Here is a 114,058-nt window from a genome sequence, read left to right as displayed (position 1 = left end):
ATGTGGCGTTGAGTGTGCGCCTGGCCGACGAGGCGCGCCGCGAGTACATGGCCGAAAACACGGATGCGGGCCCCCTGCTGATTGCAGGATCGGTCGGGCCCTACGGCGCGTACCTCGCGGACGGATCAGAATACCAGGGAGACTACTTCCTCAGCCGAAACGAGTTTTTGGAGTTCCACCGGCCTCGAATCGCGGCGCTGGTGGAGGCCGGAGCAGACTTTCTTGCCTGTGAGACGCTGCCTTCATTGCCCGAGGCCGAGGCCTTGCTGACACTCATGAAAGAGTTCGACGTCGAAGCCTGGCTCTCCTTCACGCTACGGGACGGTGGGCACATCAGCGACGGTACGCCGCTGGCGCAGGTGGCAAAGCTCTGTATGGAGCAGCCGCTCGCGGTGGCGATCGGCGTGAACTGTGTGCCGCTGGACCTGGTCTCCCCATCCCTGGAGGCCCTGGGCAAGGCCACCCACATGCCCCTGATCGCATATCCAAATTCGGGAGAAACCTATGACGCAGTCACCAAAACGTGGGGGCAGGCCGCGGCTGGGGACAGCGCTTCGGGCCCCGATAGGAAGCAGCCCGCAAGCCTTGCGGAGGGAACGCCCATCTGGCGTGAACTTGGTGCCCGGCTCGTTGGCGGGTGCTGTCGAACGACCCCGCAGGATATTGCCGCCGTGGCGAGGCTGTCAATCATTCCCTGATCAGAAGCTGCCAGGGCCGGGGTTCGCTCCGACCTTCGCCGCCATGGTTCGCACGGACCAATGCGTTTGGCCTTCAGGCTTGGAATTACTTGTCAGATCAACGATCTCGTCAATCGTCGATTGGGGAACAACCGGCTTGCGGCCCTGCCCCGGACGCACCTCACCCAGATGTGCGAGGCCCGTTGCACCTCGCGGTGAGCATCAGGCACTCGCCAGTCCACCTGCCCCCTTCAACTCACCAATCGCGCCCCAGACCCTGGTCTAGTGGCACGCACTAGTCCTGCTCGGCGATGTCCTCTGCGATGTCCTCCGCCCACAAGTCCGGGTTGTTTTCCTGGAGCGTTCGCATCATGTCCACGCACCGCTGATCATCCAGGACCACCACCTCAACACCACGTGATCGTAAAAGCTCGAACTCGCCGCCAAACGTGCGCGCTTCACCCACCACCACGCCGGGGATGTTGAACTGGATAATGGTTCCGGTGCACATGGCACAGGGGGCCAGCGTGGTGTAGAGCGTGGTGTCCCGGTAACTCTTCTGCCGGCCGGCTGCGCGAAGTGCGGACATTTCCCCGTGCGCTATCGGATCGCCGTTTTTGCACTCGTTCGTTGTGTCCGCTCGCGATGACCACACCGTCACGGGCGAGTGCTGCCCCGATGGGAATGCCGCCTTCGTTGGCGCTCTTTTGGGCGGCTTGATAAGCGGCTTCGAAAGTGGGGTCAGGGGCCGCTTGTGGCGCCGGTATGGCGGCGGGCAGTTGAGGTTCGTGGGTCATGCGGTCATTGTCGTATGAGGGGTTGGGGTTGGGGTTGGGGCTCGAAACCCGGGTGCGACCTAAACGAGCGGCCACGGGTACCGCATGCCCGTGCGGTCAACCGGCAGCACCTGTGTGCTGAGCAGGCGCTTTACCCGGTGCTCCAGGGCCGCGACCTCTTCGCCGTCGAGGAGCTCAGCCACGTCTGGAGGCGAGGCCTCTGCGAGTGGAGCGATGTCCTCAAGCAGGGCGTCCGGGATGGGTTCGCCGGCGAAGTCCCAAATCACGGTGCGCAGCTTGAAGCTGGCCGAGAAGCACAGCCCGTGATCGATGCCCCACACCCGGCCGTCTTCGCCGCGCAGCACGTGCCCGCTCTTGCGGTCGGTGTTGTTCGTAACGTAGTCGAACAGTGCGATACGGGCCAGCTCAAAGTGCGTCTCCGGTGCTTCCGCGAACAGCGTGAAGTAATGGTCCCGGAAATCGCACTCGATGAACCACTGCAGTGAGCCGACCCCCAACGGAGCCTCCTCGCGGATCACCGTCGGCGGCACGAGCCCCCACTCCAGCGATTCGCTGAGCAGGTAGGCCGCGCGTTCCCGACGGTAGAGCCCGGGCTCGAAATCGGACAGCGGCTTTTCCCCGGCCTCCGGCTTGTAGACCGCGTACGCGGTTTCCTCCGCGCCGGCGACCTGGACGAGGAACGTCTCGTTGCTGCTGCGCGGAATGCGTCCCACCAGCTCGACGCTGCCCTCGGTGAGCAGGGTCAGCTCACGGCCGGACACCGGCTGCCCCAACTCACTGCCCCCTCAGCCCGCTCAGCGGTTCCGACGTCGAATTCACCATGAGTACGGCGGGCGCCTGACCGTCCACAAACGAGATGACTGACACCGAGCCCGGGCTGATGACGATCCGCTGGAAGAGGTCCAGGGGCGTGCCCAGGGCGTGGGCCACGGCGGCCTTGATGGGATCGGCGTGGGAGAAGCACACCACCACGCCCCCAACATGGGCTGTGCGCAGTGCCTCCAGCGATCCGACGATCCGCGCCTGCATTTCCGTGAAGCTCTCGCCGTTCGGGAAACGGAAGGTCGAGGGGCTGTGCTGCACGGCCTGCCACTCGGGCAGGGCGGCCACGTCCGCCAGAGCAGCCCCGGTCCAGTCGCCGAAATCGCATTCGAGCAGGCCGTCGTCGTACTTCACTTCCCGTCCAGTGCGGGCCGCCGTCGGCTCCGCCGTCTCGCGGGCGCGCTCCAGCGGCGAGGAGTAGATGGCGTCGACAGACAAGTCCGCGAGGCGCTCCGCGACCCGTTCAGCTTGGGCCCGGCCGCCGTCGGACAGATTCAACCCCGGCGCGCGTCCGGGCAGAACCCTGCCCGTCGTCGGCGTCACTCCATGGCGCACCAGAAGCATCAGGGTTCCCGGCGGACCCGACGGCGACCCCGATGTAGGTGCCGGTGATTCCGGCGGCATGGCTGCAGTCATCAGCACCAGCGTATGCGGCACAGCGCCCCGTGAGCAGGGAATCTGAACAAATCCCTCGTTCCCGGCCCGGTAGAGGTCTACCGTAGAGGAGTGAGTGATCGCCCCGAAATCTTCACTGTTGGTGAACTGCGTGCCTCCGGCCACGTGCACAAGGACCTGCGCCGCGAAATCCGCGACAACCTGCTCGCCGCGCTCGCCGCCGGCCGTGACCCCTGGCCCGGGATGTTCGGTTTCAGCCGGACCGTCCTTCCCCAGCTTGAGCGGGCGCTGCTTGCCGGGCACGACGTGGTCCTGCTCGGCGAACGGGGGCAGGGCAAGACCCGGCTGCTGCGCACCCTGGCGGGGCTGCTGGACGAGTGGTCGCCGGTGATCGAGGACTCGGAACTCAACGAACACCCGTACGAACCCATAACGGAACACTCCCGTGCCCGCGCCCTCACCGAGGGGGACCGGCTGCGGGTGGCGTGGCGCCACCGCTCCGAACGGTACGTCGAAAAGCTCGCGACGCCGGACACCTCCGTCGCGGACCTGATTGGTGACGTCGACCCGATGCGGGTGGCCGAGGGCCGCCGCCTGGGCGATCCGGAAACCATCCACTACGGCCTGGTCCCGCGCTCCAACCGCGGCATCATCGCCATCAACGAGCTGCCAGACCTCGCCGAGCGAATCCAGGTCTCGATGCTGAACGTGATGGAGGAACGCGACATCCAGATCCGCGGCTACGTGCTGCGGCTGCCGCTGGATGTCCTGGTGGTCGCGTCCGCCAACCCCGAGGATTACACGAACCGCGGCCGGATCATCACGCCGCTGCGGGACCGCTTCGGCGCCGAGATCCGCACTCACTATCCGTTGGAGCTCGACGACGAGGTGGCCGTCATCCGGCAGGAGGGGCACCTGGTGGCGGGCGTCCCGCCCGTCATCCTCGAGATCCTGGCCCGCTACACCCGGGCGCTGCGGCAGTCCCCGGCGATCAACCAGACCTCAGGGGTGTCCGCGCGGTTCGCTATCGCGGGCGCCGAAACGGTCGCCGCGGCGGCCCTCCGCAGGGCCAGTGTGCGCGGCGAGGACGAGGCCGTGGCCCGGATCATCGACCTGGACGCGGCCGTGGAAGTCCTTGGCGGCAAGATCGAGTTCGAGTCCGGTGAGGAAGGGCGTGAACAGGAAATCCTTGACCACCTCCTGCGCATGGCCACCGCCGAAGCCGTGCGGGCGCACTTCCATGGGATCGACATGGGACAGCTGGTGGCCGCGCTCGACGGCCACACTACGGTGACCACCGGGGAACTGGTCACCGCGCGGGAGTTCCTGGAAAACCTCCCGAACCTCAACGGCTCCGGCCTCTACGACGAAATCAGTGAGCGCCTGGGTGCGACGAACGACGGGCAGCGAGCCGCCGCCGTCGAACTCGCTTTGGAAGGCCTCTACCTCGCCCGGCGGATCGCCAAAGAGTCCGACGACGAGGCGACGATTTACGGCTGACGAAGCCGCTCAGCAGCCGGCAGAGGAGGGCCCATGAGCGTTCATAACCGGTCCAGGTACAGCCGGTACAGGGGCGGACCTGACCCGCTCGCTCCGCCTGTGGACCTGGTGGAGGCGCTCGACGCCGTCGCCGAGGACGTGATGGCCGGCTACTCGCCGCGGCACGCCCTGCAGGAGTACCTGCGGCGCGGCGGCCGCAGCCGGGAAGGCCTCGACGACCTCGCCGGCCGCGTCCAGCAGCGGCGCAAGGACCTGCTGGACCGGCACAAGCTGGACGGCACACTCAACGAAGTCCAGAAGCTGTTGGAAACCGCGGTGCTGGAGGAGCGCAAACAGCTGGCGCGCGACGCCATGATGGACAACACTGACCGCGCCTTCCGGGAGATGCAGCTGCAGAACCTGCCACGGTCCACGGCCGCGGCGGTCAACGACCTTGCCTCGTATGACTGGCAGTCGAGCACGGCGCGGGAGGCCTACGAGCGGATCAAGGACCTGCTGGGCCGCGAGGTCCTGGACCAGCGGTTCGCCGGCATGAAGCAGGCCCTCGAGAACGCTACGGATGAGGACCGAGCGGCCGTCAACGAGATGCTGCAGGACCTCAACGGGCTGCTCGACAAGCACCGGCGGGGCGAGGACACCGACGCGGACTTCCAGAACTTTATGGCCAAGCACGGCCAGTTCTTTCCCGAGAATCCGCAATCGGTGGAGGAGCTGATCGACGCCCTCGCCCAGCGGGCGGCCGCAGCCCAGCGGTTACTGCAATCCATGTCGCCGGAGCAGCGGGAGGAGCTGATGAGCCTGTCCGCCCAGGCGTTCGGCTCGCCCGAGCTCATGGCCCAGCTCGGCCAGCTCGACGACACCCTGCGTGCCCTGCGGCCCGGCGAGGACTGGACCGGCTCCGAACGCTTTGAGGGTGAGGAAGGGCTTGGCCTTGGCGACGGCACCGGCGTGCTGCAGGACATCGCCGAGCTGGACGAGCTGTCCGAACAGCTCTCCCAGTCCTACAACGGGTCCAGCTTGGACGACCTGGACCTGGACGCCCTGGCCCGCCAGCTCGGGCAGGATGCCGCCGTGACGGCCCGCACCCTTGCGGAGATCGAGCGGGCAATGCACGACGGCGGATTCCTCCAACGCGGGGCCGACGGGGATCTCCGGTTGTCGCCGCAGTCCATGCGGCGGCTCGGGAGGGCGCTGCTGCGGGACACCGCCAGGCAGCTTTCCAGCCGGCAGGGGCGCCGGGAGACACGAGTTGCCGGGGCGGCCGGGGACCAGACCGGCTCCAGCCGCCCGTGGGAGTTCGGCGACGCCGAGCCGTGGGACGTCACGCGGACCATCACCAACGCGATCCGCCGGACCATTGCCGACGGCGGCGACCCGGGCCGCGGACTGCGCCTCGCCGCGGATGACATCGAGGTGGCGGAAACGGAGGCGCGCACACAGGCCGCCGTGGTCCTGCTCGTGGACGTGTCCTTCTCGATGGCCGCCCAAGGGCGCTGGGTGCCCATGAAACGCACCGCGCTCGCCCTGCACCACCTCATTTCAACGCGCTTCCGCGGCGACCGGCTGCAGCTGATCACGTTCGGCCGCTACGCGCAGACCACGGACATCGGCGAGCTCACCGCCTTGCCGCCCTTCCAGACCAAGGGAACCAATCTGCACCACGGCCTACTGGTGGCCGGCCGGTTCTTCCGCAAGCACCCGTCCATGCAGCCGGTCCTCCTGGTGGTGACCGACGGCGAACCCACCGCGCACCTGCTGGCCGACGGTGGGACCTGGTTCGACTATCCGCCGGACCCGGAGACCATCCGGATTACCGTGGCCGAACTGGACCGCCTGGGGCGTGCCGGCACACAGGTCACCTTCTTCCGGCTGGGCGATGACCCCGGCCTGGAACGGTTCGTCCAGCGCATGGTGCGCCGGGTCGGCGGCCGCATGGTGGCGCCTGACGTCGGGGACCTGGGCGCTGCCGTGGTGGGGGAGTACCTCCGCGCCCACTTCCGCGGCCGCCCCTACGGCGAGACGGACTGGGTCAAATAGAAGGCTGTTCGGCACTAGCTCCCGCGGACGACGGCGGGGGCCTCCCGCCGTCGTCCGCGCACCACGGCAAGGCCCCACCCCGGTTCCGCCAGTCGCCAGCAGGTTTCGGCTGCCCAGCCGAACGCCGGCCGCTCCGACCCGTCCGGTGCTGCATGGTGGCGGAGATGCGTGTTGTAGATTAGCTATTGACTGAAAATTCAGTCAGGCTTATGGTTGATGCAATACATCAACGTGATGTAGCTCACGAAAGGCTTGCCATGATCAGCACGCGCTTCCGCAAAGACGCGGATTCCGTCGGTGCCGCATCCGCGCACAAGGACCGCTTCGGCCGCATTGAGTCGGCCGGCATTGAGTTCATTCCCGACGAACAACGCACCTCCCGCCCCCGGAACCTGTTCACCGTGTTCTTCGGCGGCAACTTCGCCTTCTCGGTCATCGTTTTCGGCTGGCTTCCCATCACCTTCGGCCTGGACTTCGTCGGCGCCGCCACGGCCAGCCTCACCGGTCTCCTCGTTGGTACAGCCCTGATCGCCCCGATGGCCCTCCTGGGGCCACGGACCGGCACCAACAACACCGTTTCCAGCGCCGCACACTTCGGCACCCGCGGGCGCTTGATCGGTTCCGCCCTGACCCTGGTGTTCGCTCTTGCCTACGCCGCCATCGCGGTCTGGACTTCGGGCGACGCGCTGGTTGCGGCCGCCGAACGGCTGCTCGGGATACCCGTCGACGGCGTCACCCTCGCCATCGGCTACGCCGTAATCTCCGTGGAAATTGTTCTCGTGGCGCTCTTCGGCCACGGCACCGTGGTGGCGATGCAGAAGTGGGTCGCACCCGTCGTCGGCGTTCTGCTCCTTATCGGCGTCGTCGCCTTCGCACCGACGTTCAGCCCCACAACAGTCCATGCCGACTACCTCCTGGGCGACTTCTGGCCCACGTGGATCCTCTCGGCCGTCGTTTCCGTCGGCGGCCCCCTCTCCTATGCACCCACACTGGGCGACTACAGCCGGCGCATCTCGCGGACCAGGCACTCGGACCGTTCGGTGGTGACCTCGGCATGCCTCGGCGTCTTCCTCGGGCTCTTCGTCACTGCCCTTTTCGGCGCCTTCACGGCCTCGGCGTTGCCGGAGCTTGGCGGCTCGTACGTCGCCGATCTCGTGAAATCATCCCCGGCCTGGTATCTGCTGCCCATCCTCATCATCGCGTTGGCAGGCGGACTCGGCCAAGGCGTGCTCAACCTCTACGCCAGCGGACTGGACCTCGAAGCCCTCTTCCCGAGGCTCCGGCGGATCCACACCACCCTCATCACCTCGGTGATCGCAGTCGGTCTTCTCTACGTCGGTGTCTTCGTCTTCAACGCGGTGGACTCCATTACGGCCATGACACTGGTCCTCAACGGCGTCGCCGGACCCTGGGTTGCCATCAACGTTCTGGGATTCCTGATCGCCCGCCGCGGCAAGTACCACGCCGCCGACCTCCAGCTCTTCCGGGCCAGCGGACCGCGCGGACGCTACTGGTTCAGCAACGGCTGGAACCTGCGCGCGGTAATTCCCTGGGCCATCGGTTCAGTCTTCGGCCTGCTCGCGACGGACACGTCCCTGTACACCGGGCCGTTCTCGCAGCTCGCCGGGGGAATCGATCTCAGTTTCATCGGGTCCACGATCATCGGAGCGGCAGGCTATCTGCTGGCCTTGCGGTTCTGGCCCGAACCCGCCGCAACGAGGGAGTCCGCACGGGAGGAAGGTGAGCACGTATTACTGTCAAACCATGACTGACAAACTAGCCAAGATCCTCACCGCCGCCACCACCTGCATCGCCAGGAACGGCGTCCGGGGAATGCGGGTCAACGATGTGGCTGCAGAAGCCGGTGTTTCGCCGGGCCTCCTGTACTACCACTTCACCGACCGGGCCGGCCTGCTTGCCGCAACGCTTGAATACATCAACAAGCAGGTCAGCAAGGACGACGACGCCCCCTCATCCCCTGACGCGGAAGACCGCGCCCGGCACTTCAGGCACCTGCTCCTTGACGAAATCAAGGACGACGCTGATGTCCGCCGGAATTCGGTGGCCTGGAACGAGCTCCGGGCGTGCTCCATCTTCGAACAGGAGCTGGCGGAACCGCTTTCCCGGACAACGGCGGAATGGAACCGCGAGATCGCCCAGGCCATCGTCACCGCCAGCGAAGGCACCAGCGAGGACGAGGCCGCAGTCATTGCGGAGATCCTCACCAGTTTGGTGGAAGGGATCTCCGGCCGCTGGCTCAACGGTTTCATCACCACAGACCACGCGCGTTCCCTGTTGGCGACGGCCATCGACTCACTCACCACAGCACGCCCCACGACCCTGCAGGAACCATCCGGACAGGGTCTGGGCAAATGAACCACCGACCCAACTCTCAACCACATATCAAACGACGCGATTCCAGCGGAATCCCGCGATTATGCAAGGACCCCTAGGGTCCCGTTAGGAAGCACCATCTTGGACATCATCGCCAACACCGAACCGCCCGCCTCTTTCGCCCGGAGCCAGGAAAGCACCCGCCGGCCGCTCCGAGTGGCCCTGGTCCAGCACCGCTGGCGCGAAAACGCCGCCGAGCTCAGGTCGGTGCTGACCGGGGCCATCGGCAAAGCCGCCGACGCCGGAGCCAGGGCCGTGTTCCTGCCGGAACTTACGCTGTCCAAATATCCTGCCAACGTCCGGGCCGGCAGTAACCCGGCCCGGAATGCCGAGGACCTGCTCAGCGGCTCCACCTTCGAGTTCGCCGCCAATGCGGCCCGGAAGCACTGCGTCACCGTCCACGCCTCGCTCTACGAGCGCTCAGACGGAAACGACGGGCTGGGCTTCAACACCGCCATCCTCGTCTCGCCCCAGGGGGAGCTGCTGGCACGCACGCGCAAGACCCACATTCCCGTCAGTGCCGGCTACTACGAGGACACGTACTTCCGTGGCGGGCCGGCAGTCGACGCCTACCCCGTGCACCGCCCCGCGGAACTGGACGGGGCCGCCGTCGGACTCCCCACCTGCTGGGACGAATGGTTCCCGGAGGTCGCCCGGCTGTATTCGCTGGCCGGCGCGGAAATCCTGGTCTACCCCACGGCCATCGGCTCGGAGCCGACCTTTCCGGAGTTCGACCACCAACCGCTGTGGCAGCACGTGATCACAGGCCACGGCATCACGAACGGCACGTTCATGGTGGTCCCCAACCGGACGGGCGACGAAGGCGACATCAACTTCTACGGTTCCTCATTCATTTCCGATCCCTACGGCCGCGTCCTGGTCCAAGCGCCGCGGGACCGGGAAGCCGTCCTGGTGGCCGACCTTGACCTGGACCAGCGCAAGGACTGGCTGGACCTGTTCCCGTTCCTAACCACGCGCCGCCCCGACACCTATGCCGAGCTCACCCGGGACGTCGATTTCGACCGTCCGTACGGGGCGGTATCCGCGCAGCAGACCGCGGACCAGCCATGACCTGGATGATGCCGAGCGAAACGGCACCCCAGGAAAGGGTCTGGATGGCATTTCCGCCGGAGCGATCCTCGATAGGGCACACCGCGGAGGAAACCCATGAGGCCCGCACGGCGTGGGCAGTGGTGGCGCATGCTGTGGCGGATTTCGAGCCTGTCACGATGGTCGTGGACCCGCCGGACATGACTGCCGCGCGGACTTATCTTTCGGCTGGCATTGACCTGGTGGAAGCGCCCCTCGACGATGCCTGGATGCGGGACATCGGGCCCACATTCGTGACCGGCGACGACGGCCGGCTGGGCGGGGTGGACTGGGTCTTCAACGGCTGGGGGCAGCAGGAATGGGCCAGCTGGGGCAAGGATTCCGGGGTCGGTGCGGAAGTTGTGAGGAAGGCCGGTGCGGAGCTGCTGGACAGCCCGCTGGTCAATGAGGGCGGCGGGATCCAGGTGGACGGTCTGGGCACCGTGCTCGTCACCGAGACGGTGCAGCTGGATAAGTTCCGGAACCCGCACCTGACCAAGGCTGACGTCGAAGCCGAGCTGGCCCGCACTATCGGCGCCACGCATGTCATCTGGCTGCCACGTGGGCTGACCCGTGATTCGCAGGAACTCGGAACCCGCGGACACGTGGACATCGTGGCCGCTATCCCGTCGCCCGGTGTGCTGCTGGTCCACTCCCAGCGCAACCCATCACACCCGGACTTCCAGATCACCGCCGATATCATCGCGATGCTCGCCGGGACCCGGGACGCGCAGGGCCGTGTCTGGGAAATCGTGGAGGTACCTGCCCCGGACAGGCTGCGCGACGAGCTCGACTGGGTCGACTACAGCTACATCAACCATCTGGTGGTGAACGGAGGCGTCATCGCCTGCAGTTTCGACGACCCCGCGGACGCCGGAGCCCGCCGGATCCTGGAGCAGGCGTATCCGGGCCGGGAAGTGGTGACGGTCGATGCGCGCGCCATCTTCGCCAGGGGCGGCGGCATCCATTGCATTACCCAGCATCAGCCGGCCGTCTGACCGCTTCAACGCCGGCGCCCCCGGCCCCACGATCACCAACATTGTGGCCAACTGGGGATCCCAGCTCGCGGCCGGACGCCTGCGGGGTGTCCCGCCGTCGTCCGTTTGAGGACTGGTGGTGTGTGCGGGAGCGCCTAAGCCGTGGCAGCGACCAGCTGGCGGTGCCGCAACGTCTCCCCTTACTCGCCAACCACCTACCGCGAGCTCACCGCCGGCACGCCGAGGACGCTGTCCAGCAGCCCGTTGCGGAATTTGCCCTCCGGATCGTGCGCCGCTGCCAGCGAGCGGAAGTCCGCAAGGCGGGGGTAGAGGGATTCCCAGTCGTGACTGCCGGGAGTGAAAAGCTTGCCCCAGTGCGGCCTGGCTCCGAACGGCCGCAGCAGGTCTTCGAGCTGCGGAAGTACGGCTTCCACCTCCGGCTGTAGCGGCTTCCAAGTGAAGTGCAGGGCAACGCTCTGCTGCCGGTAGAAGGGGCTGAGCCAGAATTCGTCTGCGGCGCCGGTCCTGATTTCGGAGACAAACAGCAGCGGCGCCAGCTCAGGAGCCAGGGTCCGCACTGCCTGGATCGCAGCAGGTGCCTGCTCCAGCGGCAGGATGAATTCGCTTTGCAGTTCATCACCGTTGCTGGGCGTGAACTCGTGGCGGAAGTGCGGTAGCCGGTCCAGCCATGGCCCCGGCTCATCCATCTGGCCTGTGCAGTTCTCGGCCGACATCCCCGGCAGCGGATGCCGCGGGCCGGCGGCTGCCATGGCGCCGAACAATTCGCCGAGGGGAGGCTCCGAGTCCAGCGCCTTGAGCCAGACCTGGCTGATGGTATCGCCCGCGTAATCGGTGAAAAGACTCACGCTGTAGGCGCTGGACACAAGCTGCGTGAAATCCGCCAGCGCCCGTTCCCACGGCAGGTTTTCCAGCACGCGCTGTCGCATGCTGAAGCTCGGCCGGACGGCAAGCCGGAGGCCGGTGACGATGCCCAGGGCGCCCAGGCCCACCACGCTGCCCAGGAACTCCTCGCCGTCCGCGCGGGACAGGGATACCTGCTCGCCGGAGGGCCGAACCAGATCAATGGCCTCCACGGCTCCGGCCAGGGAGGGGTTGTTGACGCCGGATCCATGGGTGCCCGTCTGGACGGCCCCTGCCACGGAAATATGGGGCAGCGACGCCAGATTGTGGATGGCCAGCCCGGCCTGCTGCAGCGTGCGGCACAGGGCACCGTAGCTCACTCCGCCGCTGACGCGGACGCTCTTCCGTTCCGAGTCCAGGTCGATGTGCTGTGGCAGCGCATCCAGCAGAACGTGCACGCCGTCGGTGTCCCCGATGCGGTTGAAAGAATGCCGCGATCCCAAGGCCTTGACCTGGCCGGAACGCGCCACCACCTGGGCGAGCTCAGCCACCGACTCCGGGCGCACAACGTCCGCTGATGAGTAGTTGAGATTTCCTGCCCAGTTCTTCATGTGCTCGGCTTTCGGGTGAAGGTACGTTCGCTCCACCAACTGTGAGCGCTAACAATTTCCCTGTCAAGACGCTTCGGCCGCCTCCCGCCGGGGAGGGCGGTAACATCGTCAGCAGGTCATCCGCAGCGGCAGCCGCTGCCATGTTTTGGCCCAGAAGGCTTTGAAAGGGGAGCAGTGCGCGCAACCGTCAAGGACGTCGCGCGTCGTGCCGGCGTTTCACCCAAGACTGTCTCGAACGTCATGAACGGCATCGTTCCGGTCAGTGGCGCCACCAGGACCAAGGTGGAGCAGGCCATTCTCGAGCTGGATTACGTGCCCAACCTCTCCGCCCGCGGACTGCGCAACGGGAGGTCCGGTGTGATTGCGCTGGCCTTGCCCGATCTTGGTACGCCGTACTCGGCAGAAATTGCCCACCACATTGTGGACGTGGCGCACGAGCAGGGCTGGATCGTACAGATCGAGGAAACCGGCTCTGATCCCCAGCGCGAGCACGAACTTATGGTTCGCGCCCGCTCCAACCTCATCGACGGACTGATCCTCAACCCTGTGGTGCTGGACGAGAGCGCCGTCCGGGTGGGCGTTGCCCTTCCGCCCGTGGTCCTGCTCGGGGAGGTTGCGCAAAGCCTTGCCGACCGCGTCTTCGTCGATAGCGCCGCTGCCGCCCGCGACATGACTCTGGCCCTGGCGAAGCCCGGGCGCCGGCGGATCGCCGTGTTGGGAACCACCCAAGGCAGGGGATCGGCTGCAGCCATACAGCGAACCCAGGGCTATGAAGAGGCGTTGGAGATCCTTGGCATGGAACGGGACGAGTCACTGCAGATTCCCTGCGAAAAGTGGACGCCGCAGTCTGCTGCCGATGCGCTCACTGCCTACCTGGACTCCAACCCCCTTCCCGAGGCTCTGTTCTGCTTCACGGATTCCATGGCCATCGGCGCCCTGAGTGTGCTGTGGAAGAGGGGCCTGCGCATCCCGGAAGACATTGCGGTGGCGGGCTTTGACGACATCGCCGACGGCCGCTATGCGGTGCCGTCGTTGACCACGGTCTCCTTCGACAAGCGCGCCATTGCCAGCGAAGCCCTGCGCCTGCTCACCGAGCGGATGGCCGACAGGGGCCACGAGCAGCGTGTGGTTTCCGTGGACTACACCATCGTGGAGCGGGACAGCAGCCGCACCTGAAACGAGAGCGACGCACCAATTGTTGGCGCTAACAATTTTCTCTTGCCCTGTCCATTACATCGATGTAATGTGAGGCGTGCGTCACCTCCTGAAGGCATAAGCCCGGGAACGGGGACGCACCGGAACCGGAGTTTTGAGCAACAAGAAGTGACCTTTCCGCGGACCCATCCAAAGGAGTGACGGGTGAAGCAGTTTGAATTTTTAGGGAAGCAAGTGTCCCGACGGCAGTTATTGACAGGAGCGGCAGCCTTAGGCAGCGTCCTGGTAGCAGGCGGCCTGACGGGCTGCGGCGGAACCGCCCAGGCCTCTGGCCTGCGGGACATCGGGTTCTGGCACCTGCTGTCAGGCGGTGACGGCATCAAGATGCAGGCAATGATCAACAGCGCCAACCAGGCCAACCCCGGGTTCAAGGTGCATCCCACGGTTCTGGCCTGGGGCCCGCCTTACTACACCAAACTGGCCATGGCATCGGCCGGCGGCCGGCCACCGGAAGTAGCGATCATGCATGCCAGCCGGGTTCCCGGCTACGCCCCCGGCGGGCTCATCGACCCCTGGGACCTGGACCTGCTGGCCGAGCACGGCGTCACCGCGGACAACTTTGCGCCACGCATCTGGGAGAAGAGCCAGCAGAACGGCAAGGTGTTCTCCATCGCCCTGGATTCGCACCCGTTCGTAATGTTCTACAACACGGACATCGCCAACAAAGCCGGCGTCCTCGGCGCCAACGGGCAGCTGCAGGAAGTAGCTTCGCCGCAGGAGTTCCTGGCCATGGCCAGGGAAATGCAGAAGGTCACTAAGGCCCATGGCCTGTCCTTCGGTTACCTCGGCAGCGGCTCCCAGATGTGGCGGCTCTTCTACACGCTCTACAAGCAGCATGGTGCGGACATGGAACTGATCCCGGGCCAGCCGATGAAAGTGGACCGCGACGCCGCGATTGAGTCCTTGGAATTTATGGCGTCGCTCTTTGACGACACCATCGCTGCCAAGGCCGGCGACATCAGCACGGGCATCGCGGAGTTCGCCCGTGGTGACTCGGGAATGCTGTTTAGCGGGGTGTGGGAACTGCCCACGCTCAAGAAAGCCGGACTTCCGGTGGACGCCGCCACCATTCCCACGCTGTACGGAACGCCGGCATCCTACGCCGACTCGCACTCGTTCGTCCTGCCGCGGCAGCTGAATGTGGATGACGCGAAACGGCGGGACGTCTACAAGTTTGTGAGCGATGTCCTCAAAGGATCTATCTCCTGGGCCGAAGCCGGGCACATTCCGGCGTACCAGCCCGTGGTCCAGTCGCAGGCATACCGCGACCTCACGCCGCAGATCCACTACGCCAACGCGGCGGACATCATCGCCTACGATCCCGAGGCCTGGTTCAGCGGCTCGGGCTCGGACTGGCAGACCTACTTTGCGGAGAACGTCCAGAACGTGTTCCTGGGCCGCGATAAGGCGGCCGCAGGCTGGGACGCCTTTGAGCACCGCACCAACACCCTTCTTTCCCGGCCCAACCCGGTCTAAGCGCACCGAGCGACAAAGGAGTCCTTCATGAGTTCTTCACTAGCGTCCCGGCGCAGCACCGGCCAGCCGGACACCGCCCCAGGGATCCAACCCCAACCAAGGCGCCGACCCTCACAGAGCCGCACCAGGAGCAACCTGAGCGGCTGGGGATTCGCCGCCCCGTTCCTGGTCTTCTTCCTGGTCTTCCTGGTGTGGCCCATTCTCTACGGCTTCTACATGAGCCTGACGGGCAAATCCCTGACCGGCGCCAATGACAGCCTGATCGGCTTCGCGAACTACGCCGAGGCACTGGCCGATTCTGACATGTGGCGCTCCCTGGGAAACACGCTCTACTTCACCGTCATCAGCACCGTCCCCCTGGTCCTCGTGGCCCTGGTGATGGCGGCCCTGCTGAACGTGGGGTTGCCTGCCCAGTGGCTGTGGCGGCTTTCCTACTTTGCCCCGTACCTGCTGGCCTCCACAGTGGTTTCGCTGTTCTTCATGTGGATGTACAACCCGCAGCTTGGCCTGTTCAATGATTTCCTCGCCACGATGGGCCTCCCCAAAGTCGCCTGGCTCAACGATCCCAACGTGGCCATGTGGGCGATCGTCATCGCCACGCTGTGGTGGACGGTGGGGTTCAATTTCCTGCTGTACCTGGCCGCGATGCAGAACATCCCCGCACAGCATTACGAAGCAGCGTCTTTGGACGGCGCCGGAGCCTGGCGGCAGTTCTTCTCGATTACCCTGCCGCAGCTGACCCCCACCACGGTGATGATCGTGCTCCTCCAGATCCTCGCATCCCTGAAGATCTTCGATCAGGTGTACCAGATGACCGCCGGCGGGCCCGGAGGATCAACCCGCCCGGTGGTGCAGTACATCTTTGAAACCGGCTTCACCGGCTACCGGCTGGGGTACTCCGCAGCCATCTCCTACATTTTCTTCGGACTGATCGTGCTCATTTCGGTCATGCAGTTCGTCACCACCCGCCGCAGGAGTGCATAACCATGGCAACCCCTACCCTCACCCGTCCCACCGCACGCACCAGCACCAGCGCGGGGCTCCGCCGCCCGCGCAAGAAGATGACCGCGGGCAAGATCGCCGCGCTCGTTGTTGCGGCGTTCATCGCCGTGCTGTGGCTGATTCCGTTTGCCTGGGCCACGGCCACCGCATTCAAGACCGAGACGGATGCCGCCTCTCCCAAGGTCAGCTGGATGCCGCCGTCGGGCTTTACCGCTGACGCGTTCGTCAAGGTGTTCCAGGACGGCAACATCCCGCTCTGGACCTGGAACTCGTTCTACACGTCGGCGGCCATCACGGCGATCACGCTGGTGATCTCGGCGCTGGTGGCCTACGCCCTGTCCCGGATCGACTTCAAGGGCAAGAAGGTGCTGATGACGGTGATCATTGCCTCGATCATCATCCCGCCGCCGGTCCTCATCATCCCGCTCTTCTACCAAATGCTGGCATTGCACCTGATCGACACCTCGTGGGCCATCATCCTGCCACAGGTCATCCACCCAGCCATGGTGTTTGTGCTCAAGAAGTTCTTCGACCAGATTCCCCGCGAACTCGAGGAAGCCGCGGTGATGGACGGTGCCAGCCGCTTGCGGATCTTTACCCAGATCATCCTGCCGTTGTCCCGGCCCATCCTGGCCGCCGTCGCGATCTTCGTGTTCATTGGCGCCTGGAACAACTTCCTCTGGCCGTTCATTGCCACGAACGACGGCGCGCTCCTCACCCTCCCGGTGGGGCTGCAGACCATCAAGAGCGCGTACGGCATCCAGTACGCGCAGAACATGGCCTCCGCGCTCCTCGCGGCGCTGCCCCTGATCCTCGTCTTCCTGTTCTTCCAGCGCCAGATCATCAAGGGCGTCGCGACGACGGGACTCGCCGGAACCTGATCCGGCACCTTACTTACCACTCACCAAAAGACCTGAACCACAACCAAGGAGATACCGCACATGTCCCGCGCACGGATCACCCTCGACCGCGACTTCACCATCGGCGAAGTCCCCCGCCGCCTGTTCGGCTCCTTCGTGGAGCACATGGGCCGCTGCGTCTACACCGGCATCTACGAGCCGGGCCACCCGGAGGCCGACGAGAACGGCTTCCGCCAGGACGTGCTCAAGCTCGTCAAAGAGCTCGGAGCCACCGTCATCCGGTACCCCGGCGGCAACTTCGTCTCCGGCTACAACTGGGAAGACGGCATCGGCCCGCGGGAGAACCGTCCCCGCCGGCTGGACGGCGCCTGGCACACCGTGGAAACCAACGCGTTCGGCCTGCACGAATTCGTGGACTGGTCCCGCCAGGCCGGCACGGAAATCATGGAGGCCATCAACCTGGGCACCAGGGGAGTGGACGCAGCCCGCGAGATCGTGGAGTACGCCAACCACCCGGGCGGCACCTACTGGTCCGACCTCCGCGCCAAGAACGGCCACAAGGATCCGTTCAACATCAAGCTCTGGTGCCTGGGCAACGAGATGGACGGTCCCTGGCAGATCGGGCACAAGACGGCCGAGGAATACGGCCGCCTGGCCCAGGAAGCCGCCAAGGCCATGCGCTTCGTGGACCCGGACATCGAACTGGTGGCCTGCGGAAGCTCCAGCTCCAACATGCCGACGTTCGGCGACTGGGAGCAGACGGTCCTGACGCACACCTACGACGAGGTGGACTACGTCTCCCTCCACGCCTACTACCAGGAAAACGAGGGCGACGTCGGCAGCTTCCTCGCCAGCGCAGTGGACACTGACTACTTCATCGAGTCCGTCATCGCCACCGCCGATGCCGTGCGTGCCAAGGGTAAACACAAGAAGCACATCAACCTGTCCTTCGACGAGTGGAACGTCTGGTACCAGCGCGGCCTGGACACTGAGGACCAGCCGCACAACGTCGTCAAGGCGGGCTGGCGCGAGCACCCCCGGGTCATCGAGGACAAGTACAACGTGACAGACGCCGTGGTGGTGGGAACCCTGCTGAACTCGCTGCTCCGCCACGGCGACCGCGTCAAGATCGCCAACCAGGCGCAGCTGGTCAACGTCATCGCGCCCATCCTTTCAGAGGAGAACGGGCCGGCGTGGAAGCAGACCATCTTCCACCCGTTCGCCCGCATGGCAGAGCTGGCCAAGGGCCAGATCCTGCGCCTGTCCGTGGACTCGGACAAGTACGAAAATGTCCGCTTCGGCGGCACAGACCTGGTGGACGTCAGTGCAACATGGAACGAGGAAACGGGTCGCGTGGCACTGTTCTTCGCGAACCGCGGCCTGGAGGAAGCCGCCGACGTCGAGGTCGCCCTGCGCGGGTTCGACGCCCGCCGGGTGATCCGTGCCGAGGTCCTGGAAATTCCGGAAGGCGGGGACCGCTTCACGGCCAACACCCAAAGCAATCCGAACCAGGTGGGGCTCAAGCCGCTGGAAGGCGCGAAGGCGAGCGGCTCCGAACTGCGCCTGACGCTGCCGGCGCTGTCCTGGGCTGTCATTGAGCTGGAGGTCGTCAAGAACTGACACCGCACCACTACTGAGCGGGCGACGGCGGGAGGTTCCCGCCGTCGTCCGCTCTTAGCGGGGTTATGCCAGCGTCATGCGCGCAGTCCCGGCCATCGCGGAGCTGCCAAGATCACTCTTCTTCAGAGCCTGCTGGGCTTGGAGGGCATCGGCCCAGGCATCAGTAGTGCTGACGGCGGCCCAGTTTGAATTCAAAAGGGCGAGCAAGGTTGTGTGCACTGTCTTTGCGTCCGCGAAGCCCGCGTCGTTGGCGAGGTTGATTGCCCCCGTGGCATCTGAGAGAACTTCAGTGTTGAAGCCAAGAAACTCCGCTTCGACGGCAGAGGCCAGGACGCAGTTGTTTGTCATATAGCCGACAAGGGTGACGGTGTCGATGTTTTGCTGGCGCAGCCAATCTGTGAGGTCAGTGCCTGCGTAGACGGAGCCGTACTGCTTCACGACTCCCTTCCATGCATCGGTTCTGCGGCGTTCGATGTCGGGGTGAAGTTCGAATTCAGCTGTACCAGGTGCAAAGACCGGGGCACCTTCACCTGCACTGTGTTGCATTGCCGCAATCGGGATCCCGGCGGCCGTGGCAGCGTCGACAGCTCGGGCGATCATGGGTAGGGACTCCTGGTGCGGTGGATACTGGATCTCGAGAGGTCCGCTGAAGTACTGCTGCTGGACGTCGATGAGGATGAGTGCGCGACGAGGGGTGCTCATGTTCTAGGGCTCCAAACTAGTGGTTTACTGGCCGCCTGTTGGCTGCCACTCCATCCTTCGCTCTCCAGACAACGGCCACCAGTGGCCCGAATGCCCATATACGATGGGATCAGGCCAAAGTGGTGGAGAGGACGCAAATGCGGATCGCGGTGTACGCCTTCGACGACGTGACAATGTTCCACCTCGCGGTTCCGCAGATGGTTTTCGACGAAGTCAGGCGTCAGGGCCTCGCCGAATGGAAGACCATTCTTTTCTCCGACCAGGCGGGGCAGGTCTGCACAACGGAGGGTTATCAGCTCGGCGGGATCCAGGGCCCTCAAGCCGCAGAAGAAGCGGACGTCGTGGTGGTGCCCTCATGGTTCGGCGACGGCCGCGCTCCCAACGATTCGCTGCGCCGGGTGCTTCAGGACGCACACCAGCGCGGTGCGGCAATCCTCGGGCTTTGTCTCGGCGCTATCCCCGTAGCCGATGCCGGTTTGCTTTCGGGGCGCAGTGCAGTCACACACTGGCAAGCCTTCGAGTCCCTCGCTGTCCGGCACCCTGATGTTTTCCTCGATCAAACGGTGCTCTACATCGATCACGGTGACGTTTTGACGTCGGCCGGCACGGCTTCAGCACTGGATGCGTGCCTGCATCTTGTGCGGTCGCGCCTCGGGGCAGACGCTGCGAACAAAGTGGCGCGCAGTCTCGTCATCGCCCCGCACCGGGAGGGCGGACAGGCCCAGTACATCGAACATCCTGTGCCCCCGCGGCGCTCCTTGGATGACCCGATGGCGCGCTTGCTCGAGTGGGTTCTGGGCCGCCTGGGTGAGCCCCTCAGCATCGATCGCCTCGCCACCCAGGCGCACATGAGCCGTCGAACCTTTGTCCGCGCGTTCCGGGCATCAACAGGGACGACGCCGTCGGCCTGGATTCGCACCCGGCGACTCGACGCTGCCCGTCGGCTACTCGAAACCACCGACCTGTCCGTTGATCAGGTTGCGGCTGATTGCGGCTTCGGCAGCGCTGTGACCCTCCGACAAAACTTCGCAACAGCCTTTGCCACCACCCCCACGGAATACAGGCGCCACTTCGACGCCCGACTCAACCGGGAACCGTCGCGCTGACCTGTTTGCGGGCGTAGGCGCGGTTGGCCCGCTGCCTGGCGCCGCAACGTGTAGAGCACCACTGCCTCCTGGCGTGGGTTCGGACCATGAACCGGTCGCACGGTGAGGACGCGCAGCGCGCGACGCGATGCGCGTCCGGTCCCGTCAGTAACGCAGCTGCGTCCTCCGCAATCTGCGCCATCGCGTGATCGACGAGCTGCGTCACCGGATGGCTCGCAACCCGGCTCAGCCCTTCATGTGCGTCGTATCGCAACAGCGCCGCGCTAGGAACCGCGGTCATGGCCCGGTTGAGTCTGTCCAGGGCCCCAGGATCAGGAGCGACGCCTTGGGTGTGCGACATCAGCACCTCCCGGACGTACCCTCTCAGGTCCGTGAGCTGAAGCTGGCAGTAGGCCAGCAAACCCGTGCCTTTCGGCGCGAGTTCATGCGCAATGAGCCATGCGGTGGCGCTGTCCGGGCTGTCCAGCTCATCGGCCCGTTGCCCGGCTGCGAGCGTGACGACGCTGTTGGCCAAAGCCAGGCACAGATGCTCGGCGGTTCCAGGGGCGGGGGGAAGCGGGACCTCTGTCATACCTCTCACGGTATCAGTTGCTTTTTGCCGTGAGAACCTCTTACTGTGTTCTATCACGTTAAAAATATCCCTATGCCGTGATAAGTGAGGTAATTCATGAATCGTCCATGCCCTTCCGGCACTGCCCCCTTTGTCCTGTCGGTGCTCGACAATGCGCTGACCGGCGTCGGCTCTTCGGCTCAGGAAGCCCTCGACGAGGTCATATCGCTTGCGCGTTTGGCCGACCAGCGCAGATACCACCGGTTCTGGATGTCCGAGCACCACGCGATGCCCGGCGCCTCGATCCCGTCGCCGCAGCTCATGGTGGCGCGGCTCATCGGCGAGACCGAGCACATCAGGCTCGGCGCGGGCGGAATCATGCTGCCCAACCATGCGCCCCTGGCCGTCGCTGAGCAGTTCGGTATGCTCCACGCGCTCGCTCCGGGGCGGATCGATCTCGGCCTGGGGCGGGCTCCCGGCACCGACGGAGCCACCGCGGCGGCGCTGCGCCGTCATCACACGGCGAACGACGAATTTCCCGAGCAGATCGCGGAACTGCTTGGATTCATGGGGAACAACTTCCCGCAGGGCCACCCCTACCGGGACGTACCCGCCGTACCGGGTCCTTGGCAGGCGGAGCAGAACAGGGTCCCGCAGGCCGGGCCCGGGGCTGACATCTGGATTCTGGGATCCTCGCTCTACTCGGCCCAGCTGGCCGCCCGGCTTGGCCGGCCTTATGCCTTCGCCCTGCAGTTTGGCAGTGCCGACGTCCTGAATGCCCTGCGGATCTATCGGGAGCAATTCCGCCCCTCGGAGTTCCTGGACGAGCCGTACAGCCTGGTCAGCGTGGGTGCGGTTGCTGATGAAGATCCCGTCGAGGCGCGGCGCCAGTCGGCCACCACGGCCATGGGAATGCTAAGGATGTTCCAGCGCAAGCCCTTCTCGATCTTTTCCCCTGAAGAAGTGGAAGCCTTCGCGGCCAACTTCCACGAGCGTCAGATCCTTGAGGAATACACCGACCGTGCCCTTCATGGAACGGCGGCCGAGGTGGCCGCTGGGTTGGAGGAGCTTCATGCCCAAACGGGTTTCGACGAGGTGATGCTGGTTGTCCAAGGTCATTCGCGCCGTACCCAGGCACGCACAGTAGAGCTGATGGCAGATCACTACGACCTCGCCCTAAGAAACGCCTGACAAAAGGTAAGCGGACGACGGCGGGAGGTTCCCGCCGTCGTCCGCTCACGACGTTTTCTCTTACGGGGGCACCGCGGACCCTCAGGTGCTGATCTCCCAGTGGACCCGGATTGCATCCGCAATGCGGCCGGCTCTGACGTCGACCCGGAAAGCGACGGGCGCGGTCCCTGTCTCTTCGATGACCGAATCACGGTACACGCGGCCGCATGCGGGACACAGGGTGTGGAGATCCTCATCCGCGGGCCATTCCGCCAGCTCCGCGGGGACCGGGGTGTTCTCCCCGCTGTGGACGGGGACGCCGTCTGAGTTGGCTTGAATCAGCCCGTCCTGGCTGACGGTGTTGCCGCACACGCAGGTGATGGTGGTGACATCATGACCGATCACTTCGGCGGTTTCAGTGTCCATGATGACCTCCCGGCGCTGGAAGAGACGTGCTGTTATCAGCTTATGCCTGCTGATCCGTACGGTCTCCCTGCAATTGGAGCGCCATCCTCGCGTCCCACGGCGGATGGTGGTTTGATCCAGGCCAGCTTGGTCCGTGGGACGATAGGTCCAGCGGACCGATTGTGGGCTGGCTTCGTGACGATAAATGGCCTGGGGGCCTCATGACTGTTGATTCGAAGTGGAGTGCGCCGGGCGGGCTGGACCTCCCCGACGTGGACGCCGCGAAGATTTCCGGACCGCTGGGCAACTCCGGGGCCGCCATGACGGTGCTGGTTGTCGACGACGACGAGGGGTCCCTGCTCGTGGCGAAAGCCGCCGTCGAGAAATCCGGGCATAAGTGCATCGTGGCCGCGGACGGCGACACGGCGTGGCAGCTTTACCTGGAGCGGCGTCCCCAGGTGGTTGTCACCGACCTGATGATGCCTGGGCTCGACGGCTTTGACCTGTGCCGGGCCATTAGGGCCGCCGAAACAACCTCCTATACGTACGTGGTGCTGCTGACCTCGCACGGCGCCCAAGAGGACGTGCTCGAAGGTATGCGGGCCGGGGCGGACGACTACGTGACCAAGCCGTTGGACCCCTTCGTCCTGCATACCTGCCTGCTGGCTGCCCGGCGGGTCACGGCACTCCATGGTGCCCTGGCCGACGCCCTGGATGAAGCCAAGGACAGCAACGAACGGCTCGCTGAATTCACCGGCCGGGTCAGCCATGACCTGCGCAATCCGCTGACCTCCATCCTGGGTTATGTCGAGCTGGGTGCCACGGACGCAGAATCGGGCCAGACAGGGGAGGCTGCGGAGTACCTGGAAATCGTGGGCAGCAGTGCGCGGAGGATGCTGTCCATGGTGGAGGAGTTGCTTGCGTTCGCGTCCATCGGCGGTTCGCTGTCCAGGTCCCGGCTGTCGCTGGCGGGCCTGGTGAAGGAAGTCGCCGATGACCTGAGCCTGGGCCTGCGGGAAGCCGGCGCCGTGGTGCAGTGCGAGGACTTTGATTTCGACGCTGACGAAAGCCAGATGCGGGTAGCGCTGCAGAACTTGATCCAGAACGCGGTGGCTTACCGCCGGCCGGACGTTCCCCCGGTCATCAGCGTCACCGGGCAGGAAACCGGAGCCGGCGTCGTTGTGGTGCGGGTGGAGGACAACGGCAAGGGAATCGGCGCGGGGGACCGGCGCCGGGTGGTTGAACCGCTGGTCCGCCTGCACCGGGAAGGCGATCCTGCCGGCACGGGGCTGGGCCTGGCCACGTGTGCCAGGATCGCTGCCGCCCACGGGGGACGGCTGGAAATCTCGTCCAGCCCCAGCGGCGGGACCACCGTCAGCGTTTACCTCGGGGCGCCTTAACGCAGGCTGGCCGTGCCGCCACGGCACGGGCATTGGTCCCTCCCAGTTCACCCTCCAGCAACCGTGAGGTCCTTCACCGTTTTCCCCGAACCAGCAGTCTTTTTACGCCCCCTTTTGCCCGGCACCCCTAACCGGCCGGGCGGAGAATCCCCCGTATGCGTAGGAGTACTCCGTGAGACACAGGAACATCGCTATGCCTTCAAAGACCCTAAAAACGACGACGGCGGCTGCCGTCCTGGCGCTCGGCCTCCTTGCGTCCCAGCCCGCCAACGCAGCCAATAACACCTCTGACGCCCAGGCGTTCACCTTCGGCGTTATGGGCGACATCCCTTACGGCGACGCCGAAATCGCCAAGTTCCCCGCCCGCATCCAGGACATCAACGCCGACAGTGCGCTGAAGTTTGTCACCCACGTGGGCGACATCAAGAACGGCTCCTCGGTCTGCTCCGACGAGTACTTCGCCAACATCCGGGCACAGTTCGACACTTTCGAGCACCCGCTGGTCTTCACACCCGGCGACAACGAGTGGGTGGACTGCCACCGCACCAACAACGGCGCCTACAACCCGCTGGAACGGCTGGCCAAGCTGCGGGAGGTCTTCTTCGACAAGCCCGGCAAGACCCTGGGAGCGACCATGCCGGTCAAGACACAGGAGAAGCTTGGGCTTCCGGAAAATGTCCGCTTCACCCAGAACCGCGTGGCTTTTTCCGTGGTGAACGTCCAGGGCAGCAACAACTCGCTGCTTCCGTGGAGTGGCCTGGGCGAAACGACACCCACGCCGGAACAGTTGGCCGAAGTCGAGCACCGGACGGATGCGGTCCTGGACCAGATCCGCGAAACTTTCAGTGACGCCGAGCGCCGCAACGACCGCGCCGTGGTGTTGATGACGCAGGCGGACATGTTTGATCCCTCGCTGCTCGCCGCGGCTGCTGCCAACCCGGAAACGGTCTCCGGGTTCCGGGAGATCGTTGCAGCCATCATTGAGGAGACAAATCGCTTTGACCGTCCGGTCTATCTCATCAACGGCGACAGCCACGTCTTCGCCGAGAACCAGCCGCTGGCGGACGGCTCGCCCTGGCTGGAGGTCTACGGCCAGCCCGCCGCGGATGACCTGCAGCGCATCACCGTGGACGGATCGGCCAATGCCACCAACTACGTCAGGTTCACGGTGGCCGGCAACGGCAGAGATGGCGGGGATGTGCTGAGCTGGGAGAAGGTCCCCTTCCGCCACTAAGGACCAGACAGAAGCGGACGACGGCGGGAGCTTCCCGCCGTCGTCCCCTTGTCTGTCGTGGCGCCCGAGGTTCGTGGTGGGCAGGGGGTTCCCGGCGAGTCCGGAACCATCCGCTAATCCTGACGGATAGGGTGGCGAGCATACGCCCCGATGCGCAGGGCAGCCGGCATGGCCGCAATACAAAGGCCAGCACGTGCGCCGCATCGGAAGCCGCGGCGTTCTGGCGCGGTTTACGAGGTCGCAATTGGGGGAGGACATGACCTTGGATACAAATGGGGAATCACAACCGCGCACTGCGCGGCGCATGAGAATCATTGCCATTTCGGTGATAGCAGCGTTGGTCATCGTCCTCGGTATCTGGTTTGCTGGTTCGCGCACGGCCGGTACGGAAGGTTCGGATCTTGTCCACCTGAACAATCAACGTGTCATCTTGGACAACTCGATGAACCTGTACGAGCCTCTGGTGAGCGAATTTTCAACGCGATATGGGGATGCTTTCACAGAAGAAGCCCCTGATCAGGACAAGCAGCAGGTACTTGATCAGGAAGCCGGGCGGTTGAAACGTGAATCGAGCATCAATCTAGGGCGCCTGCAACGCATGGAGTCGTCGCCGGCACTGGACAAGCAGGAAGTTGCCGATGCGTTCAACGGATTCAAGCGCGAGTACAGTGCCGTCATTACCTACAATGATCAGCTTGCGATAAACCTGACGAACATTACGCGATCCGTTGAAGGAGCTTGTGCGTCGCTGCATTCAAAGTTGAATGTCGCCGGTGAGCTATACGCTCAGGAGTACGTCAAGGCCGCAGATGGATGCCTGGCGGCACTGTCGTCCTCCAAGGAGGGCAGCGACGAGGAAACAACTACGCTCCTCTCCGGAGTCGAAGCGCTGATTCGCAAGCAGCGGGAAAACCAACAAGCCGTGGTGGACAGTAAAGAAGGTGTGGAACGTTTTGCTGCCCACACCAAGGCGTTATTGGCAATGCTGGAGATTAATAAACCCCTCAATGAAGCGCAGACGAAGTACGAGTCTGATGTGAAGGCGAAATACGCCGAGATTGTTAATAAGGCAAACAAATCCAATTCGGACTTCGAACGGATCTTGAAGGACAGCCTTGAATCGGCGGATCCAGACATGAAGAGTGAGGGATAGGCCATGGCTTCCAGTCTGATCCGCGGCAAAGGCCGTAGGAACGTTATCGTGCTAACCAGCGTTATTGTCTCGCTGCTATTGATCGCTGCCGTCATCGTTACAATGACGAACCTGGGCAGGCAGCAGGATAGGGAGAGCCTCACGCAGCTCAAGGACGAGCAGATAAAAACACTCGTTGATGCGCGAAGCAAGCTGCAACCAGCAGCGAACACGTACCTGGCGGCATATAAAGCAGCACAAAATGCCGGCGGATCACGGGAAAAGGCTGAGCAGGAATCGAAGAACGAGCATGACGCGTTCAAAGAAGCCGAGACTTCCGCTCGCGACGCCATGGGGACATTGAAGGCTGGCCGTGGAATCAAGGAGGGCCAGGCCAGCGAGGCGGTTGCCCAGTTTGAAGACTCCTACCTGGGTTTTGTTGACTTCATGGCAGGGCTCGTCGACTCCTATCCACAGTTTGATTCGGTATTCAGAGAAGGCGACGAGAGTTGCAACGGCATCTTTATCGGTAGTCGGGCGGCCAACCTGAATGAGCGCAATGAGCTGCTTATCAAGGCTGCCGGCGTCTGTCGTAGTTCCACTGACCAGCTTGGGCAGTCAAAGAACCCTGCATATGTTGAATACGCCCGGAGGGTCGACAGGCGAGTGCGGCAGCTTGAAGTCGATGCGGCGGCCACGGCTAAAGGTGAACGGGATTACGGAACGTTCACTGTGCTCAAGGACCAGCTGGTGCAGAAGGCGGACGACGCCAAGAAGAGGAATGCGCCGGACGCAGAACTGCTGGCAATTGCTGATGAGGCGAAGACTCTGAATAAGACAATTACGGCCAACAGGTCAGAGTTTGAATTTGCCGCTAAGCGCTATACCAAGACGGTGAAGGAGATGCCCTCGCTCCTCGAGGACGTCTTCTCGAAGCACGTGTCCGGTGGGATAAAACACTACGACTCCGTGATTCCGATGCGCGTCAATGTGCTGAAGGCCGTTCTTGACGACGAACTGGTTGAATAGCCTCGCCTGGTATCCGGCTGGCAACTGGCCGGCCATCTGATGTCTTGAAATGCAGTTCGTGAAGTGTGGTAAGCGTAGGGCCCGGTTCTCCAAAGAGCCGGGCCCTACGCGTACCCGCGCCGGGGACCCTCTAAGGAGCCCGGCGCCGGCCTCCTTCTGCGAAGCCCCGCCCTCGCCTCCGAAGCTGCCGGCGGCGACTGAATCCCCCGAACCCCTTGACGAATGTGATCTGCGTCGCGTAGCTTGTTGAACAAGAGGATTGTTCTACGATCCAACGATTCGCCGCAGTTTCGACTTCCGCAGCCACCCTGACGGCAAGCCGGCCAGACGCCCAAATGTCCCACCCTGCAACGACGCGGGCGGGGCAGAAGCAGGCACACGAGCACCATCCATCCCGACCCGGATGACATCAACTCTCTTCATGGAGGATTAACATGGCCACTCCCCAAGCAATGGCCCCCGTTGACGCAAAGCCCCCGGTGGGGCGCAAGGACATGTACAAGGCATTCGCGGCCAGCCTGACCGGAACCGCGCTGGAGTTCTACGACTTCGCCGTCTACTCCGCCGCCGCTGCGATCGTTTTCCCGCTCATCTTCTTCCCGGCCTCGGACCCGGTCACGGGTACCCTGCTGGCGTTCTCCACCTACGCCGTGGGCTACATCTCCCGCCCCGTGGGCGGCATCATCTTCGGCCGGCTCGGGGACGAGATCGGCCGCAAGAAGATCCTGGTCATCACGCTGATGCTGATCGGCGTGGCCACCTTCCTCATCGGCCTGCTCCCCACATATGACGACATCGGCGTGATCGCCCCCGCCATCCTCGTGTTCCTCCGCTTCGCCCAGGGCGTCGGTGTCGGCGGCGAATGGGGCGGCGCGGTCCTGCTCTCCAGCGAATTCGGCGACCCCAACAAGCGCGGATTCTGGGCCTCTGCCGCACAGATCGGCCCGCCCGCCGGCAACCTCATGGCCAACGGTGCACTCGCCATCCTCACCCTGAGCCTGTCCGAAGAAGCCTTCCTGGACTACGGCTGGCGCATCGCCTTCCTGATCTCCGCGCTGCTGGTGGCCTTCGGCCTGTGGATCCGGCTCAAGCTCGAGGACACCCCCATCTTCAAGGCCATGGAAGCCCGGGGCGACAAGCCCAAGGCCCCCATCCGCGAAGTCCTCGCCACCCAGCGCCGGCCCCTCATCGCCGCCATGCTCAGCCGCATCGGCCCGGACGTTCTCTACGCCATGTGCACGGTCTTCACCCTCACCTACGGCATCCAGGAACTCGGCTTCGACCGCGGCCAGGTTCTCGTCGCCGTGATGGTCGGGTCAGCCCTCCAGCTCTTCACCATGCCGCTCGCCGGCGCCATCTCCGACCGCATCAACCGCCGCCTGGTCTACGCAATCGCCGCAGTGGGCGCCGCCGTCTGGGCCTACCTGTTCTTCATCATCCTCGAAGGGCGGTCCCCGGTCATGCTGATCGTGGGCATCGTGCTGGGCCTGCTCTGCCACTCGTTTATGTACGGACCCCAGGCGGCGTTCGTCGTGGAGCAGTTCTCGCCGCGGCTCCGCTCCACCGGCAGCTCACTGGCCTACACGTTCGCCGGAATCATCGGCGGCGCCATCGCCCCGTTTATGTTTACCCTCCTGCTGAGCACCTATCACAGCTGGGTTCCGGTGGCCATCTACCTCAGCGTGGCCTGCCTCCTGACCCTGGTAGGCCTGGCCCTGGGCCGCGACTCCAACGTTGCCGAGGATGAGGAATACCTGCAGACCTCTGCTGAACTTGTGGAGTCCAAGTGAGCCAGCCACACGCCCTCCTGGCCCCCGCCGACGCCCGCCTGAAGTTCCGCAATGGCCTGGTCACCCCCACCTCCGGCTGGAGCGACGGCTACACCCAGGCGAACCTGATAGCGGTGACGGCAGACTACGCCGATGAATTCATAGAATTCTGCCGGCTGAACCCGAAAGCCTGCCCCGTCATCGACGTCATCCCGGCGGGACAATACGAAAGCGCCCTGGCGCCCGGCTCCGATATCCGCACCGATATCCCCGCCTACCGGGTGTGGGTGGACGGCGAACTGGTCGAGGAGGTGCCCGACGTCGCGTCTGTTTGGCGCGACGACATGGTGGGCGTCCTCATCGGCTGCAGTTTCACCTTCGAAGCCGCGCTCGCCAGTGCAGGGATCCCGCTGCGGCACACCGAATCCGGACGCAATGTCCCCATGTACCGCACCGCCGTGGAGTGCACCCCGGCCGGCAGGATCCACGGCCCCATGGTGGTTTCCATGCGTCCGATGCTGCCCGAACTGGTTGAAACTGCCGTCAGTGTCACGTCGGAAGTGCCGAAGGTTCACGGCAGCCCGGTCCACGTCGGGTCGCCTGAGGATCTGGGCATTGCCGACATCAACCGCCCCGACTTCGGGGATGCGGTGGAGATCCGGCCAGGGGAGGTGCCGGTTTTCTGGGCCTGCGGCGTGACGCCGCAGAGCGCCGTGATGGCCTCCAGGCCCGCCTACGCCATCAGCCACGCCCCCGGGCACATGTTCATTACGGATGTTCCCGAAAGCACCTACCGGGAACCGGCAGGAGCGGCATTGTGAAAAAGAGGATCCCCGTGGCCGAGAAGCGTGCACGCCGCGTCATCAACCTGTCCGTGCCGCGTCAGCAGGCCACCGGCACACACTGCGAACTGACCGGCGTGTGGAAGAGCCCCACGGGAGCGAGCATTCAGCTGTACGAGGGCCAGCTCATTCCGAGTGATTCCGGCCGGGCCAGCGTCTGGACGTACGCGGGTCTCCCGGCAAGCAAGACGGATGCGCGCAAGGCCATCGTGGCCACTGCCGGCCACCACAGACAGTAACTACACAAACTCAAGCGGACGACGGCGGGACCTCCCGCCGTCGTCCGCTGGCGTTTTGGTACGGTCAGATGCAGGATTTGTTGTAGTCGAAGCCGCTCGCGATGTACTGGGTTAGCGTGACTTTGCCGCCGCCGGTCAGCGGGGCGTCCGCGCACTTCATTGTTGCCGAGGCCAGCGAGCTCGCGCCGGCGAGCCAGCTTTGCAGGGTGTAGAGGTTGCTTGAAGAGGGCACGGTGCCGACGATCTGGGACCATTGGTAGCTTGTTGAGTAGAGCCCTGTTTTGGCTCCGATGCTGGCGAAGTAGGCTGCCATGCCCTCCAGGTCGGCCCTGTTAGCGCTCTTGTCTGCAGACCAGGTGTTCTCGGTCTCGACATCCAGCCACCACATGTAGGAGGCGGGGTTGCTGATCCCGCGGAGGTTGGCGTCGTCATAAGCCTTGGCGTAGCCGTACATGTAAGAGCAGGCTGAACCGACTGAACCCGACTTGCATATCCCGTACGGGTTGGCCACAGTCTTCCCGGCGTAGGTATTGCTGGTGGGCCACCAGGATCCGGCCCGGCCGGGGTTACCCGTGTTGACGTAAAGCGCCACCAACGGCTGGCCTGTCCCGCCTGCGGAGGTGCGTGCCCAGGACAGCTGCGTGGCCAGGCACGGGTTGGTGTTGTTCGCCAGGCCGTTGTTCACGCCGACGATCGCGAAGGTCTGGCCCTTGGGCAGGGGTTTGCCGCACTGGGGCCACGAGACATCGACGCCTGGTCCTGCGGGCGCCACGGAGGCTGTGGCGGCGGAGGTTTTCGCGGTGGTGGTGTAGCCGGTTTTGGTTCCGGTGACGGTGACGGTGAGGGTCTTGCCGGTGTGGGCGGCGACGGGCTTGTAGGTGGCCGCGGTTGCGCCGAGGATTGCGGTGCCGTTGGCTTTCCACTGATACGCCAGGGTGACGGGCGCCGGGCCCCAGACGCCCGGGACGGAGGTGAGGGTGGACCCGACCTTTGCCGTGCCGGTGATGGTCGGCACGGGAGCCGTCAAGGCCAGTGCCGCCACCGCCTGTGATGGGGCAATCGGCGCTAGGCAAAGCATCAGCACGATGACGAGGAAGACCCGAATCGATAGGGCCCGGAAGCGGTCGAATAGCAGCATAAAATCCCCCAAAATTGCCGCGCCCGCAAGGTCAGCGCGGAACCCTGAATCTAGCACGTGAAGATACACCAAAACATACTTCAGTTCTGAAGGCACTGTGCTGAGGCCGAATCTGCTCGGGGTGGGTCAGGCTGCCGGCGGCCGAAGCACCGCGACGGCCGCCACCAGATAGGGCACCGGATCGGGATCCGTCCCCGCGGCCCACCGCATCCAGGCCTCGAACGTGGCGCCTATAAACGCGGCGCACAGATACCCCGCCTCGTCCTCGCCTACGCCTGCCGAAACAAGGTACGCCCGTGCGCGCTCGCGCTGCGGTGCCAGCGACTCGTAGCTCCTGCTGGCCAGCTCGGGATGCTCGGCGATCAGCCGCAGCCGGCCGCGCGTGACCGCCAGGTCCGGGATCACGGAAACCCCTGCGACAGCTGCCTTCCGCAGCCCCGCCAGGACGTCGCCGTCGGAAGTTTCCTGGCCGCGGGCCGAATCCAGAACCCGGCCGGAAGCCTCGACCACCGGCTCCATGCCGCCCCAGATGAGCTCCGCCTTGCTGGAGAAGTAGCGGTACAGGCTCTTTCGTCCGATGCCGGCCTCCCGCGCGATGTCCTCCATGGAGGTCTGCTCGTAGCCGCGCTCGGCGAACAGACGCAGCGCGATGGCGGCCACGGCGTCGGGATCAATCGTCACCGGGCGCCCGGTGGGGCGCGCGGCGGTGGTCAAGGCATCCGAAGGCATCCCACCAGTATTCACCCTTACATAATGACACAGAGTGTCATAAGGTGGTTGGCATTATCTCCGTCAACGTCTGGAAGGACATCATGGGCAACGAAGCTACCTGGCAGGAAACCACCACCAACGGCCGGTTCGCCGGGAAGACCGTCATCGTCACCGGCGCAGCCTCCGGCATCGGCCAGGCCACCGCCCTGCGCATCGCCAAGGAAGGCGGCCGCGTCATCGCAGCCGACATCAGCAAGGAACGGCTCGAAGACCTGATTCTTGAGAACGGAGGCCTGGACCTGGTCCCGGTCGCCGGCGACATCTCCACCGAAGAGACCGTGGCCGCCGTGGTCGCTGCCGCCGGTGGACGGGTCGATGCCCTGGCGAACGTTGCCGGCATCATGGACAACTTCGCCCCCATCCATGAAGTGGACGACGAACTCTGGGACCGCGTCTTCCGGATTAACGTCACCGCGCTCATGCGCCTCACCCGCGCGGTTGTTCCGCTGATGCTCGACGCCGGCACCGGCTCCGTGGTCAACGTCGCTTCCGAGGCCGGCCTGCGCGGGTCCGCCGCCGGCGCCGCCTACACTGCGTCCAAGCACGCCGTCGTGGGCCTGACCAAAAACTCAGCCGTGATGTACGGGCCCCTGGGACTGCGCTTCAACGCCGTGGCACCCGGCCCCACCATCACCGGCATCGTGGCCAACTGGGGTTCCCAGCTCGCGGCCGAACGCCTCGGCCCGCTGATGCAGGCCACCGTCCCCACGCCCGCCACCGCCGCGCAGCTCGCGGCCTCCATCACGTTCCTGCTCAGCGACGACGGCACCAACGTCAACGGCGCCATCCTCGCGTCCGACGGCGGCTGGTCGGCGCTGTAGGGGAGCGGTACCCAACGTCCCCCCCAACTTCGCCAACATCCATTGCCTGGCTGCAGTGCGCGGGTTCACTATGGAGGGAAACGGGACGGCCGGCTCGGTCCGGAGCGCTCACCGCCTGACGGCTCAAGGGAGAGTCCATGGACAGCACCGGATTTGTTTCCCCGAACCGACGTTCGCTGCTGAAGGCGGCCGGGATTGGGGCGGCCGGTATTGCCGCTTTGCCCCTGCTGTCCGCCTGCACGGGCGCATCCGTGCAGCCTGTGTCATCGGACTCGGCAGCACTGCTCCCGGCCCCGCCCCGGCAGGTCGAGCCGCTGCTGGACCGGCCGAAAGTCGATAATGCCTTGGCCAAGCTCGACGAATTGATCGAGGAGGCCATGGAGAGCACCGGGCTGCCGGGGATGGCCGTAGCCGTGGTGTACCGGGACGAGGTGGTGTACTCCAAAGGCTTCGGGGTCAGGGAGGTCGGAAAGCCCGAGGAGATCGATCCTGACACGGTGTTCCAGGTGGCTTCTGTGTCCAAGCCCCTGGGGTCCACCGTGGTGGCAGGGGTGGTGGGGCGGCAGGTCATCAACTGGGCCGACGCCGTCGTTGGCCATAACAAAAGCTTCGCGCTCAAGGATGACTACGTCACGCGGAATGCGAGCTTTGCTGATCTGCTCGCACACCGCAGCGGGCAGAAAACGGGCTCGGGTGACCTGCTGGAGGACCTCGGATTCGATCGGGCGTATATCTTCGCCCACCTTAATCAGGAGCCTCTTGATACATTCCGGGCCAGCTACAACTACAGCAACTTCGGCTACACGGAAGCCGGCCAGGCAGCCGCCGATGCGATGAAAATGACCTGGGACGACCTGGCCGACGAGATCCTGTTCCGGAAGCTGGGTATGTCCGCCAGCAGTTACCGCCACTCGGACTATGAGAAAGCCACCAACAAGGCCATCCTTCATGTGCCGCTCGGGAACAAGGAGTGGGCGGCGAAATACCGCCGCAACGCCGATCCCCAAGCTCCGGCAGGGGGCGCCAGTTCGTCGGTGCGGGACCTTGCGCAATGGCTCCGGCTGCAGCTCGGAAACGGCAGTTTCGAGGGCAAGCCCGTTATTGATGCGGCTGCCCTCCAAACAACCCACGTGCCCCACGTAGTCTCCGGTCCGGCGTCGGCTCCCGCTGCCCGCTCCCGTTTCTACGGGCTGGGCTGGAACGTCTCTTACGACGACCAGGGCCGTGTCCAGCTGGGACACTCCGGGGCATTTAATCTTGGCGCAGCCACCGCCGTCTCGATGCTTCCGGGTGAACAGCTGGCCATTGTGGCCCTGACCAACGGGCGCCCGCAGGGGATTCCTGAAGCAATCGCCGCTGGCTTTCTGGATGCGGCCCAGCACGGATCGCCCACGGTCGATTGGCTGCCATTCACTGCTGGCGCGTTCAAGCAAATTGACGAGTCCGAGAAGCCTGAGGTCGACTACACCAAGACTCCGCCCACCCCCTCTCCTGCCCTGGCAAACAGTGCCTACACGGGCACCTACGACAACTCCTACTATGGCCAGCTTGTTGTCCTTGAAGACGCTGGGAAACTGGCCATGAGACTGGGACCGCAAGGCAGTCCCACCACTTTCCCGCTGACCCACTTTGACGGCGACACTTTCAGCTTCGAATCCATCGGCGAAAACGCCAACGGCCTGGCCGGGGCACTGTTTGCAGCAGCACCCAGCGGCTCCTCGCCAAGCGTTACCCTGGACTTCTACGACAGGACCGGGCTGGGGACATTCACTCGGGCCTCGTAGGGCTCCGGATTCCCTGCCGCACTGTGGGGCAGCGGCACCCAACTCAGCGGTCGACGGCGGGACGTCCCGCCGTCGACCGTTCACCTTCCCGCCGCAGCAGCTGGGAGTTGCCCAACGCGGGGTCACTTGGCAATGCTATCTGCTTGCGGTGGGGCGAGTTCCAATTTTTAGATGGCCTGCGAATCAGCTGGTTGTTGTCGTTGCTGGGCACCTTCAGCAACGACAACAACCGCGGACCGATGAGGTTACTTGATCAGGTCTGCGGCTTGGTCCAGCATGGTTTCGATCTTGGACAAGTCGGAGTCGGCCACCTTGCTTCCAGCGGACTGGCTGATCAAGACCACGCCGCTCTTAACGGCCGTCACGACCAACTGATCCTGGGCACCTCCTGTACCGCCGATCGTGGTGCGGTAGGCAACAGCTCCGGGTGTTTTGGCGGATGTAGGTATGGCCTTTGTGCTGGCGTTAATCGTCTGCCCCATAACTGACATCTGAATCTCCGTGCAACCTGCCAGCTCGGTGGCCTTGTCCGCAGCCACGGCCTTCACTTTTTCCTCTGGTACGCCTGAAATTAGTGTCAGCAGTTGTGCGGAATCATTGTTCGAGCTGGCGGATGCACCGATGCTCAAAACGGCTCCTTCCTCGAACTGCACGCCACCCCCAGTGGCGAAGTCTGCACACACGGCCGGCTGTACTGTGCTGTTCGCAATAACAGACTGAACTTGTGCCATGGTGTCCGCCAGTCGGTCGTCTGGCATCACGAGGAGGCGGACGTCGTTGGAATCCCTTACGTCACCGATCATCTTTATCAGTTCAGCTTTGGGGTATGTTCGGTATGGAATCTCCGTCGGCGTGGGAGATGCAGGAACTGAAGCGTCCACCGAGGGTATTGGCCCACTACAGGCTGTGAGCCCCAAAACCAACAGTGCCGAGGCGCCAATTCCGCGCAGCGCGATCTTATTCATTTGTTTCCCCAAAAGTTCGAGTGATGGGCTGACGAGCGTCAGCCGAGACAAACATTACAAGACAGGTAGATGGCGGTTGTCGTCGTTGCGAGCTCTCTCCTGGATGGGCGACATTGCAGCCACCGAACCAGTACCCGGACAACTGAACCAAGCATCACGCAGTCCTCTGCGCTGACACGAGCACGAGATCATCCACATTGGAAAAATCCATGTCCGTAAGCCGGTCGATCACCGCACCCTTGGTGCCCGCTAGCCGAACCCCTTCCGGGACGCCTTGCGGTCAGGCCAGGTCCTCGAAGCTGTCCTCGCCTGGGCGCCAGACCATCCAAGCCCATCGGGGAATCCCATGAGTTCGGCGATCTCGACGAAGATTTCTTCTTTGGCAGGATGAATTACTATGGCACCCGTGTCGAGGTTAATGCGGATGCCTGTACCTGTGGCTTCGCTCGTCGAGGTCACTGTGCCGGGGGTCAATCTGCGTAGCGCGTCCGCGTAGCCAAGGTCCTGCTCATGCCAGGGACGATCGACAGTCTTGACGACGGGCCATACGTAGCAGTTCAGCGTGACAGGACCGGCAGCCGATGTTCCATCGAATCGCAACTGCACATAGTCGTTGAGTACGAACTCGACCGAATACATCCGGTCACCAACCAGCCGTGATAGCAGTTCGTTCGGAACGTAAGACTCTGTCCCCATGTCTATGTGACTCCCTCTCGTCGTTCCAACTATGGCGCAAACGGAGGCTACGTGCGGTATTGCCGCTAGATGCGCCCGTAAGCCGATCCTCATCCGCTACGGGTTGGAGTGATCTGCCCTTGGCGACCGGCGGTGTTTGACGACGGCCAACCCTACGATGTTGGCGGCCGCGAACCCAAACGTCATCACACTTAGGATGACGTTGAAGGTGATCCAGAACGGCGAAGTATGTTCAGTGACGAGGGCTAGGACTCCAAGGATGAGGCCAAGAAATACGCCGCTCAGGGAGGGGAAGGATCGCTTCTTTGAAGGTTCCTTACTCGACTTACCGTTCATGACGCGCTACACCCTCTCTGGCCATTCCAATCCAGCCTGTAGACATGAATGCTACGCCTCGCCTCATGGACCGTAACCCGCCCGTTCGACTGTGTGCACGGGGATTTATGCGTGCCGATATTAGCGAATTGATCAAGCAGATGACCCTAGCGAAGCAGATACGCAGCGAGCCATGTTTGTCACAGCGGCCCGTCCGCATTCCGTCCCGTTAGCCGGTCGATCACCGTGCCTGGGAATCCCACCGTCACGTTGTCAGTTTTCGAAGTTGACTGCACGAAATGTCCAAAGTCGTCTGCACGGCCACTACATGTCCGGAAGGGGAACCCTCTAAGGGAGAGTCCGCCGGCGCATCATCTCTGCCCTGACTGAGGGGCTGCCGAATCCGCAAGAAGGCTGTCCCCTGAGCGGACTCGTTTAGTAGGAACAGCGGGCGCGAACCATTGGCATATTGGCCCGCATAGTTCAGGATTTGAGGATCTGGACAGGACGCATCAGCAGGTTTCATTTGGCGTCTTGTCAGCGTTTTGTGCTTTGGGGAAGAAGAAGACGATGAGCGGGTTTGACGATCTCATGGCTGAATCGAACGACCGCTGGGCACAGGCTATAAGAAGAGCCCAGCGCATAGAAGACAACGGCCTGGGGGAGGCCGTGAAAACCTATTTCACGCGCTACTTCCCGTCGGGAATGTTCCTGGTCGCGGTTGGGACCGCGGTCGGAATCTTGGGTCTCCGTGGCACACTGTCGGACTGGCCGACAGATCTGGCGTTCGGGTTCGTCGTTGCGGTGTTGGGTGTCGTGGTTGGTGGGCTGCTCTATAACGCGAAGAAGGTGGTACCCGCGGCCAAGTCGGGGAGGGTCAACGTGCTGCTTTCCCTGGAAGGCGAGGAACAAAAGCAGGTCCGGCGTCAGATTGCAGGGAAGGCACCCATAGATTCGGAGCATCTCTCGGTGATCCGGGCCGCGGCGGTGCAACTGCGAAAGGGTCTTGCTACCCAACTCATCCTTGCACCGTTCTTTCCGCTCATGTTCTTTCCTCAAGCCATCAACTTCGCCTTGCGCGGTGACACACTTGCGGCGTGGCTGATGGTATTTGGCGTGGGAGTGATGGCCATGGGGTTTGGGCTCCTCGTCCGTGACTTCCGGCGCGCGGGCCGGTTCCTGACACGCACAGCCGAGCAGTCAGCCCCTGGCACCGCGCGGCTTTAAACGTTCCATAAGCCGATCCCTCACCGGGCAGGTTCGAGCACGACGGTTCGAATACTCTTCGGCGCGATCGAACTAGGGTTTGAGCTCGAAGTAGCCCATCTCAAGATCATGCTCGATCTGAGTACGAACGTTCGCGAGCACGTGCAGAAGGTCGTTGAAGTGGTAGACGACTGCCTGTAGCGCGGATTCGAGGCTCACGTTCTCTAGGCGGGCCAGACGATCGTCGTCCTCGTGCAGGGCAATCCCGTAGATGTAATCCATCGCGACCAGATCGCTGCCAAGCAATTTGCCGGGGCCCAATCCGTTGTCCATTTCGAGGCGGCCCGAGTGAAAGATCGGGCCTGACGCCCCGATGCGCGGGCCGATGACTACCTGCGCCACGTGCTGCTTCAAGGAGCGCCTAGCCTTCGCCTGCTCAGGTGTGAGGAGGCTCTGAAGCGCAGTGACGATTCCTGGCAGATAGCAGTCCTCGCCAGGAGTGAAGAACACACGGCACTCAACGATTGTCGAGTCCACCATTCGCTTGTCGAGCCGCTGGTCTTCGACCCCGGTAATGCGCCACGTGTCTTCGTCAAGCCGCTGCCATGTGAGTTCGAGTAGTGGAATGTGACCACCCGCGTCCCGCAGGGCAGTGATTGGCTCACCCAATCCGGGGCTCGAACGTCTGAGGAACTTTGAGAGCTTGCGGCGGGCGTGGTCTTGAACCCTCGGAGGTGCTGCGGCCATACTCGGACCCTACCGCGTGCATCAGCGAAACAAGACGCTGGCGAGCCGTGGGGCGTTGCTGCAGGTGGATCCCTGAACGGACGCACTTGTGGTTCGACCCACTGGTGTCTGGCGTTGGCCGGACGAGAGACCTATATCCCCAAGATTAGTTTGGCGAGCCACTTAGGTTGGCTGATGAAGGGTGAATGGCCAGAGTTCAAACTGACAGTGTTGGTGCATCGGCCGGCCATTCGTTCCTGAAGGAAAGGGCTAAGCGCTTTGTCCTGTTCGCAGTGAATATAGGTGCTCCCGATGGTTCCCCAAGCAATGCGGCTGGGAACCCCGCGCCCATGACCGAGTTGTTGAGGAACAAGGAGCGAGATGGCCCATGAACTGTCGGCTTGAGAGCAATCGTCGTACAAAACCTCGCGAGCCCGTCCCGGATGAATACTCGTCGACCCATCCTCGTTATTCCGGACGGCGTCGTTGACCAGTGCTGATGGCCCACCCAACATCGCGCCGCTTTCACCTGCTGCCGGAACGAACGCCGCAACATACAAGAGGTGTCTGACCCGCTCCAGGCCCGTGATTACAGATCCGCCGTACGAATGGCCAAGGACAACTGGCCTCACCAAACATCCATCGACTATCTCCTGTACGACTGCAGTGTCAGCAGCCAACGAGCCTCTGTGCAAACGAGGAACATGGACACTGGCGCCTTGACGGCGCAGATCGTCCGCTAACCGGTCGAAGTGGGCCGGCTGATGCCACAGTCCATGGACGAGGACGATCTCGGTCGGCTGTTTCATTCAGCCAGCCTACGTTTGGAGACGCAGTTTGCGGGAAGCATGAGAACGCAAGAGTCGGTCATTCACCCAAGCTGACAGGCCGCAATGTTGCGCCCGCAAGCCGGTCGATCACCGTGCTACCGAAACCCGGCGGCACAGCCCGCGCGGTTGCTGGCTTAGGCCATGTACGTAAGACCCGCACGATGATATGCACGGTGACGGGGGGATTACTGCAACCATGTTCCTTATGACTGGAATGAAGATCGGGTATGCCCGGGTCTCGACGAACGACCAGGACCTTACCGCCCAACGCAATGCCCTCTTTGCTCTGGGTGTAGAGGAGGCCCAGATCTTCGTCGATCACGGACTTACGGGAGCGAATCGGGTGCGCCCTGGGCTCCGTGAAGCGATGGCCGCGTGCAGGGCCGGCGATACGCTCGTGGTGACCAAGCTCGACCGGTTGGCGCGCTCCCTTTCTGATGCCAGGGACATAGCCGATGAGCTGACGGCCAAGGGGGTAGTGCTTAGTCTCGGGGGCAGCACGCACGACCCGACTGACCCGGTAGGCCGGCTGCTGTTCAACGTCCTGGGCATGGTGGCCGAGTTTGAGGCGGACCTGATCCGGATGCGCACCCGCGAGGGGATGGCGGTCGCCAAAGCGAAGGGGCGGTTGAAAGTCAAGCAGCCTAAATTGTCCAAGACGCAGCGGAAGCATCTTCTGACGCTGCACGACGCCGGCGAGCACACACAGGCTGAACTGGCGGAGCTGTTCCGGGTATCTCGGACGACGGTGTACCGCGAGCTCCAAAGGCGCACCATCTGAAGACCGCCGCCGGTCCCACTGCTAGGAACACCAATTTGCGCTGCCAAGAGAACGCACTAGGCACGGTATTTAGCGCTGCCAAAATGCCGCCACTTATCGCTGCGATTCACAGGTACTGCCGCGGCCCATTTAGCGCACGGTTATCGTCCCGCTTATGGCGCATCGGTGCCTCATTCCCAGTATTGCCTCATTCGCTTCCTGAACTCGAGATCCTGAAGCTGACTAAAGAAAACAAGAAGCGAGTCGGGCTGATAATCGGGGATGCCTTCTCGTATCTCACCCAGCGTGATCGAGAATGAGACACCGGAGCTAAAGGTGAATTCCATCCACCAGAGACTCTCCGGAACGCCAGTGTTGGCAGCATGCCAAAGGGTTCTGACGTCACTCAACTCCTGTCCTATAAAACGAGTCCAGTGCGGTGCTTCCGTGACGTCCAAATGTGATAGCTGTCTCCGCGGAAGATTGCTGCGACTTAGCTCCAGTCCCTCGACGAGGCCGGCCATGGCCCATGAAATTTTCAGATGACCGATTTCGGAAAAAAACAGGACAATGTCCATATCAACTTCATCGATGAGGGCAAACTCGTTTTCATCCGTCCCGATCCCAAGCTCTGGGAAGACGTAGGTAACGTGGCTGAGCCGCGCCCCTTTCAAGGAATCGAGGAGCCGTTCAATTTCAGGAGAGTCATCTGCGATGGCTGGTTTCAAGGCATTCCTCCATAGAGTCCAAAGTAGGCAAATGAGCCGTCAGGGCCAAACGTTGCCCCGATCCCTTGTGTCCCGGTGATCCGGATTCCGCCCGTCTGCCGACCAGATGTCACACGGCTCAACACTCCGGAGGGATCCGTCAGAATATCATCAAGGAGGTCCTGACCGGTCCTGTTCATCAGCTTTCCAGGCACTTCTGGCAATTCGCCTCGACCCGCATGTTTCTGATACTCACGACCCGCTCGTGATAGTCCTCCCTTGGCTAGTTTTTTCCCAGCAGCGGAGAGTTGATCCAAAGAGAATGGGTCATCGTCGCCGGGGTCTGCGAATCCTGTCGTGGTGGATGGGCCTCCTGTTCCTCGTCCTCCGCCAGTGCCTGCAGCGGTTAGTGCGTTGTTGGCGTTGCCGATGGCTTGGGTTGCGGCTTCGGAGGCCCTTTTTGCGGCGGCGGCTGCTGCAAAGTTGTAGACAGGGGCAGAGTTGGAGTTCGCGCCCAAACTTCGGAGGGTTGATGAGTAGCCGTAGCCGGGCAGAGACTGTTGTGCTGAGACCCCGCTTGCGTAGGAGCTGGAACCGGCGGACGTTGAGACTAATGAACGGTCAAATTGAAGGTGCCCGTTGGCGGCCGATACAGCAGGACCGGACGGCCAAGTGACGTTGGCCCATTCACGCTGCTGGTAGTTGGCAATTTGCTGCGGGCTAAGCCCGGGACTTGCGGCAGTTCCTACACCGATCATGACCAAGTAAGCTGCTGCTCCGAGGCCCAGCAACGTGAGTCCACCGGCGCTGGCAGTCCCAGCGGCCACTCTTCCCGGCGCGCACACGGTTGGTTGAGAACAAGCCTGGCTGTAAAGCCCTGTTGGATCGCTGTTGTTGATTGGGTCTGATTCAGCATAGGTGTAGGGGCTGAATTGGTTGGGAGTAGACGTATTCAGAACCGGGTCTGGTGCAGTGAAGATACCTAGGACTGGGTCGAGGTCTCTTGCTCCGAGGTGCGTCAGTGCGCTTGCAGTGTCGGCGAGGCCGGCTATGTAGCCGTTTGTGGCGCCGAATCCGGTGGAGTTGGCGGCGTTGGTTCCAAGGCCTCTTGCCGCGGTTGGGGCAGTGGCGTATGCGCCGGATCCGGTGGCGGCCTGGGTCGGTCCGCGGGCAAGCCCGTATGGGTCGGTGTAGCGGGTCTGGGTCGTGACCAGGGTTGCCCCTGCGGTGGGCTGGACGATGGTCTGGGCTGTATCGACGCTGTCGCTGAGGAGGAACATCAGTTTCACTGCCCCGTTGGCTGCCGTTCGTTGAGCGACTGTTTTGCCGGTGTATGTGTAGGTGCGTGTTGCTGTCTTGACGCCTGTGGTGGTTGCGTGGGCGGTGACAGTGCCGATGACTGCCGTGGTTCCGCTGCCGTCGATGAGCGCGGCGAGGTTCCCGGTTGCGTCGTAGTAGCGGGTGCCGGTGCTTCCGGCTGTTCCGGTGGCGGGGGCGGGTGGGGTGCCGGCGGTTGCTGAGGGGTTGGGGTTCGTTTTGAGGTTGGATGTTCCGGCGGTGCTCGCGATGCGGCCGTCGAGGGTGTAGTTCACGGTTTCCCCGGCCCGGCCGGTCATTCGCCCGTCGGCGTCCCAGGTGAAGGACGAGGTGGTTGCCGTGCCGGTGGAAGGGGTGGAGGTCATGCTTTGGAGGCGGTGGGCCCCTGGTTGTCCCGCGGCAGGGTAGGTGTAGTTCTCGGTGGAGGCGAGTGTTCCAGCGGCGGCGAATCGTTTGACCCGGGAGCGGTCTCCTGCAGCGGTGTAGGTGTAGGTCTGGGCGTAGGGGGCCGGCCCGCCAAGTCCTGGTACGGATGTGGCGGTCGGGGCGGGGACTGTGGAGCAGTTTTTGGCTGAAGGTGTCCAGACTGCGGCGAGGCGGGAAGCATAATCGTAGTTGTAGCACTGGTAGTCGACGGGCGCTCCGGGGCGGTTTGCGTAGGAGAGTTCCCTCGCGGAGAGCTTGCCTGAGGGTTTGTAGGTGTAGTTGGTCGTGCCGAGGTCCGCGGTGACGCCCTTGGCTGTATTCGTTGCTGACTGGTTGGCCAGCCGTCCCGTGGTGGCGTCCCAGGAGAAGTAGGACTGGGTCAGCCCGGTCGTATCGACGGTGCTGCTCATGACGTTCCGGTCGTACTGCTGGAACGTCGCGATCTGGTCGAGGTGGTTGTACTGGGTAGCGCCGGCAATGGTGTCGGCGGTCGACGTTGCGATCGATGAGGGGTTCTCAAAGGAGTCGTACCCGAAGTAGAGCGTTTCTGCGGGGAGTCCACCGACGGCGGGGTTGACCTGGGCGCTGATATTGCCGGTTTTGGTGTAGGTGCGGGTGGTGGTGTACGTCCCTGCGTAGCCGGTGACCGCCGCGGGCAGCGTCACCGTGGTGGTCCTGGGTAGGTAGGCGGCGTTGTACCCGGAGACGGCGGTGGTGACGGCCTGGTCATAATTGGCACCGTTATAGCGTGTGGCGCTACTGGGTAGGCCTTTTTTCTCCCCGTCGTACGTCGTGGTCTCCAGGGTCCGGGCGGCTCCGCCGGCGGGTGTCACGGTGGTGCTTGTTTCGCGGTTGAGCGCGTCATAGACGTATTTGGTGACGACTCCCAGGGCGTCCTTGGTGGAGGCAACGCGACCGCTGGCGTCGTAGGTGGTGGCGAGGATGCCAGTGTCGGGGTCCGTGGCCGAGGTTTGGCGTCCGGCGGCGTCGAAGGACCAGGACCACTGATTGCCGGCATTATCGGTCATCGAGGTCATCTGACCGAACGTGTCGTATCCGTAACTGGTGGTGTCAGGTGTGCCGGTCGCTGTCGGGCCTCGGTAGAGCAGGCGGTTGGTGACGTTGCCTTCGGTGTTGACGATGGTTCGGGTAGCGGCATCGGTGCCGGTGCCGCTCACGGTTGCGGTGTCGGCGCCGGTGTACGCGATTTGGGTTGACCAGAGAGTCTGGTTGTCCATGGCGAGGGCCGTGACGGAGGTGACCCGGCCGGCTCCGTCATAGTCGTACTGATTCGATGACGCGACGGCGAGGTTCGGGACCATGAGGACGCCGTCGGGCTCGGCGAAGAAGTAGTAATCGTTGTTGACGAGCCTCTTGGCACCGGTGGTGTTGTAGTACGTGTCGGTGGCGATGGTGCCGCCGCCGGGGGACATCCTTTGTGTTTGCCGTATCCGGCCGAGGCCGTCGTAGATTTCGTAGCTGCCCATAGCTTCACCGGCACCGTTGATGCTGGTGCGGAGAACGTGAGAGGGCGCCGTTTGGGACACGGTGTAGGACGTGGCCTGCGTCGGGACCGCGTTGGTTGCCTGGGGGCGCATGGGATCCCAGACCCCTGTGATGCGGCCGGAGGCGTCGTACTGGTAGCTGGTGACGTTGGCGTTTTCATCCGTGCTGGTGACCTTGTTGCCGCGGATGGCTTCCATGGCGGTCGTAGTGGTCCAGCCCAGCGGGTTGGTGGTGGTGACGGACGTCGCCAGGCCGGTGGCGGGCGTGTAGGCCACGGAGCTTGTCCGGGCGGTGCCGGTGCTGTTGTCGGTGGAGCTGACGGGTCGCCCGAGGGGATCGTAGGAGGTTGAGGGCCCTGTTTGCCAGGTCGCTACCGTGACGCCGGTGACGGCGGTGGCGGCGTCGGTGCGTGCAGTGTTGCCCAGGGTTGGTGCCTGATAGCCGGTTGATCCCGGGAGTGCGCTGGTTGAGGCGTCGTAGAGTGTCCGGGTGGCCTCGCGGATGTTTCCGGCTGGTGCGCCGGTGCTGGTGCAGGGGCCGGCGAAGGTGCTCGTGGTGGCCGGGAACGCCAGCAGATTCTTTCCAGTGTTGTCCGCGTATGCGGTGACCGTGCACGTGCCCGGGGACCCGCCGGTTTCTCCGGAGTCAGAGACGGCGGTGATCCGGCCCAGCGCGTCGAAGTAGTTCGTGCTGGAGGTCGTTCGGGTTCCGCCGGTGATGCTACTGGCCAGGACCTTCTTCTGTGTTTTGGTCCCGATATGGCGTGCCTGTGCCGCTGTCGTCCCGGCGCTGCCAGTCGCCGTCGGGGTGGACGCCCAGGGCACGGTGATCGCGGTGGTGAGCCGGGCCCCGGTTTCGCCCAGGAATTTTTGGGTTTCCACGGTTGAGCCGGCCAGCCAGGGTGAATCCGTGATCGCTGTTCCGTCAGTGAGCGTAACCGTGGCGGCGGTGACTCCGCCGCTGCTGTTTGAGGGTGTTCCGTCGAGGCCTCGAAGGTAGGTAGCGACCGTGGACGGGTTTTGTCCGGCGGCGGCGTTCCCGGCGATTGTTTTGACATTGGACCACCCGGCCATGACGGACCAGCTCAGCTGGGATCCTCCGGCCCCTGCCACATACTTGGGACCCGCGTATTTCCATGCGGGTGTGCCCTGGTATTCGTAGCGGGTGAGCATGTCCGGGCTCCCGGCGCCTCCGGGGCCTGCGAGTGTGGCCACGGACGTGACGGGGTAGACATGGAAGTAGTCCATGCGTGCCGGCTGCGCGATGGGTGTCGTCGGGGCCCACCATTGCGGGAAACAACGCTTCGTGTTTGTCTGCGGCGATGCCGGAAGGTTGCTGGGCGAACATTCGGGCGCCTGGTACGTTACGGCGATCGTGGCCCCGGTGATGTTTTTGATGGACGAAATCCGGTACCGGTTTAGCGGGGCCAGGCCGTCTGCGACCCAGACACGGTTTTGCAGGGTCTGCCCGGAGAAAACCACGCGAGGGTCCGTAATCGTACCGCCGACCCCGGTTGCCGTGTTGGTACCTCGGTGCTCAATGGATCCGAGCCAGAGGGCAGGCTTGGTTAGGTCGCCGGGGTTCGGCATCGAGTGGTTCAGCGTCCATACGTCGGCATCCTGGTATGCCGTGGAACTCGTTGCGGTTCGGGTGGTGAGGCTCAGCAGGCGCTGGTCCGAGTAGAACGTCGGGGAGTAGACCGTGCAGGTACCTGTGGATTGGCAGGCGAGGCCTGTGGGGATGTCGTTTCCGGCTGCACAATCGACTCCGGTGCATCGTCCGGTGTAGGCGAGATCGATACGCAGCGGCGCGGCAGCGGCCAGCTCGGTGCCGGTGCGCATGCCGTAGTCAACCCGGGCCAGGCGGCTGGCCCGTACATAGCTGAGCCGGGCACCTGTACCGGCCTGGGCCGCGTAGTGGTTGCTGTCCTGGGTGTAGTAAAAGGCCTGGGAGTTACCGTGCACGTCCAGGACGTGGTCGAGGTTCCAGGCGTAGGCCTGCTGGCAGAGGGACGCGGCAAACGTCGCCGCAGCACAGGGCTGGGACGGGCCCGCGGCACCTACCGGTACCGTGTCCGTTGAGTTTGTTGTGGGCTTTCCTGCTGCCCAGCCGGGGAGCCGGTTCCGGCCGAAGAAGTACTGGGTGCCGGAGGTATCGGTGAGTTTCCAGTAGCCGCCGTCGTAGGTGCCGTTGGATCCGGCCGCCTTGAGGTATTCGACTTTGGTGTTGTCGTCATTTTGCAGCCGGAAGGTGCCGCTGGCGGCGTCCTTGATGACAGCCCCGGAGCGCCCGCCGAAGGAAATGCTGAACTGCTGGCCGCTGGGGGAGCCGCAGAGGTCATAGGAGCCGGAAACCCCTTGGTCCATGCAGGGAACAAATTTTTGGGTGATCGATCCGATACCGGCAAGTGACCAGCCGTCGCCGACGACCGAGGCCTGGTTATTCGTCGCGCTCGTGAGCCCGTCCACGGAGGATGAATCGTAGGCAAGGGCCAACGAAGGGGAGGGGCCCGCGGGAGCTTGCCGTGCATTGAGCGGGTAGCTCCAGGTGAACGAGCCTGTTTGTCCTGCGACACCCCAGGCCCCGGACGAGGCCCCGGGGAGACCGGTAAAAATCTCCGGATCCTTTGTCATTGGCCGGGACCGGAGCCATCGGAACTGACCCGAACGCAGCCGTTCGAACGAGGAGGTCGCTACTGCTGGTTGCCTTCGAGAGGGCTCCGGTGAGGGCCGCCGGACCCGTTCCTTCGATCGTGCCCTGCGTGGTCGAAGGATTAGGACCATCCAGGAACGGGACGGGGGCGGAGGGTCCTGGCTTACCGGACCAGGGCGTTACCTGCACAGCCTTTACTGTCTCCGCACGCGGAGGGGTCCACTCGGCAGAGGGAGAGACGGCGATCGCAAACAGCCCGGCCGCCGAGGTAGCCACTACAGCAGCGAGCGACAGTGTCAGGTACTTGTAGCCGGAGAACCCGGACTTGAACCCAGTGTTCATTTGAGGACTCCCACGGTGTCGTTGAAGTTGCTTTGGGCGAGGTTGAACTGGACCGGGGTGAGTACTCCCTGGGTCATGACGGGATTCAGGATCTGGCCTTTGAACTGGCCGGCTCCGGCCGCACCCGCGGCCCCGAGGAGTACCGGCTGGGTGGTCGGGGAGGCGATATGGCTGGCCGCGGACGTGGCAGTGGTCCATATCCCGGCGTAGCCGTCGCCGGTGACGGTGATGCGCAGCTGCCGGTTGATCTTGTCGTAGACACCGGAGATGAAGTTCCAGGTATTGGCCGTCAGCGCCGGAAGGCGTTGCACGGATTCCAGGCCTGCGCCGTTGGTTGCTGTCCAGGTGGCGAATTCGACGGCCCCGTTTGTGCCGATCCGGAACGCGCCACCTGGTGAGCCGGTGCCGGCCATTTGGGTGATCAGGGACTGGATCCCCGAGCCGGCAGGTGTTGAGGGGCAGAACCAGCCCGAGAGACTGAAGCTCTGTGCGGTGTTGACGGCGGCAGTGGCACCGGTGGTGGCGTACTGCCCGGCGGTGCTGAATTGCAGTACTTTCGCTGTTTCCAGGACGTCGGAGTCCGGCGCCAGTCCGCCTTGGCATGAGCTGGCTACGGGGACGTGGTTGCGGACCTCGATGTCGACCGTTGTCGCTCCGCCCTGAAGGGTGATGGGCAGAACGACCGCGGGATCGGCCGCTGTGTGGCCGACGGTGAAGTCATACGAAACCGGGGTGCTGTTCACTTGCTGGTTGACGTTCCCGGCATAGTCGAAGGACCAGACAGTCAGTCGGGACATCGATTCAACGGACCCTATGGTGATCGGGGCGGTTCGGCCCCCGGCAGGGCAGACCACCACAAAGGCCCCCGTCCTGGCGCCACAACTGACAGTTCCCGGGAACGACGGTGTTGTGTTGGCATTGGTCAGGGCATACACAAAACCCTTTGAGGCGTACGGGCCGTTGTTGTTCAACGTGAAGTTGTAGCTCTTTGCGCCCACCACACCTGCAGCGTCGTGATGTGCGGCATCGAAGGCTGCCGGTGCGGCAATGACCGGCGGGGCCGGGGCCGTTGTATCCACGGTGAAGTTGAACGCCATGGTTCCGGAGCTCTGGCCCTGCTGGTCTTTGGTGTAGGCCTGGATCTGGTAGTTTCCGTCCGCAAGGACCCCGCCCTGCCAGCTCGGGTAACTCACAGACCCAGGGATCGTCAGCGGCGTCGTAGTGGTGAACATAATCTGTCCAGCGCTGTTGCGGACAGTCATCCACAACTGCAGCGTGCCGCCCACGTCCCCATCGTCATCGCCGGCACCGACCGTGTATATCGGTTGGCGGAATCGGGTCACGTAGGTGTTGGGTGTACCGCCGGTCCACTCCGCACCGTTGATGTTCCAGAGATAAGGGGTAAAGGGAGGGATGTCGTAGGTGACGAGCATCGAGGCGTCGTTTGCAAAGCGCTTCCACCCCAAGGGATCACCCTCGTTTCCCGAGCGCAAAGAGACAGTCAGCATGGGAACTGAGGTGATGTAATTCTGTGCCGCCATCAAATCGAAGCTCAGCGTCCCCGCCGGGCAGGAGGCCGAGTATCCTGCGGCCGCAAGCCGTCCGTCAGTTTTGTCCACGAGTCCGGGCTGGTTGTTCCACGTAGTCGACGGAGATACGCCCCCGGTAACCCATGAATCGACCCAGGTTGGGGTGCAGGATGAGGACCAGATTTCGGTGGTGTTCATCCTGGCGGCCAGGATGATTTTGCCGGACATCGGGGCGGTCGCGAACTGGTAGAACCCTCGGGTGGTGTGGGAGACGCCGTCCGGTGCCCAGGCAGCGGGCAGGTACCCGACGTTGACGGTAGTGGCGGACCATTGTCCGTTCCAGTAGGACGTGTCGGGGTAGGCGGTGTCTACGAAGAGGTAGGAGGCCCGGACCACGCCCCAGTCGGGATCGACGTACAGGGGGTACTTCAGGTTGGGTGTTTTGAGGATCTCTTCCATGCCGAAAACCTGGGTCTGTTTGCCGTTTTCTGTTCCGAGGGACAGAGCAAATGACCTGGCGAGCCCGGAACCGCCGGGGTCTGCGGCGGAAGCGCCGGTTTGGGAGGAGTCCCACCACTGTCCCTCGGCGGTGCGGAGCTCGGCTTTTCCGGTGTCCGTGCCTACCGCTGAGAGGCCCTGGGCGCCGTTGTCCTGAATGGTGGTGTTCTGGGCATCGAGCAGGATCCGCATCTGCACGACGCGGGGATCCTTGGCCGCCTCAGCAGTGGCGATGCGCAGGACCTGGGAAACGCCGGTCTTATGGACCCTTTGAATCAGGTCCACGCCCGGGAGGACCGACGGGTACGTGGCAGTGTCACCCTGGACCTGTGGCTCCGGCAGCGCCCCGAACGGCCAGGTCTGCTTGATCGAGTGACCCCGATGATCATCAAGGGTGGCCATGGTTGCAGAACCCTTGGTCCCCAGAGTCAGGGCAACGGGGGCCATCTTGGGGGAGAGGACCTGCTGACCGGCCTGCCCGGTCCGCACCAGATCAGTGGAAATATCAGCCCACGCATCACCAGTCTTCATCCGGACCGGCTCGTTGTTCACCGTCCGGGTGAACGTCCCGTCCGGGTGGGCTACGGTCAACTCGGTCGGAGTGGTCGCCGACTCAACGACCACGTCAGCGCCGCCGGCGGTTGCGGCTTTCCGGGCGCTTCTTTCCGCAGAGGTGTCATCTTCCACCGCAACGCCCGGTTGAGGCAGGTCATCAGCCCACGCTACGGTCGGTGGCGCGACCAGGGCCAGGGCAAGAATAAGACCAAAAAACGCGCGCGAAGGCGCGGCAAAGAGAGCTCCCACGAAACAACTTTCAGCAAGAAGGAAAGCGTGCGGGTTCCCCAAGAGCCGTTCCCCATACACGGACTATCTGAAAGAAAGCTACACGCCACCTGCGTATTTACGCAATCGATTTGGTCTGTTCCGTGCTATGTGGCATCAGAATGCACCAACGACAAACATTTCCATCGGCTGAATCAGTTCGCTTGCGAGTGCCCGCGACGAATGATGCTTCTTCTGATCCAAGTCTCTTCTGTTCGGCTCCATTGCTGGGGTGACATTTGTTTTCGGCGCCGAGTGCATTGGTATTCCGATTCGCCCTATAGAGTTCACCCTTCAAGCCACAGCAACCTTAGGGACACACTGATGACCGCAGACAGCGAGCAGATCATCTCATCGCAGCATCATCAGGCCATCGGTCTGAAATACCGGAAGAACTCCATAATCTTTGGGGTGATAGGGGTATTCATATTTGGCATCGCTTTCGGAGCGTTTGCCTTTATCACCGCCCGCAAAGCGGAAGCGGAGGGTGTGAAAGCTACCGCCGGGAAAGTCCTGGGCATCCTGGCTTTCATCGCGGGGATCATCACCACGATAGTCTTCTTGAAGACCCGGTAGCCAAAAGGCGCCTAAGTGCAGGACTTTCAGTGAAAGTGCCTGATCGGCCTTGCCCTTCGCGTCAGCACTATGGTTGAACCCGGCATCCGCAGCCTCGTTCCGAACGGCCGTCCCAGGGCGACGGAGCCTGAAGGTTCTGGACCTCGTCCAGAAGCTGCGCTGCGCAGGAGTTTCGATTTCGTTGCGAGGATCACCAGCACTCGGCTCTGAAGCAACGCCTGCACACGAGGGAGCTCCGCGGAAAAATGGCTCCGGGCGACGCCTGGGCCAGCCAGCACCGAAACCGCGCTGGCTGGCCATTGTCGCTTCTAAACCCGGTCGCCTTCTGGTCAATCGTTGTTCCACTCTGACCCCGCAGCCCTAGCCAGGCAGGACGCCATAGCCGATGGATAGTTCCCGTCGAGTGCTGGAATACCGAGCTGATGCAGGGACTTCGGCCGGCCTGGGGAAGACGACACAATGTTGTCTACGACGCATGAGACCAGGCCGTACCGAATGAAGTAGCTGTGACCGGTAATTTTGGCGGGAGTTTTGAGATAACTTACGGGACGGTCAGGTTACGCGTGATTGCGCAGATCCAGAGCCGTGGGGGAGTGTCCTACCGAGGCTGTCCCACAACCAAGGAAACGGGAAACCCCTCAGACCGAGCGGACAGGTCAGCCGGGAACAGGAATGCTACTCCCGGTGCGGTGAACGGCCGGATATACATACTTCCGGTAGCATCCCTTCCTTGGGACAAAAACTGACGACCCTTGGCTATCAGCCTGAGAGGAACGCATGCCCGAATTCGCTGTACTGATCTACGCAAACGACTCCTTGCACGCACCTAACGCCACGAAAGAGGAGCTCAAGGAGTGCGATGAGCACTTCGACTCTCTCGTCGCCACCGGTCGCATGCACATCGCGTATGCCCTCACGCCGCGGGACCATGCGCGCACGATAAGAGCGGCCGGCCCCGCAGATGGCCCTTATGCCGCGGGTGGTGACGTCGTCGCCGGGTTCTACATCCTGAACGCGACGGATATCGACGAAGCGCTAGACCTGGCCCGAAAAGATCCGTCCATCCTCACCGGCGGTGGAGTGGAGGTCCGTCCTGTGCACAGCGGCGGAGTCGTCGCCCATACCTGAGGGAACGCTGTCGAAATCCACCCATGCCGTTCGTTGCAAAGGTGACTTGGCCGCAAGAACCGCGGGGGGAGTGTCCCAATGGGAGGTCCCGTTTCCAAGGAAATGGGACGTTCTAGTTGTCGCGGTGCTCACGCATCGATGGCCCCCTCCAGCAGAATGCGTGGGTTGTGCAAGCGCACGTGACCGGCGATCTGCGGCGCAAGACGGGTGAAGGATGCAGGACCGGTCGGGAGTGTGAGATTGAGGTTCGCACTGCGACCGTCTGTGAGTTCCACGAGGATCAAGCGGGTGCCGTCGCGCATCCCGAGCCCGAGGCCTGCCGTGCCGTCGAGACCTTTCTTGGTCGCCTGCCCGACTCGATAACCGATGTCGAGATTCGCAAGGCCGCTGGATCGCCTCGCCGGCGGCGCCCAAGTCTTGAGCTTGATCGATTCGATGTCGCTCCAGGCGATGGGGCTGTGGCTGTCGATGGCACCTGCTCCGTCGCCGCCCACCAGCACGAGACCGGTGATCCCTACGGGATCGAGCGAGAGCAGCGGATCGGCCTGTCTCGACCACCGTAGGATGCGCGTGAGGATCTCGGCGCAACTCACGAGCGCCACGAGCGCCACGAGAATGAACAAGATGCCGAAAGCGATGCCGATGAACCCGCCTGCAGCCTCCATCTGCATGAGGCTGGCCACGATCATCCAGACGCCGAACGTGGCGAGTCCGATCATGATCAGCGTGGCTGCCCCGAAACCGGCCAGCTGCCGGGCTGCTCGCCCCGGGTCATATCGGACTGTCAGCGCCAGCGGCGTCGCGGGTGGATAGGTGTTGGCAGACATCGACTACTTCCCCTTGACGATGTCGAGGCCTTCGCCGGTGAGGATCAGGGAAAGAAGTGCCCTTACATCAAGGTCATCTTCGATGACCAGGCAAGTGCCGCGTGAATTCATGTGCTCCCCCAAAAGCCGATTCTTCCGCCCGAGTCTACCGGCGGTTTTGCGACGACGGTGCTGGGGAATCAATCTTCTGAGAGCGCGTCCATCATTTGGGTTGACTATCGTCTGAGGGAGACAAGAAGGCCCGCCAAGTCCTGGTACTGAGGTGGCGGTCGGGGCGGGGACTGTGGAGCAGTTTTTGGCCGAACGTGTCCGAAGTCAAAACGGAAACGGACGACGGCGGGAGGTTCCGCCGTCGTCCGCTTCTTGCCAGTATCGGTACTGCTTAGAGTGCGCCTTGGTGGGAGGTCCCGGCGGCGATCGGCACCAGCCGGGTGACCTCCACGGGTTCCGCCAGGAGCCCCACGAGCGAAGCGTTGAGCCGCTTGACGGGATCCCCCGCGCCGTGGGCGTCGAGCAGTTCGGCACTTTCCCATTTTTCAATCATCATGATCTGGCCATTGGGTGATTCATGGATGGCGTACAGCAGGCAGCCCGGTTCTTCGTGCACCTCGGCGATGGCTGGCGAGAGTGCGGCGACCACCTGGTCATAGGTGCCGTCCTTGGGGGTGAATGCTGCGGTGACAATGATGGTCATGGTGTTTTTCCTTGTAGCTGATATGGGATCAGGGCGGCGCAGGTCAGCCGCGCACTGGCAGCATCCCGGCATCGGAGACCTGGTGGGATGATGCCAGGTTCGCGCCGGTCCCGCTGTCGAAGTAGCTGGCCATTCTGGCCTCGAGGGCTATGCTGCACGGATCTCCTGCCATCAGGCGGGTTTGCCCCGTCTGGCGGATCCAGACAAGGTCATCGTCGTTGAGCTCCCACATTTTCAGACCGAGCGCCGGGTCGGGCTGGACCCCGATCAGGGTGTCCGCACCGAGGTCTTCGATGCGCCGGACAGTTCCCGCCAAACCAGTGCCGTCGACGTCGGGCGAGACCGTGAGGTGCTCCGGTCGCAGGCCCAGGGTCACAGCGCCGGTACCGAGGCGGAGCCCTTCGGGTGCCGGGAGCCGCACGCCTCCGAGTGAGGGCCGCCCGTCGGCAACGTCAGCGCTCATGACGTTCATGGGCGGGCTGCCGATGAAGCGGGCCACATACGTGTTGGCGGGGCGGGTGTAGATCTCCTGCGGTGTGGCGTGCTGCTGCACAATGCCATTGTGGAGAATGACGATCTGCGTGGCCATGGTCATGGCCTCAACCTGGTCGTGCGTGACGTAGACGAACGTCTTCCCGGTCAGCCTGTGGAGCCGGACGATTTCGCCGCCGCGCTTCGGCCCGGCCACCTGGACCGCACTCCGGCGTTTACTCGAACCGCACTGAAGCTCTGCCGGCGTGACCTACCACGGCCAGCCCAGCGGGCTTAGACTGGCCTCCCACCGGACACTTGATTGCCCGCAAAGATGAGCCGGTCCGAGTACGAACTCCGTGTACAAATGGAAGGACGGCCGTGGAATCTGACGACAACAAAACGCTCGTGCGGCGCTTCTACGCCGAGATAGACGCCGGGAATATCGATGCGATGGATGATCTGGTGGCTGAAGACTACCTTGACCATAATCCGCCATTTCCCGGGCTGCCGGCCGGACGGGAAGGCCTGAAACAGGCCTTCCGTATATTCCGGACGGCGACGCCGGGCACCCACGAAATTCAGGACCAAGTCGCCGAAGGGGACAAAGTGGTCACCAGGCTGACGGCGACGGGTCACCACGAGGGTGAACTCCCCGGACCGCTGCCTCCCACAGGCGCCGAACTCCGAGAGACCGCGGTGGCGATCCACCGCGTCCACAACGGAAAGATCGTCGAGCACTGGTCGGACCGCGACGACCTCGGCCTGATGCGCCAGCTCGGTGTGATCCAGATGCCCGAAGGCTAGCTCCCGGGGTCACCCCAGCAGGTCGTCCTGGTAGCACCAGCGCCAGTCTTCTCCCGGTTCGATGCTCCGCATAACCGCGTGCCCGGTCCGTTCGAAGTGCCTGGAAGCGTGGGTCCCGGACGAGGAATCACAGCATCCCACTTTGCCGCAAGCCAGGCACATCCGCAGATGCACCGTCGTTGTGCCGTCCTGGAGGCAATCCGCGCAGTGGGCGTCGCGGGGCACAGCCAGGGACCGGGCCGATTCGAGGTGGCCGCACACCCCGCCCGGCCTCGCGATCCCTTCCCCGCCGCCCTCGCCGGAAGTGTCCACCTCGTCCAGAGCCACGTCCAGCATGGATTCCTCAACGTCCAGCCGTTCAAGGACATCGCTGAGGACCTCCTGGGCATACTCGCCGCCGCGCCGCAGCTCCAGCACCTTGGCCCGTTCCGCTTCCAGCATGGCAAGCCGGAGCCGGGCATAACGCTCGCTGGGGGTGGCTGTTTCCGCCGACGGCCGGCCCAGCCGTTCCCAGGCAGCCAACCCACGCTCCTGCGTGCGCCGCTTCAACATGGCCACGACTTCCGGCGGATCGTTTTCTGTGCGCAGTTCGTCCAGGCGGGCCACGCCGGCGGCCGTGGCCTGTTGCATCAGCGAAGCCTGGTTCAGCGCGTCCTCGCGCTGATCCGGTCCTTGGACCCGCAGGAGCCGGACCAGTGCCGGAAGAGTGAAGCCCTGCAGCGTCAGCGTGCCGCCCACCACCACCAGGGCAGCCAGTATCAGCACCGACCGGTGTTCCAGATCGGCGGGCAGCACCAGCACCGCGGCCAGGGTGACCACCCCTCGCATCCCAGCCCAGGAGACAACCGCCGGGAACTGCCACTGCGGCGCCGGATCGTTCCGCCGCACGGCCGGAATCAACCGGGGCAGGTAGGTCGCCGGGAAAACCCACACCGGCCGGAGCAACAGCACCGCCAGCAGGATCACCGCGCAGCCGGCCCAGATCCGGCCCGCGCCAAGGGAATCGTCCTGGACCCCCTCGATGATGGTCCGCACCTGCAGCCCGATCAGCAGGAACACTGCGTTTTCCAGAAGGAACTGCACCGTGTTCCAGTTGCTGCGCTGGCTCAGTCGGGCCGCACCGTTGGGCATGGAGGGCGCCTTGGTGCCCATCACCAGCCCGGTAACGACGACGGCGAGGACGCCGGACGCATGAATCGCTTCCGCGGGAAGGTACGCGACGAACGGGGCCATCAGCGAGGTCGAGGTGTTGATCGCGACGTTCCGGATCCGCTTGCGGAGCGCGGTCAGCACGTAGGCGGCGGCCATGCCCACCACCAGCCCACCGCCGGCCGCGACAAGAAAGTCGCCGGCGATTTCCGCTGCGGACACGGACCCCGAAATGGCGGCGATGGCGGCGCGGAGGCAGATCAGCGCGGTGGCGTCGTTGACCAGGGATTCACCCTCAAGGATGGTGACAATCCTGCGCGGCATCCCCACCTTCCGTGCGATGGCGGTGGCGGCCACTGCATCCGGCGGCGCCAGGACTGCACCGAGGGCGATAGCGGCGGCCAGCGGGATCTCGGGGAACAGCCACCAGACTACGAAGCCCACCGTGATGGTTCCGAAGATGACATAGCCCACGGAGAGCAGCCCGATGGCGCGCCGGTTGGAACCGAAGTCGAAGAGCGAAGTCCGCAGCGCCGCGGCGTAAAGAAGTGGCGGTAGCAGGCCCACGAGGACCAGTTCGGGGTTCAGCTCAATATGCGGAACGAAGGGGAGGAAGGAACCGAGGACTCCGGCCAGCACCAGGAGCAGCGGAACCGAAATATCGAGCTTCCGGCCCAAGGCGCTCCCGGCGCACACCACCGAAACAAGAACCAGAAGTCCCAGCGCGATCTCCATTGGGCCATTCTGTCAGGCTGTAAGCGGCGGTGCCGGGGTCAACGAGGCAACTTCGGTGCCCGAACCTGAAAACGACGACGGCGGGAGGTCCCGCCGTCGTCCGCTTCTCCCGTTGTTCAGTTGTCCAGCAGTCCACCGCTGGCCCAGCGGCGGACGGCGAGCTTCTCGGCGGCGTCGAACTCCAGGAGTGCCACCCGGCAGAGTTCCTCCACATTCGCGGTCCAGGCTGCGGCCAGGCCTTCCGCCGTCGCCTCATCGGTGAGCGGGAAGTTGACGTAGGCCAGGCCTTGAAGGACAAAGCTCACGGCGTTGCGGGAGACCGGCTGGTCCGCGGTGACGCAGTCGTCCCGTACCTGCCGGGACAGTTCGGTGCGGTTGAGCGGATGCTCGCGAAGCCTGGCTGCCATGGCCTGGAACATCTGCCGGAACTGGGCCGCAGAAAGGGCCGGCACGTCCGTCACCCTGATGACCTGTTCCTCGATGCGGGGCTGGAGGTCAGCGGGCGCCGGAAGATCCTCGCTCGAGAAGCGCTTCGCGTCCCAGACCCAGCCACCTTCCGCCGGGGAGTATTCGACGCCCTGGCCGATCTGGGACACCCAGGTCCCAAACTTTCCCCAGCCGCCCCAGTCTGTCTTCAGGGACGGCTCTGCCGTGAGTGCCCGGTGGGCCACCATCGCGCCGTTTACAGGTCCCGGCGCGGCGCGGACGAACTCAAGGACCTCACGGATTGCGGGCGACGCGGACTTGGCCTTCGCTTTCCCCGCCGGCGGGACAGTCTGCTGTTTCCCGGACGCCACCGCATGGACCGGCTCCACCGTAGAGCCGTTGAGAATGGCGACGAAGTCGTGGGATTCCACTACGTGATCCGCCATCTCGCGGTAGGCGAAGGCCACGGCGCCGGCCGCGATGACCGTGGTCATCCGGTCAGCGGCCCGGAACCGCTGGATCAGGGACGTGAAATCAGCATCGGCCGAGGCGATGAAGAATTCTTCGATGCCAACGTTGCCGGACAGTGCGTCCATGGCGTCAAGCACCAGGTTGATGTCCGTGCTGCTCTTGCCCCGCTGCGTCAGCGATGGGCAGTCGATCACGCGGAAACCGGCGCGGGTCCAGTACGTCCGGTATTTCGAGTACACCACCGGATTCAGGTAGCAGTTGCGGATCAGGAACCGGCGGGCGTCCTCGCCGGTACCGCCGGCTGACAGCGCGTCGGCCCAGTGCTTCGGGTCTTCGGCAAAGCGCTTCGCCGCCAGTGGATCCAGTGCCTGCAGGCCGGTGAAGACGTTGTCGAAGTCAACAAACATCGCAGCTCGGATGCCTGGCCTGCGGGACGGTGGGAGGGCCTCATTCATTGGCTCAGTTTGGCAGTATCGGCGCCAACTGGCGACCGTTCCGGCTGCGCCACGCCACGCCCGTCGACCAGCTGGACCGTGGTCATCCGCAAACTAAATTCACACAATGTCTTGCATCGTGAGCCGTATCCCATAATATGGGTTTAGAGATGTGGCCTTCCTCACGGTGCACATCTGTTCCCAAGCCTTCAACGCGGAAGGCCCAACGATCGGATTCCCCCAATGTCAGACATAGCTGTCCTGATCAATACGGCCGTGGCGGTCCTGGCCGCCGTGATCCTCATCGTCCGTTTCAGAGTCAACCCCGTCATCGCCCTGGTCATCGGTTCCGTGTACCTGGGGCTCGCCGCCGGGTTAGGCGTCGAAAAAACCGTCAAGACCATCACCTCCGGGTTCGGTGAAATCATGGTGGACGTGGGCCTGCTGATCGCCTTCGGCGTGCTGATGGGTTCCATCCTCAACCAGAGCGGCGCCATCCGCCGCCTCGTGGAGCACCTGCTGGATACGTTCGGCCCCAAGCGCCTGCCGTACACCATGGCCTGGCCATCGGCACGGTCCTGCAGTCCATCTTCCTGGACGTGCTGCTGGTCATCTCCGCTCCGCTGGCCCAAGCTGGCGCCGAAGATCGGCAAGCTGGGCACGGCCCGGATGGCAACCGCCATGGCCATCGCCCTCGAATGCGGCATCGTCTTCACCGTTCCCGGCGTCGCGTCCCTCGCCCTGGCCGGCCTCCTGAACGTGCCGCTCGGCAAGATGCTGCTGTTCGGGCTCCTGCTGGTGGTCCCCACCATCATCATCTCCATCGCCATCATGACGTTCCTCTTCCGCCGCGGCTTCTGGAACGAAGCCAAGGATGAGGACCACACCTTCGTTGAGGAGGAGGACCGCGAGGGGGAGGAAGAGTACGACGGCGGCACTCACCCGGCAGCCGGCCAGCCTCAGGGCAGCGGGTCGGGTTCCGGCGGCTCGGGTTCCGGCGCAGCGGGCGCCCAGCCGGGCCGGGGAACCGTCACGGTGGCCGAACGCGAACGGAAGGAAGCGCCGCTGATCCTCCTTTTTGCCCCGCTTCTGACCTCGCTGCTCCTTATCGGTGCCGGCGCGATCCTGCAGATCCTGAACATCGACATGCCCTGGCTCCAGCTTCTCGGCGAGCCCGTCATCGCCCTGCTCATCGGCCTGATCGGCACCTGCCTGGTCACCCGCTCCGCCATCGGCCAGGACCGCGTGGAACAGGCCATCACCGTGGGCTTCAAGGAAAGCGGACAGATCCTCATCCTCACCGGCGTCGGCGGCTCCCTCGCCGCAACCGTCGCCGCAGCGGGCCTCGGCGACATCCTGGGTGGCTTCTTCTCGGCCAGCACCGTGGCCCCGCTGCTTGTGGTCTGGGCCATTGCCGCCGTGCTGCACATCGCCGTCGGCTCCGTCACGCTGTCCGCCATCACCGCGGCCGGACTGCTGGCGCCGATTGCTCCGGCCATCGGGCTGGACCCCGTGCTCCTGGCCCTTTCCGCCGGCGCCGGATCCCTCTTCATGGTCCACGTCACCAGCAACACGTTCTGGCTCCTGCAGTCCCTGCTGGGGCAGAGTGTGAGGGGCGCCCTGAAATCCGTCACTGTCGGAGTCTCGGTGGCCTCCGTCGTCGCTATGCTCCTGATCCTGCCTATGAGCCTGCTGTTCTGACCGGACCCTGCCCACCCGCCAGTCCGTCCAGGCACACGCCAACGAAAGAAGAATGACATGACACAGACACCCATCGCGCCCCTGGCGGGAGTACGCGTCCTGGAGCTCGGGAACTACATCGCCGCTCCCACCGCCGGCAGGCTGCTCGCCGATTTCGGTGCCGAAGTGATCAAGGTTGAACGGCCCGGAACCGGAGATGAGCTGCGCAACTGGCGCCTGCACAAGGGCGATACCTCCATGCTGTACCGGACCATCAACCGCAACAAGAAGTCGGTGGTGCTGGACCTCAGGACCGAGGCCGGCAAAAAGGCCGTGCTGGCACTCGTGGCAAAATCGGACATCCTGCTGGAAAACTTCCGGCCCGGCACGCTCGAACGGTGGGGCCTCGGCCCCGACGTGCTCAACGACGCCAACCCGGACCTCATCATCACCCGCATCTCCGCCTTCGGGCAGACGGGTCCGCTGTCCGAGCGCCCCGGCTTCGCCGCCGTCGCCGAAGCCTATGGCGGGTTCCGGAACCTGGTGGGGGACCCGGACCGCCCGCCGGTCCGCGTGGGCGTCTCGATCGGAGATTCGATCGCCGGCCTCTACGCCGCCTTCGGCTCCATGATGAGCCTGTACCAACGGGAAGCACGACGCCGGGACTCCGCCGGCGCTGTGCCGCTCACCGAGCGGATCATCGACGTCGCGCTGAACGAGGCGATGTTCTCCATGATGGAATCGCTCATTCCGGACTACCAGGCCTACGGCGTGGACCGGCAGCGTGTGGGCGGCCGGATGGAAGGGATCGCACCCTCCAATGCGTACATGTGCAAGGACGGCGCCAGCATCGTGGTGGCCGGCAACGGAGACTCCATCTACCAGCGGTATATGGACACCATCGGCCGCCCCGACCTGGCAGCGGATCCGTCCTTGCAGACCAACGCCGGACGCTGGGAGCGGCGCGAAGAACTGGACCAGGCCATCGCGACGTGGACCGGGGAACTGGACGCCGCAGACGCCCTCGCAGCCCTCGATGACGCCGGCGTTCCGGCAGGTCCCACCTATACCGCGGCGGACATCAGTACCGACAGCCAGTACGCGGCCCGGAACATGATCCAGAAGTTCGATGTTTCCACCGGGGACGAGATCCTGCCCGGTGTGGGCTTCCCCGGCATTGTCCCTGTCATCGGGGACCAGTCCCTGCCCATCCGGAACCTCGGCCCCGACCTGGGCGAAAACACCAACGAAATCCTCAGCGGGCTCCTCAATATGGACCCGGCAGAGATCAGTGCGGCCGCCGGCCGCGAGGAGGCACTCCAGCCATGAACCAACACCAAAACAGCCTCGCTGCAACGCTCGGCAACACCATCCTCAGGGACGTGACCCTCCGGGACGGGCTCCAGCTCACCGGGAAGCTGCTCTCCACCGAGCGGAAAGTCGAAACGGTCCGGGAACTGATCCGTCTGGGCGTGCCCGCCATCGAGCTCGGTTCCATGGCCCGCGCGGACCTCGTCCCCACCATGGCCAACACGCTGGAAGTGGTCCAGGCACTCACCCCGGAGGAACTGGAAAAGTGCTGGATCTGGGTGGCCACGCCGGGCCACGTGGCCAAGGCCTCCGCCGCCGGAGCGCGGAACTTCCAGTACTGCCTGTCGGCATCGGATTCGCACAACAAGGCAAACATCGGCCGGACCACCGACGAAAGCCTGGCCGCCCTGCCCGAGGCGGTGGAGTACGCCCGGGCCGTCAACGGCCAGATCCAGCTCTGCATCGCGACGTCCTTTACCTGCCCGTTCGAAGGCTACGTTCCGGAGGAGCGCATTCTGGCCATCGCCAACGATCCCCGTGCCGAGGGCACCTCGGATATCGTCATCTGCGACACGCTGGGGCAGGCCTTCCCCGCCCAGGTTGCCGGGCTGATCGCGCGGGTCCGGGACGAGTCCCCGGCCCGGCGGATCGTCTACCACGGCCACGACACGTGGGGACTGGGAGTGGCCAACACTCTCGCCGCCATCCAGGCCGGCGCTGCCATGGTGGACGGCGCACTCGGTGGCCTGGGCGGCTGCCCCTTCGCCCCGGGCGCCAGCGGCAACACCTCCAGCGAGGACATCCTGTTCGCCACGCGCCCGGAGTGGCTGACGACGGAAACGTTCGCGGACCTTGTGGTCCTGTCTGAGAAGCTGCTCGCCGAACTGGGCGAACCCAACCGCTCCAAAGCCGCCCAGGGTGCCCGGTCCAAAGCGGAAGCCTTCGACTGGGTCCTGCCCTCCGACAGCGCAGCACCCGTACCCGGCACCACGGGAGGCAACTGACTATGGGGAGCCATTTCCTGGTCACCACGGCCATCCCGGATCCCGGTCTTCAACTCCTGTCCAACGCCGGCCGCGTCAACGTCCTGCCCGAACCTCCGGATTACCGGACCTTGGCGGCGCTGTGCGCTTCGGGGGACTATGACGTTGTTTTAACCCAGCTGCGCGACGTCATTGATGCGCCCCTGCTGGCTAGTGCGCGCCTGAAGGGTGTCTCGAACTACGCGGTCGGCTACAACAACATCGACGTCGATGCCGCCACCCGGCACGGCATCCTGGTGGGCAATACGCCAGGTGTCCTGACGGACGCGACGGCTGATATTGCCATGCTGCTCATCCTCGGCGCGGCCCGCCGCGTGGTGGAGGCTGACCGGCTGGTCCGCGACGGCAAATTCCTCGGTTGGGAACCTGAGCTCCTGCTGGGCCGGGACGTCTCCGGCGCCGTGCTGGGCCTGGCCGGGTTTGGCCGGATCGCCCGCGCCACCGCCCGCCGTGCCCTGGGCTTTGGCATGGACGTGGTCTTCTCGCCGCGGCCGCCGGGAGACCGTCCCGTCAGCGACGAGGAACTCGGTGAGTTCGCCGGCAAGGTGCGGCAAGTGCCCTGGACTGAGCTCGTGGAACGCAGTGACATCCTGTCCCTGCATGTTCCGCTGAACGATCAGACCCGGCACCTCGTGGACGCCGGAGTGCTGGCGCGGATGAAGCCGGATGCCATCCTGATCAACACCGCACGGGGGCCGGTGGTGGATGAGGCGGCCCTGGTGGAAGCCCTCCGCACCGGCGTGATTGCCGGTGCCGGCCTGGACGTGTTCGAGGACGAACCGCGCCTGGCACCCGGGCTCGCCGAGCTCCCCAACACAGTGCTGCTGCCGCACGTCGGCAGCGCCACCGTCCGCGTCCGCAGCGAAATGGCACGGCTCAGCGCGCTCAACGCCATCGCCATCGCCGAGGACCGGTTGCCGCTCCATGCCGTCAACACCATCGCCAGGGCATGACGATCCTCGTTGCCCCGGACAGCTTCAAGGGGACGTACACCGCGGCCGAGGTCGCGGCGGCCATCGCCGCCGGCGTGCATGACGGCGGACGCCGGGCTACCCAACTGCCCGTAGCCGACGGCGGGGAAGGCACCTTCGACGCACTGTGCCGCAGCCTTCGGACGTCGCCGGTGAGTGTCGACGTCGTCAATTCCTGGGGTGAGCCGCTGCAGGCGACCATCGGGCTGGCGGCCGACGGGACCGCCGTCGTCGAGGTGGCCCAGGCGAGCGGTCTCACCGCAGCGCGGCTCAGCCCCGAGGACGCCTTGTCAGCCAGTACGTACGGAACCGGCATGCTCATTGCGGCCGCTGTCGCTGCTGGGGCCGCCCACATCCTGGTGGCGGCAGGCGGTTCCGCGACGACCGACGGCGGGGCCGGGGCAGTGCGGGCGATCACCGAAAGTGGAGGCCTTGGGAGTGCCCGGATCACTGTCCTGTCCGACGTCACCACCGGCTTCCTGGACGCGCCACGCGTCTTCGGGCCGCAGAAGGGTGCCGATCCTGAGGCGATCAAAGTGCTGGAAGCCCGGTTGGCTGAGCTGGCCGATTCCTATCCTCGCAACCCGGCCGGCGTGCCGCGGACCGGCGCGGCGGGAGGCCTGTCCGGCGGGTTGTGGGCGCACTTTGGGGCCGACCTGGTGTCCGGTGCGGACGCAGTCCTCGACGCGGCGGGCTTCGACGCGCTGCTCACGTCTGCTGACGCCGTCGTGGTGGGCGAGGGGCGCCTGGATTCACAAACCGGAGAGGGCAAGATCATCTCCGCGATACTGGAACGGGTGCGCAATTCCGGCCGGCCAGTACCCGTGGTGGCCGTGGTGGGTTCCGTGGCAGAAGACCTGGGGAGCTACGCGCAGAACTTCGCGCAGATCCTCATCGCCACCGACGCTGCCGCGATGCGGGCTGCCGGACAGGCGATTGCTGCGCTGTAGCTCTGAGTCTCCTGCAGGGGCCTAGGACTCGCCAGGAAACCGGCCACCGATCATTCTGGTCATGTTCTCCGCCGTGTTGAGCAGGGGTTCCACCCATTCTTGGCAGGTCTCCAGCGGCATCCGGAGGGTGGGCCCGCTGATGGTCACAGCCCCCACCAATCCGGCGGCCGAGTCGAAGACCGGGGCGGAAAGACCGGACGCTCCGTCTTCACGTTCGCCCACGGTGATCGCGAACCCGTCCCTGTGGGTCTGTTTGACCGCTACCATCAGGTCCTCGGTAGTGGTGATAGTGGATTCGGTGATTGGTGTCAGGGGATCGTGCAGCACGGCGTCCATGAGCTCCGGATCCCACGCCAGCAGGACCCGCCCGGCCGAACCCGCATGCAGCGGGGCAATCTTGCCCAGGTGCATCTCGCGGCGCAGCGCATGCCGGGTTTCCGCCATGGCCACGCACACGCGGTTATGCTGCTCCGATTTGAAGAAACACGTGGTCTCACCCGTGGCGTCCCGCAAGGTCTTGAGCAATGGGCTCAGGATGTCCACGACTTCCATTCCGCGGGTTGCCGGGGCTGCCCAGAAGGCCATGCGCATGCCGATGCGGTAGGCATCTTCCTCGCGGTCAAGGAAGCCCTGCGAGGTCAGGTTCGTGACCAGCCGCTGCACCGTGGACGTCGGCATTCCTGTGTGCTCGCGGATATCGCTCAGCGACAAAACCGGCCTGGAGAGGGAGAACGCATCGAGGATCGAGGTGATCTTTCCCAGGACAAGCAAGGGGTTGCTGCTGGACTTCGCAGAGGCATCGGACGCTGACATGGAACTCACGCTAGACGGTGGCCGCATCCGAATCCACTCGCCCCTCCGCAGGGGGCAGTTGACGGGTGCCGTGTAGCCGGCGTTTACAAATCCCTGCCGGCCGACGGTTGCGCACTTTTCCGGCGTGAAATTTCTCCAGCGGTGACTAATGTTCTGAACTGCAGCAGGAAACGGTGTGGTCCCCGCACGAGGCCTCTGCGCGTTTATAAAGCGAAACCCTGGACGGCAAACTTAAAAAGTCGATGCCCGGCCAAGTGAGGAAATCTACATTTCCCCCGGAGTTTTATTCCGGGAGTCCGAAAAGCGGTGACCACAGCCATCTTCCGCAGCAGGGGGCGTCTGCTGGGGCACCCTGGGCGGGTGTGCGTGCCACACGGGGTCCACTTTCATCACTTTATGGTGCTTTTTCTGGAAACTGGCAATAAAAATATAAGTGTGTATGGTATCGGGTAGACACAAAGAAAAGAAAGGTGTGATTCCAATTTCAGGAAAATCGCCCAAGAGCGTCAGTGCCAAAAAAGCAGGAAAGTCAATTCTCGAAAAGAGAGCCGACAAAAAAGCCAAAAACGAAACCAGTGAAACTCTGTTCGCAAAGCCGCGCAAAAACCAGCGCTAAATAAACTGCGGGCAGCCGAATGCGAGACTCCTAGCCCCTGTTCGGCTGCCCGCCACCACTGCGACCCCACGCCATTCGTTTCAGTTGCAAGGACAACACCCATGAACACCACCTACAACGCCCTGATCGTCCCGGCGCACCTCACTCAACCGGTGCGCATCGAAACCGTGGACACGGTCATGGCAGCCCTACAGAAACTGGTTGCAGGAAACGTCGAATCCATCACCAGCAGAGACTGGCATGTCTACTTGAACGACGAGGGAAACCGCCTACCCCAGAACGCGCGGGCTGAAGTGCTCATCCGCGAAGCAGGCGTCTATCTCGACGACACGCTCCACGGGACCGCCGTGTTCCTCGGGAACGGACGCCGCGGGTATGAATCCGATGCGCCCGGGCACCTCATCCGGCTAGCCGAGCAGCTTTTCGACGTGCCGCTGGCCGCCTGACCAGTCTGGCAGCCTGACAAGGTGGGCAACGCACCACGTAGGGAACGGCACCAAAAGCAAGCGGACGACGGCGGGAGGTCCCGCCGTCGTCCGCTTGTCCTGTTTATCGCAGCCTCGCGTTGCCGCTCAATTGACTGAGGGCGCGCTCAGATAACTCTTCACACTGGCGCGTAGGGCTTCGGTGTGCTCGTAGATCTCTTCGAGTGAGGAAATAGGGACGCGGGTTTCTTCCTTGTTGTCGTCGAAGATCCCGATGTATTTCTGTGTCCGGTTGAAGTGCAGGCGCGCGATCGGTTTGCGGTTGTTATCGTCCAGCAGCACGGCGAAGTAGGACTTGGCATCGCGCTGGACCACGCGGGCCGGCTTGACCTCGCTGCAGACGATGGCGCGGACGATTTGGTAACCCTCGATTTCCTCGAGGGTCGTCTCCAGGGCTTCAGCGTCCGCCAGGTCGGCTTCGGCGACCGGTGCGCTCGTGACACTTGCGGCCGCGTCCTCAGTCTGCGGGAAGCCAGGGGCTCCGAGGGCTTTCTTCAGACGCTCGTTCACTTGGTCGTTGAGGAACTGCTTGGAAGCTTTGGTCACCAGCGCCGTGAACTGCTCACGCACCTTCTGCGTGTACGCGCCGGGATAGACGCGGCCCGTGAGGAACTTGATCCATTCGTCCTCTGGTTCCTTGAACTGCGCCGCCAGGGTCCGTTTCAACTCGCCGATGTACTTCAGTTCACCGGCGGCATTGATGATCGAATCGAGGTCGAAGACGTCCTTGGATAACTTCTGCAGCTCCGGGATCAAGGACTCATCGATGTCTGTGAGGTCCAGGACCAGGAACGGCTTCGCGTCCATCCGGTTCGGAGCATCGAGGTCCGTGAAGAATTGGTACACCTCGCCATTGGTGAGGATCGCGATCCGCGCGTTCGTCACGGCGAAGTAGCGGAAGAGCTGTGACGCGTGCTCGATTTTCACCGGCTCCGTGGACTTCTTGCACTCGATGAGGATCTGGACATCGCCGTCTTTGACGATCGCATAATCGATCTTCTCGCCCTTTTTCAGGCCGACATCGGCGATAAACTCCGGCACGACTTCCATTGGGTTGAAGACGTCGTAGCCAAGAATCGTTGAAATAAAGGGCATCACAAACGCATTCTTTGTTGCCTCTTCGGTCTGGATTACTCCGCGCTGCTGGCGCACCTTTGCTGCCAACGCCGAGAGCTTTTCTGCAAACTCCATTTTTCCCCCTTGAAAAACTGATGGTGCTGCTCACCGTAGCGCAGGAATGTCAGAACACAATGAATTTGCGTCAACCGCTTGCCAACCAAGGTGTTCCTCGCGTTTGCACGCTTCAGCTCGCCAGGATGCGGAGGCGGCCCCTACCTGGGTTGAGGTGTTGAGATCCCGCTCAGCGTGCCAATGTAATCCAGCGTTTTGGGACTGACGTGCCGCACCTCTGCCAGGGCTTCCCGAAGAGCGGCACCCTTGGTGTGATCCTCGAGCGTGCCGCGGAGTTCCGCTACAGTTTCGATGCCCTCACGCTCGAACACCCGCGTGATGTCCTCTACCTGGGCCAGGCGGCCAGGCGACGGCCAGTCGATAACCTCCGAGAGCTTCCCCGTATCCAGGTGCTGCCGGAATCCGCTCGTTGTGGCGGCATCGGGCCATTCCGCGACCAGCGCTTCGACGCGAGGCTTGACGGTTTCGTTGTAGTTCTGGCGGCGCTGGAGCGTGGCATCGACAATGATGGCGCCTATGTGGTCCCAACCGCGGCTGGCTTCGGTCGAGGCGTCGGTGCCGGGTGAGTCCATTGGCGCCGGAGTGTTGGCAGCATCATTATCGGTAGTCATACCTGAATACTTTCACGTGTCGCGCGCCGGCATCCCGACACGCGGTGACTCAGTCCAAGGTCCCGCTCCCGTTTGGCCACATACCCGAAATCCCTCTCCGCTTAAATGTCAGACCCTCACTAGATGATGGAGACATGGGAAACGCAGCGGTGGCGAAGGCATACGAGGACATCATCGCCGCCGTTTCTGTGCTCGATTCCGTACTAAGCGGGTCTGGTTCCGCAGTGTCATCGGAGGCTGATCCGTTGCGTGGCCTGGGCGATACGTGCCTGGACATTCTTTCCGGCGCGGCGGGTGTGGAAGCGCGGTTGGCGGGATTGAAGGCCCGGGCTGCCGTGAAATATGCGGACACGGCCCAAGCTGTGGCTTCACCGGGTGCATCGGCCCAGGCGCAGGAGATGGCGGTGACCGCGGAGGTCGCCTGCGCCCTGACCATCGGTGACCGGGCTGCGGGGGCGCTACTGAACCAGTCCCACACGCTGACGACTTCACTGCCGCTGACCCTGTCCGCTCTGCAGAGCGGCGTCATTTCGTGGCAGCACGCGCGGGTCATGGTGGATGAAGCCGCAACCCTCGACCCGTCCGGTGCCGCGGCTCTGGAAGCCCACTTTTTAGACCCTGATGCGCCGAACCCGGTCCGCGGTTGTCCCACAGGAGAAATGCCGGCGTTCCGGTTCCGTCACATGGCACGTACCTGGCGCGAACGCCACCACACGGAAAGCATCGAGAAGCGGCACGCCAAGGGTGTCCTCGATCGCCGGGTCGAGTACGCCCCGGATCAGGACGGGATGGCCTGGCTTTCGGCCTACCTCCCCGCGGACCAGGCAGCCGGGATCTGGAACCGGACCACTGCGATCGCCCGCGGACTGCAGGGACCAGATGAGCCCATGACCCTCACGCAGCTCCGCGCCAACGTCTTCGCCAGCGCCCTCCTCGGCAGCGGGAACCCGGCAGAACACGATCCAAGGCAGGTTCCGCCACCGCGGGCTCATGTCCTCGTGACGGTGCCGGTGTTTTCCCTGCTCGGCGCCACAGAGGAAACGGCCATGCTTGACGGCTTCGGTCCGATCCCGGCGTCGATGGCCAGGGACCTTGTGGCGAACGGGGCCGATTCGTTCTACCGGGTCCTGGTTGATCCGCGGGGCGGGGCGCCGCTGGAGATCGGCCGCGACAACTACCGTCTCACCAAGGCCATGCGGAACTGGCTCCGGCTGCGCGACGGCAAATGCCCCTTCCCGGGCTGTTCCAACCACTCCCTGGACAACGAAGCAGATCATCTCCTCGCCTGGAATAAGGGCGGAACCACCGGCGTATCGAATTTGGGTCAGCCCTGCCCCAAGCATCACCGCCTGAGACACACCAGCACCTGGAAACCGACAGAAGCCAGCATGACCGAACCACCTGGCTGGATATCGCCCACTGGCCGGCACTACAAAAGTGAACACCAGGACTGGGAACCACCACACTGGCCTACAGAAACGAAATCGGATCCGCGCAGGAGCGGGCACTGGCTCCCCACGCGGAGTGAAGGTCGCGGCGATCTGGATTTTGTTCACACCGGCCTGTCTCTGGGAGAGGACGGCGTGGAACGGTTCCTCCACTCCACCGTCTGACGGGTGCCCAAGTGCAGCGTGCACCTTGCACATGAAGCGGCGCCCTTCCCGACACTGACGCACGGTGGGACGATTTGAGTATGAGTGAGAAAAGCGCTGATGGTCCTCAGGATCACGGCCCACACCAGCACGCCCACGCCGCTCCAACAACGCAACAAATGCGGACCGTAGGCCAACGCCGCCGGGAGTCGGAAGAAAAATTGGAGCAGCACCTCCAGGAAGCCCTCCATAAAGACGATCCGCACCCCGACGCGGTGCCTGAGGTCGAAGAGGCGGGCCCGGTGGATAGCGGGGACGTTGCCGCTGTTGACCATAACGACGATTGACCGCCGCAGTCCGGAGCTGCCTGGCCTTCACTCATGCTCAAAATAATAAGTATGCTTGCCAATTATACAAAGCGCGCTTATGGTAGTGCCGCGGACCGCAGACAACAGCCCGTCGTCATTTCAATAAGTGAGGAAGCCCATGTACCTGCATACACAGCTTTTGATCAACGAGATAGCCGCCGATGAGCCCGATCCTGCTGCAGCCAACGCGCTGCAGGAGGGTCTTGGCGGGCAGTTCGGCGAGATGCGCACCATGATGCAGTACCTCTTTCAGAGCATGAACTTCCGTGGTGATCCTGCCTCCAAGCCCTACAAGGACTTACTCCAGGGCGTCGGCACTGAAGAGATCAGCCACGTCGAGCTCATCGGCACCACCATCTCCCAGCTCCTGGATGGATCTCCGCGGTATCAGGGCAAGAAGACCGACCCCGTGGACGAGCCGGGGGCCAAAGGTGCCACCCCCCTGAAAATAGCCTTGGACACCAGCAACATCCACCACTATCTGGTGGGGGCGCAGGGTGCATTGCCGGTGGACGCCGCGGGCAACCCCTGGAGCGGATCCTACGTCTACAACAGCGGCAATCTTGTCCTGGACCTGCTGTACAACCTCATGCTGGAATCCACCGGCCGGCTGCAGAAGTGCCGGATCTACGAGATGACGGAGAACAAAACGGCGCGGTCCACCATCGCGTACCTCATTGTCCGGGACCAGGCCCACGAGAACGCCTTCGCTAAGGCGCTGGAAAGCCTGGGCGTGAACTGGGGCAAGGTGCTGCCCATCCCCAAGACCAATGCCGAGCAGTTCCCCGAGGTCAAGAAGCTGCTGGACCTCGGGCTGCAGAGCATCCAGTACACGTTCAGCGCAGACAACCTCAGCGAGGCCGGAAAGCTCTACCGTGGAGCCTCTCCCTCCAACGACGGCACCGAGCTCAGCACCGACGTTATGCCCGAAGGCTTCCCCATGACCATCTCACCGGAACGCCGCGAGGAGTTCTCGCCAGGGCTCGATCCCGACCTGCTCGCCTTGATCCAGGCCACCGCCGAGGTGGAGCTTAAGGACGCAGATAACCCCAAAGAGCCCAAGGCCAAGGCTCCTGCAAAGGCTCCGGCCAAGGCCACAAAAAAGTCCTAGGCGGGTTCCTGAACTGAGGGCGGACGACGGCGGGATGCTGGTGGTTGAGCCTGTCGAGACGCGGTTTCGCTCCCCACCCGCTCCCTAACCTCGCAAGCTCGGCCAGGGAACCCTGCGGTCGTGGCCCCAGGCTCAGCCACCGGCTTGGACTTCGAGCTGGTGGACGCGCAGGACCACATTGCCCCGTTTCCGTCCGGTGTCCACGAAGCGGTGGGCCTCAACGACGTCGGCGAGGTTGTAGGTCCGGTCGATGACAGCCCGATACTTGCCTTCCTCCGCGAGGCCCACGAGGTAGGCCACGTCGTCGGCGGTGTAGGTGAGCTTGAGGCCGCCAAAGGTGACCAGCTTGCCGCTCCGGCGGCTCTGTCCCCGCGCGCGGAGCATGCCTTTGAGATCGGCGATGACCAGAAGCAAGGCACCTCCCAGGGTGATGCTCCCTTGCACCCTCGCGAACGGGGCGTTCCCCACGCAGTCCATAACGACGTCGTACGTTGTGCCGTCTGCGGTGAAATCCGCCGCGGTGTAGTCGATGAAGCTGTCCGCGCCGAGCGATTCCACCAGATCCCTGTTGGCCCCGCTGCTCACAGCGGTGACGTGGGCGCCGAGGTGCTTGGCCAGCTGGATGGCGGCCGTGCCCACCGCTCCCGAGGCGCCGTTGATAAGAACCGTGTGGCCGGCCTTGATGGCCGCCATGCCCAGGAAGGTTTTCGCCGTGAGTCCGCCGAAGGGCAGCGTGACGGCCTCCTCAAAGCCCATGTTCCGCGGCTTGGCGGCGATGGGCCCGTCCGCCGGGACGGACACGTACTCCGCGTGGCCGCCGAACCCTGCCCCGAGCATCGCAATGACCTCGTCGCCGGCCTGAAAGGCGGTCACGCCCGGGCCGATGGACTCCACCACGCCGGCCACGTCCATGCCGAGGACCCGGGTCCGCGGGCGGAAGACGCCGATGGCCAGGGCCGTCAATGCCACGAGTCCCTTGGGGACATTGCGGCTGCGGACGCGGTGGTCGGCGGCGCTGACCGTGCTGGCCATGACTTTGATGAGCACCTCTCCGGCGCGCGGAGCGGGCTGTGCGATCTCCTCGACGCGGACCACGTCCGGCCCGCCGAACCGGCGGTAGGTCGCGGCTCTCATGGTCCGTACTCCCGCAGCTGATGCGGCCGCCGGCTGGATGGGGTTCATGGGGTGGCTCCTCGGTTTTCCATAAGGTGTACACTGTACACCTTCCTGATAGGACTGAGACTAGGTGTACTTAGTACACTTGTCAATGGAAGATGTTTGTACCGTCGGAGGCAGGGAATAGTGACTCAGCAGGTTGCCGTGGATCGCCGGGCGCGGTTGAACCGGGATCGTGTGCTGCAGGCGGCCGTCTCCCTCGCCGATGAGGTGGGGATCGGCCCGCTGAGCATGCGCCGCCTCGCCCAGGAACTCGACGTGGTACCCATGGCGCTCTACAAGCACGTGGCCAACAAGGAGGAACTCCTCGACGGCATGGTAGACGTGGTCATCGGCGAGATTGACCCTCCCTTTGCCGGTGCTGACTGGAAGAGCATGGTGCGGCTGCGGGTGCTCTCCGCGAGGCGGGTGCTCCAGCGCCACCAGTGGGCCAGGCGCGTCCTGGAAACCCGCACCAACCCGACCCCCGCCGTCCTTGGCTACATGGACTCGTTCATCGGCATGTTCTTCGCCGGGGGCTTCTCCGTAGACCTCACCCACCACGTGATGCATGCCATCGGAAGCCGGATGTGGGGCTTCACGCAGGAACTGTTCGACTCTACGGCCACTTCAGACGGCGACACTCCCGCTCCGGTGGCACCGGAAGTCCAGGCCGCCATGATCCAGGAAATGTCCGCCAGCTACCCGAACGTCCTGCGAGTGGCGAATGCTGCCAGCCACGATGACGGCTCGGTTGTCGGCAGCGGCTGCGACGACCAGTTTGAGTTCGAGTTCGCCCTGGATCTCCTTTTGGACGGCATTGAGCGGCTCCATCAGCGTGACTGGACCGCCAAGGCCGCACGGCTAGAGCGGGGATGAAACCCAAGCGGACGACGGCGGGACCTCCCGCCGTCGTCCGCTTGCCGTGGCCTCCAACTCTCCTGACCGAGGCCTGGACCCAAGCGCAGGTGCCTCCGTCAGTTTTCCGGCGGGGCACCTTCCTCGCACCGCTTGCCGGCGCCGCGCGACGGAGGCTGGAAGACATCTAGTGCAGTGGCGTCAAGGACATCTGGTGACATGCCATGTTGTCTTTCAAGTCGTCCCGGGGACTCGGGAGTCAAGTGAAGCTGCTACCAGACTCCGGCGCGGCGCATCGGCCCCCTTTTATGAACTGAACATCGCGCGTCTCTTGTAATTCAAGTCACAGGCGCATACGATTGCTTCACCGCGCATACGAATGCGCATTCGATTGCTTCTCGACCTGCCCGGCCGTGAGATTTCTTGGAGGACATCATCGTGGATGTAACACGGACAAACCATGCCGCTCCCGCCGTGGGCGGGAAGCGCGAGCCTGGGGCGTACAGCCCGGTGGCGGCGGCCGAACTATCCGGCGTTTCGAAGATCTTTGGCTCGACTGTGGCCGTCTCGGATGTGTCTTTCCAGTTGTTCACCGGAGAGGTCCTGGCGCTCGTGGGCGAAAACGGTGCAGGAAAGAGCACCTGCGTGAAGATGCTCGGCGGTGTGTACCACCCCGACGGCGGGACCGTCCGCATCGCGGGGGAGGACGTCAATTTTTCGACCGCTCTGGAAGCGCACAAGCACGGAGTGGCGGTCGTCCACCAGCACCCGGGGCTCTTCGCTGATCTGTCCATCGCGGAAAACGTTTTTGCCGGGCAGCCGCTGCGCTCGCGGTCGGGCCTGCTGGATCACCCGAGAATGAAATCCGAGGCTCAAAAGGTCCTGGCGCAGCTCGGACTCGAACGTCCCGTGACGATGCCCGTCGGCTCTTTGCGCGTCTCCGAGCAGCAGCTCGTCGAGATTGCCAGGGCGCTGGTCTCCGAAGCGAAGGTCCTGATCCTGGATGAACCGACCGCGGCCCTGACCACCGCCGAAGTGGACCGCCTGTTCGAGGTCATCGAACGCCTCAAGGAACAAGGCGTCGCGATGATGTTCGTCGGTCACCGCCTCGAGGAGATCTTCAGAATTTCGGACCGCCTAACGGTGCTCCGCGATGGCGCCTTCGTTGACACCTGCCGGACATCGGAAGTCACCGAAGAGGAGATCGTGAAGCTCATGGTCGGCCGGGCGCTGGGCGATCTCTATGAACGGTCTGCAGCCGTCCTGGGAGACACCGTCCTGGAACTCCAAGGACTCTCCTCCGCTGGAAAATTTAGAAATATCGACCTCAGCGTCCGCGCAGGCGAAGTCGTGGGAATGGCCGGGCTCATCGGCAGCGGCCGCACCGAAGTGGCGCGTGCCATTTTCGGAATGGAACGGCCGACGTCCGGCAAAATACTGATCAACGGCCACGAACAGACCATCAAATCTGCGGCCCACGCCATCTCTGAAGGGATCGCGTACGTTTCCGAGGACCGCCGCGGCCAAAGCATCGTCGAAGACTTCACTATCCTGGACAACGCCACATTGCCCGTCGTTGGCAAGGCCACAAAATGGGGCCTGATCAGCACCAAAGCCGAACTCGCCATGGTGCGGGGCCCTCTGGAGCGGATGAAACTGAAGTTCGCCGGCTACGACCAGCCGATCGGCAACCTCTCGGGCGGCAACCAGCAGAAAGTGGTCCTGGCCAAATGGCTGGCGACCCAACCGAAGCTGCTGATTCTGGATGAACCCACACAAGGCATCGACGTGCAAGCCAAGGCCGAAGTCCACCGGATCATCCGGGAACTCTCCGCACAGGGGATCGCCATTCTTTTGATTTCCTCGGACATGCCCGAACTTCTGGGGGCATGCGACCGGATCTACGTGATGAAACACGGAGACCTCGTCGCGGAATTCGACCGCGAACACGCCAACCAGTACGACATCGGCCTCGCAGCCACCGGCCTGCACGCCTCCACACGAAGCACCGGCAAGACTGCGGCCGAGCCCGCATCCGGCAAGAAGCCGCCTGAAACACGACCGGCACGGCCCCAACGGACCGCGGATACGGCGTGGGACCGCAGCCTCTCCTGGATTCGGCAGGCCCTTGGACGCCGCGAACTGGGACTGTTGCTGGCATTGGCGGCCGTTGTGGCGCCATTGAGCCTGCTCAACACCAACTTTTACTCGGGCGACAACCTGCACGACCTCGCCGACTACTCCGCAATGCTCGGCATCGTCGGAATCGGCCAAATGCTGGTGATCCTGACGCGGAACATCGACCTATCCGTCGCCTCCACCCTCGGGCTGGCCGCGTACGCCTCCGCCGCGACCATGCGGGCAGTACCGGACGCTCCGATCCTTTTGGGCATTGGCGTCGCCCTCGCCGTTGGACTGCTGTGCGGCCTCATCAACGGGGCAGTCATCGCGTACGGCGGAGTCCCCTCCATCGTGGTGACACTTGGAACACTGGCTCTGTACCGGGGCGTACTGAGCATCATCTCCTCTGGAGACCGGGTCAAGCCCGAACAGGTTTCAGGCGACTGGCTCACCATGACCAAGGAGCCCCTCCTAGGCATCTCACCCGTTCAACTCAGCGCCATCGCCGTGTTCGCCCTCGCCGGATTTATTCTCTGGTGGACCGCCAAGGGCCGCGAAACCTATTTCGCCGGTTCCAACCCCGCCGGCGCTGAACTGATCGGAATCCCCGCAAAGCGCCGCACCCTGACCGCATTCACCATCTCAGGGGTCCTCGCCGGCGCCGTCGGCGCCATGTGGGCCTCTTACTACCCCTTCGTGGACGGACAGGTGGCCTTCGGCCTGGAGACAGCCATCATCGCCGGCGTCGTCGTCGGCGGAGTCGCCCTCCGCGGCGGGTCCGGCACCGTCGTCGGAGTTTTGATCGGCACAGTGGGATTGCTGGCCATCAGAAAGGTCCTGACCATCGCCGGCGTACCGGACCAATACCTGCAGGCAGTCTACGGAGCTGCGATCATTGCCGCCGTCTCCGTGGACGTCGTACTCCACAGCCGCCGGAACAAGGCGAAAGGACACTGACCATGTCGACAACAACCACAACCGGATGGCCCCACCGCCTCCAAACCCTGATCCTGTCCTGGGAAGGGCTCCTCGGAGCCTTCGCCATCGCCCTGATCATCACCGCCGCCATCACCACCCCGGGCTTCTCCGACGGTTACAACCTGGGATCATCCGTGGCCCGCATGGCCGCGAAAGCCCTGATGGTTCTGCCCCTGGTGTTCCTCATCATCGCCCGCGAAATCGACATCTCCGTCGCCAGCACGGCCGGACTGGCCGGTATTGCTTTCGGCCTGACCGTCCAGTCCAGCGGATCAACACTGGCCGCCGCCGCCGTGGCACTGGCAGTAGGACTGGCCTGCGGCGCACTCAACGGCTTCTTCGTCGCAGTCCTCGGCCTGCCATCCCTCGTGGTCACACTCGGCACCCTGGCCCTGTTCCGCGGGCTGTGCTACGTGCTCGTCGGAGGCACGCCGATCAGCAACATGCCACCGGAAATCATCTCGCTGGGCAATGACTCAATACTCGGGACCTACATCCCCGCAGCCATCGTTCCCTTCCTGCTCCTGGCACCGGTCTTCTACATCGTGCTGCACAAGACACCCTTCGGACGGCGCGTTTTCGCCATCGGCGGCAACCCCGACACGGCCTCGTACTCCGGCGTCAGGAAATCCCGGATCATCTTCCAGCTGTTCGTCACCTCCGGGCTCGTCGCGGCCCTCGCCGGCATCATCCACGTCGGCATCACCTCCTCGGCAGCCCCCGACGGCGCCATCGGATACGAACTGGACGTGGTGACCGTCGTGTTCCTGGGCGGGGTGAGCTTCCTGGGCGGCAAGGGAAAAATGACCGGCGTGTTCTGGGCCCTGGTCGTCGTGATCGCCATCCGGAGCATGCTCCAGCTGCAGAACTTCGGCGCCTACGGCCAGGCGGCCGTCGTCGGACTCGTCCTCATCGTTTCCCTGCTGATGGCAAACATCGCCAACCGAACCTCGGCCTTGCTGGCGAGCCGCAGGACACGGGCCCAGCAACTGGGCAACCCGGCCTCCGAGCCGGCCGCAATCGTTCTACCCACCAAATAACCAGCGTCAACCCCACGAAATCATAGGAGATTTACATGCGTACACCTGCTCGGGCTGCCCTGTCGGGCCTTGCCGTTCTCAGCCTCGCCAGCCTTGCATTGACTGCCTGCACCCCCTCCGGAGGCACCGCGGCTTCCGGAGGAGGCAGCTGCACTCCCAAGGACAACATCACCGTCGGCTACATTCCCAAACTCGGCGATGACCCGTACATGACCACCGTCAGGGACGGCGCCCAGAAGGCAGCCTCCGAACTCGGCGGCACCAACAAGGTCGTCTACACCTCGCCCAGCGAAGCGACCGGTGCTGCCCAGATCCCGTTTGTCCAGCAGCTGATCTCACAGAAGGTGGACGTCATCGCCATCTCCGGCAGTGACCTCAACGGTGCCGCGGCGGAGCTGAAGAAGGCCCAGGCCCAAGGCATCAAGGTCATCACCTTCGACTCCGACGTCGCCCCTGACGCGCGGTCCCTGTTCATCAACCAGGCCAAGACAGACGAACTCGGAACCGGGATGCTGGACAGCATGAGCGACCTTCTCGGCGGCACCGGCGAGTTCGCCATCCTTTCCTCCACGCAGACGGCGGTCAACCAGAACGCCTGGATCGCCGACATCAAAAAGCGGCTCACCAGTGAAGCCAAATTCAGCGGCATGAAACTCGTCGACGTCGTCTACGGCGAAGAGAAGGCAGATGTCAGCGCCAACCGCGCCAAAGAGCTCGTCACCACCCACCCCAACCTCAAGGGCATTATTGTCCCCGCCGGGATTTCCCTCCCGGCGGCTGCAACAGCCCTGGATGAAATCGGTGCCTTGGGTAAGGTCAAGCTCACCGGACTGGCGCCGGCGTCGCTGATCAAGAAGCACATCCAGACCGGCAACGTTCAGGACATCTGGTGGAACGTGACCGATCTGGGCTACCTGTCCTTCTACGCCGCCAAGGCTGCCGCCGGCTGCACCGTGACCGGAAAGGCCGGGGACAAGTTCGACGCCGGCACGCTGGGCTCCTTTACCGTGGGTGATGAGAAGACCGTCATCCTCGGACCGGCCAAGATTGTGACCCCCGCGAACGTGAACGAATTCGCGTTCTGATACCCACTTCGGCTGGCCGGGCATCCCGGCCAGCCGAAGTCACCAACCTATAAGGAGCTACATTCATGGAGCTGAGCAAGCAGCGGCCGTTCCCGGAGATCCTGGAGGCCGGCGTGAACGAGCTGGCGCAACGGATCCTGGGAGAACTGGCGCCGGGTTCACGAATGATCCTTGGCCTCTGCGGGGCACCTGGTGCCGGCAAGTCCACCTTCGCCGACCAGCTCGCGGAAGCGCTGGGCATCGATCGCGCAGTGGTGGTGCCCATGGACGGCTTCCACCTCGGTCACGACGTCATCAAGGATTCCCCGAAACTGGACCGTAAAGGCGCCATCGACACCTTCGACGTCGGCGGCTACCGTTCACTTCTTCAGCGGATCAGATCCCGCGACGACGACGTGGTTTACGCCCCCGCCTACCGGCGCGGACTCGAAGAACCCATCGCGGCGTCCATCGCCGTGCCCCGTGACCTTCCGGTCGTCATCACGGAAGGGAACTACCTCCTGGCACCCGATCCGCGGTGGCAGGCAGTCCGGGCAGAAATCGACGAGGTCTGGTACCTGGAAACCCCTGACGAGCTCCGCCTGACCAGACTCATCGACCGGCACGTCCACTTCGGCAAGGCTTTGTCCAAAGCGGTGGAATGGGTACACCGGTCCGATGAACCCAACGCGGAGTTCATCCGGACTACCCGGCCCTCGGCCGACCTCATCATCCGCCTAACATGACGGCCGGGCCAAGCATCGTGCAGCCGGAGCAGAAAGCGGATGGAACAATGGAGACGACGGAAGGAGATCACATGGTGACCATGAGCGACGTGGCACAAGTCGCAGGCGTTTCACAGACCACGGTCTCCCACGTCGTCAACAAAACCCGCCGCATCGCCCCGGAAACAGAGAAGGCCGTCGCCGCAGCCATCGAGGCAACCGGGTACGTCAACGATGGGATCGCGAAATCCCTCCGCACCGGCAAAACACACACCATCGGCCTTGCCATCTCCGCCATGTCCAACCCGTATTTCGGTGAAGTTGTCCACTCCATCGAAAAACATCTGACCGAACTGGGATACAGCCTGGTCCTGGCCGACACACACGATGACCCCGACCGGGAGCTCCGCGCAGTCAGGGACCTCCTCGCACACCGTCCCGCCGGCATCATCCTTGCCCCCTCGGCGGACCCGCAGGAGGCCTTGCGCCAGATCTCCCGCCGGAAAATCGCAACCGTCCTGATTGACCGGGTTCCGGAGCACCTGGACCCGTCGCAGCCCATTGACGCCATCGGTGTCGAAAACACCGAACCCACCGCGGAGCTGGTCCGGCACCTGACCGACCGGGGCCATCGCCGGATCGCCATGATCTCCGGACGGCCCGGACTCCGTACCACGATCGAGCGACTCGACGGCTACATCCTCGGCCTACAACGGGCCGGACTCGAACTGGACCAGAAACTCATCCGGGACGGACACTCCGAGGCCGAACCAGCCGGGCAGGCCATCAAAGCGCTGATGGCACTGGAATCACCGCCAACGGCGCTCATCACGGCCAACAACCAGATGACCATCGGCGCCATGAGTGCCCTGCGCGATCTTGGCCTCCGGGTCCCGGATGACATAGCACTCGTAGCGTTCGATGACTTCCCCTGGGCTGACCTGTTCGACCCCCGCCTCACAGTCATGGCCCAGCCCGTGGACGAACTCGGAACCCTGGCCGCCGAAATGCTGTTCCAGCGGCTCCACGAACCCGACCTCGAACCTCGCGAAGTACGCCTCACCCCCCGGCTGATCGTCCGGGACTCCGGCGGAACAGGCATCTAACAGCCCTCCCGCTGCCACCACACCACCCCACCAGCAGTTAAACCCCGGCGCACGCCGGGTCATGCCGTCGTACCTCCTTCACACCTGCATGCCGTCCTTCACACCTGCATGCCGTCGACGCGATGACCCATGCCCAAAACACACAGAAAGAGTCCTCTTATGGCCCTGAACCTCGCTGAATCCCTCTGCTCCATCTCGACGAAAGCAACCGCAGACAACTGGCGCGAAGCCATCCGCCTTTCCGGCGACGGCCTCGTTGCGGGAGGGGCGACAACTGATGCATACACGGACCAAATGATTGCTGCCGTCGTGGAGCACGGCCCCTACATCGTCATCGCACCTGGAATCGCCCTCGCCCACGCACGCCCCTCCGACGCCGTCCTCCACGGCGGACTCAGCTGGGTCAGCCTGGTCACCCCCATCGAGTTCGGGCACCCGAAAAATGATCCGGTCACCCTGGTCATCGGACTCGCGGCCACCGACCACACCACCCACATCGAAGTCCTGAAGGCCATGGCCGGCGTTCTCTCCGACAAAGCCGTCCGGGCGCGTCTGGAGGCAGCCACCACGGACGACGAAGTGCGCACGATCCTCACGGAAGCCGCCGCGGCTTCCTGATCCTGAACCAACAATCACAGACATCCGGATCCACCTTAATGAAAGGCACCACCATGAAAATCGTTGCAGTGTGCGGCATGGGAATTGGCACTTCAATTCTGCTCAAAATGAACGCCGAAAAAGTCCTCGCAAAGCTCGGAATCGACGCCGATGTTGAAGCAGCAGACCTCGGAGTAGCCAAGGGGGCGGCACAGACCGCGCAAATCGTCCTCACCTCCGAAGAACTCGCCGGCGAACTCGGAGACGTCCCCGCGAAAGTCATCGTCATCGACAACTTCTTCGATCTCGACGAAATCACCGACAAGCTCACTGAAGCTGTCCTGTAGACCCCCTAGCCACACCTGAATAGGAGCACCCACCATGGAATGGCTCGTCGTCATCCTTAACTTCATCGGACAACAAGTCCTGAACGTGCCCGCGTACCTCATTGGCATCATTACCGCCATCGGCCTGATGGCCCTGCGGCGGAACGCCGGCCAGGTCATCGGCGGGGCGCTGAAGGCAGCCGTCGGCTTCCTGATCCTCGGCGCCGGAGCCACCGTCGTGGTCGGCTCCCTGGACCCGCTCGGCAAACTCATCCTCGCCGTGACGGGCGCCCAGGGCGTCATCCCCACCAACGAAGTCATCACCGCCATGGCCCAAGACCAGTTCGGCGCCCAAAGCGCCTACGTACTGACCCTCGGCTTCCTGATCATGCTGGTTCTGGCACGCTTCACCCCGCTGAAATACGTGTTCCTGACCGGGCACCACATGGTCTTCATGGCCACCATGATCACCGTCGTCCTCTCCGTAGGATTCGGGGAAAACCTGGGCTGGCTCGTCGTCCTGATCGGCGCAGTCCTGCTCGGCGTCATCATGGTGGTCATGCCCGCGTTCCTCCACCCCTGGACCAAGAAAATCACCGGAAACGACGCCATCGCCATCGGCCACTTCGGTTCCCTCGGCTACATCGCGGCCGCCACCACCGGTCAAGCCGTCGGACAACGCAGCAAATCGGCCGAGGACATCCAATTCCCGCAGGGACTCAAATTCCTCCGCGACTCCATGGTCGCCACATCACTCTCCATGGTTCTCATCTACATGGTCTTCACCATCTGGGGCCTGATCGCGCTGCCCCTCGACAAGGCACTGGCGATCTTCGCCGCCACCGACGCCGGCGATTTCGTCATGGCAGGCTTCGCCCAGGCCCTCCAGTTCGGCGTCGGCGTTGCCATCATCCTCTACGGCGTCCGCACCGTCCTTGGCGAACTCGTCCCCGCCTTCCAGGGAATCGCCGAAAAAGTCGTGCCCGGCGCCAAACCCGCCCTCGACATCCCCATAGTCTTCCCCTTCGGCGCCAACGCCGTACTGATCGGCTTCCTGAGCTCGTTCGCCGGCGGACTCCTCGCACTCGGTATCCTCGCGCTCTGGCTCAACCCCGTCTTCGGACTGGCGCTCATCCTTCCCGGCATGGTCCCGCACTTCTTCACCGGCGGCGGCGCCGGCGTCTACGGCAATGCAACCGGGGGCCGACGCGGCGCGGCTCTTGGCGGCTTCGTCAACGGTGTGCTCATCACGATCCTCCCCGCCATCCTCCTTCTGGTGCTGGGACAGTTGGGGTTCTCCAACAGCACCTTCGGCGACGCCGACTTCGGCTGGTTCGGAACCCTCATCGGCCTCAGCCTCCGGGGCGGCACCGCAGTCGGAGCCGTCCTGACCATCCTGATCGCCGTTGCACTGGTCACTTCCGCCATCATCTTCCAACTCAGGGTCGTCAACACCGGGTGGATCCCCGGCGCCAATCGCGACGCCTGGCTTGCCGAGGAAAAGGCAGCCGAAGCCGCGGAAAAGGCAGCCGCAAAAGAGGCCGCCCAGAAGGAGCCGGCACAACGCACGGCGCCATAATCCGCGGAAACGCCTAACTGCCGCCCCGCACCGAAACGAAACTGAAGGGATGCGCCTTTTGACGCCAACACCCCATCACGAAGGACCCTCACCATGCCAGAACGCGTTGCCACCATTGCCAGCCGGGTGGGTCTGCATGCCCGCCCCGCCGCTATCTTCGCCGAAACAGCCGGCAACCTCCCCCTCGAAGTGACCATCTCAGTCGAAGGCGCCCCGGACAGCGAAGCCGTCGACGCCTCAAGCATCCTGTCACTCATGGGATTGGGCGCAACCCACGGCACCACAGTCGTGCTCCGCGCCGAAGGAACCGGCGCCGACGACGCACTGGATGCACTCGTGCAGCTCCTCCAGACAAACCACGACGCACGGAGCTAAAGGCACTCAGGAATGCTGCCGCTGAGACGGCGAGCCCGCCGGGACAGGCGGCAGCACCCAGACCCGGTCTGCCGGGAGCATCTGCTCCCGGCAGACCGACAAAAACACATAACGATGACAAGCGGCGCCACAAGGAAACCTGATCGGACGCTGCTGCTAGTCCACCAGATATCCCCAGGAGCTTTGACATGACTACTCCCACCCAGCAGCTCTCCGACGCCGGCGTCTCGATCTGGCTCGATGACCTCTCCCGCGGACGCCTGCAGACCGGCACCCTACGCAAGCTCATCGACGAGAAGAACGTCGTTGGTGTCACCACCAACCCGTCCATTTTCCACGCCGCCATCACCACCGGCCACGACTACGATGCCGTCATCGCGGCCCGGGCAGCGGCCGGTGCCACCGTGGAAGAGACGGTCTTCGAAATCACCACCACCGACGTCGCCGACGCCTGCGACCTGTTCGCACGCGTCGCCGCCGCGTCCAAGGGGGTTGATGGCCGTGTTTCCATCGAGGTGGACCCCCGCCTGGCCTGGGACACCGCCGGCACCATCGCCGAGGCCAAGCACCTGTATAAGAAGGTCAACAAGGACAACGTCCTGATCAAGATCCCGGCGACCCTCGAAGGCCTCGAGGCCATCACCGCAACCCTGGCCGAAGGCATCAGCGTCAACGTGACCCTGATCTTCTCCCTTGAGCGCTACCGCGCGGTCATCAACGCTTTCCAGTCCGGCCTGGAGCAGGCCAAGGACAACGGCCACGACCTCTCCAGGATCCACTCCGTCGCGTCCTTCTTCGTCTCCCGCGTGGACGCCGAAATCGACAAGCGCCTCGACGGCATCGGCAGCCTTCAGGCCCAGTCACTCAAAGGGATGGCCGGGATTGCGAACGCCCGCCTGGCTTACGAGATCTATGAAGAGCTGTTCGCCACCGAGCGCTGGGCGCTGCTGGCCGAAGCCGGCGCGCTCCCGCAGCGTCCGTTGTGGGCTTCCACCGGCGTGAAGGACCCGGCCTACCCGGACACCCTCTACGTCACCGAGCTCGTTGCACCCGGCGTGGTGAACACGATGCCGGAGAAGACCCTGGACGCCACGTTCGACCACGGCATCATTGGCGGAGACCAAATTTCCGCACACTTCAAAGATGCCAGCTCAGTCCTTGGCGAACTGAAGAGCATGGGCGTTTCATACGACGACGTCGTGGCACTGCTTGAGTCCGAGGGCCTGGACAAATTCGTGGCCAGCTGGAAGGAACTGCTCGGCGACGTCGAGGCAGCTCTCTCCACCGCACGGAAGCCTCACGCATGAAGATAGGTATCCCCACCAGTGGCGGCCACTGCTCCGGATTGAAAGTGGCCGTCCACGGGGCCGTGAGAGCAAGCGGATCCATTCCAGGCAACTGTGCCCCGCAACATTCGGGTCGCGGTGCTGAAGAGGGCATGAGGGTCGCATCGTGCCGCCGCATCGCCGCACTCAACTGACCGGAAGAGCGTCCGACCAGTGCGGGGCGGAAACCACGATCACCCGGCCCGGCCCCTTCCAGGCGGGCCTTCCATTCATCGGTAATCCCGTAGTCCACAACGACAGCTGAGATTACTTCAAGCGGCCAAGTCCGCACCATAGCTGTTGTTGTGAGGGCCCAGAGCGAGAAACGTAGAATTGCCGAGCTAGCCGTTCAATACGTCGAACCGGACTCGACCATTGCACTGGTACTCGGGTACAACTGTCCTTGAGCTGGCAAAGCTGCTGCCGGTCGATCATGGGTTGACTGTGGTTAGCAATTCGCTACCCGCACTGTCCCGGCGAGTTGGCATCAACCTCATCGGAGTCGGCGGCCAGTGCAGCCCTGACACGCAGTCCTCCGGCGGCCCGGACGCCTGGCATGCGCTCGAACACCTGGGCGTGCACACGCTATTCCTGGCCGCATCGGCGATTTGCGCGACAGGGGTCTTCGCGGTGACTCCGTATGAAGCCGACACTAAGAGGCTGCTCATCGACGCAAGAATAGGCGACGTTGCGATAGTCGGCAGCCTCCAGCCGCGTCGCCGCTGGCGGACCACTGCCGTCCCCGCTCCTGTCCAGGCTGGAGTCTTCGCGGGCCGACGCATCGCTCGATTCCGTTGGAGACGCGAAACTTGATGAGCTCCTGTTCAGCTGCTCATCCGTTATGGTCATCATCGCCGTCATCCCGTGGGGATACATCTGGAAACAGTACGAAAAGTCAGCCGGGGATCCCTGGCGACGCCTGTGAGTATCATCGGAAGCACCCGTCCCTTTGAGAGTGGAGTCACCCATGCAGCTCGGCGCTTTTTCGATCAGCCTCACCGTCAAGGACATCGGGGCGTCGGCTGCGTTTTACGAGAAACTGGGCTTCACGAGTTTCGGCGGCGACATCACGCAGAACTGGCTGATCCTCAAGAACGGCGAGACCGTCATCGGCCTCTTCCAGGGGATGTTCGAGAAGAACATGCTGACGTTCAACCCGGGCTGGAGCCAGAACGCCGAAGCGCTGGATTCCTTCACCGATGTGCGCGACCTCCAGCGGGAACTCAAGGCCCAGGGTGCGGAGTTCGTTGCCGAGGCCGATGAAGCGACCACCGGGCCGGGCAGCTTCATTGTTGTGGACCCGGACGGCAACCCGGTGCTCGTGGATCAGCACGTCTGACCTGCCGGCGGCCCACTCTCGCCTGGGCGGCGACACCCTAGGGCAGCCGCGACGCCCGCAGCAACGTGGCCTCGCCGGCCAGTTCGGGCTCCAGCGGCACGGGGCTGACCAGCACTGCAGGCCCGCGGTGCAGGACGCCGTCGGAAATTACCCGGCACCGCACGCCGCCGCGCCCCCGCATTGATTTGTGTGCGCCCGGGGCGAGCATCTCGTCCATCCAGACACAGGGGTGTGCGGGCCGCCCGGCCGTGAGCCGCACCAGGTCACCCTGGGATTCCAGGGCGAAGTCGTGTCCCAGCAGCGGGGCCAGGTGGGCGCCGCGGAGCACAACGTTGCGCCTGGTCAGGAGCGGGTCAAACGGCGCCGTTCCCAGCTCTGCGGCGATGGCCTCAAGGGACTCGATGGCAAACAGCGTGACTGCCGCGTCCATGTGTGCGGCCTTGCCGAAGAACCGGTCCCCGACGATGCCCTTGCCCGCTACAAGCTCCGCTCGCTCGGCATCCGTGGTGGGGACATCCGCGGCCCCCTCGCGGGCTCGGCCGAAGTAGGCGTGCGCCGGCGAGACCAGCAGATGCAGGACCTCTACGTCGTACCGATGGCTTTCCGTCATGCCACCAAGCTACGCCCTGGGCCGCGGCCCGGCAGACGACAATAGCTGACGGCGGCCACCTCAAGGGCATACACCGGGATTGCTGATTTAGCCTACGAGGGCGCGTGTGTGGTCGTTGAGGAAGATTCCACGGGGATCGAACTCGCGCCGTACCTGGATGAAGGTGTCCAGTTCCGGGTACAGCCGCTCCAAGCGGCTCCTGGTCATGAAGTGGATCTTTCCCCAGTGCGCACGTGGTTCGAATTCCTGCAGCACGGCGTCGGCGTCCCGGAAGAACTGCCAGTAGTCGGTCCCGGGTTCGGTGGTCAGGGTGACGACGGTGCTGTCGCGTCCCTGGAACTGGGACATGTAGGCGTCATCGGCTTTCACCCAGCGGACCTCAACGGGGTACTTCTGTTCAGGGTGCTTAGTGCGGATCAGGTCCTGGATGGCCTCGACGGCGGCGTGGCCGTCCTCGCTGCGGACGAAGTACTCGAGTTCGTGGAACTGGGTGGTGAATCCGCCCGGGTAGATGCGGTACGAGCGGTCCAGGCGGGCACCTTCCGTGGCTGAGATTTCGCGCTCATCCTGGATCTGCGCAATGTTGTACCGCTTGGTGTAGCTGCGGTTTGCCATGCTCTGCCCAGGCGCGCCGGGGAGGTCCAGGAGTTCGCAGGAATCGTTGTCCGGGCACCAGAGGAATGAGTAATGCCTGTTCGCGTCGATGGCGGACTGCCAGGCCCCCGTGGTTTCCGCCCACGTGGGATACGTGATCTGTTCTTGCAGGTAGTAGCTGTCCTCAACCGCGAGTTCCACTTCCAGGAATACCCCGAGCGTTCCCAGGGCAACCTGGGCGGCCCTGAGTTCGCGGAGCTGCCCCTCGCCGATTTCGACGATTTCGCCATGGCCGTTGATCAGCTTCACCCAGCGCAGGCATGACGAGAAGCTGCCGAGGTCCTTGCCGGATCCGTGCGTGCTGGTGGAGAGGGCCCCCGCAATCTGCTGTTTGTCGATGTCGCCTTGGTTGCCGAGGGCCAGCCCCTGCTCCCAGAGCGGATCTCCGAAAGCGTTGATGGTGGTGCCGGCCAGTGCCCGGGCGCGGCGCCGGGCCTTGTCGGTGCCGGTGATCGCCGAGAGCCCTGACATGTCCATCAGGACGCCCCCGGTCTGGACGAGCGGCGAGGACGAGTGCCCTGAGCCGACCGCCCGCACCGGCAGGCCTTCGCGGATGGCGAACCGGACGGCGTCGAGGGCTTCTTGTTCCGTCCGGGGCCGCACGGTAAAGGCGGGCGTCGCGCTTTGGTTCCCACCCCAGTTGGTCCAGGTTACGTCGGTTCCGAAGGGGGCTGTGGGAGTTTCTGCCACTGACGAGGCGGCGCGCGGAAGGTTGGTGGTGGTCATTGCTCAGCTCCGTTGCTAGTCTGCACGCTTACGCGCCGTGGTTGATCATGACGTGCTTGGTTCGCGAGTAATCATCCAGGGCGTAGAGCGAGAGGTCGCGGCCGTAGCCGGAACCTTTGAACCCGCCCCACGGTACCTCGCAAGCCAGCACCAGGTGTGAATTGACCCAGACGGTGCCGAAGTCGAGCTGCTTGGGAACCCTGAGCGAGAGACTGGAATCCTTGGTCCACACCGACGCGGACAGGCCGTAAGGGCTCTCGTTCGCGCGGGTGATGGCCTCTTCGGTGGTGCTGAAGGCCTCGACCGTGACTACCGGACCAAAGATTTCGTGGGTGGCTATATGTGCCCCGGCCGGAACGTGGCTGATGACAGTGGGCTCGATGAAGAAGCCCGGGCCTTCCAGGGCCGAACCACCGATGGCCACGTTCAGGCCAGCAGCCTTGGCCTCGGCCAGTGATTCCTGCACGCGTTCGAAGTGGGGGCGCGAAATCATGGGACCGATTTCCACGTCGTCGCCCGCCCCTGGTGCCCCAATGGCCAGCGTGCTGACTTCGCGCACCAGGTGCTCGGTGAACTCCTCCGCCACCGACTCGTGCACCAGAACGCGGCAGGCAGCGCCACAGTCCTGACCGGCATTCCAGAAGCCGGCATTTCGAACCCCAGCGGCGGCCGCGCGGAGGTCGGCGTCGGGAAAAACAACAACCGGTGCCTTGCCGCCGAGTTCCAGATGGACGCGTTTGACTGACTTGGCCGCGGTCTCGGCAACGGCCTGTCCGCTGATCACACTCCCTGTCAAGGCGACGAGGGCAACATCAGGATGTTCGGCGAGTCGCTGTCCGACGGTTCGGCCTTGTCCGGTCACGATGTTGAGGATGCCAGCCGGGATCTGTCCGGCCACGAGTTCCGCCAGCTTCAGCGTGGACAGCGGCGTTTGCTCGGAGGGTTTGAGGACAATGCTGTTGCCGGCGGCCAGTATGGGAGCGATCTTCCAGGCGGCCATCAGCAGCGGGTAGTTCCAGGGCGTGATGACGCCGACAACGCCCACGGGTTCCCGGAGGATGACCGAAGTGTGCCCGGTTGCGTAGTCACCACCGGCCATGGACGTCAGCGTGCGGGAAGCTCCGGCCATGAAACGGAAAGTATCAATAGTGCTTGAGACATCGTCCTCCGCGACGGTTCGCGGTTTACCGGTGTTGGCTGACTCGATGGTTTCAAAGGCTTCCCGGTTGGCTTCGATGATGTTGGCGATCAGGTTCAGCACTTCGGAGCGTTCCTTCGGGGTGGTGGCGCCCCATGACTTCTGGGCCGACACAGCGGCTTCAACGGCGACATCAACATCTGCAGCTGTGCCGGCCTGCACGGACGCGATGACCTGCTCAGTGGTGGGGTCTACGACGTCGATGAGGTCGGTGGAGGAACCTGGAACAAATGATCCGCCAATGAACTGTCCGCTGGGTGGAAAGAGTCCGGCGGGGCTGTGATCCAGGGGGGAGCGTCGGACAGTGAACTGTTCGGTGTTAGTGAGTGTCATGGTGTTTCGCCTTTGCTTTCTGCGCCGGTCGCGGCGTCGGGAGTGTATGTGGGGTGCGGGCCGTTGCCCGCGGTGTGTCAAGTCAGTTCAGTTACGAATGCGGGGGTCTGAAAGGGGGCGGCATCCGACTTCCGGAACAGGCGGGCAGCAAAGTAGTAGAGCGGAGCAACAACCACTAGCCCGACGATCCAGGAGAGGTCCACGCCGCCCATCGCCGCGGCCAGTGGGCCCGTGTAGATCGCTGTTGCGGAGAAGGGGACCTGGATCAGCGCGCCGGCCACGTAGGAGCCGATCGCTATCCAGTTGACCCGTCCGTACACGCCGCCATCGCGTTTGAAGAAGTCTTCAACCCTGTAGTCGCCGTGCCGGAGAAGGTAGTAGTCCACGAGGTTGATGGCCGTCCAGGGAACCAGCACGTACATCAGGAAGGAGAGGAAATTCGTGTAGAAGAGGATGAAGTTGTCGCGGGCGAACAGTGCGATCAGGAGCGCGAGGGTGAAGAGGATGATCGCCGCAACGCTTCGGGTCTTGGCGCGGGGCAACCAGTTTGGCTTGAACGTCTGGCCGATGGTGAGGCTGCACAGGACGCCGCAGTAGAGGTTCATGGCGTTCGACGCCGCGACGCCGAGGCAGAAGATTCCGATAACGATCATGGTCCAGGGCTGGAGCAATGCGCCCAGGCTGCCGACGATTTCGACGTTGCCGGCATCGTTGCTCATGGTCACCGCAAGGGTTCCCACCAGGGCACCCAGGATCATCGGGAAGAGTGTTCCCAGCACACAGCCTGAGTAGGATGCCCAGAAGGCTGGGGCCGAGCCGGTGCCCTGGGGCATGTAGCGGGAGTAGTCCGAGACGTAGGGAGCGTAGGCGAGCTGCCAGAGGGCGGAGACGGAGATGGTGGCCATGAAGCCCACCCAGTTGAAGTTTCCCTGGTCCAGGAAGCTGGCCGGCAATCCGTGGACGGCTAGGATCCAGGCGAAGGCCAGCAGCAGCGCCAGACCTGCCACGATGCTCAAGACGCGTGCATAGGCGTGGATGAGCCGGTAGCCGAAAATCGTGGCAACAACGCTGACGATGCCGATGATAATGATGCCGGCGTCAACACTGATGCCCGGGTTGACTGCGGCCATTGCTTCCCCGCCAAAGACGAGGTTCGCTGCGAAAAAGCCGACGTACATGATCACCACGATGACAACGATCAGCAGCGCCCCGTACGAACCGAACTGGCCGCGGGTCTGGATCATCTGCGCCACGCCCAGTTGCGGGCCTTGGGCGGAGTGCAGTGCCATGAAGATGCCACCGACAATGTTTCCAACGATGATCCCGACGATTGCGGGCACAAAGCTGAGGCCGAACACCGTGGTGGCGAGTCCACCCGTCACGATGGTCATGATCATGATGTTGGAACCGAACCAGATGGTGAAGAGGTCCCGGGCTTTTCCGTGGCGTTCGTCCGCGGGGATGGGCTGGATGGTCTTGTCCTCGAGTCGGGGGACTTCGGCCGCGACGGCGTGAGTGGTTCGAGTGCTCATGATGCGTTCCAGGAGGCTGCTTGCAGTTCGCGGACCTCGTTCGCCCCAGCCTTGCCACGGTTCACCATCAGCGCGAGCAGGTCGAAGACGAGGGTGGCCGCGGCAACTGTGGTGATGTCCGCGTGGTCGTAGGCCGGAGCGACCTCGACGACGTCGGCACCCACAATGTTGATGCCGTTGAGTCCGCGGAGCAGTGCCAAGAGTTCGCGGGAGTGGAGCCCGCCCATTTCGGGGGTGCCGGTGCCCGGCGCGTAGGCCGGGTCCAGGACGTCGATGTCGATGGAGACGTAGACCGGGGTGTCGCCGAGCCGCTCCTTGACCTGCGCGATGGCTGCCGGGACGCCGATGACGTCAAGGTCCGAGCAGCGGATGATCTGGAAACCGAATTCGTGGTCGCGGAGGAAGTCGTTGCGGTCGTAGACCGGGCCGCGGATGCCGACATGCATGGACTTGTCCTCCACCAGGAGGCCTTCCTCAAAGGCGCGGCGGAAGATGGTGCCGTGGGTGACGGGCTGGTCGAAGTAGGTGTCCCAGGTGTCCAGGTGGGCGTCGAAGTGGAGCAGGGCCACCGGGCCGTGGACCTTGTTCAGTGCCCGCAGCATCGGCAGGGCGATGGTGTGGTCGCCGCCGATGGAAATGAGCTTCTTGCCGGAGCCGGCGTCGCCGAGCAGCGGGAGGGCCTGCTCCTCGATCTCTCGGACTGCGCGGGCGATGTCGTAGGGGGTGCAGGCGATGTCGCCGGCGTCCACCACCTGGGCTTCGTAGACAGGCTCAACGTCCAGTTCGGGGTGGTATCCGGGACGCAGAAGCCGTGAGGCTTCGCGGACTGCGGCAGGACCGAAACGGGCGCCAGGCCGGAAGGAGGTTCCGCCGTCGAACGGTACGCCGACGATCGCAATGTCGTAGTCCGGAACGCGGTCGATTTGGGGAAGCCTGGCGAAGGTGCCGAGGCCTGCATACCGGGGGACTTTTGTTGCGTCGACGGGGCCGATGGGCTTGTGCGTTGTCATGCCGGGATCCTTCGGTTGCTGTGCTGCCGGGCTGTGACGCTGGCGGCATTCGGTGGGAGGTGCGGGTCGCTCGCCGTTGAGCGGGAAGTACGTAGTCCAATTCTTGGTGACGCGCATCACGGCGTATAGCGGTAGATTGACTACAAATGGCCGAGGCTCTTATACATATGTCTAAGAGCCTCTAGGTGGGCCGGAAACCAAGGATGTGGGAGCGCAATTCCATGGCAATTACCGTGGCCGAACTCGTGGCGGAACCCCAGCTGGGACTCACGCTGCTGGCCGGATCCGCAGGCAGCGGCAACCGGATCACGTGGGCCCACACATCTGATTTGCCGAGGCTGTGGGAATGGGTCACTGGCGGCGAGCTGATGATGACCAACGGCCTGTCCATCCCGGCCGAAGCTGCTGGGCAGGTTGCGCTCGCCGAGGCGCTGGTGGATGCGGGCGCCAGTGCGCTGGCCATCGGAGAGAAGATGCACGCGCCGGAGCTGTTGCCAGAGTTCCTGGCGGCTTGTGAGAGGCTGCCGCTGCCGCTGATCAACGTGCCCTATCCGCTGCCCTTCATCGCCATTGCGCGAACGGTGGCTGAATCCTCCCTGTTGGAGGAATCGCGGCGCCTGCGTCAGACCGCCAGGATTTACGACCTGCTCCGCACTGCCGGAACATCCGAGGACCACTTGCACGGCCTTCTTCGGGGCCTCGCGGCTGAGCTCGATGCAGATCTGTTCATCGTGGACCGGCGGTGCCTTCATCCGTGGCATCCGGACGGCCAGCCGCTGCCGGATTTCCTGCAGGCGGAATTGGCCCCGCTGACCGGGCGAATATCCTTGGCCGGGAAGAAGTTCCAGTGGCATCGGCTGCGGGACAGGCACGTGCTGATGATGGATATCCCCACGCACGCCAACGCGCTCCTGGTGGTGCTCCCCAACGGCGATCCGCACCCGGACGCCGTCGTGATTCTGCATGCGGCAACGGTGCTGGGGCTGGAACTTTCACGAAAAGTCCTGTCCCTGGAAAGCCGGCACCGCCTGGCGAGCGAATTCCTCTTGCAGGCGGTCGACGGCCGCCTGGGAACGGCGGAACTGGAGAGCCGGCTCACGGCTTTTGATGTTCCGGCTCAGGATTTCCTGGTGGTTTCGATATCGGCCGACGACGGCGAGCGGCTGGCGGATGTCCATGTCGAACTGTGGCGCCACGGCTTTCCGGCCGCTTGCCTGCGGCGCTTCAAAACGCTTCATGTGGCGGTGTCCGCTGCAGTGACGGACGATATTCTGGTCCACTGCGCGGGTCCGGAGGTCCGGATCGGCATCAGCTCGCCGACGTCTGCGCCCGGGATTCGGCGGGCGTTGCAGGAGTCGCTGTGGGCGCTCGGCTCGGCCAAGGGCAATGCCATAAATCTGGCCCGGTACGCCGAGGGTGCTTCGTGGCTGGGGCTCACGAGCTTTGAGGAAGGGACCGCGTTGGTAGAGCGGCTGCTGGGTCCGATCTTCGCCTACGAACGGGGCCAGGAAGGCGACCTCATCGTGACGTTGAGGACCTACCTTGACGCGCAGAGATCGTGGCAAAAGACCGCCGCGGCGCTCTTTGCCCACCGGCAAACCATCATCTACAGAATCCGAAAAATCAGCGAGTTGACGGGCCTGGATATGACCGAAACGTCCACATTGGCTCAGCTTTGGTTTGCGCTTCAAATCCATGAGGCGATGCATAAGTAGGCCGCTGATACGTACGTCCGGTCGTCAAGGGGCATAGGTGAGCGGCTCCTACGGGTGCGGGCGACGACGTCCGAGGCTTGGTTCAGCAGCCTTTGCCCGGGCCGGTGCTGTCAGGCGGCTTCGATGAGGAGTCCTCGCTACGTTTCATCAGCGGAAGTCTCCGGACGGGCCATGCTGCGACTACGGCGACCTCGAGATGCGTCATCGAACGGCAGCCCGGCACGGGCTTCCGCTGGGCTCCGGTCAGCGCGGCCGACTTCGCAGAGGTTGTCCAGATCATTGCGGCGCTTGAGGCGTTGGCTAATCTGCGCGGTGGGGAACGGCCCCAAACGCAAGCGGACGACGGCGGGAGGTTCCGCCGTCGTCCGCTCGCTGTAGGGCTACGCGGCCTGTTCGCGCCGTTCGTGTGTCTGCCCGTAGGGGACGTCGCGGCTGACGGCGACGGTGTAGCTGGTGTAGCTGTGCTGTGTGACCAGGATGCCGTGGCGGCTTTCCTGCATGGCGTGTTCGCGGGCCATTTCCACGGCGGTGTTGAGGTCGCTTTCGACGGTATCAGGATCGTGGGCTGTGATTGCCAGGACAAGGTCAGAGTGGCGCTTGATCATGGTGGTCTCTTTCTCGGCGGGATCCCGGGACTCTGGGTAGGCACAGGCTTCCGGGTCCGGGTGCACCCGGGGGAGGCGGAAAGCGGTGGTTCCAGAGGGGTTGCCCGGCATCTCTGATGGGGGCTGGTGCCGGCCGAATTGTCCGGCGGGCTGGATCGGCGGAAGCATTGTTCCTGCGGATCTGTAGCCAGTGTGCCTGAAGCGATGGCCCCGGGGCAATAGACAGGCCGAAAAATCCCGGGGAGACCACCGAAACGTCAGGGTACGACGGCGGGAGGAGCCTCCTCGAAAGCGGGATTCCACTCTGGCTCTCCGATGGATTTGGACACGCCGGACGTGGCTCAGCCCTGCATCCGTTGGCGGTAGCTCCGAGGCGTTTCGCCGGCGTCGTTCAAGAAGTGCCGGTTGAAATTGGACAGGTTGGAAAACCCGACTTCGTAGCAAATGTCCGAGATGGGTTTGTCGCTCCTCTCGAGCAGCCGCCGTGCATGGGCCAACCGGAGTTTGCGGACCAGATCGCTGAAATTCTGGCCAGTGGCGCGCTTGAAGTATTTCGAGAACGTCGGCTCGGGCATTCCCACCAGCGATGCCGCTTCTGACATCTTGACGCTGCCGGCGTGATTGCCGAACACGTACTCCAGGACGATGTCCACCACCGCCGCGGCCTGGCCGTCCAGGTGCGGCCTGAACCATTCGTCAGCGAGGTAGCGCCGCTCGTCCTGCGGCGAGCGCGCAAGAATGGCAAACAGTTCCAGCAGGTGCTGGAGCCGCCCCAGCCCGGTGGAGGCGCCCATTGCTTCGATGGATGCAGCCGAAGCCCGGGCCGTGCTCCCGAGGAACTCGATCCCGCGTGCTGATTGTTCCAGCAGAGGCTTGATTTCGGCCAGTTCTGGAACCAAAGCGGCGGTCTGCTCCACCCACTTTCCATCGAACTGGATCAGGGCGTCCCGGCCCTCAATGACCTCGCCCGGCTCGAGGTCGCTGACCCAGTCGTGGGGCAGTCCTGATCCCACCAGGGACACGTGCCCGGCCTCGAACGTGCCGATGTGGTCCCCGACGATGAACTTTCCGGTGCCCTTCCGGATGAGGTGGATCTCGTACTCGGGGTGGTAATTCCAGCGGGCCGCCGCAGTGGGGTAGTCATGCTCATGCCACCGGACCGAATGGTTTGGATCCGCCGGGATGACCTCGCGGCTGGCCCGCATGCCCAGTAGCCTTTCGGCAAGCCTGGCCGAAGCTCCGTCGCCGGGATCTGCCGCGCTCATGCTCGTACTCCCGTTATCCGCATACATGAAAAATGGACAGCGCCGTTGGCGCCTTCCCACAGTAGCGCCCGCACGCGGAATCCTGGTTAGGAAAATTAGTATCAGAAATTGGCATGCGCGGCGCTAGTTGTGGCATACCGCACACACCTACAGTTGAGGAAGACCAGCCCGGCACATCGAAATCCCGATGACCGGCCTTGCTCCAGCCGAATACGTCGTCACAGCAGGCGACACGAGCCGGTTGTGTACCCCCTGAAGAACAAAGGAGTCCTCAATGCGCCCAAAAACGCGCGCTGCCGCGATTGCCGCCGGCGCCCTGTGCGTGGCCCTTAGCGCCTCGGCCTGTGCCGGCGCCGGCGGAGGCAATTCCGCCGGAGACCCGAACAGCATCAACGTCCTGATGGTGAACAACCCCCAGATGGAGGACCTGCAGCGGCTCACTGCCGATAATTTCACCAAGGAAACCGGCGTCAAGGTCGACTACACGATCCTGCCGGAGAACGACGTCCGGGCCAAGATCAGCCAGGAGTTCTCCAGTCAGGCCGGCCAGTACGATGTAGCCTCGCTGTCCAACTACGAGATCCCGTTCTACTCCGCCAACGGCTGGCTCGCGCCGCTGGACAACGTGGCCAACGACGCCGGGTTTGACCAGGACGACATCCTGCCGGCCTACACGGCCTCGCTCACGGGAGAGGACGGCAAGCTCTACGGCGAACCGTTCTACGGCGAGTCCTCGTTCCTGATGTACCGGAAGGACCTCCTGGAGTCCAAGGGCCTGACCATGCCGGAGAAACCCACCTGGGACGAGGTTGCGGACATTGCGGCGCAGGTGGACGGGGCGGCCCCGGGGATGAAGGGCATCTGCCTCCGCGGCCAGCCCGGCTGGGGCCAGGTCTTCGCGCCGCTGACCACCGTGGTAAACACGTACGGCGGCACCTGGTTCGACAAGGATTGGAATGCACAGGTCAACAGCCCGGAGTTCACGGCAGCAGTGGAGTTCTACACCAAGCTGGTCCGCGAACACGGTGAGGCAGGAGCCGCGCAGGCGGGCTTCACCGAGTGCCTGAACAACATGAGCCAGAGCAAAGTGGCCATGTGGTACGACGCCACGTCGGCCGCGGGCGCGCTCGAATCGGACGCGTCACCCGTGAAGGGGAAGATCGGCTACGCGCAGGCCCCCGTGAAGGAAACCAAGTCCGCTGGCTGGCTGTGGACCTGGTCCTGGGCCCTGCAGGCAGCGTCCAAGAAGCAGGACGCTGCAGAAAAGTTCATCGCCTGGGCCAGCTCGAAGGACTACGAAGAGCTCGTGGCGTCAAAGCTCGGCTGGGCGAAGGTTCCCTCCGGCAAGCGCATCTCCACCTACGAGAACGCCGATTTCCAGAAGGCGGCGCCGTTCTTCGAGGCCGAACGCTTCGCCATTGAGAACGCCGACCCGAAGAACCCCGGCGCCCAGGAACGTCCCGCCGTCGGCATCCAGTTTGTGGGCATTCCCGAGTTCGCTGCCCTGGGCACCAACGTCTCCCAGGGAGTCAGCTCCGCCATCGCAGGCCAGGGCACCGTGGCCGACGCACTGGCCAAGGGCCAGGAAGCCGCCCAAAAAATCGGCAATAAGTACAAGTAGCAATGACCGAACAGCAGGAGAACCTCATGACTACCGCAATGGCGCGCATCTCCCGCCCGGGACACCCCGCAGCCAAACCTCAAAGAGACACCCGGTCGCGGGAACGCGCCCTGGCCTGGGCCCGGCGTGCACCGCTGCTTCCGGCCCTGATCTTCCTCATTGTCGTCACGCAGCTTCCGTTCGTGGTGACGCTGATCATCTCGTTCCTGAACTGGAACAGCCTGAGCCCTGACAAGACGGCCTTCGCCGGCGTGGAAAACTACGTCACGGTCCTCACCGATCCGGACCTGCGCCAGGCCATCTTCACCACCATCCTCCTCACCGTCTCGGTGGTCCTCGCCAGCCTGGTCGTCGGGCTGGGCCTGGCACTGCTGCTGGACAAGAAGTTCATCGGCCGCGGCCTGGCACGGACCCTGCTGATCGCACCGTTCCTGGTGGTGCCCGTGGCCGCGGCCCTTATCTGGAAGCACGCCCTGCTCAACCCCACCTACGGGCTGATCAACGGCATCCTGACCTGGCTCTGGTCCCTCTTCGGCAGCACTACAGCGCCCCAGTTGGACCTCCTGTCCCAGGCCCCGATGATGGCCGTCATCGTCTCGCTGGTCTGGCAGTGGACGCCGTTTATGATGCTCATCCTGCTCGCCGGCCTGCAGTCCCGGCCCATGGACACCGTGGAGGCGGCCCAGATGGACGGCGCCACACCGTGGGCGATCTTCCGGCACCTCACCCTGCCGCACCTGCGCCAATATCTGGAGCTGGGCGGCCTGCTCGGTGCCATCTACATCGTGCAGAACTTCGACGCCGTCTTCACCCTCACCGCAGGCGGACTGGGCACCGCCAACCTGCCCTACGCCATCTACCAGACCTTCTACTTCGCCAACGAATACGGCCTGGCCTCAGCCGCCGGCGTTGTGGTGGTCATCGGCACCATCATCGTGGCCACTTTTGCCCTCCGCACCGTCTTTTCACTCTTCAAGAAGGAGGCAGCACGATGAGCACGCTCACTCCCGCCGCACCCCGCAAGTCGGGCCATGCCCGTTCAACATCACCCGCCGCACGTGCCGCCGGACCAGTCCGCCGAGGCAAATCACGCATGGACCCCACCCGCAACAACACCGCTGCGGGCCTGGCGGCCTGGCTCCTCGCCCTGCTGTTCGCCGCCCCCGTGATGTGGATGATCCTCACGTCCTTCCACTCAGAAACGGACGCCGCCACCAACCCGCCGTCCATCGCTGCGAACCTCACCCTGGACGCGTACCGGGAGTTCTTCGGAGAAACGTCCGGCGTCAGCCCATGGCCGTCGCTGATCAACTCCGCTACTGCCTCGATCCTGTCCACGGTCCTCGTACTTGTCCTGGCCATCCCTGCGGCCTATGCCCTGTCCATCCGGCCGGTGAAGAAGTGGACCGACGTGATGTTCTTCTTCCTCTCCACGAAAATGATGCCGGTGGTGGCCGCGATCCTGCCGCTCTACCTCTTCGCCAGGACCGTCGGAGCCCTGGACAACATCTGGTTCCTCATCCTGATGTACACGTCCATGAACCTCCCCATCGCGGTCTGGATGATGCGGTCATTCCTCGCAGAAGTCCCGGTCGAAATGCTCGAAGCCGCCCAGATCGATGGTGCCGGGCTGCTCCTTACACTCCGCAAGGTGGTGGCACCTGTGGCGATGCCCGGCATCGCCGCGACCGCCCTGATCTGCTTCATCTTCAGCTGGAACGAACTGCTGCTGGCACGGGTCCTCACCGGCGTGGTGGCAGGCACCGCCCCCGTCTTCCTGACCGGCTTCGTCTCCGGCCAGGGCCTCTTCCTCGCCAAGGTGTGCGCGGCCGCCGTCGTGATCTCCCTCCCGGTGCTGTTCGCGGGGTTCGCCGCCCAGGACAAGCTCGTCCAGGGCCTCTCCCTGGGCGCCGTGAAATAGCGCATTCAGGCACCCGGCCCTCCACTTCCGAATTTCCGAAAGGACCACTCCGATGACAACACCCACCGCCCAGTCCAGCACCCTGGCCCCCGCTGAACTGCCGGCCACCATGCGCGCGTCCGTCCTGAAGCGCCAGGGCCACATGGTGATGGAAACCCTGCCCCTTCCGCAGCTCGACGCCGACCAGGTCCTGGTGCAGGTGGCCGCGGTCGGCGTCTGCGGCAGCGACGTCCATTACTACGAGCACGGCCGGATCGGCGAATACGTGGTGGACCACCCGCTGGTCCTGGGCCACGAACTCTCCGGCCGGATCGCCGCCGTCGGAAGCGCCGTTGACCCGGCCCGCATCGGCAACCGCGTCGCCGTCGAACCACAGCGCCCGTGCCGCACCTGCAAGCAGTGCAAGGCGGGCCGCTACAACCTGTGCCCGGACATCGAGTTCTACGCCACCCCGCCAATCGACGGCGCCTTCGCCGAGTACGTGACCATCCAGAGCGACTTCGCCTACGACATCCCGGACAGCGTCAGCGACGAGGCCGCCGCCCTCATCGAGCCGCTCTCCGTGGGCCTCCGGGCCTGCGAACGCGCAGAGATCAAGCCCGGCAGCCGGGTCCTGATCGCCGGCGCCGGTCCCATCGGCATCATCGCCGCGCAGGCCGCACGCGCCTTCGGGGCGAGCGAAATCTACATCACGGACATCGCCGAGGACCGGCTCGCCTTCGCACTCGAACACGGCGCCACCCACGCGCTCAACGCCAGGACCGACAGTGTCGAAGGGCTCGACGTCGATGCGTTCATTGACGCTTCCGGCGCACCCCAGGCGGTCCGTTCCGGAATCAAAGCCGTCGGGCCGGCCGGCAGGGTCATCCTCGTCGGTTTGGGGGCGGACGACGTCGAGCTTCCTGTCTCGTTCATCCAGAACCGGGAAATCTGGCTCTCCGGCGTGTTCCGCTACACCAACACCTGGCCGCTGGCGATCCAACTGATCGCCGACGGAAAGGTGGACCTGGACATCCTCGTTACCGGAAAGTTCACCCTCGCCGAGTCCGAAGAAGCCCTGAAAGCGGGCAAGCAGGCCGGCCAGCTCAAAGCCGTCGTCTACCCGGGCAGTTGACCATGATCACGGGCATCGGCGAATCGCTCGTGGACATCATCAGCGACCCCCGCAGGCCGGAGGAGGTCCAGGCCCACCCGGGAGGCAGTCCCCTCAACGTGGTGGTGGGCGTGGCACGGCTGGGCTTGGCGACGAACCTTGTGACGCACTACGCCGATGATCCGCATGGGCACAGGATCGAGGCTCACTTGAAGGCCGATGGCGTCACGGTGGCGAGGGGATGCCAGTCTGCCGATTCTGACTCAACCACGGCAGACTGGCGGCATGGCTTTCGAATCTGCTGACGTTCCACTGCCCGACGCCGTTGGCCGAACGCACGCACGGCACGCTGACCCTATTTCAGTCCAGCTGGCCGCAATTCCCGCCGGTACCGTGGAGCTGAGCGATGCGCGGTCCGGATCCCGTCGGGAAGTCACCCTGCGTCCCTTCGAGATCGGACAGACCCAGGTCACATGGGCGGATTGGGTCGCGGTGTTCGGGAGGGCCGAAACACGGGTCTCCTCACTGAAGACTCCAGTACATCCGATGACCTGGTTCGATGCCGTGCGATGGTGCAACAAAGCCTCTGCCCTGGCCGGATTCAGGCAGGCTTACCGGATCCGCGACCGCAAGGTCCTCTGGGAGGTCAACGCCGATGGGTTCCGGCTGCCTACGGAGGCCGAGTGGGAGTGGTCCTGCCGCGCCGGAACCCATGGACCGACATACGGGCCGCTAGCGGACATCGCCTGGACCGCCGTCGATCAGGTGGACGGCCCCCAGGACGTTGCCCGCAAAGCAGCGAATCCCTTCGGTGTCTTCGACATGATCGGCAACGTCTGGGAGTGGTGCTGGGACTACGCCGATACCGCCCGCTACGGCGATTACCGAAGCCTGCGCGGCGGTGGATGGGCCGATCGTGAGTGGAGTTGCCGATCATCAGTTCGCCGCGGTAGCGCACCGGACGCCTTGTTGGAGGACGTCGGGTTCAGGGTGGCCCGTGGGACAGTCGGTGAGTCCGGCGCGCAGGAAGCACAAGGCTGGTCGGCGGCTGCTGACCGGCGCAGGGCCGAAATCCGCGGCCCCCTGCCGGTCGGATGGACACCGCTCCGGGACTGACCAGACGGCGGGAGGCCCGACGGCGGGAGGGCTCGCCGTCGTGGGTCCATTCGGCTAGGGCCCCAAGTGTTCGTTCGCGCCGGGTTCCGGGGAGGGGCGGACAACAACGAGCATGCTGCAGCCGGCGCGGCTGAGGTAAGGTCCGTGGCGCATGCCTGGCGGACGGCACGCGTACATGCCCGGGGTAAAAGTCTTCCCGAGGGTCACATCGGTCAGTTCGCCCGAGGGAAGCATGACCTCCTCCCAATAGTCGTGGACGATCACGCCGCTGGCTATGGTGTTGGCCCCGGGATCATAGCGTTGGAGCAGGGTCGAATCCCCGGTAGTCGGGTCCGCAGCGAGTATCTGTTCCCAAATTCCGCGTTCGGCGTCGCCGTTCGTCTTCTGCCATTCAACGAGTGGTTCGTGGAACTCCAGCTCTGGTTTGCGCATTGAATCTCCTTCAGCCTCCACCGATGGCCCATTGTATACATAGGGTATGCGAAGGGATCCGCATAAAGTGTAAAGATGACCATCCCAGCGGAAATCGACACACCTGAGATCATCATCGACCGGGAAGTGCTCCAGCGAAATATCGACCGCATGGCAACCACGGTCCGGGCCAAGGGCCTGCACCTTCGGCCACACGTCAAGACGCACAAAGTGCCCGAAATCGCGGAAATGCAGCTGGCTGCCGGAGCCGTCGGGCTGACGGTGGCCACCCTCGGAGAGGCCGAAGTTTTTGCCGAGCACGGGGCCAAAGACATCTTCATCGCGTATCCGCTCTGGGTCGGTCCCCGGCAGGCTGAACGGCTCCGGCGCCTTGCAGCAAAAGCCAGGATCGCCGTTGGCCTGGATTCACGGGAAGCAGCCGAAACCATGGCCGCGTCGCTGGGCGATGCCGTCGGTGAGATTGAAGTGGTACTGGAGATCGACAGCGGCCATCACCGCAGCGGGATAGCACCCGACGCCGTCGTCGGCGTAGCCCAGGCCGCAGCGCGGGGAGGGCTGCGCGTCACGGGAGTCTTCACCTTTCCAGGGCACAGCTATGCCCCAGGTATGCCGTTGAAGGCTATGGACGAGGAACGGCTGGCCCTCGGCGAGGCCGCCGACCTTCTCGCGGCGGCAGGTTTCCCCATCACCAACCGCAGCGGCGGGTCCACTCCCACCGCCACCCTCACCGCCGGCAACTCAGGGGCCACGGAAGTCCGGCCCGGCGTGTACGTTTTCGGAGATGCCCAACAGCTGGAACTGGAACGCTGTGCGGCCGATGACATCGCACTGACGGTCGCGGCAACAGTCGTCAGCCGCCATGAAGGCACCGACCTCATCCCGCGGAGGGTCATCCTGGACTCCGGCAGCAAGATCCTCGGCGGCGACCGGCCCGGTTGGGCCACCGGATTCGGGCGGCTCCTTGACCACCCGGAAGCCCGAATCACCGCACTGTCAGAACACCACGCCACCGTTGTATGGCCGGAAGGGGCAACGCTGCCAGCACTCGGAGACCGGTTGCGTGTGGTGCCCAATCACGTCTGCATCGCCATGAACCTCGTCGACGACGTCACCGTGGTCAGCGGCGGCGAAATCGTGGACCGCTGGCACGTAGCCGCACGCGGACGCAACAAATAGTCCCCAAAGCAGCTACGACGGCGGGAAGTCCCGCCGTCGTGCGGCCGCTCGATTGGGGCCCCAAGTGTCCGTTCGCGCAGGATTCCTTAGAGGCCGAGCTCTGCCTTAAGCGCTTCGACGTGGCCCTGGGCCTTGATCTGGTACTGGGTGAGCGTGACCTTGCCTTCGGCGTCGAGCACCACTGTGGAACGGACCAGGCCGTCAACCACTTCGCCGTTCACCAGCTTCTCGCCCCAGGCGCCGTAGGCCAGCGCCACGGCGTGGTCCTCGTCGGAAAGCAGCGGGAACGTCAGGGCGAAATCGCCGGTGAAAGCCGCCAGCTTCTCAGGCGCGTCCGGGGAGATGCCCAGGACCTCGTAGCCGGAGGACTGCAGGCTGGCGAGGTTGTCGCGGAAGTCGCAGGCCTCGGTAGTGCAGCCGGGGGTGGCGGCTTTCGGGTAGAAGTACACAATGACGTTGCGTCCGCGGTAATCGGAGAGGGAGACCTTGTGGCCTTCGGCGTTGAGCAGGGCGAACTCGGGGGCCTGGGTTCCGGCGAGGAGTTTCTGGGTCATGTTTCGATCCTTGGCTTGTGGGGCAACCGCCGTGGCCGGCGATCAATCTATGGGTGCAACGGGCTGCCTAGATGCAGTATTCCGCGGGTCCGCGGACAGTGCTGCCCGGGCCGGGCACAAACTGGTAGCCACCGCCGCGCACCGTGGCGATGGCGTGGCGGGCCGAGCCCAGCTTGCGCCGGACACGGCCAACATACACGTCGATGGAGCGGAACGCGGCACCGGGGCAGTCCAGGGACTCAAGAACGCGTTGCAGTTCTTCACGTTTTATCGGCCGCGACTGGTTCTCCACGAGGTACCGCAGGAGGCTGAATTCCATGAACGTCAGGCTGACCCGGACACCGTCCAGCAGGACGGTGTCCGCAGCCAGATCCACAGCCACGACGCTGCGCCGCCCGGCCAGGGAGACCGGCGTGGAGACCGGCGCGGAGACCGGCGGGGCGACGACGGCGGAAGCGTCTGAACCTTCGACGCCTGCGGTTCCGTTTTCGGTGCCGGTCCACAGCTGGATTTCGGCTTCCGGAGCCAACTGGCGGGCACGTGCCAGGACCGCTTTGGCGGCCATGGCCCAGACCGCCGGGTCGATGTCCTCGCCTTCACAAGGCTGGAGCCACACCGCCAGGCCGCGCGGCTGAAGCCGAGGCTGAAGGCCGGGACGGGCGCCGGCGCGCGGCCGCGGGGCATGGACGTTGACGGCCATCGCGCTGCGCCTCAGACGCCGCCGCGGCGGATCAGCTTGCCGCTGGGCGTGCGGCCGTCGATCTCGTTGCCGCGAAGGAACGTTTTGCGGACGACGCCGGAGAGCGCCTTGCCGTCGTAGGGCGTGATGGGGTTCTTGTGCTTGAGCTTGGTGACGTCGACGACGAACGCGTCGTCCGGCGCGAAGATGGAGAAATCCGCGTCGTAACCGAGGGCCAGTTGGCCTTTGTTGTGCAGGCGGGCCAGTGCGGCGGGCTTCTCGGCCATCCAGGACACCACCTGTTCAAGGGTGATGCCGCGGTGCCGGGCCTCGGTCCAGATCAGGGACAGCCCCAGCTGCAGCGACGAGACGCCGCCCCAGGCCACGGCGAAGTCGCCGTTTTCCAGGTCCTTCAGGTCCAGGGTGGAAGGGGAGTGGTCCGAGACGATGCAGTCGATGGTGCCGTCCTGCAGGCCTTTCCAGAGCAGTTCGCGGTTGGAGGCCTCACGGATCGGCGGGCAGCATTTGTAGGCAGTGGCGCCGTCGGGGATTTCCTCGGCCATCAGGGTGAGGTAGTGCGGGCACGTCTCCACGGTGAGGTGGACGCCGTCGCGCTTTGCACTCGCGATCATGGGCAGCGCGTCCGAGGACGAGAGGTGCAGGATGTGCGCGCGGGCGCCGGTCCAACGGGCACGCTCGATGACCTCGGCGATGGCCTTGTTCTCGGCGCCGCGCGGGCGGGAGGCGAGGAACGTTTCGTAGTGGTCGCCGCCGGGGTGCGGGGCGCGGTCGATCGCGTGGGAGTCCTCGGCGTGGACGATCATGAGGGAGTCGAAGGACTTGAGCTCGGCCATGTCCTCCTCCATCTCGTCCGCTTCGAGGTGCGGGAACTCGTCCACGCCGGAGTGCAGCAGGAAGCACTTGAAGCCGAACACGCCCTCGTCGTGCAGCGGGCGGAGGTCCGCTTTGTTCCCCGGTACGGCACCGCCCCAGAAGCCGACGTCCACAAACGCCTGGTCCTCGGCCACCTCGCGCTTGAGCTTGAGGCCTTCCACCGTGGTGGTGGGCGGGATGGAGTTCAGCGGCATGTCGATGATGGTGGTGACACCGCCGGCGGCGGCTGCGCGGGTGGCGGAGGCGAAGCCCTCCCACTCGGTGCGGCCGGGCTCGTTGACGTGGACGTGCGTGTCCACGAGGCCGGGGATGAGGGTTTCGTCGTCGGCCAGGTCAATGACCTGCGTGCCGGTGAGGCCGTTGCCGAACGGTTCGATGGCGACGATCACGCCGCCGCGGATGCCTACTTCGCGGGCGGTGATTCCTGCGGTGGTGAGGATGCGCTGGCCACGGATGACCAGGTCAAACGAACCGGTGGCCGGGGTGGTTTCTTCAGACATGGACGTTCTCCTTGGTGTCGGTACGCGCTGCACTCGCAGGCAGGTGCACGCCGATGTGCTTACCTAATTCTTCAAGCAGCGGGCCTGCTTCGGCCATACATTTCTCTACACTGGATTCAAAATCTGTCAGTGCATGAACCGTGCTGAACCCGGCTTTTGTAAGCTGTTCCGGGCTCAGCGTACTGCGGCCGCAGACTGCAATCACCGGGATTCCGGCGCGCGCCGCTGCTCGGGCCACCCCCATGGGTGTTTTGCCGAGCAGGCTCTGCTCGTCCAGGCTGCCTTCGCCGGTGATCACCAGGTCCGCGCCTGCCAGCCGCTGCTCCAGTTCAGTGAATTCGAGTACGACGTCGATGCCCGGCCTGCGTGCCGCAGCCAGTGCCGCGATGGCAATGTAGCCGACGCCGCCGGCTGCTCCTGCGCCGGGTGCGACGGCGGCCCGCTCGGCACGGATGCCGATCTCGCCGGCGAGGACGGAGACGAAGTTCGCCAGGGCTGCGTCGAGGGCGATGACGTCACCCGGGGTCGCGCCCTTCTGCGGTCCGAAGATCGCGGCGGCGCCGCTCGGCCCCAGAAGGGGATTGTCGACGTCGGACGCCAGGGTGAAGCGGGATTCCTCCAGCCGGACGTCCAGGCCGGAGAAATCGATCCGGTCCAGGCGGGCCAGGGCGGCGCCGCCGCCGGGGAGCTCATTGCCCGCTTTGTCGAGGAAGACTGCGCCGAGGCCCTGAAGGACGCCTGCGCCGCCGTCGGTGTTGGCGCTGCCGCCGACGCCGAGGATGATCTGCCGGCAGCCCAGGTCCAGGGCGGCGCGGATCAGTTCGCCCGTGCCCTGGCTGGTGGCGGTGGTGGCCGTTCCGGAGTCCGGGCCGCCGCCCTGGAGGACGGAAGGCAGCAGCGCGAGCCCGGAAGCTGCGGCCATTTCGATCACGGCCTCCCGGCCGCGGACCGCGAAGTCGGCCCGGACCGGCTGGCCCGTGGGACCCGTGACGGTGGCGGTCCGGCGGGTGAAGCCGGAGCCGACGGCAGCGTCGAGGGTGCCCTCGCCGCCGTCGGCCACCGGAATGAGTGTGGTCTCAAGGCCCGCCACAGCTGACTGCAGACCCGCGCTCAGGCGGCTGGCGACGTCGGGGGCTGACAGCGAGCCCTTGAACTTGTCCGGTGCGATGACCACACGCATTCCGGTACCTCCTCTCGGTTTCTTACTAATCCAGCAGGGCGATGATCGCGGTGGGGGCGTCCTCGCCGCGGGCGGCCAGCTCTTCGAACTCGTTCACGGCGTTGATCTCAACGCCCATGGAGATGTTGGTGATCTTTTCCAGGATCACTTCAACCACCACGGGAACCTTGAACTCGCCCATCAGGGCCTTGGCCTTGTCGAACGCGGCCGGCAGGTCTGCCGGGTTTTCCACGCGGATGGCCTTGCAGCCCAAGCCTTCGGCCACCTTGATGTGGTCCACGCCGTACCCCGCTGCGGTTGCGGAGAGATCAGTGGAGTTGATGTTCTCGAACGCCAGGGACACGTTCTGTTCCATCTCGAAGCCGCGCTGCGACTGGCGGATCAGGCCCAGATACGAGTTGTTCACCACCACATGGATGTACGGCAGGTTGAACTGCGCGCCCACGGCCAGCTCTTCGATCATGAACTGGAAGTCGTAGTCACCGGACAGGGCAACCACGGTCTCGTCCGGCTTGCCGCGGACCACGCCCAGGGCGGCCGGGGCGGTCCAGCCCAGCGGGCCTGCCTGGCCGGCGTTGATCCACTTGCGCGGGCCGAACACGTGCAGCATCTGTGCGCCGGCGATCTGCGACAGGCCGATGGTGGACACGTAGGTGGTGTCCTTGCCGAACGCCTTGTTCATCTCTTCGTACACGCGCTGCGGCTTGATCGGCACGTTCTCGAAGTGCGTCTTGCGCTGCAGGGAACCCTTGCGTGCGGTGCACTCTGAAACCCAACCGGAGTAGTCCGGCAGGGATTTCGCTGCCTGGCGCTCGCGTGCCAGCTCAATCAGCCCGGCCAGCGCCGCACCGGCGTCGGACGCGATGCCCAGGTCCGGCGAGAACACGCGGCCGATCTGGGTGGGCTCGATGTCGATGTGCACGAACTTGCGGCCGGCCGTGTAGGTGTCCAGGCCGCCGGTGTGGCGGTTGGCCCAGCGGTTGCCGATGCCGATCACGAAGTCGGAGGCCAGCATGGTCTCGTTGCCGTAGCGGTGGCTGGTCTGCAGGCCCACCATGCCGGCCATCAGGACGTGGTTGTCCGGGATGGTGCCCCAGCCCATCAGGGTGGGGATGACCGGAACGTTCAGCAGTTCGGCCAGTTCCACCAGCTGCGCGGAGGCGCCGGCGTTGATGATGCCGCCACCGGCCACGATCAGCGGCCGCTCGGCCGCGGTCAGCATGTCCAGGGCCTTTTCCAGCTGCTTTCGGCTGGCAGTGGGCTTCTGGACCACGATGGGCTCGTAGGCGTCGATGTCGAATTCGATCTCGGCCATCTGCACGTCGATGGGAAGGTCCAGCAGGACCGGGCCTGGACGGCCGGAGCGCATCAGCTGGAAGGCCTTCTGGAAGGCGCCCGGAACCTGGCCGGGTTCCATGATGGTCATGGACATCTTGGTGACCGGGGCGGCGATGGTCTGGATATCCACGGCCTGGAAGTCTTCCTTGTGCAGCTTGGCCACGGGGGCCTGGCCGGTGATGCAGAGCATGGGGATGGAATCTGCCCAGGCCGCGTACAGGCCGGTGATCATGTCCGTGCCGGCAGGTCCCGAGGTGCCGATACAGATGCCGATGTTGCCATCCTTGGCGCGGCTGTATCCGTCAGCCATGTGGCTGGCGCCTTCAACGTGGCGGGCCAGCGTGTGGCGGACGCCGCCGTTCTTCCGCATTGCCGAGTAGAACGGGTTGATTGCCGCGCCTGGCAGGCCGAACGCCTCAATGGCGCCTTCCTTTACCAGGATCGCGACGGCAGCGTCAACGGTGCGCATCTTAGTCATTGTGTACTCCTTGAAATTGATGGGCCCACGCCCGCAGGGTTCCCTGAGCGAGCTTGCGAGGTTAGGGAGCGGGCGGGGAGGGTGTGCCCTCTGCGGGCGGAATTTGGGTGTAGTGGGGGAGCCGCCGTCGTGATGTACGACGGCGGATCACCGGTTTGCCTGTTGTCCGACTACTGCCGGAGGTGCTTACTTGCGGCCGCTGAGCTGGAGGACCTGCTTGAAGAGTCCCGAGTGGTCGAGGCCGCCGTCGCCCTGGTTGACTGTGGCAGCGACAAGCTGTGCGACGACGGCGCCGAGGGGGACGGCGACGTTGGCTTCGCGGGCGGCAGAGGTGACGATGCCGAGGTCCTTGTGGTGGAGGGCGAGGCGGAAGCCGGGGTCGAAGTTGCGGTCGAGCATCTTCTGGCCCTTCTGGTCGAGGACCTTGGAGCCGGCGAGGCCGCCGCCGAGGACCTTCAGTGCTGCATCCGTGTCCACGCCGTAGGCCTCGAGGAAGGCGATCGCTTCGCCCAGGACCTGTATGTTGACAGCCACGATCAGCTGGTTGGCTGCCTTGACGGTCTGGCCGGAGCCGGAGGGTCCGACGTGGACGATGGTCTTGCCGACGGCGTTGAGGACGTCCTGTGCTGCCTCGAAGTCTGCTGCCTCGCCGCCCACCATGATGGAGAGAGCAGCCTTGATGGCGCCCTGTTCGCCGCCGGAGACCGGGGCGTCGAGGGGGCGGATGCCGGCTTCTTTGGCATCGTCGGAGAGGCGCTTGGCAACGTCCGGGCGGATGCTGCTGGCGTCGATCCAGAGGGTGCCCTTCTTCGCGTTGGCGAAGACGCCGTCCTTGCCGGTGACTACGCCCTCAACGTCCGGGGAGTCCGGCACCATGGTGATGACGACGTCGGCGTCCTTGACGGCATCCGCGATGCTCGTGGCACCCTGGCCGCCTTCGGAGACGAGCTTGTCGATCTTGTCCTGGCTGCGGTTGAAGCCGGTGACGGTGTGGCCGGCCTTGACCAGGTTGATGGCCATGGGGAGGCCCATGATTCCGAGTCCGATGACTGCAACGTTGCTCATTGTGGTTCCTTTACTGAAAGTCTGTGTGGTGAATCCGGTGGGCCGTACCCAACTAGGTCGCAGTAGATGCTGTTATGAGGGCTCATAACAGCATCTGCTGCTACTCAGTTGGGCGGGTGGGGATCAGCGGGCGACGCGCTGGCGGATGGCCCAGGCGAACGCGGTTTCCGCCGGTTCCTTGTACTCGAGGCCGATGTAGCCGTCATAGCCGAGTTCGCGGCTGCGGGCGATCCATTCGCCGAGGGGAAGCTCACCGGTTCCGGGAGCCCCGCGGCCGGGGTCGTCGGCAATCTGGATGTGGCCGAAGTCTTTGGCGTGCTTTTCGATGACGGCGGCGACGTCGTCACCGTTGACCGCCAGGTGGTAGAAGTCCGCGAGGAGCTTGATGTTCTCGGCGCCGGATTCCGCCTTGACGCGGGCGATGACCTGGAATGCGTCAACAGCTTTGAGGAGCGGGTACTTGGGGGCGCCGCTGACGGGTTCGAGGAGGACGGTGCCGCCGATGCCCGCGACGCCGGCAGCTGCGGCGGCGAGGTTCTCGGCGCCGATGGCGTCCTGCTTCTCTGCCGATTCGCCGTCGATGCGGTTGCCGTAGAGGGCGTTGAAGGCTTTGCAGCCGAGGCGCTCGCCGATGCCGGCAACGACGTCGATGTTGTCCAGGAATTCGGTGGAGCGGGCGGGCCAGGAAACCAGGCCGCGGTCACCGCCCGGCATGTTGCCAGCGTTGAAGTTCAGCCCGGTGAGCTGGACGCCTGCATCCTTGATGGCGTTCTCAAACCCGGTGACCTGGGCGTCGGTGGGGACGGAGGCCTCGAAGGGCCACCAGAACTCGACGGCGTCAAAGCCGGCAGCCTTTGCGGCTGCGGGGCGCTCGAGCAGGGGAAGCTCCGTCAAGAGGATGGAGCAGTTCACTGTGTACGTCATCGTAGGTCCTTCCGAGGAGGGGCTTTGATCTATCTTCCCGCTTGCTTGGCTCTTAGTGAGTTTCCGCTTTGTGGAATTTAGATTCTGCTTTATGAAAAGTTTAGGGAAGGTGGGGGCGGGAGTCAAGGGGGCCCCAGGTCCGGAAGGCTGAATAATGACGAGGCAGGAACCTGGCTCTGTTGCCCTAACGGGCGCAGCGGCAGGACACTGACGGAATGGGATCCGTGAAAACAGCTATACAAAAACTTCAAGGCGTACTGGTTGCGCTTGCGGTTTCGGCCATGATGCTCGCCGGGGTTGTGCCTGTGCAGGCGGCAGAAACGGCGCGGGTCCTGCATGTTTTCCTCGCTGCGGGCCAGTCCAATATGTCCGGCCGCGGACTTCCCATCGGCGGCAGTGCTGATCCGGCGGACCCGCGGATTTTCCAGTACGGTGCCAAGAACCGGACCTTGCGGGCGGGAACGGTCCCCCTGGACATGCACGACGCCCCGACCGGAATCTCGCCCGCCACCACGTTCGCCCGCGAATACCTCAAAACCCAGCCCGCCGACGTCGGGGTCCTCATCATCCCGGCAGCGCACGGCGCCACCGGGTTCACGAACGCCGCATCAACCTACACATGGACTGTCGGGGCTGCATCCTCCCCGGAGTTCGACCTGCCCGGGCTGGCAGTGGCACAGACCCTTGAAGGCATCGCTGTGGCACGGGCTGCCGGCCACGAAATCGACCTCCGGGGCGTGCTCTGGCACCAGGGCGAGAACAATGCATCGCTGACCACTGCCGGCTACAGCAACAGGTTCGACACACTCATCGCCTTCTTTCGGTCCCGCCTGGCAGCACCGAATCTCCCCGTCGTGGTGGGGCAAATGGGGCCCGAACGCGTCGCCGCGGACCCGGTCCGGCTCAACGTCGACCGGAGCCACCGGGAAACGCCGTCGCGGGTTGCCCACACCGGCTTTGCGGCTGCCATGACCGGCGGCGTGTATCCCGGCGACATCGTTCACTTTTCAAGGGTTGGAGTGGAGTTCCTGGGGAAAACTTTTCTTTCCGGATACCGGGAAGCCTCGGCGCCGGACGTCGATAACGGATCCCTCACCGCGAGGGTTCCGGTGATCACCGGGGCCACGCACGTCGGGTCCTACTTGCTCGCGGTCCCGGGCGCCTGGGGCCCGGCGCCAGTTGCCCTGACCTACCAGTGGTATCGCTCCGGGGCCGCGGTCAGCGGCGCGACCGGTCCCGCGTACCAGCTTCTCCCCGACGATGCGGGGCAGTCCATCGCCGTGACGGTCACCGGCTCCAAGACCGGATACGGCGCGGCGGCGAAAACGTCCGCCGGGACCGGCCCCATTGCCAAGGCAACGCTCACGACGGCGGTGCCCACCATCACCGGCACCGTCACGGTGGGATCCACCCTTACCGCCGTGCCTGGTTCGTGGGGTCCGGCGCCGGTGGCCCTGACCTACAAGTGGTACCGTTCGGGGGTTTTGATTGGCGAGGCCAGTGCCGCCACCTATAAGCTCCGCTCCGGTGATGCGGGGCAGTCCATCACCGTGAAGGTCACCGGCTCCAAAGCCGGCTACTCCACCGTTTCAGAGACTTCCGCCGCGACGGGTGTGGCCGCAAAGGGCACGCTCACAGCGCCGGCGCCCTCCGTCACCGGGCCTGCGGCGGTGGGGTCCACCCTTACCGCCGTGCCTGGTTCGTGGGGACCGGCGCCGGTGGCCCTGACCTACGAGTGGTACCGCTCAGGGGTTTTGATTGGCGAGGCCAGTGCCGCCACCTATAAACTCCGCTCCGGTGATGCAGGGCGCACCGTCACCGTGAAGGTCACCGGGTCCAAAGCCGGCTACACCACGGCCTCGATGACTTCCGCGGGCACGAAAGTGGCTGGATAGCGCTCAGGCGTCAGATGGTCCGCGGCGCCTTGGCCAGGTTCTCGCTGAGCTCAGCAGCTGTCTGCCGCGCCACATAGGCCGGACGGTCCCGCTCCGCGCGCCAGCTCTCGGAGAGCGGCCCGATGTTCACGGTGTCGAAGCCGAACTCGTCATACAGCTTCGTCACGAGCTCGCTGGCCTCGGGGTAATCGCTCGCGGTGGCCAGGGCACGGCGGTTCGGCGTGCCGGCAGGGGTGCCGTCCGTGGTGATCTCGCTGTACCGGATGTGGTTGAAGCCCTTCGCCACCTTGGAGGCGGGCAGGTGTTCCTGCACCAGCCCAGAGGAGGTGGCTTCGAAGGCGTCGAGTGCCGCAACATGGCCGTCGCGCTCCCAGTAGTAGTTGCCGGTATCGATCACGATTTTCCCTGCGAGAGGCTCCACGGGGACGCTGCCGAGGCTCCTGAAGGGAACGGTCACCACGGCGAAATCGCCCGCCGCTGCCGCTTCGGCCGGGGTCGCAGCCCGGGCACGCGGTCCCAGTTCCGCCACGAGTGCGGCCAGCGTTTCAGGGCCGCGGGAATTGCTGATCACTACGTCGTATCCGAGCTCGACCGCTTTACGGGCCACCTGGCTGCCAATGTGTCCTGCTCCGATGATTCCGATGGTTGTCATATCCGGGGCAACACCGGCGCTGGTAGGGATATTTCGCGCGATAGCCTGAACGTTGAACCCAGCCCCATCCGGAACGAGGATTTCCCCATGATCACACGCACCGACGTCGACGAAGCCGCTGCCCGGATTGCCGGGAGGATCCGTGTCACACCCGTGCTGGCGGCAGACCCCGGCCAGTTTCCGGGCGAGGTGTGGTTCAAGTGCGAGTTTATGCAGCACACCGGCACGTTCAAGGCCCGGGGCGCTTTCAACCGGGTCCTGGCCTGCCGGGAGCGCGGCGAACTGAAGGACGACGCGGGTATCGTGGTGGCCTCCGGCGGCAATGCCGGCCTCGCCAACGCCTACGCAGCCGCGGAAGTCGGCGTCCGGGCCACTGTGTTCGTGCCCGAGACTGCCCCTGCCATGAAGGTCAAGAAGCTCTGGGCCATCGGCGCCAATGTGGTCCAGCACGGGGCCGAATACTCCGAGGCGTACAACGCTGCGATGGCCTACGCCGCCGAGACGGGCGCGGTCTACTGCCATGCCTACGACCAGCCCGAGATCGCCGCCGGCGCCGGCACCATCGGAACCGAGCTGCTGGAACAGCTGGGCGCCGTGGACACCGTGGTGGTGGCCGTGGGTGGCGGCGGGCTCATGGCGGGTGTCGCGGCCGCCGTGGAGGGCCGGGCGAACGTGGTGGGCGTCGAGTCCGAATCCACGCCCACCCTGCACGCCGCGCTCGCGGCCGGGGCGCCCGTGGACGTGGCAGTCTCCGGGATCGCCGCCGACTCCCTGGGGGCCCGGCAGATCGGCCGGATCGGCTTCGAGGTGGCCGTCCGCACCGGCGTCCGCTCCGTGCTGGTCTCCGACGACGACATCGTGGCCGCCCGCTCCCTACTCTGGGAGCAGTACCGCATCATCGTGGAACACGGCGCGGCCACGGCCTTCGCCGCTTTGCACTCCGGCGCCTACATCCCGGCGGCCGGGGAACGCGTTGCCGTGATCCTCTGCGGCGCCAACACGGACCCCGGCACGGTCTGACGTGGCAAAGTCTGACCGGGCACCGTCTGACGCGGAAGCGGCGCGGGTCGTGCGCCGGCCTTACTGATCGCCCACAACAACGTCCCTGCCGTTGAGCGGCTGGACCGGCCGGCTGTTGCCCGTGTGGGCTGCGCGGAGTGCGGCGAGCTGCCCGGCGCCCAGCTCGATGGGGGTCTCAAGGAGCAGCCAGCGCACGCCTTCCGAGCAGGGCGGGGTGGTCAGGCTGCCGTCGTACGCGACATGGTCCAGCGACGCCGGGAACAGTGCCGGGAAGTCCACGACGCCGGCGGCCACCTTCTGCCCACCGGTGGCGGCAGCCACACCGTCGGTGAACGGCGCCCACGCCGCATTGGCAGCCCCAACAGCGGCGACGATCCCGACGACGGCAAGCCCGCCGTCGTCGGCCTGGTGGACGAAATGGAACTCGGCCTCGTACCGGACGCCCTCCAGCGTGTGCTCGGACGGGGCGTGGAAGTGCATTTGCTTGAACGCGTACTGCTTGCCGCCAACTGTGATGCCCTGGGCCGTGAGGGCGCGCAGTTCGGTGGTGTGGCCGTTGTCGGTCATCTCGCCCTCCGAGGCGGCGTAGGCCAGGGTCAGCGGCGCCGGAGTAAGGCCGGAACTGACGCTGACGTCGATGGGGGACTGGGCGGTGCCGGAAGAGCAGGAGCCGAAATCGGAGCTCAGAGCACCCCAGTGTTCGGGGCCCTCGGCGCCGTCGTAGGACCAGGCATGGGGCGCTCCGGAGGCGGACGGCGAGGGTGCCGACGCCCCCGCAGCGGACTTGCCGCAGCCGGTGATCAGTGCCAGCAATCCCAGGCCGGATCCAACTAGCAAAGACTTCCTGGTCATTATTGTGGCGCTGTGCATTTCCATCCTTCG

General features: G+C 64.3%; 101 protein-coding genes and 2 pseudogenes (1 of these 103 cut by a window edge). 60 read left to right on the top strand and 43 right to left on the bottom strand.

Annotated features, from left to right (window positions below; translation table 11 throughout):
- Positions 1 to 698 carry the 3' portion of a homocysteine S-methyltransferase gene (gene mmuM, locus ACZY1F_RS02910; RefSeq protein ID WP_463940159.1) on the top strand. 271 nt of this gene lie to the left of the window's left edge, so 698 of the gene's 969 nt are visible here — the last part of the coding sequence; the start codon falls outside the window, past its left edge; it ends in the stop codon at positions 696 to 698.
- 21 nt (positions 699 to 719) lie between these two features.
- On the opposite strand, the pseudogene ACZY1F_RS02905 reads toward mmuM, so the two are convergent.
- From ACZY1F_RS02905 to ACZY1F_RS02890, 4 genes and pseudogenes are all read right to left on the bottom strand, one after another.
- Positions 720 to 878, bottom strand: a pseudogene (locus ACZY1F_RS02905) (IS630 family transposase); the annotation flags it as partial.
- A gap of 94 nt (positions 879 to 972) precedes the next feature.
- Positions 973 to 1,474: pseudogene (locus ACZY1F_RS02900) on the bottom strand (nucleoside deaminase).
- 59 nt (positions 1,475 to 1,533) lie between these two features.
- A complete protein-coding gene (locus ACZY1F_RS02895; RefSeq protein ID WP_463940390.1) occupies positions 1,534 to 2,235 on the bottom strand; it encodes an SCO1664 family protein in 702 nt (233 codons plus the stop codon).
- 13 nt (positions 2,236 to 2,248) lie between these two features.
- The gene (locus ACZY1F_RS02890) at positions 2,249 to 2,932 is read right to left on the bottom strand and encodes an MSMEG_4193 family putative phosphomutase (protein WP_463940158.1); all 684 of its coding nucleotides are present in this window, start codon (positions 2,930 to 2,932) and stop codon (positions 2,249 to 2,251) included.
- 90 nt (positions 2,933 to 3,022) lie between these two features.
- Between ACZY1F_RS02890 and ACZY1F_RS02885 the strand changes: the two genes are divergently transcribed.
- The 6 genes from ACZY1F_RS02885 (at position 3,023) to ACZY1F_RS02860 (ending at position 10,929) form a co-directional block, all read left to right on the top strand.
- Positions 3,023 to 4,411, top strand: a complete 1,389-nt coding sequence (locus ACZY1F_RS02885; RefSeq protein WP_463940157.1) for a sigma 54-interacting transcriptional regulator — start codon at positions 3,023 to 3,025, stop codon at positions 4,409 to 4,411.
- 33 nt (positions 4,412 to 4,444) lie between these two features.
- Positions 4,445 to 6,448: a vWA domain-containing protein gene (locus ACZY1F_RS02880; RefSeq protein ID WP_463940156.1), complete on the top strand. Its 2,004-nt coding sequence runs from the start codon at positions 4,445 to 4,447 to the stop codon at positions 6,446 to 6,448.
- A gap of 257 nt (positions 6,449 to 6,705) precedes the next feature.
- Positions 6,706 to 8,220, top strand: coding sequence for a purine-cytosine permease family protein (locus ACZY1F_RS02875; RefSeq protein WP_463940155.1), 1,515 nt, complete (start codon positions 6,706 to 6,708; stop codon positions 8,218 to 8,220).
- Complete coding sequence (locus tag ACZY1F_RS02870; RefSeq protein ID WP_463940154.1) at positions 8,213 to 8,824, top strand: TetR/AcrR family transcriptional regulator; 612 nt, start codon at positions 8,213 to 8,215, stop codon at positions 8,822 to 8,824. Before ACZY1F_RS02875 ends, ACZY1F_RS02870 begins: the two co-directional genes overlap by 8 nt.
- Positions 8,825 to 8,923: 99 nt before the next feature.
- Positions 8,924 to 9,913 (top strand): nitrilase-related carbon-nitrogen hydrolase, encoded by a 990-nt coding sequence (locus tag ACZY1F_RS02865; RefSeq protein ID WP_463940153.1) that lies wholly within the window; start codon positions 8,924 to 8,926, stop codon positions 9,911 to 9,913.
- Complete coding sequence (locus ACZY1F_RS02860) at positions 9,910 to 10,929, top strand: agmatine deiminase family protein (protein WP_463940152.1); 1,020 nt, start codon at positions 9,910 to 9,912, stop codon at positions 10,927 to 10,929. The genes ACZY1F_RS02865 and ACZY1F_RS02860 overlap by 4 nt, the downstream gene beginning before the upstream one ends.
- A 194-nt stretch (positions 10,930 to 11,123) precedes the next feature.
- On the opposite strand, the gene ACZY1F_RS02855 is transcribed toward ACZY1F_RS02860, so the two are convergent.
- The gene (locus ACZY1F_RS02855) at positions 11,124 to 12,380 is read right to left on the bottom strand and encodes a D-arabinono-1,4-lactone oxidase (RefSeq protein WP_463940151.1); all 1,257 of its coding nucleotides are present in this window, start codon (positions 12,378 to 12,380) and stop codon (positions 11,124 to 11,126) included.
- Positions 12,381 to 12,554: 174 nt separating this feature from the next.
- On the opposite strand from ACZY1F_RS02855, the gene ACZY1F_RS02850 reads away from it, so the two are divergent.
- From ACZY1F_RS02850 to arfA, 5 genes are all read left to right on the top strand, one after another.
- Complete coding sequence (locus tag ACZY1F_RS02850) at positions 12,555 to 13,556, top strand: LacI family DNA-binding transcriptional regulator (RefSeq protein ID WP_463940150.1); 1,002 nt, start codon at positions 12,555 to 12,557, stop codon at positions 13,554 to 13,556.
- A gap of 183 nt (positions 13,557 to 13,739) precedes the next feature.
- Positions 13,740 to 15,071, top strand: coding sequence for an extracellular solute-binding protein (locus ACZY1F_RS02845; protein WP_463940149.1), 1,332 nt, complete (start codon positions 13,740 to 13,742; stop codon positions 15,069 to 15,071).
- A gap of 27 nt (positions 15,072 to 15,098) precedes the next feature.
- The gene (locus ACZY1F_RS02840) at positions 15,099 to 16,055 is read left to right on the top strand and encodes a carbohydrate ABC transporter permease (RefSeq protein WP_463940148.1); all 957 of its coding nucleotides are present in this window, start codon (positions 15,099 to 15,101) and stop codon (positions 16,053 to 16,055) included.
- Positions 16,056 to 16,057: 2 nt separating this feature from the next.
- Positions 16,058 to 16,954, top strand: a complete 897-nt coding sequence (locus ACZY1F_RS02835) for a carbohydrate ABC transporter permease (protein WP_463940147.1) — start codon at positions 16,058 to 16,060, stop codon at positions 16,952 to 16,954.
- A gap of 60 nt (positions 16,955 to 17,014) precedes the next feature.
- A complete protein-coding gene (gene arfA, locus ACZY1F_RS02830; protein WP_463940146.1) occupies positions 17,015 to 18,553 on the top strand; it encodes an arabinosylfuranosidase ArfA in 1,539 nt (512 codons plus the stop codon).
- 63 nt (positions 18,554 to 18,616) lie between these two features.
- Here arfA and ACZY1F_RS02825 read toward each other — a convergent pair whose 3' ends face one another.
- The gene (locus ACZY1F_RS02825; protein ID WP_463940145.1) at positions 18,617 to 19,255 is read right to left on the bottom strand and encodes an isochorismatase family protein; all 639 of its coding nucleotides are present in this window, start codon (positions 19,253 to 19,255) and stop codon (positions 18,617 to 18,619) included.
- Between the two features lie 137 nt (positions 19,256 to 19,392).
- On the opposite strand from ACZY1F_RS02825, the gene ACZY1F_RS02820 reads away from it, so the two are divergent.
- On the top strand, positions 19,393 to 20,361 hold the full coding sequence (locus ACZY1F_RS02820; protein WP_463940144.1) for a GlxA family transcriptional regulator: 969 nt from the start codon (positions 19,393 to 19,395) through the stop codon (positions 20,359 to 20,361).
- Here the strand turns inward: ACZY1F_RS02820 and ACZY1F_RS02815 are convergent.
- Entirely contained in the window at positions 20,339 to 20,932 is a 594-nt protein-coding gene (locus ACZY1F_RS02815) for a CGNR zinc finger domain-containing protein (RefSeq protein WP_463940143.1), read from the bottom strand. The two genes, ACZY1F_RS02820 and ACZY1F_RS02815, sit on opposite strands and share 23 nt — an antisense overlap.
- 96 nt (positions 20,933 to 21,028) lie before the next feature.
- On the opposite strand from ACZY1F_RS02815, the gene ACZY1F_RS02810 reads away from it, so the two are divergent.
- Positions 21,029 to 22,102: an LLM class flavin-dependent oxidoreductase gene (locus ACZY1F_RS02810; RefSeq protein WP_463940142.1), complete on the top strand. Its 1,074-nt coding sequence runs from the start codon at positions 21,029 to 21,031 to the stop codon at positions 22,100 to 22,102.
- A gap of 81 nt (positions 22,103 to 22,183) precedes the next feature.
- On the opposite strand, the gene ACZY1F_RS02805 is transcribed toward ACZY1F_RS02810, so the two are convergent.
- Complete coding sequence (locus tag ACZY1F_RS02805) at positions 22,184 to 22,507, bottom strand: hypothetical protein (protein WP_463940141.1); 324 nt, start codon at positions 22,505 to 22,507, stop codon at positions 22,184 to 22,186.
- Positions 22,508 to 22,707: 200 nt separating this feature from the next.
- Here ACZY1F_RS02805 and ACZY1F_RS02800 point away from each other — a divergent pair, with 200 nt between their 5' ends.
- The 7 genes from ACZY1F_RS02800 to ACZY1F_RS02770 all read left to right on the top strand — a co-directional run bounded on the left by ACZY1F_RS02800 (position 22,708) and on the right by ACZY1F_RS02770 (position 30,131).
- Positions 22,708 to 23,886 (top strand): response regulator, encoded by a 1,179-nt coding sequence (locus tag ACZY1F_RS02800; RefSeq protein WP_463940140.1) that lies wholly within the window; start codon positions 22,708 to 22,710, stop codon positions 23,884 to 23,886.
- A gap of 193 nt (positions 23,887 to 24,079) precedes the next feature.
- Complete coding sequence (locus ACZY1F_RS02795; protein ID WP_463940139.1) at positions 24,080 to 25,120, top strand: metallophosphoesterase family protein; 1,041 nt, start codon at positions 24,080 to 24,082, stop codon at positions 25,118 to 25,120.
- A gap of 256 nt (positions 25,121 to 25,376) precedes the next feature.
- The gene (locus tag ACZY1F_RS02790) at positions 25,377 to 26,273 is read left to right on the top strand and encodes a hypothetical protein (RefSeq protein WP_463940138.1); all 897 of its coding nucleotides are present in this window, start codon (positions 25,377 to 25,379) and stop codon (positions 26,271 to 26,273) included.
- A gap of 3 nt (positions 26,274 to 26,276) precedes the next feature.
- A complete protein-coding gene (locus tag ACZY1F_RS02785) occupies positions 26,277 to 27,281 on the top strand; it encodes a hypothetical protein (RefSeq protein WP_463940137.1) in 1,005 nt (334 codons plus the stop codon).
- A gap of 434 nt (positions 27,282 to 27,715) precedes the next feature.
- Positions 27,716 to 29,071 (top strand): MFS transporter, encoded by a 1,356-nt coding sequence (locus ACZY1F_RS02780; RefSeq protein ID WP_463940136.1) that lies wholly within the window; start codon positions 27,716 to 27,718, stop codon positions 29,069 to 29,071.
- The gene (locus ACZY1F_RS02775) at positions 29,068 to 29,871 is read left to right on the top strand and encodes a putative hydro-lyase (RefSeq protein ID WP_463940135.1); all 804 of its coding nucleotides are present in this window, start codon (positions 29,068 to 29,070) and stop codon (positions 29,869 to 29,871) included. Before ACZY1F_RS02780 ends, ACZY1F_RS02775 begins: the two co-directional genes overlap by 4 nt.
- Positions 29,868 to 30,131 carry a hypothetical protein gene (locus ACZY1F_RS02770; protein WP_463940134.1) on the top strand — a complete coding sequence of 88 codons (264 nt, stop codon included), beginning with the start codon at positions 29,868 to 29,870 and terminating at the stop codon, positions 30,129 to 30,131. The genes ACZY1F_RS02775 and ACZY1F_RS02770 overlap by 4 nt, the downstream gene beginning before the upstream one ends.
- A gap of 64 nt (positions 30,132 to 30,195) precedes the next feature.
- Here ACZY1F_RS02770 and ACZY1F_RS02765 read toward each other — a convergent pair whose 3' ends face one another.
- Together ACZY1F_RS02765 and ACZY1F_RS02760 are read right to left on the bottom strand one after the other, a co-directional pair.
- Positions 30,196 to 31,269: a hypothetical protein gene (locus ACZY1F_RS02765; protein ID WP_463940133.1), complete on the bottom strand. Its 1,074-nt coding sequence runs from the start codon at positions 31,267 to 31,269 to the stop codon at positions 30,196 to 30,198.
- Positions 31,270 to 31,395: 126 nt separating this feature from the next.
- Positions 31,396 to 31,998: a TetR/AcrR family transcriptional regulator gene (locus ACZY1F_RS02760; protein ID WP_463940132.1), complete on the bottom strand. Its 603-nt coding sequence runs from the start codon at positions 31,996 to 31,998 to the stop codon at positions 31,396 to 31,398.
- Positions 31,999 to 32,081: 83 nt separating this feature from the next.
- Here ACZY1F_RS02760 and ACZY1F_RS02755 point away from each other — a divergent pair, with 83 nt between their 5' ends.
- Both ACZY1F_RS02755 and ACZY1F_RS02750 read left to right on the top strand, forming a co-directional pair.
- Positions 32,082 to 32,861, top strand: coding sequence for an SDR family NAD(P)-dependent oxidoreductase (locus ACZY1F_RS02755; protein ID WP_463940389.1), 780 nt, complete (start codon positions 32,082 to 32,084; stop codon positions 32,859 to 32,861).
- A 137-nt stretch (positions 32,862 to 32,998) separates the two neighbouring features.
- Positions 32,999 to 34,645, top strand: a complete 1,647-nt coding sequence (locus ACZY1F_RS02750; RefSeq protein WP_463940131.1) for a serine hydrolase — start codon at positions 32,999 to 33,001, stop codon at positions 34,643 to 34,645.
- A gap of 245 nt (positions 34,646 to 34,890) precedes the next feature.
- On the opposite strand, the gene ACZY1F_RS02745 is transcribed toward ACZY1F_RS02750, so the two are convergent.
- Together ACZY1F_RS02745 and ACZY1F_RS02740 are read right to left on the bottom strand one after the other, a co-directional pair.
- Positions 34,891 to 35,610 (bottom strand): hypothetical protein, encoded by a 720-nt coding sequence (locus tag ACZY1F_RS02745; RefSeq protein ID WP_463940130.1) that lies wholly within the window; start codon positions 35,608 to 35,610, stop codon positions 34,891 to 34,893.
- A 249-nt stretch (positions 35,611 to 35,859) separates the two neighbouring features.
- The gene (locus tag ACZY1F_RS02740) at positions 35,860 to 36,306 is read right to left on the bottom strand and encodes a hypothetical protein (protein ID WP_463940129.1); all 447 of its coding nucleotides are present in this window, start codon (positions 36,304 to 36,306) and stop codon (positions 35,860 to 35,862) included.
- Positions 36,307 to 37,191: 885 nt separating this feature from the next.
- On the opposite strand from ACZY1F_RS02740, the gene ACZY1F_RS02735 reads away from it, so the two are divergent.
- Positions 37,192 to 37,848: a hypothetical protein gene (locus tag ACZY1F_RS02735; protein ID WP_463940128.1), complete on the top strand. Its 657-nt coding sequence runs from the start codon at positions 37,192 to 37,194 to the stop codon at positions 37,846 to 37,848.
- A gap of 72 nt (positions 37,849 to 37,920) precedes the next feature.
- Here ACZY1F_RS02735 and ACZY1F_RS02730 read toward each other — a convergent pair whose 3' ends face one another.
- Complete coding sequence (locus tag ACZY1F_RS02730) at positions 37,921 to 38,574, bottom strand: hypothetical protein (protein ID WP_463940127.1); 654 nt, start codon at positions 38,572 to 38,574, stop codon at positions 37,921 to 37,923.
- 131 nt (positions 38,575 to 38,705) lie between these two features.
- The gene (locus ACZY1F_RS02725; RefSeq protein WP_463940126.1) at positions 38,706 to 39,362 is read right to left on the bottom strand and encodes an alpha/beta hydrolase; all 657 of its coding nucleotides are present in this window, start codon (positions 39,360 to 39,362) and stop codon (positions 38,706 to 38,708) included.
- Positions 39,363 to 39,588: 226 nt separating this feature from the next.
- Between ACZY1F_RS02725 and ACZY1F_RS02720 the strand changes: the two genes are divergently transcribed.
- A complete protein-coding gene (locus tag ACZY1F_RS02720) occupies positions 39,589 to 40,164 on the top strand; it encodes a recombinase family protein (protein WP_463940125.1) in 576 nt (191 codons plus the stop codon).
- Positions 40,165 to 40,334: 170 nt separating this feature from the next.
- Here ACZY1F_RS02720 and ACZY1F_RS02715 read toward each other — a convergent pair whose 3' ends face one another.
- From ACZY1F_RS02715 to ACZY1F_RS02705, 3 genes are all read right to left on the bottom strand, one after another.
- Positions 40,335 to 40,871, bottom strand: coding sequence for a hypothetical protein (locus tag ACZY1F_RS02715; RefSeq protein WP_463940124.1), 537 nt, complete (start codon positions 40,869 to 40,871; stop codon positions 40,335 to 40,337).
- Complete coding sequence (locus tag ACZY1F_RS02710; protein WP_463940123.1) at positions 40,868 to 46,567, bottom strand: RHS repeat-associated core domain-containing protein; 5,700 nt, start codon at positions 46,565 to 46,567, stop codon at positions 40,868 to 40,870. The genes ACZY1F_RS02715 and ACZY1F_RS02710 overlap by 4 nt, the downstream gene beginning before the upstream one ends.
- 522 nt (positions 46,568 to 47,089) lie before the next feature.
- On the bottom strand, positions 47,090 to 49,924 hold the full coding sequence (locus ACZY1F_RS02705) for a LamG-like jellyroll fold domain-containing protein (RefSeq protein ID WP_463940122.1): 2,835 nt from the start codon (positions 49,922 to 49,924) through the stop codon (positions 47,090 to 47,092).
- 342 nt (positions 49,925 to 50,266) lie between these two features.
- Here ACZY1F_RS02705 and ACZY1F_RS02700 point away from each other — a divergent pair, with 342 nt between their 5' ends.
- Positions 50,267 to 50,518 (top strand): hypothetical protein, encoded by a 252-nt coding sequence (locus tag ACZY1F_RS02700; protein ID WP_463940121.1) that lies wholly within the window; start codon positions 50,267 to 50,269, stop codon positions 50,516 to 50,518.
- A 777-nt stretch (positions 50,519 to 51,295) separates the two neighbouring features.
- Positions 51,296 to 51,646 carry a YciI family protein gene (locus tag ACZY1F_RS02695; protein WP_463940120.1) on the top strand — a complete coding sequence of 117 codons (351 nt, stop codon included), beginning with the start codon at positions 51,296 to 51,298 and terminating at the stop codon, positions 51,644 to 51,646.
- Between the two features lie 128 nt (positions 51,647 to 51,774).
- Here ACZY1F_RS02695 and ACZY1F_RS02690 read toward each other — a convergent pair whose 3' ends face one another.
- From ACZY1F_RS02690 to ACZY1F_RS02680, 3 genes are all read right to left on the bottom strand, one after another.
- Positions 51,775 to 52,473 carry a hypothetical protein gene (locus ACZY1F_RS02690; RefSeq protein ID WP_463940119.1) on the bottom strand — a complete coding sequence of 233 codons (699 nt, stop codon included), beginning with the start codon at positions 52,471 to 52,473 and terminating at the stop codon, positions 51,775 to 51,777.
- A gap of 382 nt (positions 52,474 to 52,855) precedes the next feature.
- The gene (locus ACZY1F_RS02685) at positions 52,856 to 53,167 is read right to left on the bottom strand and encodes a putative quinol monooxygenase (protein ID WP_463940118.1); all 312 of its coding nucleotides are present in this window, start codon (positions 53,165 to 53,167) and stop codon (positions 52,856 to 52,858) included.
- Positions 53,168 to 53,210: 43 nt separating this feature from the next.
- On the bottom strand, positions 53,211 to 53,855 hold the full coding sequence (locus ACZY1F_RS02680) for a TOBE domain-containing protein (RefSeq protein ID WP_463940117.1): 645 nt from the start codon (positions 53,853 to 53,855) through the stop codon (positions 53,211 to 53,213).
- A gap of 164 nt (positions 53,856 to 54,019) precedes the next feature.
- On the opposite strand from ACZY1F_RS02680, the gene ACZY1F_RS02675 reads away from it, so the two are divergent.
- Positions 54,020 to 54,445, top strand: a complete 426-nt coding sequence (locus tag ACZY1F_RS02675) for an ester cyclase (protein ID WP_463940116.1) — start codon at positions 54,020 to 54,022, stop codon at positions 54,443 to 54,445.
- Between the two features lie 9 nt (positions 54,446 to 54,454).
- Here ACZY1F_RS02675 and ACZY1F_RS02670 read toward each other — a convergent pair whose 3' ends face one another.
- Complete coding sequence (locus ACZY1F_RS02670) at positions 54,455 to 56,329, bottom strand: Na+/H+ antiporter (RefSeq protein WP_463940115.1); 1,875 nt, start codon at positions 56,327 to 56,329, stop codon at positions 54,455 to 54,457.
- 116 nt (positions 56,330 to 56,445) lie between these two features.
- A complete protein-coding gene (locus ACZY1F_RS02665; RefSeq protein WP_463940114.1) occupies positions 56,446 to 57,681 on the bottom strand; it encodes an NYN domain-containing protein in 1,236 nt (411 codons plus the stop codon).
- A 222-nt stretch (positions 57,682 to 57,903) separates the two neighbouring features.
- Here ACZY1F_RS02665 and ACZY1F_RS02660 point away from each other — a divergent pair, with 222 nt between their 5' ends.
- The 5 genes from ACZY1F_RS02660 to ACZY1F_RS02640 are packed head-to-tail and all read left to right on the top strand — an operon-like array spanning position 57,904 to position 63,615.
- Positions 57,904 to 59,361 (top strand): GntP family permease, encoded by a 1,458-nt coding sequence (locus ACZY1F_RS02660; protein ID WP_463940113.1) that lies wholly within the window; start codon positions 57,904 to 57,906, stop codon positions 59,359 to 59,361.
- A gap of 57 nt (positions 59,362 to 59,418) precedes the next feature.
- Entirely contained in the window at positions 59,419 to 60,669 is a 1,251-nt protein-coding gene (locus tag ACZY1F_RS02655) for a CaiB/BaiF CoA transferase family protein (protein ID WP_463940112.1), read from the top strand.
- A complete protein-coding gene (locus tag ACZY1F_RS02650) occupies positions 60,666 to 61,655 on the top strand; it encodes a hydroxymethylglutaryl-CoA lyase-like TIM-barrel protein (protein WP_463940111.1) in 990 nt (329 codons plus the stop codon). The genes ACZY1F_RS02655 and ACZY1F_RS02650 overlap by 4 nt, the downstream gene beginning before the upstream one ends.
- Before the next feature lie 2 nt (positions 61,656 to 61,657).
- On the top strand, positions 61,658 to 62,647 hold the full coding sequence (locus ACZY1F_RS02645) for a 2-hydroxyacid dehydrogenase (protein ID WP_463940110.1): 990 nt from the start codon (positions 61,658 to 61,660) through the stop codon (positions 62,645 to 62,647).
- Positions 62,644 to 63,615 (top strand): glycerate kinase, encoded by a 972-nt coding sequence (locus ACZY1F_RS02640; RefSeq protein WP_463940109.1) that lies wholly within the window; start codon positions 62,644 to 62,646, stop codon positions 63,613 to 63,615. The genes ACZY1F_RS02645 and ACZY1F_RS02640 overlap by 4 nt, the downstream gene beginning before the upstream one ends.
- Positions 63,616 to 63,636: 21 nt before the next feature.
- Here the strand turns inward: ACZY1F_RS02640 and ACZY1F_RS02635 are convergent, their stop codons facing one another.
- The gene (locus tag ACZY1F_RS02635; RefSeq protein WP_463940108.1) at positions 63,637 to 64,428 is read right to left on the bottom strand and encodes an IclR family transcriptional regulator; all 792 of its coding nucleotides are present in this window, start codon (positions 64,426 to 64,428) and stop codon (positions 63,637 to 63,639) included.
- Between the two features lie 717 nt (positions 64,429 to 65,145).
- Here ACZY1F_RS02635 and ACZY1F_RS02630 point away from each other — a divergent pair.
- Complete coding sequence (locus tag ACZY1F_RS02630) at positions 65,146 to 65,490, top strand: DUF3846 domain-containing protein (protein WP_463940107.1); 345 nt, start codon at positions 65,146 to 65,148, stop codon at positions 65,488 to 65,490.
- Positions 65,491 to 65,616: 126 nt separating this feature from the next.
- Here the strand turns inward: ACZY1F_RS02630 and ACZY1F_RS02625 are convergent, their stop codons facing one another.
- Together ACZY1F_RS02625 and ACZY1F_RS02620 are read right to left on the bottom strand one after the other, a co-directional pair.
- Positions 65,617 to 66,720 carry a type I restriction endonuclease gene (locus tag ACZY1F_RS02625; protein WP_463940106.1) on the bottom strand — a complete coding sequence of 368 codons (1,104 nt, stop codon included), beginning with the start codon at positions 66,718 to 66,720 and terminating at the stop codon, positions 65,617 to 65,619.
- Positions 66,721 to 66,860: 140 nt separating this feature from the next.
- Complete coding sequence (locus tag ACZY1F_RS02620; RefSeq protein WP_463940105.1) at positions 66,861 to 67,331, bottom strand: hypothetical protein; 471 nt, start codon at positions 67,329 to 67,331, stop codon at positions 66,861 to 66,863.
- Positions 67,332 to 67,465: 134 nt separating this feature from the next.
- On the opposite strand from ACZY1F_RS02620, the gene ACZY1F_RS02615 reads away from it, so the two are divergent.
- From ACZY1F_RS02615 to ACZY1F_RS02605, 3 genes are all read left to right on the top strand, one after another.
- On the top strand, positions 67,466 to 68,944 hold the full coding sequence (locus tag ACZY1F_RS02615) for an HNH endonuclease signature motif containing protein (RefSeq protein ID WP_463940104.1): 1,479 nt from the start codon (positions 67,466 to 67,468) through the stop codon (positions 68,942 to 68,944).
- 158 nt (positions 68,945 to 69,102) lie between these two features.
- Positions 69,103 to 69,270, top strand: coding sequence for a hypothetical protein (locus ACZY1F_RS02610; protein ID WP_463940103.1), 168 nt, complete (start codon positions 69,103 to 69,105; stop codon positions 69,268 to 69,270).
- A 139-nt stretch (positions 69,271 to 69,409) separates the two neighbouring features.
- On the top strand, positions 69,410 to 70,402 hold the full coding sequence (locus ACZY1F_RS02605) for a manganese catalase family protein (protein ID WP_463940102.1): 993 nt from the start codon (positions 69,410 to 69,412) through the stop codon (positions 70,400 to 70,402).
- A gap of 132 nt (positions 70,403 to 70,534) precedes the next feature.
- Here ACZY1F_RS02605 and ACZY1F_RS02600 read toward each other — a convergent pair whose 3' ends face one another.
- The gene (locus ACZY1F_RS02600; protein WP_463940101.1) at positions 70,535 to 71,584 is read right to left on the bottom strand and encodes an NAD(P)-dependent alcohol dehydrogenase; all 1,050 of its coding nucleotides are present in this window, start codon (positions 71,582 to 71,584) and stop codon (positions 70,535 to 70,537) included.
- Positions 71,585 to 71,704: 120 nt separating this feature from the next.
- Here ACZY1F_RS02600 and ACZY1F_RS02595 point away from each other — a divergent pair, with 120 nt between their 5' ends.
- The 13 genes from ACZY1F_RS02595 to ACZY1F_RS02535 all read left to right on the top strand — a co-directional run bounded on the left by ACZY1F_RS02595 (position 71,705) and on the right by ACZY1F_RS02535 (position 84,990).
- Complete coding sequence (locus ACZY1F_RS02595; protein WP_463940100.1) at positions 71,705 to 72,436, top strand: TetR/AcrR family transcriptional regulator C-terminal domain-containing protein; 732 nt, start codon at positions 71,705 to 71,707, stop codon at positions 72,434 to 72,436.
- 417 nt (positions 72,437 to 72,853) lie between these two features.
- Entirely contained in the window at positions 72,854 to 75,493 is a 2,640-nt protein-coding gene (locus ACZY1F_RS02590; protein ID WP_463940099.1) for an ATP-binding cassette domain-containing protein, read from the top strand.
- A 2-nt stretch (positions 75,494 to 75,495) separates the two neighbouring features.
- Complete coding sequence (locus ACZY1F_RS02585; protein WP_463940098.1) at positions 75,496 to 76,554, top strand: ABC transporter permease; 1,059 nt, start codon at positions 75,496 to 75,498, stop codon at positions 76,552 to 76,554.
- 35 nt (positions 76,555 to 76,589) lie between these two features.
- Positions 76,590 to 77,639, top strand: a complete 1,050-nt coding sequence (locus ACZY1F_RS02580) for a rhamnose ABC transporter substrate-binding protein (RefSeq protein ID WP_463940097.1) — start codon at positions 76,590 to 76,592, stop codon at positions 77,637 to 77,639.
- Between the two features lie 65 nt (positions 77,640 to 77,704).
- Positions 77,705 to 78,364, top strand: a complete 660-nt coding sequence (locus ACZY1F_RS02575; RefSeq protein WP_463940096.1) for a nucleoside/nucleotide kinase family protein — start codon at positions 77,705 to 77,707, stop codon at positions 78,362 to 78,364.
- A 71-nt stretch (positions 78,365 to 78,435) separates the two neighbouring features.
- Positions 78,436 to 79,449, top strand: coding sequence for a LacI family DNA-binding transcriptional regulator (locus ACZY1F_RS02570; RefSeq protein ID WP_463940095.1), 1,014 nt, complete (start codon positions 78,436 to 78,438; stop codon positions 79,447 to 79,449).
- A 159-nt stretch (positions 79,450 to 79,608) separates the two neighbouring features.
- Positions 79,609 to 80,067, top strand: a complete 459-nt coding sequence (locus tag ACZY1F_RS02565) for a PTS sugar transporter subunit IIA (protein WP_463940094.1) — start codon at positions 79,609 to 79,611, stop codon at positions 80,065 to 80,067.
- Positions 80,068 to 80,120: 53 nt separating this feature from the next.
- Positions 80,121 to 80,393 (top strand): PTS sugar transporter subunit IIB, encoded by a 273-nt coding sequence (locus ACZY1F_RS02560; protein WP_463940093.1) that lies wholly within the window; start codon positions 80,121 to 80,123, stop codon positions 80,391 to 80,393.
- A gap of 34 nt (positions 80,394 to 80,427) precedes the next feature.
- Positions 80,428 to 81,951 (top strand): PTS ascorbate transporter subunit IIC, encoded by a 1,524-nt coding sequence (gene ulaA, locus ACZY1F_RS02555; protein ID WP_463940092.1) that lies wholly within the window; start codon positions 80,428 to 80,430, stop codon positions 81,949 to 81,951.
- A gap of 93 nt (positions 81,952 to 82,044) precedes the next feature.
- The gene (locus ACZY1F_RS02550) at positions 82,045 to 82,326 is read left to right on the top strand and encodes an HPr family phosphocarrier protein (protein ID WP_463940091.1); all 282 of its coding nucleotides are present in this window, start codon (positions 82,045 to 82,047) and stop codon (positions 82,324 to 82,326) included.
- A 188-nt stretch (positions 82,327 to 82,514) separates the two neighbouring features.
- Complete coding sequence (gene tal, locus ACZY1F_RS02545) at positions 82,515 to 83,633, top strand: transaldolase (RefSeq protein WP_463940090.1); 1,119 nt, start codon at positions 82,515 to 82,517, stop codon at positions 83,631 to 83,633.
- 462 nt (positions 83,634 to 84,095) lie between these two features.
- A complete protein-coding gene (locus tag ACZY1F_RS02540) occupies positions 84,096 to 84,464 on the top strand; it encodes a sugar phosphate isomerase family (RefSeq protein ID WP_463940089.1) in 369 nt (122 codons plus the stop codon).
- Positions 84,465 to 84,618: 154 nt separating this feature from the next.
- Complete coding sequence (locus ACZY1F_RS02535) at positions 84,619 to 84,990, top strand: VOC family protein (RefSeq protein ID WP_463940088.1); 372 nt, start codon at positions 84,619 to 84,621, stop codon at positions 84,988 to 84,990.
- A 37-nt stretch (positions 84,991 to 85,027) separates the two neighbouring features.
- On the opposite strand, the gene ACZY1F_RS02530 is transcribed toward ACZY1F_RS02535, so the two are convergent.
- The 5 genes from ACZY1F_RS02530 to speB form a co-directional block, all read right to left on the bottom strand.
- Positions 85,028 to 85,600, bottom strand: a complete 573-nt coding sequence (locus ACZY1F_RS02530; protein WP_463940087.1) for an MOSC domain-containing protein — start codon at positions 85,598 to 85,600, stop codon at positions 85,028 to 85,030.
- 87 nt (positions 85,601 to 85,687) lie between these two features.
- The gene (locus tag ACZY1F_RS02525) at positions 85,688 to 86,980 is read right to left on the bottom strand and encodes a D-arabinono-1,4-lactone oxidase (RefSeq protein ID WP_463940086.1); all 1,293 of its coding nucleotides are present in this window, start codon (positions 86,978 to 86,980) and stop codon (positions 85,688 to 85,690) included.
- A 28-nt stretch (positions 86,981 to 87,008) separates the two neighbouring features.
- Positions 87,009 to 88,511: an aminobutyraldehyde dehydrogenase gene (locus ACZY1F_RS02520; RefSeq protein WP_463940085.1), complete on the bottom strand. Its 1,503-nt coding sequence runs from the start codon at positions 88,509 to 88,511 to the stop codon at positions 87,009 to 87,011.
- 77 nt (positions 88,512 to 88,588) lie between these two features.
- Positions 88,589 to 90,043 (bottom strand): purine-cytosine permease family protein, encoded by a 1,455-nt coding sequence (locus ACZY1F_RS02515; RefSeq protein ID WP_463940084.1) that lies wholly within the window; start codon positions 90,041 to 90,043, stop codon positions 88,589 to 88,591.
- Complete coding sequence (gene speB, locus ACZY1F_RS02510; protein WP_463940083.1) at positions 90,040 to 91,053, bottom strand: agmatinase; 1,014 nt, start codon at positions 91,051 to 91,053, stop codon at positions 90,040 to 90,042. The genes ACZY1F_RS02515 and speB overlap by 4 nt, the downstream gene beginning before the upstream one ends.
- A 221-nt stretch (positions 91,054 to 91,274) precedes the next feature.
- On the opposite strand from speB, the gene ACZY1F_RS02505 reads away from it, so the two are divergent.
- The gene (locus tag ACZY1F_RS02505; RefSeq protein ID WP_463940082.1) at positions 91,275 to 92,768 is read left to right on the top strand and encodes a PucR family transcriptional regulator; all 1,494 of its coding nucleotides are present in this window, start codon (positions 91,275 to 91,277) and stop codon (positions 92,766 to 92,768) included.
- A gap of 380 nt (positions 92,769 to 93,148) precedes the next feature.
- On the opposite strand, the gene ACZY1F_RS02500 is transcribed toward ACZY1F_RS02505, so the two are convergent.
- Both ACZY1F_RS02500 and ACZY1F_RS02495 read right to left on the bottom strand, forming a co-directional pair.
- Positions 93,149 to 93,541, bottom strand: a complete 393-nt coding sequence (locus ACZY1F_RS02500; protein WP_463940081.1) for a hypothetical protein — start codon at positions 93,539 to 93,541, stop codon at positions 93,149 to 93,151.
- Positions 93,542 to 93,714: 173 nt separating this feature from the next.
- Positions 93,715 to 94,638, bottom strand: coding sequence for an AraC family transcriptional regulator (locus tag ACZY1F_RS02495; protein ID WP_463940080.1), 924 nt, complete (start codon positions 94,636 to 94,638; stop codon positions 93,715 to 93,717).
- 274 nt (positions 94,639 to 94,912) lie between these two features.
- Between ACZY1F_RS02495 and ACZY1F_RS02490 the strand changes: the two genes are divergently transcribed.
- From ACZY1F_RS02490 to ACZY1F_RS02465, 6 genes are read left to right on the top strand one after another with little or no spacing between them, the layout of a single operon-like run.
- On the top strand, positions 94,913 to 96,259 hold the full coding sequence (locus tag ACZY1F_RS02490; protein ID WP_463940079.1) for an ABC transporter substrate-binding protein: 1,347 nt from the start codon (positions 94,913 to 94,915) through the stop codon (positions 96,257 to 96,259).
- Positions 96,260 to 96,285: 26 nt separating this feature from the next.
- Positions 96,286 to 97,254, top strand: a complete 969-nt coding sequence (locus ACZY1F_RS02485; RefSeq protein WP_463940078.1) for a carbohydrate ABC transporter permease — start codon at positions 96,286 to 96,288, stop codon at positions 97,252 to 97,254.
- Entirely contained in the window at positions 97,251 to 98,180 is a 930-nt protein-coding gene (locus tag ACZY1F_RS02480) for a carbohydrate ABC transporter permease (protein ID WP_463940077.1), read from the top strand. Before ACZY1F_RS02485 ends, ACZY1F_RS02480 begins: the two co-directional genes overlap by 4 nt.
- A 52-nt stretch (positions 98,181 to 98,232) precedes the next feature.
- A complete protein-coding gene (locus ACZY1F_RS02475) occupies positions 98,233 to 99,294 on the top strand; it encodes an NAD(P)-dependent alcohol dehydrogenase (protein WP_463940076.1) in 1,062 nt (353 codons plus the stop codon).
- A gap of 2 nt (positions 99,295 to 99,296) precedes the next feature.
- Positions 99,297 to 99,578: a PfkB family carbohydrate kinase gene (locus tag ACZY1F_RS02470; protein WP_463940075.1), complete on the top strand. Its 282-nt coding sequence runs from the start codon at positions 99,297 to 99,299 to the stop codon at positions 99,576 to 99,578.
- Positions 99,559 to 100,389, top strand: a complete 831-nt coding sequence (locus ACZY1F_RS02465) for a formylglycine-generating enzyme family protein (protein WP_463940074.1) — start codon at positions 99,559 to 99,561, stop codon at positions 100,387 to 100,389. Before ACZY1F_RS02470 ends, ACZY1F_RS02465 begins: the two co-directional genes overlap by 20 nt.
- A 54-nt stretch (positions 100,390 to 100,443) precedes the next feature.
- Here the strand turns inward: ACZY1F_RS02465 and ACZY1F_RS02460 are convergent, their stop codons facing one another.
- Positions 100,444 to 100,821: a cupin domain-containing protein gene (locus tag ACZY1F_RS02460; RefSeq protein ID WP_463940073.1), complete on the bottom strand. Its 378-nt coding sequence runs from the start codon at positions 100,819 to 100,821 to the stop codon at positions 100,444 to 100,446.
- Positions 100,822 to 100,896: 75 nt separating this feature from the next.
- Here ACZY1F_RS02460 and ACZY1F_RS02455 point away from each other — a divergent pair, with 75 nt between their 5' ends.
- Positions 100,897 to 101,997 carry a D-TA family PLP-dependent enzyme gene (locus tag ACZY1F_RS02455; RefSeq protein ID WP_463940072.1) on the top strand — a complete coding sequence of 367 codons (1,101 nt, stop codon included), beginning with the start codon at positions 100,897 to 100,899 and terminating at the stop codon, positions 101,995 to 101,997.
- An 86-nt stretch (positions 101,998 to 102,083) separates the two neighbouring features.
- Here ACZY1F_RS02455 and bcp read toward each other — a convergent pair whose 3' ends face one another.
- From bcp to ACZY1F_RS02420, 7 genes are all read right to left on the bottom strand, one after another.
- The gene (bcp, locus tag ACZY1F_RS02450) at positions 102,084 to 102,551 is read right to left on the bottom strand and encodes a thioredoxin-dependent thiol peroxidase (RefSeq protein ID WP_463940071.1); all 468 of its coding nucleotides are present in this window, start codon (positions 102,549 to 102,551) and stop codon (positions 102,084 to 102,086) included.
- Between the two features lie 67 nt (positions 102,552 to 102,618).
- Positions 102,619 to 103,251 carry a winged helix-turn-helix domain-containing protein gene (locus tag ACZY1F_RS02445; RefSeq protein WP_463940070.1) on the bottom strand — a complete coding sequence of 211 codons (633 nt, stop codon included), beginning with the start codon at positions 103,249 to 103,251 and terminating at the stop codon, positions 102,619 to 102,621.
- An 11-nt stretch (positions 103,252 to 103,262) separates the two neighbouring features.
- Positions 103,263 to 104,624 carry an allantoinase AllB gene (gene allB, locus ACZY1F_RS02440; protein ID WP_463940069.1) on the bottom strand — a complete coding sequence of 454 codons (1,362 nt, stop codon included), beginning with the start codon at positions 104,622 to 104,624 and terminating at the stop codon, positions 103,263 to 103,265.
- The gene (locus tag ACZY1F_RS02435) at positions 104,617 to 105,804 is read right to left on the bottom strand and encodes a glycerate kinase (protein WP_463940068.1); all 1,188 of its coding nucleotides are present in this window, start codon (positions 105,802 to 105,804) and stop codon (positions 104,617 to 104,619) included. The genes allB and ACZY1F_RS02435 overlap by 8 nt, the downstream gene beginning before the upstream one ends.
- 25 nt (positions 105,805 to 105,829) lie before the next feature.
- Positions 105,830 to 107,620 (bottom strand): glyoxylate carboligase, encoded by a 1,791-nt coding sequence (gcl, locus tag ACZY1F_RS02430; protein ID WP_463940067.1) that lies wholly within the window; start codon positions 107,618 to 107,620, stop codon positions 105,830 to 105,832.
- 186 nt (positions 107,621 to 107,806) lie between these two features.
- Positions 107,807 to 108,748, bottom strand: a complete 942-nt coding sequence (locus ACZY1F_RS02425) for a 2-hydroxy-3-oxopropionate reductase (RefSeq protein WP_463940388.1) — start codon at positions 108,746 to 108,748, stop codon at positions 107,807 to 107,809.
- A 60-nt stretch (positions 108,749 to 108,808) separates the two neighbouring features.
- On the bottom strand, positions 108,809 to 109,609 hold the full coding sequence (locus ACZY1F_RS02420; protein ID WP_463940066.1) for a hydroxypyruvate isomerase family protein: 801 nt from the start codon (positions 109,607 to 109,609) through the stop codon (positions 108,809 to 108,811).
- A gap of 215 nt (positions 109,610 to 109,824) precedes the next feature.
- On the opposite strand from ACZY1F_RS02420, the gene ACZY1F_RS02415 reads away from it, so the two are divergent.
- Entirely contained in the window at positions 109,825 to 111,504 is a 1,680-nt protein-coding gene (locus ACZY1F_RS02415) for a sialate O-acetylesterase (protein WP_463940065.1), read from the top strand.
- 10 nt (positions 111,505 to 111,514) lie between these two features.
- On the opposite strand, the gene ACZY1F_RS02410 is transcribed toward ACZY1F_RS02415, so the two are convergent.
- Positions 111,515 to 112,156: an NADPH-dependent F420 reductase gene (locus ACZY1F_RS02410; protein ID WP_463940064.1), complete on the bottom strand. Its 642-nt coding sequence runs from the start codon at positions 112,154 to 112,156 to the stop codon at positions 111,515 to 111,517.
- An 87-nt stretch (positions 112,157 to 112,243) separates the two neighbouring features.
- Here ACZY1F_RS02410 and ACZY1F_RS02405 point away from each other — a divergent pair, with 87 nt between their 5' ends.
- Positions 112,244 to 113,176: a threonine/serine dehydratase gene (locus tag ACZY1F_RS02405; protein WP_463940063.1), complete on the top strand. Its 933-nt coding sequence runs from the start codon at positions 112,244 to 112,246 to the stop codon at positions 113,174 to 113,176.
- Between the two features lie 60 nt (positions 113,177 to 113,236).
- On the opposite strand, the gene ACZY1F_RS02400 is transcribed toward ACZY1F_RS02405, so the two are convergent.
- The gene (locus ACZY1F_RS02400; RefSeq protein ID WP_463940062.1) at positions 113,237 to 114,013 is read right to left on the bottom strand and encodes a carbonic anhydrase; all 777 of its coding nucleotides are present in this window, start codon (positions 114,011 to 114,013) and stop codon (positions 113,237 to 113,239) included.
- Positions 114,014 to 114,058 lie beyond the last annotated feature (45 nt).

Source organism: Pseudarthrobacter xylosi (assembly GCF_055412765.1).
This window is presented reverse-complemented; position numbering and strand designations above follow the sequence as displayed.

Coding starts and splice junctions, on each gene's coding strand:
- ACZY1F_RS02835 (WP_463940147.1), top strand. CDS start 16,058: ATGGCAACCCCTACCCTCACCCGTCCCACCGCACGCACCAGCACCAGC.
- ACZY1F_RS02460 (WP_463940073.1), bottom strand. CDS start 100,821: ATGCGCAAACCAGAGCTGGAGTTCCACGAACCACTCGTTGAATGGCAG.
- ACZY1F_RS02670 (WP_463940115.1), bottom strand. CDS start 56,329: ATGGAGATCGCGCTGGGACTTCTGGTTCTTGTTTCGGTGGTGTGCGCC.
- ACZY1F_RS02650 (WP_463940111.1), top strand. CDS start 60,666: ATGAACCAACACCAAAACAGCCTCGCTGCAACGCTCGGCAACACCATC.
- ACZY1F_RS02825 (WP_463940145.1), bottom strand. CDS start 19,255: ATGAGCACCCCTCGTCGCGCACTCATCCTCATCGACGTCCAGCAGCAG.
- ACZY1F_RS02525 (WP_463940086.1), bottom strand. CDS start 86,980: ATGACCACCACCAACCTTCCGCGCGCCGCCTCGTCAGTGGCAGAAACT.
- ACZY1F_RS02570 (WP_463940095.1), top strand. CDS start 78,436: ATGGTGACCATGAGCGACGTGGCACAAGTCGCAGGCGTTTCACAGACC.
- ACZY1F_RS02750 (WP_463940131.1), top strand. CDS start 32,999: ATGGACAGCACCGGATTTGTTTCCCCGAACCGACGTTCGCTGCTGAAG.
- ACZY1F_RS02410 (WP_463940064.1), bottom strand. CDS start 112,156: ATGACAACCATCGGAATCATCGGAGCAGGACACATTGGCAGCCAGGTG.
- ACZY1F_RS02610 (WP_463940103.1), top strand. CDS start 69,103: ATGCGGACCGTAGGCCAACGCCGCCGGGAGTCGGAAGAAAAATTGGAG.
- ACZY1F_RS02745 (WP_463940130.1), bottom strand. CDS start 35,610: ATGAATAAGATCGCGCTGCGCGGAATTGGCGCCTCGGCACTGTTGGTT.
- arfA (WP_463940146.1), top strand. CDS start 17,015: ATGTCCCGCGCACGGATCACCCTCGACCGCGACTTCACCATCGGCGAA.
- ACZY1F_RS02645 (WP_463940110.1), top strand. CDS start 61,658: ATGGGGAGCCATTTCCTGGTCACCACGGCCATCCCGGATCCCGGTCTT.
- ACZY1F_RS02760 (WP_463940132.1), bottom strand. CDS start 31,998: ATGCCTTCGGATGCCTTGACCACCGCCGCGCGCCCCACCGGGCGCCCG.
- ACZY1F_RS02520 (WP_463940085.1), bottom strand. CDS start 88,511: ATGACACTCACTAACACCGAACAGTTCACTGTCCGACGCTCCCCCCTG.
- ACZY1F_RS02640 (WP_463940109.1), top strand. CDS start 62,644: ATGACGATCCTCGTTGCCCCGGACAGCTTCAAGGGGACGTACACCGCG.
- ACZY1F_RS02480 (WP_463940077.1), top strand. CDS start 97,251: ATGAGCACGCTCACTCCCGCCGCACCCCGCAAGTCGGGCCATGCCCGT.
- tal (WP_463940090.1), top strand. CDS start 82,515: ATGACTACTCCCACCCAGCAGCTCTCCGACGCCGGCGTCTCGATCTGG.
- ACZY1F_RS02585 (WP_463940098.1), top strand. CDS start 75,496: ATGTCGACAACAACCACAACCGGATGGCCCCACCGCCTCCAAACCCTG.
- ACZY1F_RS02665 (WP_463940114.1), bottom strand. CDS start 57,681: ATGAATGAGGCCCTCCCACCGTCCCGCAGGCCAGGCATCCGAGCTGCG.
- ACZY1F_RS02695 (WP_463940120.1), top strand. CDS start 51,296: ATGCCCGAATTCGCTGTACTGATCTACGCAAACGACTCCTTGCACGCA.
- ulaA (WP_463940092.1), top strand. CDS start 80,428: ATGGAATGGCTCGTCGTCATCCTTAACTTCATCGGACAACAAGTCCTG.
- ACZY1F_RS02515 (WP_463940084.1), bottom strand. CDS start 90,043: ATGAGCACTCGAACCACTCACGCCGTCGCGGCCGAAGTCCCCCGACTC.
- ACZY1F_RS02435 (WP_463940068.1), bottom strand. CDS start 105,804: ATGCGTGTGGTCATCGCACCGGACAAGTTCAAGGGCTCGCTGTCAGCC.
- ACZY1F_RS02455 (WP_463940072.1), top strand. CDS start 100,897: ATGACCATCCCAGCGGAAATCGACACACCTGAGATCATCATCGACCGG.
- ACZY1F_RS02720 (WP_463940125.1), top strand. CDS start 39,589: ATGACTGGAATGAAGATCGGGTATGCCCGGGTCTCGACGAACGACCAG.
- ACZY1F_RS02500 (WP_463940081.1), bottom strand. CDS start 93,541: ATGCTTCCGCCGATCCAGCCCGCCGGACAATTCGGCCGGCACCAGCCC.
- ACZY1F_RS02870 (WP_463940154.1), top strand. CDS start 8,213: ATGACTGACAAACTAGCCAAGATCCTCACCGCCGCCACCACCTGCATC.
- ACZY1F_RS02890 (WP_463940158.1), bottom strand. CDS start 2,932: ATGACTGCAGCCATGCCGCCGGAATCACCGGCACCTACATCGGGGTCG.
- ACZY1F_RS02855 (WP_463940151.1), bottom strand. CDS start 12,380: ATGAAGAACTGGGCAGGAAATCTCAACTACTCATCAGCGGACGTTGTG.
- ACZY1F_RS02405 (WP_463940063.1), top strand. CDS start 112,244: ATGATCACACGCACCGACGTCGACGAAGCCGCTGCCCGGATTGCCGGG.
- ACZY1F_RS02620 (WP_463940105.1), bottom strand. CDS start 67,331: ATGACTACCGATAATGATGCTGCCAACACTCCGGCGCCAATGGACTCA.
- gcl (WP_463940067.1), bottom strand. CDS start 107,620: ATGACTAAGATGCGCACCGTTGACGCTGCCGTCGCGATCCTGGTAAAG.
- ACZY1F_RS02600 (WP_463940101.1), bottom strand. CDS start 71,584: ATGAACCCCATCCAGCCGGCGGCCGCATCAGCTGCGGGAGTACGGACC.
- ACZY1F_RS02565 (WP_463940094.1), top strand. CDS start 79,609: ATGGCCCTGAACCTCGCTGAATCCCTCTGCTCCATCTCGACGAAAGCA.
- ACZY1F_RS02445 (WP_463940070.1), bottom strand. CDS start 103,251: ATGGCCGTCAACGTCCATGCCCCGCGGCCGCGCGCCGGCGCCCGTCCC.
- allB (WP_463940069.1), bottom strand. CDS start 104,624: ATGTCTGAAGAAACCACCCCGGCCACCGGTTCGTTTGACCTGGTCATC.
- ACZY1F_RS02655 (WP_463940112.1), top strand. CDS start 59,419: ATGACACAGACACCCATCGCGCCCCTGGCGGGAGTACGCGTCCTGGAG.
- ACZY1F_RS02575 (WP_463940096.1), top strand. CDS start 77,705: ATGGAGCTGAGCAAGCAGCGGCCGTTCCCGGAGATCCTGGAGGCCGGC.
- ACZY1F_RS02605 (WP_463940102.1), top strand. CDS start 69,410: ATGTACCTGCATACACAGCTTTTGATCAACGAGATAGCCGCCGATGAG.
- ACZY1F_RS02765 (WP_463940133.1), bottom strand. CDS start 31,269: ATGCTGCTATTCGACCGCTTCCGGGCCCTATCGATTCGGGTCTTCCTC.
- ACZY1F_RS02780 (WP_463940136.1), top strand. CDS start 27,716: ATGGCCACTCCCCAAGCAATGGCCCCCGTTGACGCAAAGCCCCCGGTG.
- ACZY1F_RS02875 (WP_463940155.1), top strand. CDS start 6,706: ATGATCAGCACGCGCTTCCGCAAAGACGCGGATTCCGTCGGTGCCGCA.
- speB (WP_463940083.1), bottom strand. CDS start 91,053: ATGACAACGCACAAGCCCATCGGCCCCGTCGACGCAACAAAAGTCCCC.
- ACZY1F_RS02840 (WP_463940148.1), top strand. CDS start 15,099: ATGAGTTCTTCACTAGCGTCCCGGCGCAGCACCGGCCAGCCGGACACC.
- ACZY1F_RS02785 (WP_463940137.1), top strand. CDS start 26,277: ATGGCTTCCAGTCTGATCCGCGGCAAAGGCCGTAGGAACGTTATCGTG.
- ACZY1F_RS02880 (WP_463940156.1), top strand. CDS start 4,445: ATGAGCGTTCATAACCGGTCCAGGTACAGCCGGTACAGGGGCGGACCT.
- ACZY1F_RS02815 (WP_463940143.1), bottom strand. CDS start 20,932: ATGACAGAGGTCCCGCTTCCCCCCGCCCCTGGAACCGCCGAGCATCTG.
- ACZY1F_RS02550 (WP_463940091.1), top strand. CDS start 82,045: ATGCCAGAACGCGTTGCCACCATTGCCAGCCGGGTGGGTCTGCATGCC.
- ACZY1F_RS02470 (WP_463940075.1), top strand. CDS start 99,297: ATGATCACGGGCATCGGCGAATCGCTCGTGGACATCATCAGCGACCCC.
- ACZY1F_RS02690 (WP_463940119.1), bottom strand. CDS start 52,473: ATGTCTGCCAACACCTATCCACCCGCGACGCCGCTGGCGCTGACAGTC.
- ACZY1F_RS02535 (WP_463940088.1), top strand. CDS start 84,619: ATGCAGCTCGGCGCTTTTTCGATCAGCCTCACCGTCAAGGACATCGGG.
- ACZY1F_RS02505 (WP_463940082.1), top strand. CDS start 91,275: ATGGCAATTACCGTGGCCGAACTCGTGGCGGAACCCCAGCTGGGACTC.
- ACZY1F_RS02790 (WP_463940138.1), top strand. CDS start 25,377: ATGACCTTGGATACAAATGGGGAATCACAACCGCGCACTGCGCGGCGC.
- ACZY1F_RS02860 (WP_463940152.1), top strand. CDS start 9,910: ATGACCTGGATGATGCCGAGCGAAACGGCACCCCAGGAAAGGGTCTGG.
- ACZY1F_RS02685 (WP_463940118.1), bottom strand. CDS start 53,167: ATGACCATCATTGTCACCGCAGCATTCACCCCCAAGGACGGCACCTAT.
- ACZY1F_RS02755 (WP_463940389.1), top strand. CDS start 32,082: ATGGGCAACGAAGCTACCTGGCAGGAAACCACCACCAACGGCCGGTTC.
- ACZY1F_RS02800 (WP_463940140.1), top strand. CDS start 22,708: ATGACTGTTGATTCGAAGTGGAGTGCGCCGGGCGGGCTGGACCTCCCC.
- bcp (WP_463940071.1), bottom strand. CDS start 102,551: ATGACCCAGAAACTCCTCGCCGGAACCCAGGCCCCCGAGTTCGCCCTG.
- ACZY1F_RS02805 (WP_463940141.1), bottom strand. CDS start 22,507: ATGGACACTGAAACCGCCGAAGTGATCGGTCATGATGTCACCACCATC.
- ACZY1F_RS02660 (WP_463940113.1), top strand. CDS start 57,904: ATGTCAGACATAGCTGTCCTGATCAATACGGCCGTGGCGGTCCTGGCC.
- ACZY1F_RS02795 (WP_463940139.1), top strand. CDS start 24,080: ATGCCTTCAAAGACCCTAAAAACGACGACGGCGGCTGCCGTCCTGGCG.
- ACZY1F_RS02615 (WP_463940104.1), top strand. CDS start 67,466: ATGGGAAACGCAGCGGTGGCGAAGGCATACGAGGACATCATCGCCGCC.
- ACZY1F_RS02730 (WP_463940127.1), bottom strand. CDS start 38,574: ATGGCCGCAGCACCTCCGAGGGTTCAAGACCACGCCCGCCGCAAGCTC.
- ACZY1F_RS02725 (WP_463940126.1), bottom strand. CDS start 39,362: ATGAAACAGCCGACCGAGATCGTCCTCGTCCATGGACTGTGGCATCAG.
- ACZY1F_RS02415 (WP_463940065.1), top strand. CDS start 109,825: ATGGGATCCGTGAAAACAGCTATACAAAAACTTCAAGGCGTACTGGTT.
- ACZY1F_RS02465 (WP_463940074.1), top strand. CDS start 99,559: ATGGCTTTCGAATCTGCTGACGTTCCACTGCCCGACGCCGTTGGCCGA.
- ACZY1F_RS02700 (WP_463940121.1), top strand. CDS start 50,267: ATGACCGCAGACAGCGAGCAGATCATCTCATCGCAGCATCATCAGGCC.
- ACZY1F_RS02820 (WP_463940144.1), top strand. CDS start 19,393: ATGCGGATCGCGGTGTACGCCTTCGACGACGTGACAATGTTCCACCTC.
- ACZY1F_RS02475 (WP_463940076.1), top strand. CDS start 98,233: ATGACAACACCCACCGCCCAGTCCAGCACCCTGGCCCCCGCTGAACTG.
- ACZY1F_RS02420 (WP_463940066.1), bottom strand. CDS start 109,609: ATGACGTACACAGTGAACTGCTCCATCCTCTTGACGGAGCTTCCCCTG.
- ACZY1F_RS02495 (WP_463940080.1), bottom strand. CDS start 94,638: ATGAGCGCGGCAGATCCCGGCGACGGAGCTTCGGCCAGGCTTGCCGAA.
- ACZY1F_RS02740 (WP_463940129.1), bottom strand. CDS start 36,306: ATGGGGACAGAGTCTTACGTTCCGAACGAACTGCTATCACGGCTGGTT.
- ACZY1F_RS02625 (WP_463940106.1), bottom strand. CDS start 66,720: ATGGAGTTTGCAGAAAAGCTCTCGGCGTTGGCAGCAAAGGTGCGCCAG.
- ACZY1F_RS02485 (WP_463940078.1), top strand. CDS start 96,286: ATGACTACCGCAATGGCGCGCATCTCCCGCCCGGGACACCCCGCAGCC.
- ACZY1F_RS02560 (WP_463940093.1), top strand. CDS start 80,121: ATGAAAATCGTTGCAGTGTGCGGCATGGGAATTGGCACTTCAATTCTG.
- ACZY1F_RS02735 (WP_463940128.1), top strand. CDS start 37,192: ATGAGCGGGTTTGACGATCTCATGGCTGAATCGAACGACCGCTGGGCA.
- ACZY1F_RS02490 (WP_463940079.1), top strand. CDS start 94,913: ATGCGCCCAAAAACGCGCGCTGCCGCGATTGCCGCCGGCGCCCTGTGC.
- ACZY1F_RS02635 (WP_463940108.1), bottom strand. CDS start 64,428: ATGTCAGCGTCCGATGCCTCTGCGAAGTCCAGCAGCAACCCCTTGCTT.
- ACZY1F_RS02810 (WP_463940142.1), top strand. CDS start 21,029: ATGAATCGTCCATGCCCTTCCGGCACTGCCCCCTTTGTCCTGTCGGTG.
- ACZY1F_RS02530 (WP_463940087.1), bottom strand. CDS start 85,600: ATGACGGAAAGCCATCGGTACGACGTAGAGGTCCTGCATCTGCTGGTC.
- ACZY1F_RS02580 (WP_463940097.1), top strand. CDS start 76,590: ATGCGTACACCTGCTCGGGCTGCCCTGTCGGGCCTTGCCGTTCTCAGC.
- ACZY1F_RS02630 (WP_463940107.1), top strand. CDS start 65,146: ATGAACACCACCTACAACGCCCTGATCGTCCCGGCGCACCTCACTCAA.